Origin of the sequence: Corynebacterium phocae (assembly GCF_008693075.1) — a bacterium.
GTDB lineage: Bacteria > Actinomycetota > Actinomycetes > Mycobacteriales > Mycobacteriaceae > Corynebacterium > Corynebacterium phocae.
On the sequence record NZ_VXKJ01000043.1, the window covers coordinates 170,046 to 279,456 of the forward strand.

At 59.8% G+C, this 109,411-nt stretch carries 123 protein-coding genes, 2 tRNA genes and 1 pseudogene (1 of these 126 running past the window's edge); 30 read left to right on the forward strand and 96 right to left on the reverse strand.

The features are described from left to right. From dapC to typA, 6 genes are all read right to left on the reverse strand, one after another. A protein-coding gene (dapC, locus tag F4V58_RS07405; RefSeq protein WP_075734725.1) for a succinyldiaminopimelate transaminase crosses the window boundary here: on the reverse strand, positions 1 to 206 show its start. It extends 886 nt beyond the left edge of the window; 206 of the gene's 1,092 nt are visible here — the first part of the coding sequence; the start codon lies at positions 204 to 206; its stop codon lies off the left edge, out of view. Between the two features lie 9 nt (positions 207 to 215). After that, a complete protein-coding gene (fdxA, locus tag F4V58_RS07410; RefSeq protein WP_075734727.1) occupies positions 216 to 539 on the reverse strand; it encodes a ferredoxin in 324 nt (107 codons plus the stop codon). A gap of 50 nt (positions 540 to 589) precedes the next feature. After that, positions 590 to 952, reverse strand: a complete 363-nt coding sequence (locus F4V58_RS07415) for a hypothetical protein (protein ID WP_150385743.1) — start codon at positions 950 to 952, stop codon at positions 590 to 592. Then, on the reverse strand, positions 949 to 1,824 hold the full coding sequence (locus F4V58_RS07420) for a PIG-L family deacetylase (RefSeq protein WP_075734729.1): 876 nt from the start codon (positions 1,822 to 1,824) through the stop codon (positions 949 to 951). Before F4V58_RS07420 ends, F4V58_RS07415 begins: the two co-directional genes overlap by 4 nt. Position 1,825: 1 nt before the next feature. Further along, a complete protein-coding gene (locus tag F4V58_RS07425; protein WP_245802963.1) occupies positions 1,826 to 3,370 on the reverse strand; it encodes an ABC transporter family substrate-binding protein in 1,545 nt (514 codons plus the stop codon). 204 nt (positions 3,371 to 3,574) lie between these two features. Beyond that, the gene (gene typA / locus F4V58_RS07430; protein ID WP_075734733.1) at positions 3,575 to 5,485 is read right to left on the reverse strand and encodes a translational GTPase TypA; all 1,911 of its coding nucleotides are present in this window, start codon (positions 5,483 to 5,485) and stop codon (positions 3,575 to 3,577) included. A gap of 271 nt (positions 5,486 to 5,756) precedes the next feature. Here typA and F4V58_RS07435 point away from each other — a divergent pair, with 271 nt between their 5' ends. From F4V58_RS07435 to F4V58_RS07450, 4 genes are read left to right on the forward strand one after another with little or no spacing between them, the layout of a single operon-like run. Then, positions 5,757 to 6,479 (forward strand): Rv1157c family protein, encoded by a 723-nt coding sequence (locus F4V58_RS07435; protein ID WP_075734735.1) that lies wholly within the window; start codon positions 5,757 to 5,759, stop codon positions 6,477 to 6,479. Between the two features lies 1 nt (position 6,480). After that, positions 6,481 to 7,008 carry a ribonuclease FAU-1 family protein gene (locus F4V58_RS07440; protein ID WP_075734737.1) on the forward strand — a complete coding sequence of 176 codons (528 nt, stop codon included), beginning with the start codon at positions 6,481 to 6,483 and terminating at the stop codon, positions 7,006 to 7,008. Positions 7,009 to 7,011: 3 nt separating this feature from the next. Beyond that, positions 7,012 to 7,941, forward strand: a complete 930-nt coding sequence (locus tag F4V58_RS07445; RefSeq protein ID WP_075734739.1) for a DUF808 domain-containing protein — start codon at positions 7,012 to 7,014, stop codon at positions 7,939 to 7,941. A 12-nt stretch (positions 7,942 to 7,953) separates the two neighbouring features. Further along, positions 7,954 to 8,793, forward strand: coding sequence for a hypothetical protein (locus tag F4V58_RS07450; protein WP_075734741.1), 840 nt, complete (start codon positions 7,954 to 7,956; stop codon positions 8,791 to 8,793). Here F4V58_RS07450 and selB read toward each other — a convergent pair. The 3 genes from selB to F4V58_RS07465 all read right to left on the reverse strand — a co-directional run bounded on the left by selB (position 8,737) and on the right by F4V58_RS07465 (position 11,840). After that, a complete protein-coding gene (gene selB / locus F4V58_RS07455; protein ID WP_075734743.1) occupies positions 8,737 to 10,440 on the reverse strand; it encodes a selenocysteine-specific translation elongation factor in 1,704 nt (567 codons plus the stop codon). The genes F4V58_RS07450 and selB overlap by 57 nt on opposite strands. 5 nt (positions 10,441 to 10,445) lie before the next feature. Next, positions 10,446 to 11,714, reverse strand: a complete 1,269-nt coding sequence (gene selA / locus F4V58_RS07460; protein WP_075734745.1) for an L-seryl-tRNA(Sec) selenium transferase — start codon at positions 11,712 to 11,714, stop codon at positions 10,446 to 10,448. 31 nt (positions 11,715 to 11,745) lie between these two features. Beyond that, a tRNA-Sec gene (locus F4V58_RS07465) sits at positions 11,746 to 11,840 on the reverse strand. Between the two features lie 28 nt (positions 11,841 to 11,868). On the opposite strand from F4V58_RS07465, the gene selD reads away from it, so the two are divergent. Further along, the gene (gene selD / locus F4V58_RS07470) at positions 11,869 to 12,867 is read left to right on the forward strand and encodes a selenide, water dikinase SelD (RefSeq protein WP_425429744.1); all 999 of its coding nucleotides are present in this window, start codon (positions 11,869 to 11,871) and stop codon (positions 12,865 to 12,867) included. An 8-nt stretch (positions 12,868 to 12,875) separates the two neighbouring features. Here selD and nrfD read toward each other — a convergent pair whose 3' ends face one another. From nrfD to ychF, 7 genes are all read right to left on the reverse strand, one after another. Beyond that, on the reverse strand, positions 12,876 to 14,063 hold the full coding sequence (gene nrfD / locus F4V58_RS07475; RefSeq protein WP_084559726.1) for an NrfD/PsrC family molybdoenzyme membrane anchor subunit: 1,188 nt from the start codon (positions 14,061 to 14,063) through the stop codon (positions 12,876 to 12,878). Beyond that, positions 14,056 to 15,138 (reverse strand): 4Fe-4S dicluster domain-containing protein, encoded by a 1,083-nt coding sequence (locus F4V58_RS07480; protein ID WP_075734749.1) that lies wholly within the window; start codon positions 15,136 to 15,138, stop codon positions 14,056 to 14,058. Before F4V58_RS07480 ends, nrfD begins: the two co-directional genes overlap by 8 nt. A 1-nt stretch (position 15,139) precedes the next feature. Further along, on the reverse strand, positions 15,140 to 18,409 hold the full coding sequence (gene fdnG / locus F4V58_RS07485; protein ID WP_245802964.1) for a formate dehydrogenase-N subunit alpha: 3,270 nt from the start codon (positions 18,407 to 18,409) through the stop codon (positions 15,140 to 15,142). A 46-nt stretch (positions 18,410 to 18,455) separates the two neighbouring features. Further along, the gene (locus F4V58_RS07495; protein ID WP_075736612.1) at positions 18,456 to 19,364 is read right to left on the reverse strand and encodes a cation diffusion facilitator family transporter; all 909 of its coding nucleotides are present in this window, start codon (positions 19,362 to 19,364) and stop codon (positions 18,456 to 18,458) included. A gap of 293 nt (positions 19,365 to 19,657) precedes the next feature. Continuing rightward, positions 19,658 to 20,515 carry a hypothetical protein gene (locus F4V58_RS07500; RefSeq protein ID WP_075734753.1) on the reverse strand — a complete coding sequence of 286 codons (858 nt, stop codon included), beginning with the start codon at positions 20,513 to 20,515 and terminating at the stop codon, positions 19,658 to 19,660. Between the two features lie 8 nt (positions 20,516 to 20,523). Then, positions 20,524 to 20,832: a hypothetical protein gene (locus F4V58_RS07505; RefSeq protein WP_075734755.1), complete on the reverse strand. Its 309-nt coding sequence runs from the start codon at positions 20,830 to 20,832 to the stop codon at positions 20,524 to 20,526. 66 nt (positions 20,833 to 20,898) lie between these two features. After that, positions 20,899 to 21,984, reverse strand: a complete 1,086-nt coding sequence (ychF, locus tag F4V58_RS07510) for a redox-regulated ATPase YchF (protein WP_075734757.1) — start codon at positions 21,982 to 21,984, stop codon at positions 20,899 to 20,901. Between the two features lie 111 nt (positions 21,985 to 22,095). Between ychF and F4V58_RS07515 the strand changes: the two genes are divergently transcribed. Genes F4V58_RS07515 through F4V58_RS07525 form a run of 3 tightly spaced genes read left to right on the forward strand, consistent with a single transcriptional unit; the run spans position 22,096 to position 25,747 of the window. Beyond that, positions 22,096 to 23,499 carry an AI-2E family transporter gene (locus tag F4V58_RS07515; RefSeq protein WP_150385763.1) on the forward strand — a complete coding sequence of 468 codons (1,404 nt, stop codon included), beginning with the start codon at positions 22,096 to 22,098 and terminating at the stop codon, positions 23,497 to 23,499. Between the two features lie 29 nt (positions 23,500 to 23,528). Further along, positions 23,529 to 24,671 (forward strand): DNA recombination protein RmuC, encoded by a 1,143-nt coding sequence (locus F4V58_RS07520; RefSeq protein WP_075734761.1) that lies wholly within the window; start codon positions 23,529 to 23,531, stop codon positions 24,669 to 24,671. A 44-nt stretch (positions 24,672 to 24,715) separates the two neighbouring features. Further along, the gene (locus F4V58_RS07525) at positions 24,716 to 25,747 is read left to right on the forward strand and encodes a DUF6542 domain-containing protein (protein ID WP_150385744.1); all 1,032 of its coding nucleotides are present in this window, start codon (positions 24,716 to 24,718) and stop codon (positions 25,745 to 25,747) included. A gap of 147 nt (positions 25,748 to 25,894) precedes the next feature. Here F4V58_RS07525 and F4V58_RS07530 read toward each other — a convergent pair whose 3' ends face one another. Further along, positions 25,895 to 26,854: a 4-hydroxy-3-methylbut-2-enyl diphosphate reductase gene (locus tag F4V58_RS07530; protein ID WP_075734765.1), complete on the reverse strand. Its 960-nt coding sequence runs from the start codon at positions 26,852 to 26,854 to the stop codon at positions 25,895 to 25,897. A gap of 79 nt (positions 26,855 to 26,933) precedes the next feature. Here F4V58_RS07530 and xseA point away from each other — a divergent pair, with 79 nt between their 5' ends. The 3 genes from xseA (at position 26,934) to F4V58_RS07545 (ending at position 29,012) form a co-directional block, all read left to right on the forward strand. Beyond that, entirely contained in the window at positions 26,934 to 28,175 is a 1,242-nt protein-coding gene (gene xseA / locus F4V58_RS07535) for an exodeoxyribonuclease VII large subunit (RefSeq protein WP_075734767.1), read from the forward strand. Between the two features lie 186 nt (positions 28,176 to 28,361). Then, entirely contained in the window at positions 28,362 to 28,640 is a 279-nt protein-coding gene (locus F4V58_RS07540) for an exodeoxyribonuclease VII small subunit (RefSeq protein ID WP_075734769.1), read from the forward strand. Positions 28,641 to 28,643: 3 nt separating this feature from the next. Next, positions 28,644 to 29,012 carry a hypothetical protein gene (locus F4V58_RS07545; RefSeq protein WP_075734771.1) on the forward strand — a complete coding sequence of 123 codons (369 nt, stop codon included), beginning with the start codon at positions 28,644 to 28,646 and terminating at the stop codon, positions 29,010 to 29,012. A 97-nt stretch (positions 29,013 to 29,109) separates the two neighbouring features. Here F4V58_RS07545 and F4V58_RS07550 read toward each other — a convergent pair whose 3' ends face one another. Further along, the gene (locus F4V58_RS07550) at positions 29,110 to 29,682 is read right to left on the reverse strand and encodes a DUF4245 domain-containing protein (protein WP_075734773.1); all 573 of its coding nucleotides are present in this window, start codon (positions 29,680 to 29,682) and stop codon (positions 29,110 to 29,112) included. A 191-nt stretch (positions 29,683 to 29,873) separates the two neighbouring features. Between F4V58_RS07550 and glpX the strand changes: the two genes are divergently transcribed. Beyond that, positions 29,874 to 30,881 (forward strand): class II fructose-bisphosphatase, encoded by a 1,008-nt coding sequence (gene glpX / locus F4V58_RS07555; protein WP_075734775.1) that lies wholly within the window; start codon positions 29,874 to 29,876, stop codon positions 30,879 to 30,881. Positions 30,882 to 31,017: 136 nt separating this feature from the next. Then, entirely contained in the window at positions 31,018 to 32,418 is a 1,401-nt protein-coding gene (locus tag F4V58_RS07560) for a class II fumarate hydratase (RefSeq protein WP_075734777.1), read from the forward strand. A gap of 151 nt (positions 32,419 to 32,569) precedes the next feature. Here F4V58_RS07560 and F4V58_RS12720 read toward each other — a convergent pair whose 3' ends face one another. Then, positions 32,570 to 33,316, reverse strand: a complete 747-nt coding sequence (locus tag F4V58_RS12720; protein ID WP_075734779.1) for a hypothetical protein — start codon at positions 33,314 to 33,316, stop codon at positions 32,570 to 32,572. A 162-nt stretch (positions 33,317 to 33,478) separates the two neighbouring features. Between F4V58_RS12720 and F4V58_RS07570 the strand changes: the two genes are divergently transcribed. Together F4V58_RS07570 and F4V58_RS07575 are read left to right on the forward strand one after the other, a co-directional pair. Next, positions 33,479 to 34,111: a TetR/AcrR family transcriptional regulator gene (locus tag F4V58_RS07570; RefSeq protein WP_075734780.1), complete on the forward strand. Its 633-nt coding sequence runs from the start codon at positions 33,479 to 33,481 to the stop codon at positions 34,109 to 34,111. Continuing rightward, the gene (locus tag F4V58_RS07575; RefSeq protein ID WP_075734781.1) at positions 34,105 to 35,634 is read left to right on the forward strand and encodes an MDR family MFS transporter; all 1,530 of its coding nucleotides are present in this window, start codon (positions 34,105 to 34,107) and stop codon (positions 35,632 to 35,634) included. The genes F4V58_RS07570 and F4V58_RS07575 overlap by 7 nt, the downstream gene beginning before the upstream one ends. Here the strand turns inward: F4V58_RS07575 and F4V58_RS07580 are convergent. From F4V58_RS07580 to F4V58_RS07595, 4 genes are all read right to left on the reverse strand, one after another. Beyond that, complete coding sequence (locus F4V58_RS07580) at positions 35,631 to 36,164, reverse strand: GNAT family N-acetyltransferase (protein WP_075734782.1); 534 nt, start codon at positions 36,162 to 36,164, stop codon at positions 35,631 to 35,633. The genes F4V58_RS07575 and F4V58_RS07580 overlap by 4 nt on opposite strands. Positions 36,165 to 36,178: 14 nt before the next feature. Then, positions 36,179 to 36,454, reverse strand: a complete 276-nt coding sequence (locus F4V58_RS07585) for a hypothetical protein (protein WP_075734783.1) — start codon at positions 36,452 to 36,454, stop codon at positions 36,179 to 36,181. A 163-nt stretch (positions 36,455 to 36,617) separates the two neighbouring features. After that, positions 36,618 to 37,292: an LGFP repeat-containing protein gene (locus tag F4V58_RS07590; RefSeq protein WP_075734784.1), complete on the reverse strand. Its 675-nt coding sequence runs from the start codon at positions 37,290 to 37,292 to the stop codon at positions 36,618 to 36,620. A gap of 184 nt (positions 37,293 to 37,476) precedes the next feature. Beyond that, positions 37,477 to 38,211, reverse strand: coding sequence for a LysR substrate-binding domain-containing protein (locus F4V58_RS07595; RefSeq protein WP_075736614.1), 735 nt, complete (start codon positions 38,209 to 38,211; stop codon positions 37,477 to 37,479). A 47-nt stretch (positions 38,212 to 38,258) separates the two neighbouring features. Here F4V58_RS07595 and F4V58_RS07600 point away from each other — a divergent pair. Further along, a pseudogene (locus F4V58_RS07600) lies at positions 38,259 to 38,612 on the forward strand (DUF5997 family protein); the annotation flags it as partial. 344 nt (positions 38,613 to 38,956) lie between these two features. Here the strand turns inward: F4V58_RS07600 and F4V58_RS07605 are convergent. Genes F4V58_RS07605 through glyA form a run of 3 tightly spaced genes read right to left on the reverse strand, consistent with a single transcriptional unit; the run spans position 38,957 to position 42,696 of the window. Further along, positions 38,957 to 39,592, reverse strand: a complete 636-nt coding sequence (locus F4V58_RS07605; protein WP_075734785.1) for an aminotransferase class IV — start codon at positions 39,590 to 39,592, stop codon at positions 38,957 to 38,959. Then, the gene (locus F4V58_RS07610) at positions 39,583 to 41,391 is read right to left on the reverse strand and encodes a chorismate-binding protein (protein WP_075734786.1); all 1,809 of its coding nucleotides are present in this window, start codon (positions 41,389 to 41,391) and stop codon (positions 39,583 to 39,585) included. The genes F4V58_RS07605 and F4V58_RS07610 overlap by 10 nt, the downstream gene beginning before the upstream one ends. A gap of 9 nt (positions 41,392 to 41,400) precedes the next feature. Continuing rightward, positions 41,401 to 42,696, reverse strand: coding sequence for a serine hydroxymethyltransferase (gene glyA / locus F4V58_RS07615; protein ID WP_075734787.1), 1,296 nt, complete (start codon positions 42,694 to 42,696; stop codon positions 41,401 to 41,403). Positions 42,697 to 42,837: 141 nt separating this feature from the next. On the opposite strand from glyA, the gene coaA reads away from it, so the two are divergent. After that, entirely contained in the window at positions 42,838 to 43,773 is a 936-nt protein-coding gene (gene coaA, locus F4V58_RS07620) for a type I pantothenate kinase (protein ID WP_075734788.1), read from the forward strand. A 9-nt stretch (positions 43,774 to 43,782) separates the two neighbouring features. Here the strand turns inward: coaA and F4V58_RS07625 are convergent, their stop codons facing one another. The 3 genes from F4V58_RS07625 to mca form a co-directional block, all read right to left on the reverse strand. After that, positions 43,783 to 44,553 carry an isoprenyl transferase gene (locus F4V58_RS07625; protein WP_075736616.1) on the reverse strand — a complete coding sequence of 257 codons (771 nt, stop codon included), beginning with the start codon at positions 44,551 to 44,553 and terminating at the stop codon, positions 43,783 to 43,785. Between the two features lie 180 nt (positions 44,554 to 44,733). Then, on the reverse strand, positions 44,734 to 45,045 hold the full coding sequence (locus F4V58_RS07630; protein WP_075734789.1) for a hypothetical protein: 312 nt from the start codon (positions 45,043 to 45,045) through the stop codon (positions 44,734 to 44,736). Between the two features lie 5 nt (positions 45,046 to 45,050). Further along, positions 45,051 to 45,953: a mycothiol conjugate amidase Mca gene (gene mca / locus F4V58_RS07635; RefSeq protein ID WP_075734791.1), complete on the reverse strand. Its 903-nt coding sequence runs from the start codon at positions 45,951 to 45,953 to the stop codon at positions 45,051 to 45,053. Between the two features lie 87 nt (positions 45,954 to 46,040). Here mca and F4V58_RS07640 point away from each other — a divergent pair, with 87 nt between their 5' ends. The 3 genes from F4V58_RS07640 to F4V58_RS07650 all read left to right on the forward strand — a co-directional run bounded on the left by F4V58_RS07640 (position 46,041) and on the right by F4V58_RS07650 (position 47,673). After that, the gene (locus F4V58_RS07640) at positions 46,041 to 46,514 is read left to right on the forward strand and encodes a DUF4307 domain-containing protein (protein ID WP_075734793.1); all 474 of its coding nucleotides are present in this window, start codon (positions 46,041 to 46,043) and stop codon (positions 46,512 to 46,514) included. A 159-nt stretch (positions 46,515 to 46,673) separates the two neighbouring features. Further along, the gene (greA, locus tag F4V58_RS07645) at positions 46,674 to 47,192 is read left to right on the forward strand and encodes a transcription elongation factor GreA (RefSeq protein ID WP_075734795.1); all 519 of its coding nucleotides are present in this window, start codon (positions 46,674 to 46,676) and stop codon (positions 47,190 to 47,192) included. A 139-nt stretch (positions 47,193 to 47,331) separates the two neighbouring features. Beyond that, positions 47,332 to 47,673 carry a hypothetical protein gene (locus F4V58_RS07650; protein WP_075734797.1) on the forward strand — a complete coding sequence of 114 codons (342 nt, stop codon included), beginning with the start codon at positions 47,332 to 47,334 and terminating at the stop codon, positions 47,671 to 47,673. A gap of 217 nt (positions 47,674 to 47,890) precedes the next feature. Here F4V58_RS07650 and F4V58_RS07655 read toward each other — a convergent pair whose 3' ends face one another. From F4V58_RS07655 to F4V58_RS07685, 7 genes are all read right to left on the reverse strand, one after another. After that, positions 47,891 to 48,730 carry a Bax inhibitor-1/YccA family protein gene (locus tag F4V58_RS07655; protein ID WP_075734799.1) on the reverse strand — a complete coding sequence of 280 codons (840 nt, stop codon included), beginning with the start codon at positions 48,728 to 48,730 and terminating at the stop codon, positions 47,891 to 47,893. A gap of 300 nt (positions 48,731 to 49,030) precedes the next feature. Continuing rightward, positions 49,031 to 49,104 (reverse strand) — tRNA-Leu (locus tag F4V58_RS07660). A gap of 79 nt (positions 49,105 to 49,183) precedes the next feature. Beyond that, entirely contained in the window at positions 49,184 to 50,137 is a 954-nt protein-coding gene (locus F4V58_RS07665; protein WP_075734801.1) for a Ppx/GppA phosphatase family protein, read from the reverse strand. Between the two features lie 86 nt (positions 50,138 to 50,223). Continuing rightward, a complete protein-coding gene (locus F4V58_RS07670) occupies positions 50,224 to 50,781 on the reverse strand; it encodes a DUF501 domain-containing protein (protein WP_075734802.1) in 558 nt (185 codons plus the stop codon). A gap of 141 nt (positions 50,782 to 50,922) precedes the next feature. Beyond that, positions 50,923 to 51,573 carry an FtsB family cell division protein gene (locus F4V58_RS07675; RefSeq protein ID WP_075734803.1) on the reverse strand — a complete coding sequence of 217 codons (651 nt, stop codon included), beginning with the start codon at positions 51,571 to 51,573 and terminating at the stop codon, positions 50,923 to 50,925. A 142-nt stretch (positions 51,574 to 51,715) separates the two neighbouring features. Next, positions 51,716 to 52,993: a phosphopyruvate hydratase gene (gene eno / locus F4V58_RS07680; RefSeq protein WP_075734804.1), complete on the reverse strand. Its 1,278-nt coding sequence runs from the start codon at positions 52,991 to 52,993 to the stop codon at positions 51,716 to 51,718. 333 nt (positions 52,994 to 53,326) lie between these two features. Continuing rightward, complete coding sequence (locus F4V58_RS07685) at positions 53,327 to 54,130, reverse strand: lytic transglycosylase domain-containing protein (RefSeq protein ID WP_075734805.1); 804 nt, start codon at positions 54,128 to 54,130, stop codon at positions 53,327 to 53,329. 480 nt (positions 54,131 to 54,610) lie between these two features. On the opposite strand from F4V58_RS07685, the gene F4V58_RS07690 reads away from it, so the two are divergent. Continuing rightward, positions 54,611 to 55,060 (forward strand): hypothetical protein, encoded by a 450-nt coding sequence (locus tag F4V58_RS07690; protein WP_075734806.1) that lies wholly within the window; start codon positions 54,611 to 54,613, stop codon positions 55,058 to 55,060. A 174-nt stretch (positions 55,061 to 55,234) separates the two neighbouring features. Here F4V58_RS07690 and F4V58_RS07695 read toward each other — a convergent pair whose 3' ends face one another. After that, positions 55,235 to 55,846, reverse strand: a complete 612-nt coding sequence (locus tag F4V58_RS07695) for a MazG nucleotide pyrophosphohydrolase domain-containing protein (RefSeq protein ID WP_075734808.1) — start codon at positions 55,844 to 55,846, stop codon at positions 55,235 to 55,237. A gap of 69 nt (positions 55,847 to 55,915) precedes the next feature. Here F4V58_RS07695 and F4V58_RS07700 point away from each other — a divergent pair, with 69 nt between their 5' ends. The 3 genes from F4V58_RS07700 (at position 55,916) to F4V58_RS07710 (ending at position 58,271) form a co-directional block, all read left to right on the forward strand. Next, positions 55,916 to 57,391, forward strand: a complete 1,476-nt coding sequence (locus F4V58_RS07700) for an amino acid permease (RefSeq protein ID WP_075734810.1) — start codon at positions 55,916 to 55,918, stop codon at positions 57,389 to 57,391. 86 nt (positions 57,392 to 57,477) lie between these two features. Beyond that, a complete protein-coding gene (locus F4V58_RS12725; RefSeq protein ID WP_150385746.1) occupies positions 57,478 to 57,711 on the forward strand; it encodes a hypothetical protein in 234 nt (77 codons plus the stop codon). Positions 57,712 to 57,758: 47 nt separating this feature from the next. Further along, positions 57,759 to 58,271, forward strand: coding sequence for a Dyp-type peroxidase (locus tag F4V58_RS07710; protein ID WP_075734812.1), 513 nt, complete (start codon positions 57,759 to 57,761; stop codon positions 58,269 to 58,271). A 113-nt stretch (positions 58,272 to 58,384) separates the two neighbouring features. Here the strand turns inward: F4V58_RS07710 and F4V58_RS07715 are convergent, their stop codons facing one another. The 3 genes from F4V58_RS07715 to F4V58_RS07725 form a co-directional block, all read right to left on the reverse strand. Continuing rightward, positions 58,385 to 59,410: a zinc-dependent alcohol dehydrogenase gene (locus F4V58_RS07715; RefSeq protein WP_075734814.1), complete on the reverse strand. Its 1,026-nt coding sequence runs from the start codon at positions 59,408 to 59,410 to the stop codon at positions 58,385 to 58,387. Positions 59,411 to 59,757: 347 nt separating this feature from the next. Then, a complete protein-coding gene (gene mfd, locus F4V58_RS07720; RefSeq protein WP_075736618.1) occupies positions 59,758 to 63,441 on the reverse strand; it encodes a transcription-repair coupling factor in 3,684 nt (1,227 codons plus the stop codon). Positions 63,442 to 63,457: 16 nt separating this feature from the next. Beyond that, the gene (locus F4V58_RS07725) at positions 63,458 to 64,063 is read right to left on the reverse strand and encodes a TetR/AcrR family transcriptional regulator (protein ID WP_075734816.1); all 606 of its coding nucleotides are present in this window, start codon (positions 64,061 to 64,063) and stop codon (positions 63,458 to 63,460) included. A 411-nt stretch (positions 64,064 to 64,474) separates the two neighbouring features. Between F4V58_RS07725 and F4V58_RS12505 the strand changes: the two genes are divergently transcribed. The 5 genes from F4V58_RS12505 (at position 64,475) to F4V58_RS07745 (ending at position 67,733) form a co-directional block, all read left to right on the forward strand. Continuing rightward, positions 64,475 to 65,302 (forward strand): hypothetical protein, encoded by an 828-nt coding sequence (locus F4V58_RS12505; RefSeq protein WP_075734819.1) that lies wholly within the window; start codon positions 64,475 to 64,477, stop codon positions 65,300 to 65,302. Position 65,303: 1 nt separating this feature from the next. Next, a complete protein-coding gene (locus tag F4V58_RS07730; RefSeq protein ID WP_075734821.1) occupies positions 65,304 to 66,170 on the forward strand; it encodes a tyrosine-type recombinase/integrase in 867 nt (288 codons plus the stop codon). A 154-nt stretch (positions 66,171 to 66,324) separates the two neighbouring features. Then, the gene (locus F4V58_RS07735) at positions 66,325 to 66,648 is read left to right on the forward strand and encodes a hypothetical protein (protein ID WP_075734823.1); all 324 of its coding nucleotides are present in this window, start codon (positions 66,325 to 66,327) and stop codon (positions 66,646 to 66,648) included. A gap of 132 nt (positions 66,649 to 66,780) precedes the next feature. Beyond that, a complete protein-coding gene (locus tag F4V58_RS07740) occupies positions 66,781 to 67,128 on the forward strand; it encodes a hypothetical protein (RefSeq protein ID WP_075734825.1) in 348 nt (115 codons plus the stop codon). Between the two features lie 53 nt (positions 67,129 to 67,181). Further along, positions 67,182 to 67,733 (forward strand): hypothetical protein, encoded by a 552-nt coding sequence (locus F4V58_RS07745; RefSeq protein ID WP_075734827.1) that lies wholly within the window; start codon positions 67,182 to 67,184, stop codon positions 67,731 to 67,733. Between the two features lie 193 nt (positions 67,734 to 67,926). Here the strand turns inward: F4V58_RS07745 and F4V58_RS07750 are convergent, their stop codons facing one another. The 41 genes from F4V58_RS07750 to F4V58_RS07945 form a co-directional block, all read right to left on the reverse strand. After that, on the reverse strand, positions 67,927 to 68,262 hold the full coding sequence (locus tag F4V58_RS07750; RefSeq protein ID WP_075734829.1) for a hypothetical protein: 336 nt from the start codon (positions 68,260 to 68,262) through the stop codon (positions 67,927 to 67,929). After that, positions 68,252 to 68,719 carry a hypothetical protein gene (locus F4V58_RS07755; RefSeq protein WP_075734831.1) on the reverse strand — a complete coding sequence of 156 codons (468 nt, stop codon included), beginning with the start codon at positions 68,717 to 68,719 and terminating at the stop codon, positions 68,252 to 68,254. The genes F4V58_RS07750 and F4V58_RS07755 overlap by 11 nt, the downstream gene beginning before the upstream one ends. Next, positions 68,719 to 69,111 (reverse strand): hypothetical protein, encoded by a 393-nt coding sequence (locus tag F4V58_RS07760; protein ID WP_075734833.1) that lies wholly within the window; start codon positions 69,109 to 69,111, stop codon positions 68,719 to 68,721. Before F4V58_RS07760 ends, F4V58_RS07755 begins: the two co-directional genes overlap by 1 nt. Continuing rightward, entirely contained in the window at positions 69,111 to 69,836 is a 726-nt protein-coding gene (locus tag F4V58_RS07765) for a peptidoglycan recognition protein family protein (RefSeq protein ID WP_084559729.1), read from the reverse strand. The genes F4V58_RS07760 and F4V58_RS07765 overlap by 1 nt, the downstream gene beginning before the upstream one ends. A gap of 61 nt (positions 69,837 to 69,897) precedes the next feature. Then, positions 69,898 to 70,482 (reverse strand): carbohydrate-binding protein, encoded by a 585-nt coding sequence (locus tag F4V58_RS07770; protein ID WP_075734835.1) that lies wholly within the window; start codon positions 70,480 to 70,482, stop codon positions 69,898 to 69,900. A gap of 13 nt (positions 70,483 to 70,495) precedes the next feature. Next, on the reverse strand, positions 70,496 to 70,879 hold the full coding sequence (locus tag F4V58_RS07775; RefSeq protein WP_075734837.1) for a hypothetical protein: 384 nt from the start codon (positions 70,877 to 70,879) through the stop codon (positions 70,496 to 70,498). 16 nt (positions 70,880 to 70,895) lie between these two features. Beyond that, on the reverse strand, positions 70,896 to 71,072 hold the full coding sequence (locus tag F4V58_RS12510) for a hypothetical protein (RefSeq protein ID WP_157105769.1): 177 nt from the start codon (positions 71,070 to 71,072) through the stop codon (positions 70,896 to 70,898). Positions 71,073 to 71,690: 618 nt separating this feature from the next. Then, entirely contained in the window at positions 71,691 to 72,050 is a 360-nt protein-coding gene (locus tag F4V58_RS07780; protein ID WP_150385747.1) for a hypothetical protein, read from the reverse strand. Between the two features lie 406 nt (positions 72,051 to 72,456). Further along, complete coding sequence (locus tag F4V58_RS07785; RefSeq protein WP_075734845.1) at positions 72,457 to 75,405, reverse strand: hypothetical protein; 2,949 nt, start codon at positions 75,403 to 75,405, stop codon at positions 72,457 to 72,459. Beyond that, on the reverse strand, positions 75,396 to 76,310 hold the full coding sequence (locus tag F4V58_RS07790; protein WP_075734847.1) for a hypothetical protein: 915 nt from the start codon (positions 76,308 to 76,310) through the stop codon (positions 75,396 to 75,398). The genes F4V58_RS07785 and F4V58_RS07790 overlap by 10 nt, the downstream gene beginning before the upstream one ends. Continuing rightward, a complete protein-coding gene (locus tag F4V58_RS07795) occupies positions 76,298 to 77,077 on the reverse strand; it encodes a hypothetical protein (RefSeq protein WP_075734849.1) in 780 nt (259 codons plus the stop codon). The genes F4V58_RS07790 and F4V58_RS07795 overlap by 13 nt, the downstream gene beginning before the upstream one ends. Before the next feature lie 5 nt (positions 77,078 to 77,082). After that, complete coding sequence (locus tag F4V58_RS07800; protein WP_169833312.1) at positions 77,083 to 83,784, reverse strand: tape measure protein; 6,702 nt, start codon at positions 83,782 to 83,784, stop codon at positions 77,083 to 77,085. 70 nt (positions 83,785 to 83,854) lie between these two features. Next, the gene (locus tag F4V58_RS07805) at positions 83,855 to 84,142 is read right to left on the reverse strand and encodes a hypothetical protein (protein ID WP_084559730.1); all 288 of its coding nucleotides are present in this window, start codon (positions 84,140 to 84,142) and stop codon (positions 83,855 to 83,857) included. 98 nt (positions 84,143 to 84,240) lie between these two features. Next, a complete protein-coding gene (locus F4V58_RS07810) occupies positions 84,241 to 84,735 on the reverse strand; it encodes a hypothetical protein (protein ID WP_075734853.1) in 495 nt (164 codons plus the stop codon). 138 nt (positions 84,736 to 84,873) lie between these two features. Further along, on the reverse strand, positions 84,874 to 85,446 hold the full coding sequence (locus tag F4V58_RS07815) for a phage tail tube protein (RefSeq protein WP_075734855.1): 573 nt from the start codon (positions 85,444 to 85,446) through the stop codon (positions 84,874 to 84,876). 9 nt (positions 85,447 to 85,455) lie between these two features. Then, entirely contained in the window at positions 85,456 to 85,836 is a 381-nt protein-coding gene (locus F4V58_RS07820; RefSeq protein WP_150385748.1) for a hypothetical protein, read from the reverse strand. Positions 85,837 to 85,900: 64 nt separating this feature from the next. Next, positions 85,901 to 86,263, reverse strand: coding sequence for a hypothetical protein (locus F4V58_RS07825; RefSeq protein WP_075734859.1), 363 nt, complete (start codon positions 86,261 to 86,263; stop codon positions 85,901 to 85,903). A gap of 4 nt (positions 86,264 to 86,267) precedes the next feature. Further along, positions 86,268 to 86,618 (reverse strand): hypothetical protein, encoded by a 351-nt coding sequence (locus F4V58_RS07830; protein WP_075734861.1) that lies wholly within the window; start codon positions 86,616 to 86,618, stop codon positions 86,268 to 86,270. A gap of 4 nt (positions 86,619 to 86,622) precedes the next feature. Beyond that, positions 86,623 to 87,087 carry a hypothetical protein gene (locus tag F4V58_RS07835; protein ID WP_075734863.1) on the reverse strand — a complete coding sequence of 155 codons (465 nt, stop codon included), beginning with the start codon at positions 87,085 to 87,087 and terminating at the stop codon, positions 86,623 to 86,625. 137 nt (positions 87,088 to 87,224) lie between these two features. Next, the gene (locus tag F4V58_RS07840; protein WP_075734865.1) at positions 87,225 to 88,118 is read right to left on the reverse strand and encodes a phage capsid protein; all 894 of its coding nucleotides are present in this window, start codon (positions 88,116 to 88,118) and stop codon (positions 87,225 to 87,227) included. Between the two features lie 18 nt (positions 88,119 to 88,136). Beyond that, a complete protein-coding gene (locus F4V58_RS07845; RefSeq protein WP_075734867.1) occupies positions 88,137 to 88,826 on the reverse strand; it encodes a hypothetical protein in 690 nt (229 codons plus the stop codon). A 66-nt stretch (positions 88,827 to 88,892) separates the two neighbouring features. Continuing rightward, on the reverse strand, positions 88,893 to 89,993 hold the full coding sequence (locus F4V58_RS07850) for a phage minor capsid protein (protein WP_075734869.1): 1,101 nt from the start codon (positions 89,991 to 89,993) through the stop codon (positions 88,893 to 88,895). After that, the gene (locus F4V58_RS07855) at positions 89,993 to 91,558 is read right to left on the reverse strand and encodes a phage portal protein (protein WP_075734871.1); all 1,566 of its coding nucleotides are present in this window, start codon (positions 91,556 to 91,558) and stop codon (positions 89,993 to 89,995) included. The genes F4V58_RS07850 and F4V58_RS07855 overlap by 1 nt, the downstream gene beginning before the upstream one ends. A 232-nt stretch (positions 91,559 to 91,790) precedes the next feature. Beyond that, positions 91,791 to 93,035, reverse strand: a complete 1,245-nt coding sequence (locus F4V58_RS07860; RefSeq protein ID WP_075734873.1) for a PBSX family phage terminase large subunit — start codon at positions 93,033 to 93,035, stop codon at positions 91,791 to 91,793. Next, complete coding sequence (locus F4V58_RS07865) at positions 93,032 to 93,448, reverse strand: helix-turn-helix domain-containing protein (RefSeq protein WP_075734875.1); 417 nt, start codon at positions 93,446 to 93,448, stop codon at positions 93,032 to 93,034. The genes F4V58_RS07860 and F4V58_RS07865 overlap by 4 nt, the downstream gene beginning before the upstream one ends. 235 nt (positions 93,449 to 93,683) lie before the next feature. Continuing rightward, the gene (locus F4V58_RS07870) at positions 93,684 to 94,457 is read right to left on the reverse strand and encodes a phosphoadenosine phosphosulfate reductase domain-containing protein (RefSeq protein ID WP_084559731.1); all 774 of its coding nucleotides are present in this window, start codon (positions 94,455 to 94,457) and stop codon (positions 93,684 to 93,686) included. Then, complete coding sequence (locus F4V58_RS07875; protein ID WP_150385750.1) at positions 94,432 to 95,019, reverse strand: class I SAM-dependent methyltransferase; 588 nt, start codon at positions 95,017 to 95,019, stop codon at positions 94,432 to 94,434. Before F4V58_RS07875 ends, F4V58_RS07870 begins: the two co-directional genes overlap by 26 nt. A gap of 320 nt (positions 95,020 to 95,339) precedes the next feature. Then, positions 95,340 to 95,936 (reverse strand): hypothetical protein, encoded by a 597-nt coding sequence (locus F4V58_RS07880; RefSeq protein WP_075734881.1) that lies wholly within the window; start codon positions 95,934 to 95,936, stop codon positions 95,340 to 95,342. Next, complete coding sequence (locus tag F4V58_RS07885) at positions 95,933 to 96,787, reverse strand: hypothetical protein (protein ID WP_075734883.1); 855 nt, start codon at positions 96,785 to 96,787, stop codon at positions 95,933 to 95,935. The genes F4V58_RS07880 and F4V58_RS07885 overlap by 4 nt, the downstream gene beginning before the upstream one ends. Beyond that, positions 96,787 to 97,182 carry a hypothetical protein gene (locus tag F4V58_RS07890; protein WP_075734884.1) on the reverse strand — a complete coding sequence of 132 codons (396 nt, stop codon included), beginning with the start codon at positions 97,180 to 97,182 and terminating at the stop codon, positions 96,787 to 96,789. The genes F4V58_RS07885 and F4V58_RS07890 overlap by 1 nt, the downstream gene beginning before the upstream one ends. After that, on the reverse strand, positions 97,183 to 97,914 hold the full coding sequence (locus tag F4V58_RS07895) for a hypothetical protein (protein ID WP_075734886.1): 732 nt from the start codon (positions 97,912 to 97,914) through the stop codon (positions 97,183 to 97,185). It abuts the gene before it with no gap. Continuing rightward, positions 97,911 to 98,474, reverse strand: coding sequence for a type I-E CRISPR-associated protein Cas6/Cse3/CasE (locus F4V58_RS07900; RefSeq protein WP_075734888.1), 564 nt, complete (start codon positions 98,472 to 98,474; stop codon positions 97,911 to 97,913). Before F4V58_RS07900 ends, F4V58_RS07895 begins: the two co-directional genes overlap by 4 nt. Beyond that, positions 98,456 to 98,818 (reverse strand): hypothetical protein, encoded by a 363-nt coding sequence (locus F4V58_RS07905; protein WP_075734890.1) that lies wholly within the window; start codon positions 98,816 to 98,818, stop codon positions 98,456 to 98,458. Before F4V58_RS07905 ends, F4V58_RS07900 begins: the two co-directional genes overlap by 19 nt. A gap of 2 nt (positions 98,819 to 98,820) precedes the next feature. After that, positions 98,821 to 99,240, reverse strand: a complete 420-nt coding sequence (gene dut, locus F4V58_RS07910) for a dUTP diphosphatase (RefSeq protein WP_075734892.1) — start codon at positions 99,238 to 99,240, stop codon at positions 98,821 to 98,823. Beyond that, positions 99,230 to 99,571 (reverse strand): hypothetical protein, encoded by a 342-nt coding sequence (locus F4V58_RS07915; protein ID WP_075734894.1) that lies wholly within the window; start codon positions 99,569 to 99,571, stop codon positions 99,230 to 99,232. Before F4V58_RS07915 ends, dut begins: the two co-directional genes overlap by 11 nt. Then, positions 99,568 to 99,888, reverse strand: a complete 321-nt coding sequence (locus F4V58_RS07920) for a hypothetical protein (protein WP_075734896.1) — start codon at positions 99,886 to 99,888, stop codon at positions 99,568 to 99,570. Before F4V58_RS07920 ends, F4V58_RS07915 begins: the two co-directional genes overlap by 4 nt. Next, entirely contained in the window at positions 99,889 to 100,260 is a 372-nt protein-coding gene (locus F4V58_RS07925; protein ID WP_075734898.1) for a hypothetical protein, read from the reverse strand. Beyond that, positions 100,257 to 100,598 carry a hypothetical protein gene (locus F4V58_RS07930; protein ID WP_075734900.1) on the reverse strand — a complete coding sequence of 114 codons (342 nt, stop codon included), beginning with the start codon at positions 100,596 to 100,598 and terminating at the stop codon, positions 100,257 to 100,259. Before F4V58_RS07930 ends, F4V58_RS07925 begins: the two co-directional genes overlap by 4 nt. 523 nt (positions 100,599 to 101,121) lie before the next feature. After that, complete coding sequence (locus tag F4V58_RS07940) at positions 101,122 to 101,595, reverse strand: hypothetical protein (protein WP_075734902.1); 474 nt, start codon at positions 101,593 to 101,595, stop codon at positions 101,122 to 101,124. Beyond that, positions 101,592 to 101,765: a hypothetical protein gene (locus tag F4V58_RS12515; RefSeq protein WP_157105771.1), complete on the reverse strand. Its 174-nt coding sequence runs from the start codon at positions 101,763 to 101,765 to the stop codon at positions 101,592 to 101,594. The genes F4V58_RS07940 and F4V58_RS12515 overlap by 4 nt, the downstream gene beginning before the upstream one ends. A 157-nt stretch (positions 101,766 to 101,922) precedes the next feature. Further along, positions 101,923 to 102,312 (reverse strand): hypothetical protein, encoded by a 390-nt coding sequence (locus tag F4V58_RS07945; RefSeq protein ID WP_245802967.1) that lies wholly within the window; start codon positions 102,310 to 102,312, stop codon positions 101,923 to 101,925. Between the two features lie 49 nt (positions 102,313 to 102,361). Here F4V58_RS07945 and F4V58_RS12520 point away from each other — a divergent pair, with 49 nt between their 5' ends. Next, complete coding sequence (locus F4V58_RS12520; RefSeq protein ID WP_157105772.1) at positions 102,362 to 102,532, forward strand: hypothetical protein; 171 nt, start codon at positions 102,362 to 102,364, stop codon at positions 102,530 to 102,532. Positions 102,533 to 102,541: 9 nt separating this feature from the next. Here F4V58_RS12520 and F4V58_RS07950 read toward each other — a convergent pair whose 3' ends face one another. The 15 genes from F4V58_RS07950 to F4V58_RS08015 form a co-directional block, all read right to left on the reverse strand. Next, positions 102,542 to 103,120, reverse strand: a complete 579-nt coding sequence (locus F4V58_RS07950; protein ID WP_075734904.1) for a WhiB family transcriptional regulator — start codon at positions 103,118 to 103,120, stop codon at positions 102,542 to 102,544. A gap of 99 nt (positions 103,121 to 103,219) precedes the next feature. Further along, complete coding sequence (locus F4V58_RS12525; RefSeq protein WP_075734906.1) at positions 103,220 to 103,684, reverse strand: single-stranded DNA-binding protein; 465 nt, start codon at positions 103,682 to 103,684, stop codon at positions 103,220 to 103,222. Between the two features lie 28 nt (positions 103,685 to 103,712). After that, on the reverse strand, positions 103,713 to 104,159 hold the full coding sequence (locus F4V58_RS12530) for a hypothetical protein (RefSeq protein WP_075734908.1): 447 nt from the start codon (positions 104,157 to 104,159) through the stop codon (positions 103,713 to 103,715). A 16-nt stretch (positions 104,160 to 104,175) separates the two neighbouring features. Then, positions 104,176 to 105,033 (reverse strand): helix-turn-helix domain-containing protein, encoded by an 858-nt coding sequence (locus tag F4V58_RS07960; protein WP_075734910.1) that lies wholly within the window; start codon positions 105,031 to 105,033, stop codon positions 104,176 to 104,178. Further along, on the reverse strand, positions 105,034 to 105,402 hold the full coding sequence (locus tag F4V58_RS07965; protein ID WP_084559734.1) for a hypothetical protein: 369 nt from the start codon (positions 105,400 to 105,402) through the stop codon (positions 105,034 to 105,036). Positions 105,403 to 105,477: 75 nt separating this feature from the next. Further along, on the reverse strand, positions 105,478 to 106,515 hold the full coding sequence (locus tag F4V58_RS07970; RefSeq protein WP_075734912.1) for an AAA family ATPase: 1,038 nt from the start codon (positions 106,513 to 106,515) through the stop codon (positions 105,478 to 105,480). Between the two features lie 3 nt (positions 106,516 to 106,518). Beyond that, positions 106,519 to 107,094, reverse strand: a complete 576-nt coding sequence (locus tag F4V58_RS07975; RefSeq protein ID WP_075734914.1) for a hypothetical protein — start codon at positions 107,092 to 107,094, stop codon at positions 106,519 to 106,521. 76 nt (positions 107,095 to 107,170) lie between these two features. Beyond that, entirely contained in the window at positions 107,171 to 107,356 is a 186-nt protein-coding gene (locus tag F4V58_RS07980) for a helix-turn-helix transcriptional regulator (RefSeq protein WP_084559735.1), read from the reverse strand. After that, positions 107,343 to 107,819 (reverse strand): hypothetical protein, encoded by a 477-nt coding sequence (locus F4V58_RS07985; protein WP_075734916.1) that lies wholly within the window; start codon positions 107,817 to 107,819, stop codon positions 107,343 to 107,345. The genes F4V58_RS07980 and F4V58_RS07985 overlap by 14 nt, the downstream gene beginning before the upstream one ends. Next, positions 107,816 to 108,004 carry a hypothetical protein gene (locus F4V58_RS07990; RefSeq protein WP_075734918.1) on the reverse strand — a complete coding sequence of 63 codons (189 nt, stop codon included), beginning with the start codon at positions 108,002 to 108,004 and terminating at the stop codon, positions 107,816 to 107,818. The genes F4V58_RS07985 and F4V58_RS07990 overlap by 4 nt, the downstream gene beginning before the upstream one ends. After that, positions 108,001 to 108,204, reverse strand: coding sequence for a hypothetical protein (locus F4V58_RS07995; RefSeq protein ID WP_075734920.1), 204 nt, complete (start codon positions 108,202 to 108,204; stop codon positions 108,001 to 108,003). Before F4V58_RS07995 ends, F4V58_RS07990 begins: the two co-directional genes overlap by 4 nt. Next, entirely contained in the window at positions 108,201 to 108,623 is a 423-nt protein-coding gene (locus tag F4V58_RS08000; RefSeq protein ID WP_075734922.1) for a hypothetical protein, read from the reverse strand. The genes F4V58_RS07995 and F4V58_RS08000 overlap by 4 nt, the downstream gene beginning before the upstream one ends. Beyond that, positions 108,616 to 108,819: a hypothetical protein gene (locus F4V58_RS08005; protein WP_075734924.1), complete on the reverse strand. Its 204-nt coding sequence runs from the start codon at positions 108,817 to 108,819 to the stop codon at positions 108,616 to 108,618. Before F4V58_RS08005 ends, F4V58_RS08000 begins: the two co-directional genes overlap by 8 nt. Next, a complete protein-coding gene (locus F4V58_RS08010; protein ID WP_075734926.1) occupies positions 108,807 to 108,992 on the reverse strand; it encodes a hypothetical protein in 186 nt (61 codons plus the stop codon). The genes F4V58_RS08005 and F4V58_RS08010 overlap by 13 nt, the downstream gene beginning before the upstream one ends. A 103-nt stretch (positions 108,993 to 109,095) precedes the next feature. Then, on the reverse strand, positions 109,096 to 109,287 hold the full coding sequence (locus tag F4V58_RS08015) for a helix-turn-helix domain-containing protein (RefSeq protein WP_075734928.1): 192 nt from the start codon (positions 109,285 to 109,287) through the stop codon (positions 109,096 to 109,098). Positions 109,288 to 109,411 lie beyond the last annotated feature (124 nt).

Here is a 109,411-nt window from a genome sequence, read left to right on the forward strand (position 1 = left end):
GCGGGCGTGCCGGCGGTGGTGGGATAGCCCGGCGCGGAGGCGGCCTCAGCTAGGGCTAGCTGCACGCCGGGGGCCACCAAATCCACCGGGTTTCCCACAGAAAGATCCACTATGCCACCGGGATGAGCGGCGGCTTTTTCCTTAGCGGCGGCCAAGGAGTTCCAAGGAAAATCCGGCAAGGTGTTGCCAAGCGGCGTGCGGGTCATAATGTTTTACTACTCCTGGTTTTGTGGGGGCAGGGCGGCAATCATCGGGTGGTCAAAATCCTGCGGTCCGACTGCCGCGGCACCGCCGGGCGAGCCAAGATCGTCAAAGAAAGCCGCGTTGGCGTCGTTGTAATCTATCCACTCATCGGGCACGTCATCCTCGTAGAAGATGGCCTCTACCGGACAGGCGGGCTCGCAGGCTCCGCAGTCCACGCACTCGTCCGGGTGAATGTACAAAGAACGCTTGCCCTCGTAGATGCAATCCACGGGGCATTCTTCAACGCAGGCGCGGTCCATTACGTCAACACAAGGCTGCGCAATCGTATAAGTCATGGGGTAAATGCCTCTTCCGTCTTTACTACCTGTTGAACTGGTCTAGTATGTCACTTCTCACTAAAAAATGGCCACACGCCCCCCAAGATCCCGGCCATGAATAAACCGGCCGCCCACGCGCTTGCTCCTAGCGCTTGGACTGACCCCAGGTCACCGGCGAGGAAGAATCCGCAGAAGCCAACTGTCCACACCGAAAGCGGGACCGCACCAATCGCCGGGTGCGAAGACCACAAGCGCGCAGTTTTAGTCAAAACCATATTAAATGCAAAAGCCACCGCAATGGTAATGGGAAAGGCCACCGTATGTCCACCGCCAAGAGGCAGGCGCGCGCGCAGATAAATTACTTCCAGCAACAAAGACATCACCGCGCCCAGGCTAAGCCACACCAGCGCCGTTATCTTCTCCCCTGTCACGGACGCAGACCGTCTAAAAGACCGGTTGCCTGCGGCGGGCAGTTCGCGCCCGCCTGGTAGTGCTCCGCACGCAGCAAAGGCATGACCAAGAGATTGGACAAGGCGTAAGCGCCCGCCACCACGCCCGGGTCGGTCACGCCTGCTACGGCGGCGCGGGGGTTGGTGACAGACACGGTGGCATCGGCAAGCCAAATTTGCGTGGGGTGCGCGGCCATGGCGGCCTTCTTTGCAGCCAGGCTGGCGTCATCTAGCGGATAAGTAACCGCCGCGCCGGCGGTAGTGAAGTTGGCAAAATAGGCTTCGTCCGGCTTCTGCCAGCCCCGGGGAGCCATCACTGCCTCCAGGCCAGCGCGGTGGGACTCGCGGTCGAAAATGGCCCACCACACGCGTTGTTCGGGCGCTGCCGCCGCGTGGGTGATGCGGTGCGCAGCCACGTGGTCCGGGTGGCCGTAGCCGCCGTCCGGGCCGTAAGTCAGCACGATGTGCGGGCGGAGGCACGCAAGGCGGGTGCGCAGCAAACGCGCGGCCTCATCTTGCCGGTTGACCAGCGCGCGGGGGTCATCGTGCGCCGGGGAGCCCACCATGCCGGAGTCGCGGAAGAAACCCGCTCCCCCCAGCATCTCCACGGCCACGCCCAGTGCGCGGGCGGAGTCTTCCAACTCCCGCGCCCGCAAGCCCCCCAACAGCCCTGCAGGCACCAAGTTGCCGTAGGTGCCGCCTATGACTTCCCCCTCATCGCCCAAGGTGAGGGTGATAACGGTGACCTCCGCGCCGCGGCGCGCCATATCCGCCAAAGTTCCGCCGGTAAAAAGTGCTTCATCGTCTGGGTGCGCGTGTACCGCCACCACCCGGTAACCGTTCAAATCCGGCATATTATTTCTCAACTTTCGCTTGCTTATCTGGCTCCCACGAGGCGGCTGCCCCCAGACCTTTACCCCAATCTACAACGCTATCGCTAGCGCCCAAGATCCCGCGACCTAGGACGTGTACGCGGGTTTCGTCCAGCAAAGGCACGTACAGCGCTTCCTCGCGGTTAAAGCCCCGGATTATATCGAGCGCCTCCTCGGGTGAAATCCGACCGGAGAGGATGTCCGCCATAATGTCCTGAGCGTTGTCCGGGCACCACCTGCGGTTGAATTTCTCCTCGCACAGGAAAAGATCTGCCACGGCAAACGGGGTTACCTCAGTGCTCTCCCACGTGACCACGGCGTCTACCCTGCGGGCCGGGATGAGCTCAGTCTCAATAGTTTCTAGGCGTTGGCGTTCCACGACCGCTTCAATACCCTGTACCCTCAACTGATCCGCGATGACGTCTGCGGCCATAGCAGCGGTCTCATCCACCGGATCCACCCCAATGACCAGGGGCCGGCCTTGAAGGCTAAGCAGCCCGGTGCCCTGCGGAGCGAAGAGCTGCCCGCCGTAGGGCACGGCCAGTGCGCTAGCGCGCCCGGTGGCTAGCCGGGCTACTTGGTCAACGTCTAACGCCCCTGCCATCTCAGCGCGCGCCTGGCGGTTGCTCAACAGCAGTTTAACCCGTAGCTGCCGGGGTTTGGAGACCATGTCCACCTGGGCCTCGGGAAGCAGCTCCAACGCCTCCTGGGTAGTCTGCTCCGGGACAATGTCCACGAACCCCACCTGCCCCGAGCGCAGCATTCCCATAGCCTGAGTGAGGTTTCCTACCTCCTGCAAGGTGACAATATCTACTTTTGCGGGGTCTTTGCCCCAGAATCTGTCGTTCCTGTTTAGCGTAATGACACCGCGGGCTCTGTCCACGTTGTTGAGCAGGAACCTTCCGCCGGAAGCGGGGATACCGTCCCTCAAGGCTGTACCAAAGTCCACCTCCCCCAATAAATGGGAGGGCAGAAGGTTCTGGAAGAGCAAATCCCACCGTTCCACGTGGGTATTGAAGTCAACTGTGACCACCTGCCCCCCGGCCGAGGTGTTGATGTCGTCGATGGCCAGGTATCCAGCCGGATCTTCTACGCCCGCGGTACTAGTCATCCCCCGCCAGAGGTAGGCAAAGTCCGCACCGGTAATCGGTGTGCCGTCCGACCATTGCGCCGCCCGCGCGATGGTGTAGCGAATACGCAAGGCTACGCCCTCGGGAGCTTCTACCACGCGGGCGTCTTCGAGGACGTTCGTATCAATCGAATTCCCCCTAAAAGCCGAGGGCAGCACCAACCCCGCGATATCGTGCACAATCTGGGTGTTATTCGCCTCTAGATGCGGATTGAACCCGGTTTCCATGTGGTCAACGCCCACGCTGACTTCCAATCGCTGCGGACGCGTGAGGGGCCTGACATCGTCAGCGACCGGCGTCGGCGTGGTTGCGGTGGGCGCTGACGTGGGGGCAGAAGACCCCATAGCTGTGGTGGGGCCTTTGTCTTCGACCACCGGCGGGGGGCCGGGTTGGGCCACACAGGAACTTAAGGTGAATGTAGCCAACCAGGCGGCACAAACTTTTTTCACAGCGGGCACGACAAGGCTCCTTGTGGATACGTGGCTTTTTATGATCCAAAAGCTTAGCAATCGGGCGCGGAAAGTGTGAAGGTCCGTTAATTTCTGCAAGAAATCAACGGACCCAATCACGCCACCGGTAAAACCCCACCGGCGGGTGCGAACTTATTTGTGTAGCTGCTTGGCGCGGGAGGCCGCACGCTTGCGGTCGTTGGCGGACAATGCCACCTTGCGCACGCGCAGCGCGTTGGGAGCAACCTCAACGCACTCGTCGTTACCACAGAATTCCAGCGCCTCTTCCAAGGACAGCTTGCGGGCCTTGGACAAAGTCACGGTAGCGTCAGCGTTAGCCGAGCGCATGTTGGTCAGCTTCTTCTCACGAGTGATGTTGATATCCATGTCCTCGTCGCGGTTGTTAGCACCTACGACCATGCCCTCATAGGCCTCGTCGCCTGGCTCCACGAAGAAGTCACCGCGGTCGGATAGCTGCTGCAAAGCGTAGGCGGTAATCTGTCCGGTACGGTCGGCAACTAGGGAGCCGGTGGCGCGGGACTTGATGTCGCCTGCCCACACGTCCAAGCCGTCCCCGATGGAGTTGGCAATACCGGCACCACGGGTTTCGGTCATAAACTGTGTGCGGAAACCAATCAGGCCACGGGCAGGAACACGGAAAATCATGCGTACCCAGTTGCTTTCACGCACGTCCATGGACTGCATCTGACCCTTGCGGGCAGCCAATAGCTGGGTAATAGCGCCCTGGTATTCCGAGGGGGTGTCAATGGTCAAAAGCTCGTATGGCTCGTGGACCTTGCCGTCAATAACCTGGGTAACAACCTGTGGCTTGCCAACCGTAAGCTCGAAGCCTTCACGGCGCATGTTCTCAATGAGCACGGAAAGCGCCATCTCACCACGGCCCTGTACTTCCCAGGCGTCGGGACGCTCGGTAGGCAGGATGCGGATGGAAACGTTACCAATGAGCTCCTGATCCAGACGGGATTTAACCACGCGAGCGGTGAGTTTATCGCCACCGCCCTGGCCGGCCATGGGCGAGGTATTCACGCCGATAGTCATGGAGATAGCCGGCTCATCGACGTGGATCTGCGGCAGCGCTACGGGGTGCTCTACGTCCGCGATGGTGTCGCCAATCATAATCTGAGGGATACCGGAAATAGCGATGATGTCTCCGGCGATGGCCTCGGTGTCAGGTTGACGCTCAAAGCCAACGGTACGCAGCAGCTCGGCGACCTTGACGTTTTTGACAACCTCGTTGCCATCTTCGTCCCAGGAAATCCATGCGACCTGCTGGCCCTTTTTAATCTTGCCGGAGTAGATACGCAGCAACGCAATACGCCCCAGGAAGTCGGAGGAGTCAAGGTTGGCTACGTGTGCCTGGAGCGGGGCATCAATCTTTGCAGAGGGCTCAGGAAGCACGTCGTAGATAACGTCGAACAGTGCCTGTAGGTCCTCGGCGTCTGGCTCATTGGCGTCACCCGGGTTTTCCGTAGAGGCCTTGCCCGCGCGGCCGGAGGCATAGATCACTGGCAGGTCAAGCAAGGTTTCTGCTGCTTCCGATGCCTCTGGGTCCTCGAGCACGGAAGCGATTTCTAGCAGCAAGTCATGGGACTCGGAGACAACTTCTTCGATACGCGCGTCAGGGCGGTCAGTTTTATTCACGCAGATGATAACGGGAAGCTTGGCCTCTAGCGCTTTGGTCAACACGAAGCGGGTCTGGGGCAGCGGGCCTTCCGAGGCATCTACTAGCAGCACCACTCCGTCAACCATGGAGATACCGCGCTCTACTTCACCGCCAAAGTCGGCGTGGCCAGGGGTGTCAATGACGTTGATGATCAAATCTCCGCCGTCTTTGCCCTTGCCCTTACGGATAACCGCGGTGTTTTTAGCAAGAATGGTAATTCCACGCTCGCGCTCCTGGTCGTTGGAGTCCATGACGCGGTCCGTGTGTTCGCCATGGTCACCGAATGCGCCAGACTGCTCCAGCATGCCGTTGACGAGGGTGGTTTTACCGTGGTCAACGTGGGCGACAATGGCAACGTTGCGGAACTCAGTAGTGGTCACGAAAGAAATACTCCTTGAAATTTAGGGTTCGCGCGGATCTAACCTTGGGCTCCGAAAGCCCACTAATTTTAGGCGCGATATTGAACGGTCTAATACAATACCCCCAACTTGGCTCGGGTGCAGCATTGGGCACTTTCGCAAGCCCCGGACCCCGGGGCTTGACTTAGCCCAAAATGTAACTAATGTTGCAGTAGTTATTAATGGTAGTATTGTGACAATAATTATCCCCGCCATTTCCGCCTCTCCTGTCATTTCTCAAAGGACGTCCGCTGTGAAAAACTCCCCCTCCCGCACCCACGCACGCCTAACGGCATCAGCCCTGGCTTGTGCATTGGGCATGGGTCTTATCCCTGGGCCCACTAGCGCTGTAGCTCAGGCTCCGGATTTCCTCAGCACCTTAAGCTCGCTCGGTGCCGGCGGCCCGGCCTCCCCGCTCGACGAATTTGGCCGGCCCACCCCGGCAACCCAGGAGCAAGTCCGCGCCTTCGCGCTTTCCCCGTGGATTCCCGAGGAGCTGCGCAACGCCATCCTCACGGCGCTGGAATTTACCGCCGGAACCGGTCAAGCCGGCGGGCCCCCGCTGATTGAGGGCGGCCCCATCATCAACCAGTTCGCTTGGCCAACCGTCTCCGCCAACTGTATTGGCGGCCAACTAGACTCCGTGGGCTCCGGAATCGCAGTGGCAGGGCCCACCGAAATCCCCGCGCCCGGAGCCGGCCCCGGCGAGGTAGCGTTCCTATTCACCGCCCTAGGCACTGCCGCCGCCGCACCACAGCAAGGCGAGATGAACGTCCAGTGGTTCAACATCTCCAACTTCACCAGCGGCACGACCCCGCTGTTTTACCACGGCATTAATCCAGACGGCCCCACCACCGTCTCCGGACGCGCAGCCACCGGCCCCGGCACCGTCGTGGCCATCTTAAGCGGTGCCGTCAACACGCAGGAGGCTCACTGCGCCTACGCGCCCACCGCGCTTATCATGGAGGTTCGTTAAGATGCACGCGCCCAAGGTGGAAACTTTTTCTGTCCCCCGCGGGATAAACGTTGACCCCAAAGGCTACGAACGGCCCGTGGAGACCTTCCGCGAAACAGATTTTGGCCTCTACATGGCCCGCGGAGCTACCCACCCGCGCTTTGGCTACCTAGAGTCCTGGCTCCTGCCCACGCTGGGCCTGCGGGTAAACAAGTTCCACGTCCGCTCCGGGGACAATGAATACCAGGACTTCTACATAGACGTGGTGCAAATATCTGCCCAAGACGGCCTGTGGGAAACCCGTGACCTCTACGTGGATCTCCTGTCCACCACGGGAAGGCCCGTAGATGTCGAAGACACCGACGAGCTATCTAAAGCAGCCACCGAGGGCCTACTGGAAGCCGAATTCGTGGAATATGCGATAGATGCCACCCTGCGCGCGGTGGAGGGCATCACCCGACACGACGACAACGTCATGGCATGGCTAGACTCATTGGGCATGGCCCTAGAATGGGCTGAATCCGTAAACTTTTCGCCCGAAGGAATATAAATCATGGCCGGTGGCCTCATTGCCCTGTTAGACGACGTAGCCCTCATTGCCCGCGCCGCAGCCTCCAACGTTGATGACGTGGCGGCTTTGGCCGGCAAGACGTCCGCGCGCGCAGCCGGCGTGGTCATCGACGACGCCGCGGTTACCCCGCAGTACGTAGCCGGCGTCAAACCCGCGCGCGAGCTGCCCATGATTTGGCGGATCACCAAGGGCTCTTTGATTAACAAGCTGGCCATCATCTTGCCCATCGCGATGATCCTTAGCGCCATCGCCCCGTGGGCGCTGACCCCCATTTTGATGTGCGGCGGCACCTTCCTGTGCTACGAGGGCGCTCATAAGATTTTGCACCGCTTCCTCCCCCACGATACCCACGAGGAAAAGGCACCAGCCACGGTCAGCGGCAAGGAAGCTGAGGACAAACTAGTCTCCTCCGCGATTACCACCGATCTTATTCTCAGCGCGGAAATCATGGTGATTTCGCTCAACTCCATCATCGATGAGAGCTTCTGGATGCGCCTAGCAACCCTCATCGTGGTGGCAATCTTTATCACCGTGGGCGTCTACGGCGCGGTGGGCCTGTTGGTCAAGATGGACGATATTGGCTTGAGCCTGCTCAAGCGCAGCAAAGGCAAATCCAAGCTGGGAGAGGCCCTGGTCAAGGGCATGCCCAAGGTGCTCAAGGGACTTACCATCGTGGGCACCGCCGCCATGCTCTGGGTCGGTGGCCACATTGTCATTGCCGGCCTGCATGAGTTCGGCGCCAACCAGCCCCACGATTTCATCCACCATCTTTCGCACGTTGTGGATAACGGCGCAGTGGCCTGGACCATCGACACCGTCTTTTCCATGGCCTTCGGTTTCATCTTGGGGGCTGTGGTGGTCAGTGTCGTGGAATTTGTTAAGTCAACGCAGCGCGGCGCACGCGCGCACTAGGACTAAGCGCGCATGCAACACTACCCGCTGCCCGGAAGCTACCTTGGCGTTGAATACGTAGCTATCTTGGAAAATCTAGTCTCCTCCACAGCGTTGAGCATCCCCGGGTTGGGAAGTAAACCGCTCTGGCTGGACGTCGTGTTGGAAGCCGATAACCTGCACCGCGGCTGGCGGGTACGCTGCGACCACGGCTACCTGGGCTGGCTAGACAGCGCCGAGTCCGCCGACTACCCGCAGCTAGAGCGCCTGCGCCGGGCTCATATGGTGGCCTACACCAAGGCAACTATCGAGATCGTAGACAACGCACTAGAAATCGCCGTCTTTCTTGGCCTGGCACCGTGGCAGATCCCCGTCAACAACCCTCTTCCGGGCTCCCTGCTATTCAACTCTGGTTTTCCAGTTATCTTGCACCCGGCCTTAAACCTTGACGTCTTGGACGCCCTAGGCACTAGGCAGTTTATCTGCGAGGTAAGCGCGCACGGGACCGGGTTTCACGCCAAGATAGACGGCAACAGCATCGGTATCTTCCACCCTCCGGCCCACGTAGCACACGTTCTTGAACAGGCGGCCACCAAGGGTCTGAAGGTCAGCGCCCGCGCGTATTCGGCCGGCGGCCAGCTCGCGCTGGACTTGCCTGCGGATAACCAACAACTCTACGTAGCCCCGCCCCCACCGTTGCCCTGCGCGCAGCCGCCGCTTCCGGAGGTAGCGCAACACTCCGATTGGGAGGTCACCGTTGTTTCCTCGGTTCTTGCAGAACACGTCCTTACTCCCCCTCCCCGCGGTACCCGGCGCCTAGAGCAAGCGCCGCAAGTTCCCGTCCACGCGCCGGGTAACCCCGCGCGCATCTAGGTGTTCCAGCAGCGGAACCGCTACGCGCCGCGTGGTCCCCAGTGCCTGGCGCGCCGCTGACAGGCTAAACGGATGAGCTATCTCCCGCAGCCGGGCCCGCGCCAGATCCTCTGCCTGCGGCGGCAGCACTACCCCGCCGATCCGCAGCAGACGCCCGGCGCGCTGCGCCGCAGCTAATTCCTTGGTACCCAGACCCAGCCTTTCCAGCTCCCCCGCTTCCGGTGCCCGGAAGGGGGCTTGCCGCCAGCCGGCCTCCAGACTTGCCACCGCATCTTCGGCCGGCCCCAAATCTGCCCGCGGGCCCGGGCGGCTAATTACCCCGTTACTATCTTCCAGCTGTGCCGCTGCAACTACCACCGGCAGGAGTTCCGGTGCCGGCAGTTGCGCCGCGGCTGCCGCCCGGGGCAGGCCCGCTTCCAGGGGTCCCAAGGAGTCCACCGCCGCTAACAGTTGCTCTTTCCATGTCACCAGCGCTGGAGGATGGACCCACCAACCCGCAAATTCCACAGCGCCGTCCGGCTTGTCGATTCCCAACAGTGCGGCCGCGCTGGCATTAAGTGCCCCGCGCCGCTCGATATGGCGCAGCCTGCCTTCGGCTAACTCTTGCGCCCGGCGCGCCGCGTCACCCCGGCGCCGCAACTCCACTGGGTCGAGGTCCACTACTTGGGCACACCCCAGCACGTGGCGTGAGCCCGTTCCGCGCAGCACCAGGCGCTCGCCCACTGCCAGCGCCACCCGGCGCGCAAAGTGAAGGCGGGCGAATTCCCCGCCCAGCCGGCGGATTCTTACCGGGATGCTGGCGGTGCCAATATGCGCCACAGTACTGTCCGGGGTTTCTACTGGCACACGGGCGTCAACCGCGCTGACCTGCGGCCAGGCATGGGGTGTTAACAGGCAATCCCCGCGGCTTACCTGGCCTACCTCCACGCCCCGCAGGTTCACCGCCACGCGGGACACCGGCCCGATTTCTTCTCGTGCCACGTTCTCGCTCTGCAGCCCGCGCACCTCCACGGTTTCATCCCCCAGCGTGAGCTTGTCACCCACCCGGAGGGTACCGGCCGTCAAAGTCCCAGTGACCACGGTTCCAGCCCCTGTGACGCTAAACGCGCGGTCTATCCACAACCGCACGCGGGCTGCCGGGTCCGGGCGCGGTGCGCTTGCCACAACGCGGTCGAGGACCTCGCGCAGCTCATCCAGACCCTGACCCGTGGGGGCGGCAACTGGAACCACAGGCGCGTTTTCTAGGGAGGTGCCCACCAGGCGGCGGCGCACGTCATCCTCTACGCCCTCGGCCCACGGCTTATCCGCGCGGGTGAGCGCCACCACCCCGGCAAGCCCCAGAGCGTCGATGGCCGCCACGTGGTCACTGGTCTGGGCCTGCCAGCCTTCATCGGCTGCCACCACCAGTAGCGCCATGGGTGCCGGCCCCACCCCAGCTAGCATGTTTCCCAAGAAACGCTCATGCCCGGGCACGTCCACGAACGCCAAATCTTCGCCAGACGGCAACGTGGTCCACGCAAAACCCAAGTCAATGGTGAGCCCGCGGCGTTTTTCTTCTTCCAGCCGGTCCGGGTCAATACCTGTCAGCGCCCTGACCAAAGTGGATTTTCCGTGGTCCACGTGGCCGGCGGTAGCTATGACGTACACGCGCCCTACACCAGCTTTCTTATCAGCCCAGTGAGCCAGGCGTCCCGGGCGGCAGGCACGCAGCGCAGGTCAACTAAGCAGCGGGAGTCTTTCACGCGCGCTAACACCCCGTGTTGGCGCAGCTTGGCAGCCAAGCCTTCCGGGTAGGCCGCCGCGAACCCGGGCAGCGGGTACTCCGGGGCCCCGCCCCCGCCTACGCGGCCGGAGTGCTCCACGAGCTGCCCGCCGGTGGCGTGTGCCAGGGCCTGCGTGCGGGCGTGGGTATCCGCGTAGAGCGCGCTGCGCACCAGGTTCTCCCCGGAGGCCACCGTGGCTTCCAACGCCGCCAGGCGCACTTTGTCCATGCGCACCGCCCGGGCCAAGGGATGGCTCTTGAGTTTGGCTATTGCCTCACCTGTGCCCAGCAGGATACCGGCTTGTGGCCCGCCCAGCAGCTTGTCCCCGCTAGCAATGACCACGTCCGCGCCGGCGCGCAGCTGGGCGGCAATATCCGGCTCTTCCGGCAGCTTAGGCTCCGGTGCTAGCAGCCCGGATCCTAGGTCCACGATGAGCGGCACCCCCAGGCCGGCTAGCTCCGCGGTGCCCACGGCCGCGGTGAACCCCGAAATCAGGTAGTTCGACGGGTGGACCTTCACTACCGCACCGGTGTTGTCTCCCAGCGCCTGCTGATAGTCCTGCAAGTGGGTCCGGTTGGTAGCGCCCACCTCCTTGAGGGTCACGCGCGCGGACTCGATGAGCTCCGGGAGCCGAAACCCCGCGCCAATCTCAATAAGCTCACCCCGGGAGATGAGCACCTCGCGGTCTTCAGCCAGCGCCGCGCAGGCCAGCAACAGCGCGGCCGCGCCGTTGTTTACCACCAGCGCGTCCTGCGCGGCGGGGCACGCCTCTAGCAATGCGGTGATAACACCCGCTCCACGGTAAGCGGAGCGCCGCCCGGTCCCTAAGTCCAGCTCCACATCCGTGTAGCCTGCGGCGTCGACCATGGCGCGCGTGGCCGCGGGGCTCAGCGGCGCGCGGCCCAAATTGGTGTGAACAATCACGCCAGTGGCATTGATGACCGGGTGCAGCGAGGACACTTCCAGCCTCCCCACGGCGTCGACAACCGCGCCTTCCACGGCCTCCGGGGCCAGCTCGCCTGCCCGCGCACGCCGCAAGACCTCATCCACGGCTTCCCGCACACGCGCTTTACTCACCCGGCCTAAAGCCACCCGAACCTCCGGCAAGGCCAGCAACAAGTCAGTTCGGGGAATACGGCGGCGGGGGTTGTCATTCATGGGCACCAAGTTTAGTGCCCCGTACACTTTTTGGCGGAGACGGACAGGAATCGAACCTGCCAAACCAAGGTACTTGGCTTCACCGGTTTTGAAGACCGGGGCGCCCACCAGGACACATACGTCTCCACTGAGCACAGTACTTTCGCGGAGTAACATGGGGCAAATGACTAGGCTTACTTCCTTTGCCGCTGGTGGCGGCTGCGCGTGCAAGATCCCCGCCGGCCAACTGGAAACCGCCGTGGCCGGGCTCGTGGGCACCGCTGGACCCGAGGTCCTGGTGGGCCTGGACGCCGGTGATGACGCCTCCGCAGTCACACTCCGCGATGACCTGGCACTGATTTCCACCACGGACTTCTTTACCCCCATGCTCGATGACCCCTATGACTGGGGCCGGGTGGCCGCCACCAACGCGCTATCCGACGTCTACGCCATGGGCGGCACGCCGGTAACGGCGCTCAACATTGTGGGCTGGCCCGTGGACGTCCTTGGCCTAGACATCTTGCGCGAGGTCATCCGCGGCGGCATGGACGTGGCCACCGCCGCCGGGATTTCGGTCACCGGCGGGCACTCGATTACCGCGCCGGAGCCCATCTACGGCATGGCGGTGAGCGGCACCGCGCACCCGGACAAACTCATGGGCATAGACCAAGCCCAGCCCGGGCTGCCCATCACGCTGACCAAGCCCCTGGGCGTGGGCATTTTCAACAACAAGCACAAGGCCACTGGTGAGGTCAGCCTGGAAGCCGTGGAGTCCATGACCACTTTGAACAAGGACGCGGCAATGCTGGCAGTCAAGGCCGGCATTAGGGCCGCCACGGACGTCACCGGTTTTGGACTTTTGGGCCACCTCTACAAAATGTGCCGGGCTTCCGGGGTGTCGGCTGAGCTGGACTTTGCGGCCGTGCCGGAAATCCCCGGCGCCAAGGCCGCACTGCGCGAAGGCTTTGTCCCCGGTGGGTCAAGGCGCAACCTGGAGTGGGTGCGCGAGCACCTCCACGCCCCTGGCCTTAGCGAAGGGGACCTAGTCTTCTTGGCCGACGCCCAGACTTCCGGCGGACTGCTAGTAATAGGCGAGCTGCCGGGCTACCCCGTCATAGGCCGCACCACCGCGCTCACCAACACAGCGCAGCCGGCGGTCATCACCGTGCGCTAGACCACCGGCTAACCCACGGTCACGATGTCGTGATCCAGGCCCTCGGCCTTCCGGCGGGCCTCCGCGCGGCGCTTTTGCGGGCCAATGACGGCCTGCGGGTCCTTGGCGGAGGCCAGCCCGCCTTCAAATACCCCAAATCGGGTACACGCGGAGCCGGCCGCTAGGGCCAGGCCCGCCAGCACGGAGACTTTCCGGGACTTGGTCACGCACGCCAGCGCAGTGCCCACCCCGCCGGCTGCCACCAAATACTCCGAGGCCTTCATAAGCTTGCCAGGAGTGCCGTGGTGCAGGTGGCGCGCGGTTTCCGGTTCCATGGACGCCTCCATCTTCCGTGCCGCGGCCAGGTCCACGGCCGCGCCGGCCATAGCCACCAGGCGCGCGGGGGCCGCGTCAGCGAACGGGGTGGTCACCATGGCAACCCCCGAAGAAGCCAAAGACGCCGATGCCCCGAACACGTACGGCAGGTACTCCCGGGTATCCGCCCACGTGGGGTTGGAGGTGTCCCCCAGGAGCACGGCGGTGTAGGTAGCCAGCGGCCCACCCAGCACGCCGGCAAGGACACCGGCGGGCCCGGCCGCCATACGCATTGGTGTACGCAGCGGCTTGAGCAGCTTTTGCGGAACCGGGGTGTGCTCAGCAAGCTCAACTAGCTCAGCGGCTGCCGCCACACCGGACACCGCGCCGAAAGAGCCCAGAATCCACGACCCCACCGACATGGGCGAGCTAATTTTGAACACCCGGAACATATTGAGCAACCGTTCGGGCCGCCCCAGGTCAAGGATTAGCATGGCAGACCCGGCCGCTGCCGCACCAAAGGCGGCCAGACGGGTGGTGCGACAAAGGGCGGCGTTGCCGGTAGCCTGCGCGCCGAGCGCCAACATTCCGGAGCCGCCGGACACGCCGCCTAAAAACAGGTAGGCGGCAATTGGCCACTCCCACGGCGGGGCCTTGACCACGGGTTTGCCGTAGTAATCAGCGAACTCAAAATCCTCGGCCATCCGGGCCTCTTTGGACCCATCCATGGCACCCGCCCCCATCCCGCTGCCCGGACCAGAGCGCTTTTTCTTGCGCTTCTTCCCGCCCCGGCGCGGGCGGCGGGGTTCCTGTGGCGGCCGGTACTCGTCAAACTCGCCTGGGTTGTAGCCGCCAGTTCCCGGCGTTCCTCCGGCTAGTTCATCGGATGATTTATCAGCCATGACGTCCTCCCGTCATCACGAACGCACCGGCCATGACGCCGGCCATTCCGGCCACGGCTTTGACCGCAGTCTTAAACATCTGGGGCAGTTCCTTAGTGGGCACCTGCGGGTCCGGCGGCAGGCCGTAGACCTCCGGGGAATCCAGCAGCAAGAAGATGGACCCGGTACCGCCCACACCGTCGTCGGGGTTGGCGCCGTAGAGGCGGGCCTCAGTCAATCCTTGCGCGTGTAACTGAGCCACGCGTTCGCGCGCTTGGGCGAGCATGTCCTCGTAAGTGCCAAAAGCGATGGAGGTGGTGGGGCAGGCCTTGGAACAGGCGGGCTGCTCGCCAATTTTCAGCCGGTCGTAACACATGGTGCACTTTTGGGCCATACCAATGTTTTTAATCGGCATCTTCTCCCCCGGCACGTGGTCCGGGCCCTGCTTTTTCAGCTGCATGAGCTTGGCCAGGACATTGATACCGGCGTGGGCGTCGGGGCCCTCGGCCGCGACCTCGGCGGTGGTGGCACCATCACGGTCGGACTTGATGGTCACGCCGCCGTCATCGCGCCGGTCAATAACGCCGAAGGGGCAGCCGGCCACACAGGTGCCGCAACCGTTGCACACGTCATCCTGGACCACCACGGTCTCAAACTCTGTGCGAAACAGAGCGCCGGTGGGGCACACGTCCAGGCAACCGGCGTTGGTGCAGTGCTTGCACACATCGGAAGACATTAGCCAGCGGAAATCATCGGTATCCGGCGGGGTGAGGTCTTCCTCTGCGGCCGGGGCGTCCTGGGGTTTAAGCCCCGGCAGACCCAGGGATACCAGCTGGCGGCCTTCCTCGCGCGCGGAGTCAATGCGAGTTTCGTCCTGCTCGATAAAGGCCACGTGCCGCCACGTGTTGGCCCCCAACGAGCCGGTGTTGTCATAGGAATCACCGCTTAAGGCGTAGCCTTCCACCGGGTTGCGGTTCCATTCCTTGCACGCGACCTCGCAGGCCTTGCACCCGATACAGATTGAGGTGTCAGTGAAAAATGCCATGCGCTGGAAGGAGTCATAGCCACGCCGTTGGTCTTGCTCTAGAAGCGACATCCTACTGGCCTTCCTTTCCCTCATAATCGGCCACGTTTCCGGCGGTATTGTCTTGGCCGGTGTTATCCTGCCCGCTCTCCCCCGGCTCCGGGGCCAGGGTGAAAGAGTCATCAACGTCAAGCAGCTTGTTGCCCGAATCCAGGGTCAGCTGCGCGCGCCGTTGGTACTCGCGCATGAGCTCCAGGCGCGCTTGCCCGCGCGGGCGCCGTCCCGGAATAATGTCGCAAGCAGAGACCTTGGAGTTCTGGATGAACACGTTGGGTTCCAGGGTCAATCCCAGCAGGTCGTTGACGCCGTCCCCGGCAACGGGCGCGGTTTCCGACTCCCCGTAGTGGTACGGGATACCAATCTGGTGAAAGTCTTTGCCGTTGATGGTCAGCTTCTCAATGCGCCCGGACACCAGGACTTGGGCCTCGATCACGCCGCGCGGGGAGATGATGGTGGCCCACTGCCCGTTTTCTAACCCGCGCAGCTGTGCGAGCTCGCGGGAGACCTCACAGAACAACCCCGGTTGCAGCTCCGCCAGAAACGGCAGGCGCCTGGACATGGCACCGGAGGTGTACATCTCCGTCAAACGGTAAGTAGAAAATGTAAACGGGTAGACGTCCGCTCCCGGTTCCCCCGGAGCGGGGGCGGAAAGGTTGTCCGGGCGCTTGATGGACAGACGCGTAGGCGACTGTTGCTGCTTGTAGAGCTGGTTTTCCACCGGGGACTCATGCGGCTCGTAGTGAGTGGGCAGCGGGCCGTCGGATAGCCCTGCGGGCGCGTAGAGCCATCCTTTTCCGTCCGATTGCATGATAAACGGGTCAATCCCGTCCAGGGAATCCGGACCCACCGCGTCCACTTTAGCCCTGTAATCAGGGGCCTTTGTCACTGGGAAGTCCGGAACGTCTTGACCTGTCCACCGCCCGGCTTCTGCGTCCCACCAGATGTACTTCTTGCGCTCGGACCACGGGGTGCCATCCGGCTTGGCCGATGCCCGGTTGTACAAGATCCGCCGGTTGGCCGGCCACACCCAGCCCCACTCATCAGCAGAGCCGGGCTTCTTGGTGGCCGCGTGGTTGATTCCACCCGCGAACACGCCGGTGTAAATCCAGCAACCGCCCATCGTGGAACCGTCCGCCTTCATCTCCGTGAAGGAAGATAGCAGCTGGCCCTTCTTGGGGCCTTCTAGGTGGTAGCCGTTGATTTCCCGCAGGATGTCCTCGGAGTCCGGGTCACCGTGCTCATCAACCGCATAATCCCACGTCATTGCCTGAATAGGCTTGTCGCGAGGGTCATCAGAATCTGCTAGCCGGGCCTTAATCCTTTTGCCTAGCTCGTAGAAGAACCAGGCTTCACTGGTGGCGTCCTCCGGCGGATTGAGCGCCTGGAAGCGCCACTGCAACATGCGCTGGGTTTGGGTAAACGTCCCGGCCTTTTCCACATGGGTGGCCGCCGGCATGAGGAATACCTCGGTGCCAATGTCTTCGGTCTTAAGCTCCCCACTGCGAACCTCCGGGGAGTCATACCAGAAAGACGCGGTCTCAATTTCTTGGAAGTCCCGGACTACCAACCATTTCAAGGCGGCCAGTCCGCGACGCTGCATCCCGCCGTTGGACTGCGCCACCGCCGGGTTTTGCCCGAAAACAATGTAGCCTTCCACATCCCCTTCTAACATCCCCAGGAGAGTTTCGTAGGTGGAGTGTGAGCCGTTGATGCGCGGCATCAGGTCCAGACCCCAGTTGTTAACCGGCTGGGCGGCGTCCCCGAAGTAGGCCTTCATCAGCGACACCGCGTAGGCTTCACCAATTTGCCAGAACCCCTTCTGATCTTCCTTGCGGAAGGAGTCTAGGTACTCTTTCCACGTCTGCGTGAGCACGTGCGGCATGGGCAGGTAGCCCGGCAAGGAGTTAAACAGCGTGGGAATATCCGTGGAACCCTGAATGGAAGCGTGCCCGCGCAAGGCCATGATCCCGGACCCGGGCCTGCCAATATTGCCCATCAGCAGCTGCAAGATAGCCAAGCTGCGGATGAACTGCACGCCCATGGTGTGCTGCGTAAAGCCCAAAGCATAAGCAAAGCACGTGGTGCGCTCGGGGTTAGAGTTCTCCGCAACGGAACGCGCCAGGTACTCAAAATCCTCCTGGGAGATACCGCACATCTCCTCCACCATCTCCGGGGTGTACCGGGAATAGTGGCGGCGCAGCACCTGGAACACGCAGTTTGGGTCCTGTAGCGTGGGGTCTTTTTCCACGTTCCAGGAAGAGCCCTCCGGCTTCTGGACAAACTGCCAGGAATCCGTGACGTACTTGCCGGTCTCCGGGTTGTAGCCAGAAAACAGCCCACCTAAGTCCTCCGCGTCCCTAAAGTCCGGGGAGATGATATGGGCCGCGTTGGTGTAGTTGACCACGTAATCGTGGAAGTACAGGTCATTGTCAATCATGTACTTAATCAACGCACCAAACAGCACGATGTCTGTGCCGCCGCGAATGGCGATGTGCCGGTTGGCCGAAGCGGAGGTACGCGTGTAACGGGGGTCCACGTGGATTATCCGCGCGCCCCGCTTTTTCGCCTCCACAACCCACTGGAAACCCACCGGGTGGCACTCAGCCATGTTGGAGCCCTGGATGACAATCAAGTCAGCATTAGCCATATCCTGCAACGGCTGGGTGGCACCGCCGCGGCCAAACGAAGTTCCCAAACTGGGAACGGTGGCGGAGTGTCATATACGCGCCTGATTTTCCACCTGTATAGCACCCGTGGCGGTAAACAGCTTCTTAATGAGGTAATTTTCCTCATTGTCCAACGTTGCCCCGCCCAGGCCCGCAACGCCCATGGTGCGGCGCAGCGGTCGCCCGGATTCATCCACCTCCTGCCATTTGGCCTTTCGCGAGGCCAGGAAACGGTCCGTGATCATCTCCATGGCGGTGTCTGTATCAAGCTCCGTCCACTCCGTGGCATACGGCGCGCGGTACTTAATCTTAGTCAGCCGCGTGGCGGAGTTAATCAGCTGCTCGGACGCGGAACCCTTAGGGCACAGCCTGCCACGGGAGATTGGTGAGTCCGGGTCACCTTCCACCTGAATGACGCGCTCGTCCTTGACGTACACGCGCTGGGAACAGCCCACCGCGCAGTAGGGGCACACGGACTTGACCATCCGGTCCGCACTGTCAATCCGGCCCTCCAGCTCACGGCTCTTGCCAGTCTGAGTATTGACATCGCGCGCAAAGGCGTCAGCGGCGCGAAGCTGCCTGACTACCGGCCAATTAAGTGGACTGAACTTAGACATACCCCAAATCTACTTCCACTTGAACCAGTCTTCTAGAAAGGGTCCCCTAATTTTTCCTTCCGGATGCCGGAAGGATTCCGGCCATATTGCGGGTCAACAACAGTCTCCGGTGCATAACCCCGCGCGGTTCAACGTGGATAAAAACTTCCGCTCCCGGGTACACGCGGTCAATTTCTTCCTCCACGCGGTCGGCTACCTCATGGGAAACCATCACGGTGGTTTCCGGGTCCACGGTCATAATGACATAGACCAGACGCTGACGCCCAAAGGCCATGGTCCGTAGCTGGGCAAAGGTAACGCCCTCCCGCTCCCCGATTTCGACGAGCAGGCTATCGAGCTCCTCATTTTCCTCCGGGGGCAAGGCCTCCGAGAGCAAGCTAGACAGGGACTCCTTCAGCAGCTGGTATCCGGTAAACAAAATATTCACACCGACCGCCAGGGCGATGAGCGGGTCAATCCATAGCCACCCGGTCAGCGCAATGAGGCCCACGCCTACCAACACGCCAGCGGAGGTGACCACGTCGGTCATCAGGTGATGGCCATCCGCCTCCAAGGTGGCGGAGCGGTATTTCTTGCCTGCCTTGATGAGCGCGAGCCCGCAGCCCATGTTCAGGGCACTGGCAACCACGGTAAGGATGAGACCCAAGCCCGTCTGCTCGAGGGGCTGCGGGTCAAACAGGCGTTCCACACCCGACCAAATAATCATGCCGGCGGCCACGAAGATCATGGCACCTTCTAGTAGCGCGGAGACGTACTCTGCCTTGCCGTGCCCGAAGTGGTGGTCGTGGTCGGCCGGTTTGGCTGAAATCTTCAGCGCAAAAAATCCCGCCACGGCGGCAACCAGATTGACCAGCGACTCCAGCGCGTCGGATAGAAAGCCCACGGAACCGGTCACCCAGGCGGCCCCCATCTTGATGGCAATGGTTGATACCGCCACTGCGATGGATAGTTTCATAAAGCGCTCTAGGACGCGCTGCTCAGTTGCTAAGTTCACACTACTCCTTCGGTCAAACCGCGCACCTTAGCGCGGGTTTTCTTCCGAAGGTCTCGTTCACCCAGCACACTATTAAACCGGTGCAGGGCTGGCGGGCCGGGTCTTTCACTGCCAAGACCAGTATGTCGACACACCACGAAGTGGAACTACTCCCCTTCATTCAAGTTTCACACTTTACCAGACCATTTGGCCGCACTGTCAAGGCCCAGCGAATCCCCACCGCCGAGCTGCCACGGGCCCTTAATGCGGTTGACTCACAGACGGCTGTGGCTTTCCTGCACCGACGCGACCAACTTTGAGAGCAACTTAAAAGTTTCGGAGTCGTTAGCTTTAGCCTGCATCTTGCTATCCACCTGTGTCTTTTTCATACTTTCAATGATCAAAACACCGACAGGAAGGTTGTCCACTTCGATTCTAAGAGCTAGCAAACTTCTTGATTTCATGCGAATTCTTTCGGCCGCATCCGGGGACAACCCATTTTCTTCGACCATCTCCCTATTCCAGTCATTGTCATTGCCGGCGGGCACCTTCGATTGCAGCCTAGATGCCCTGAAGTTCCACCCCTTGGCGATAATCCCCTCCTTGGCTGGATAAGAATGCCGAGGCAAGTTTCTTAGCTCCGCATTCCCTGAAACCCTTGCAATTGGCACGAATACCGAGCGGGCGTCGACATAAAAATAAATGGTCAGACGGACGGCTTCGTCTAACTCACCGTGTGGACTGAACCCCAGCTCTTGTGCCAACTGCTGAAGCATCCGTTCAAACAGGAATGCGAAATCCTTGCGGTAAATCTCTTTTTGTTCCTTCTCTTTCGCCAACGCGCGTCTCACAAATTTGAGCTCTTCCTCGACATGGGAGAGTGTAAGCTTGCGGCGCAAAGTCCCCCAGCTCCCCACGATTAAAAACGCCACTGCAGCCAAAAATAAGAGGACATCTAGAGAGACAACTTGACCCCAGGCCGATATTACGGGTCCGTCGATGAGAGATAGTGCAAGCCCGAAAACTGTAGCGACAAGGGTGGCACCGGACGCCCACCATTCCACGAACGCTTCAACAACTCTGGAAAACTTTGAGCTCCGCTCTTTCACTGTATTCTTGTAGCGGAGCTCCATGTTTTACCTTATGCGAAACTCAAAAGGTTACTGCCCTCGTGAATCTCACTGGAATCAAGCTCCTGTGAAAGCCCCTCTGTAATTTTCCCAAGCACCTGGTCTACCAGGTGCTCAGCGTGAGCCCCGTTTTCGGCTTGAAAGGACAAATTGATCTCTAGGCCGGTGCGGGTGCGGTTGAGAGACACCTCCGGGTGATAGTCCTCAAAATAGGGGTCCACAGCGAATAAGGTTTTAGCCGCAGCCAAAATCCTTTCGGCAGGGGCGGTCAACGCAGGATAGACAAAGGTTTGCAGCGTGTAGCGCTGATTTTCGTTCATGAAGCCCCTCCTTTTGGTCTTCTGTAAGACTTTCCTTGTGGCCGAGTATACACCCGCAGCGTCTAGCTAGCCGCCAATCTTGAAGTCACAGACGTCGCCGTCTTGCATGATGTAGTCCTTGCCCTCTTGGCGGACCTTGCCGGCGGCGCGGGCTTCAGCCATAGAACCGGCGGCGTCAAGATCGGCGAAGGAGACAACCTCGGCCTTGATGAATTTCTTTTCAAAGTCGGTGTGGATGACACCGGCGGCCTGGGGTGCAGCAGAACCCTGCTTGATGGTCCAAGCACGGGTTTCCTTGGGTCCTGCCGTGAGGTAGGTCTGCAGACCCAGGGTTTCAAAGCCGGCCTTGGCCAGGGTGGATAACCCTGGCTCATCCTGGCCCACGGACTCGAGTAGTTCCTGGGCTTCTTCCTCATCGAGCTCCAACAGCTCGGTTTCGGTCTGGGCGTCAAGGAACACACACTCTGCTGGTGCCACGAGCTCCGCGAGCTCCGCGCGGCGGGCGGAATCAGTCAGGACTGCTTCATCAGAGTTGAATACGTACAAGAAAGGCTTGGCGGTCATCAGGTGTAGATCGCGCAGCAGGGCAAGCTTGATCTCACCGGATTTGGCGGCGGCGAACAAGGTGCGGTCATCTTCGAGTATGGCCAGGGCCTTCTTGGTTTCCTCTACCTGGGGCAGGAGGTCTTTGTTTTTCTTAGCTTCTTTCTCCAGGCGTGGAAGCGCCTTTTCGATGGTTTGCAGATCAGCCAGGATGAGCTCGGTGTTAATCACGGAGATATCGTGCGCCGGGTCAACCTTGCCGTCCACGTGGATGATGTTGTCATCGGCGAAAGCGCGAACGACCTGGCAGATGGCGTCAGCTTCGCGAATATTGGCTAGGAAGGCGTTGCCCATCCCCTCACCTTTAGAGGCACCTTCCACAATGCCGGCGATATCCACGAAGGACACGGTGGCGGGCAGAATCCGGCCGGAGCCAAAGATTTCCGCCAAGCGCGGCAGGCGCTCGTCGGGAAGTTCCACCAACCCCACGTTGGGCTCGATGGTGGCAAAGGGGTAGTTTGCGGCCAGAATATCGGAGCGGGTCAGGGCATTAAATAGCGTGGACTTGCCAACATTGGGCAAGCCGACGATTCCTAGAGTTAAAGTCACGGCCACAATCCTAACGCACTGGGGCGATTTTAAGGCAAGATGGTCTACGTGAGTTCAAACAAACCTAAACCACGCGGCGAGTCCGTAGCCGCGTCCGAAGTCTCCACCACCATGGAAAATCTCCGGGATGTCTCCCCGCACCCGCCGGGCGACCAAATAGACCGCTCCATAGTTGTCAACCAGATGCTAAAAGACCTATCTACTACCGCTTTGCGGATAGGTATCATCGGCGCGCTCATTTACGCGGTAGCACACGTGGCCGGGAATTTTTGGCAGGGAATTTTGCCGGTACTCTTAGCACTGATTGTGTGCACGGTTCTAGCCCCCTTTGTTACCGCAATGCGGAGCGTTGGCATCCCGGCCGGACTTGCCGCCGTGCTGGCAATCTTGTCCTTCTTTGGGATCATCGGCGCGATAATTAGCTTCATCGCGCCCAGCTTTATGGCGCAGTCCCAATCGCTCTACCTGCAAACAGTGGAGGGCATCCAGCGCCTGCAGCTATGGGTCCAGGGCCCTCCGCTCAACTTGGACAGCGACCAATTGGGGGTCTACATCAACGAGTTGATTAGCCTCATCCAGCAGCGCGCGGGAACCATTGCCGGCTCCGTGTTCTCCGGTATTGGGACGGTGACCTCATTTGTAGTCACCCTGGTCATTGTTATTGTGCTCACCGTATTCTTCCTTAAGGACGGGCATAAGTTCCTGGGCTGGTTGCGCATGGCCACGGGACGCCGCACAGGCTGGCACCTCACCGAAGTATTAACTCGCGCGTGGCAGACCTTGGGCGGGTTCATCCGTGCACAGGCGCTGGTCTCGCTCATCGACGCGGTGTTCATTGGAACGGGGCTGGCAATCATTGGGGTGCCCCTAGCCATGACACTAGCCATCATCACGTTCATGGCAGGATTTATCCCCTTCGTTGGGGCTATCGTCGCTGGCGCGCTGTCTATCACCATTGCGTTGGTGTCCTTGGGAGTTACCGAAGCGGTAATGGTCCTGGTATTGGTTCTGGTAGTCCAGCAATTAGAAGGAAACGTGCTCAGCCCCTGGTTGCAGTCCCGAGCCATGAACCTCCACCCCGTGGTGGTGCTCATCTCCGTAACCATTGGCTCTGCACTCTTCAGCCTCATTGGTGCCTTCTTGGCTGTGCCGGCTGCGGCGATGATTGCGGTGGTGTGGCGCTACGGTCAGGAGATGCTCATGCTGCGCTCCGGGGAAAAACGCGTAGAAGACCTGGAATTTTCCACCATCGCAGGTCACCTTATTGCTCGGTACAGCGAGGAGGAAGGCAAGACCATGCGCGCGGAGTTGCGTGCCTCCTTTGAATCCCTCGACCCTGACGAGGCAACTCGCGATGGAGCTGCCGACGCCGCCACGGCTGGCGACCCGGGCATTGATAACTTGATGGACGTCTCCGCGCCACCCCCGGAGGACGATTTCCGCCCCTCGGTGCGCGACCAGTTTGAGGGTTTAAAAACCAGATTGGACCATATGTTCGACAAGAAGGGCAAATAGGTCCCCTCCCTGTGGCAAAGTAGATCGCTATGGAATTGCTTTTTCTCTTCACCGGTCTTGCTATTGGCGTGGCTTTGGGTTGGTACGCGTGTTCTGCACACGCTCCGCAACCGGCCGCCGCCCCCACTCCGGCACTGCCCCCGCCGGTGGATATAGCCCCCTTGGAAAAAGCCCTGGACCGCATGGCGTATCAAATGCAAGAGATTGAGGCCGGGCGCTCGGTGGAAATCAATACGCTAGGTGCGCAAATCCAGTCCATCACCCGAACTTCCGCGCGCATCGGCGACCGTACCGATCAACTTCTCACAGCACTGCGCTCACCCAACGTGCGTGGCCGCTGGGGTGAGGTCCAACTTGAGCGCGTGGTGGAGCTGGGCGGAATGGTCAAGCACGTTGATTTCAACCCGCAGACTACCGCGTATATCGATGGCCGCGCGGTTCGCCCGGATTTGCTCATCAACCTCTCCGGCGGGCGGCACATCGTAGTAGATGCCAAAGTCCCCTTTTCCAGCTACATTGATGCTATTGAGGCTCAAGATCCCGAGGAAAATCTTGCGCTTATGCGCAGGCACGCGCGGCTGGTACGCGGACACGTGCAAACCCTATCCTCCAAGGACTACACCGCTGCTTTTAATCCGACCCCGGAATTTGTTGTGCTTTTCGTGCCAGCTGATCCCTTCCTGGACGCGGCCCTCAACGTGGATCCAGAGCTCCTGGAGTTCGCCTTCCAGCGCGGCGTGGTCATAGCCACCCCGGCCAGCCTCTTTGCCCTGCTGCGCACGGTGGCCCTGGGGTGGAGCCAGGAAGACGCCTCGCAAAAAGCCAGTGAAATCCAGCGGCTAGGCCAGGAACTATATTCCCGCCTCAACACCATGGGGGACCATTACAACCGAGTGGGGCGGAGCTTGGAAAAAGCAATCGAAGCTTTCAACTCCACCCTGGCCTCCGTAGACTCCCGGGTGATGGTCAGCGCCCGCAAGCTTAGCGAGATGGAAATTGGCAGCCAGAACAGACATCCTACAGAGCTCAAGCCGGTGGATATCCGCCCCCGGCAAGCTCCCAATTCGGAGCACCACGCGAAGCAGGATTACAGGCCTGACGGACACTGCGGTGGGGCACACTCCAAGACCGCCAGCGAGGACAGTTGGAATGGAAAAACCTCCTTTGGGTGAGTTATTTCTATTCCGGCACGATCCGGCAGGTAGAATATAGCCTCGTGTCTACTGCCAAACCAGCTTCCCGTCCGAACAGCGGCCCCCGGCCGCTGGGACTGCCCACCCTGGGCGGCCCCGCCGTGGTCGCGATGGGGCTTACCCTTGGTACCCTGATAGTGGTAATTACCGGCAGTTTCACCTTTGCGTTCAGCGTGCTTTTTGCCATCGGAACTGTGGTCGGAACTCTTTTCGTCAATATTCGCGGACTATTTGTCACGGTGACCTCGATCCCCGTTCTCTTCGCAATCTTCACCCTGATTTCCGGGGCACGCGTTTCCGCAGGCTCATCCTTGGCGGATAATGCCCAATTCTCAGCCACCACATGGCTCACTGGCGCCTACCCCATCATCGAAAGGTTCCCCTCCTTATTGGTGGTGACTCTACTGGGGGCCTTTATCGCGACTCTGCGGCTCTCACTGGCAGCAAAAACCACCACGGTACGGCAGCCGACCACGAGGCAACCACCGGCGGCCCCGTCGCGAACTGGCGCTCCTGCGCGCTCCACGCCGGCTTCCCGGCGCAGTACCGCCGTGCCCCGTACCACTCCCCGACCAGGCCGCCGGAGCATGGACTCCGCGCCCCGCGGCGAGGTTCTCACCGTTGCCGAGCTTGCCGCCCGCAACCGCAGTGCCTCCAAAGACCGTGACAGCCTCCGGCCGGCCCGCAGCGAAGCGCAGGTGGCTCAGGAGAAGGCGGCACAAGAAAGAATCGCCCGCGCCCGGCGCAGTTCCGAGGCCAGGCAGCGCGAACGCGCCGTGCGGAGCGACGGCTCTTCCCGGATAAACGATCTGCGGGTAGAAAGCTCCCGGGTCAAGGGTCACCGCGTGGAGGGCCCCCAGATAGAGGACCTCCGCGTGGAGGGCCCGCGCTTAGAAGGTGAAAGAGTAGGCGGAAAGCATTACCGCCCGGATCCGGCGCGCCGCGCCGGCCAACCGGTCCCAGAAGTCATCCGCCGCGCTGGGGAACCTACCTCTAAAGTTCCCCCACGCCGTCGCCGGCACCGGCTTGATGATGACCTTTATGGCAACGATTAACTCCAAAAAGCTCCCGCTTCCCTCTTGGTTGAGGGAAACGGGAGCCGGGCTGGGAGTTTTTCTCAACAGCACACAGTAGTTCCCGCCAGGAGATACCCGGCGGGGCCGCGAAAGTGTGGGCTTGTTGCGGCGACTGCTGCTTGCCTCCTACTGCTTGTTACGGGCAGGGCGCAAGTCCCGCGGCAGGGAGAACGTGATGGTCTCGGTCGAGGTGGTGACCTGCTCCACATCGTGATAGCCGCGTTCGTCCAAGAATTCTAGTACCTCACGGACCAGAATCTCGGGCACGGAGGCACCGCAAGTGACACCGACGGTGGTGACTCCCTCCAGCCATGCCTCGTCAATTTCCCGTGCGAAGTCCACCAGGTGCGCATCACGGGAACCGGCGTCCAGGGCGACCTCCACTAGACGAACGGAGTTCGACGAGTTGGTGGAGCCCACCACGATCATTAGATCGCACTTAGGAGCGATGGCTTTCACGGACTCCTGCCGGTTTTGGGTGGCGTAGCAGATATCGTCCGAAGGGGGATCCTGCAGGTGGGGAAAACGCTGGCGGAGCTTGTTGACGATGTTTACTGCCTCATCGACGCTCAGAGTGGTTTGAGACAACCAGATGAGCTTTTCATCCTGCAGGAATTCTGGCAGCTTGTCCACGCCCTCCAGGCCGTCCACCAAGTGGGTGACCTCCGGGGCCTCCCCGGCGGTTCCTTCCACCTCCTCGTGGCCCTCGTGGCCGATGAGGAGGATCTGGTAACCATCGCGTTCAAAGCGCCGGGCCTCATTGTGAACTTTAGTCACCAACGGGCAAGTGGCGTCCAAGGTGAGTTGCTTGCGTTCTTGAGCTTCGTTTTTCACAGCGGGAGAAATACCATGAGCGGAGAAAACCAGATGCGCGCCCTCCGGCGCCTCCGAGGCCTCATCAACGAAAATAACTCCGCGCTCTGCAAGGGTATCCACCACGTACTTGTTGTGAACAATCTGTTTACGCACGTAAATGGGGGCACCGTACTTCTCCAGTGCCTTTTCCACGGTTTCGACGGCACGGTCCACGCCAGCGCAGTAACCACGCGGAGCCGCCAGTAAAACGTTTTTGCCAGCTTCAATCATGCCCCCACAGTACCGACAATCGAGCGAATTACATACACTGGGTTACCTAACTACAAAACCTAAGCAAAGGCGGATATCTATGGCTCAAGTCTCCTCAACCCCCGAGGCTCCTTGGTCAGTTGCGAAAGTAAACGGTGCCGTCAAAGGCTGGATCGACCGGCTGGGCTACCTCTGGGTAGAAGGCCAACTAGCCCAGGTCAATTACAAACCTACCTGGGCTTTTGCTTTTGTGACCTTGCGGGACACGCAGCAAGAAAAATCCATTGCCCTCCGCATTCCCAGCCGGCAATTTGGTGCCTTAAACCCTCGCCCCAAAGAGGGCGACCGCGTAATTGTCCACGGCAAGCCAAACTTCTACGAAGGCCGTGGCGAGTTTTCGCTCATGGTCGACGATATCCGCCAAGTAGGTATAGGTGAGCTTCTAGCGCGGATAGAACTGTTGCGCAAGCAGCTGGCACAGGAGGGACTCTTTGCCCCGGAGCGGAAAAAGCGGCTCCCCTTCCTACCCCACCGCATAGGGCTTATTACCTCCCGGAACTCCGCCGCTGAGCGCGATGTCATCTCTGTAGCGCGTGACCGGTGGCCGGCGGTGCAGTTTCGGGTGGAAAACGCTGCGGTGCAGGGCACTAACGCCGTCACCTCCGTGCTGCAGGCGTTGTCTGCCTTGGAGCAGGACCCGGAGGTAGACGTCATCATCATCGCCCGTGGCGGTGGCTCCGTCGAAGATCTCCTGCCCTTCTCAGACGAGGCGCTTCAGCGGGCTGTAGCCAAGTGCACCACGCCCGTGGTCTCCGCCATTGGCCACGAACCGGACACCCCCATCCTGGACAACGTAGCCGATCTTCGGGCTGCCACGCCCACGGACGCAGCCAAGCGCGTAGTCCCCTCAGCGGCCGATGAACGCGCGGGGATCAACCAGGCCCGCGACCGGCTGGGGGCTGCCCTGCGCAACTGGGTGGAAAGGGAGCGCCGCCAACTAGAATCACTGCGCTCACGGCCGGTGATGGCCGATCCTTTCAAGCCCATCAACGACCGCCGCGAGGAGCTTGACCGAGCGGTAAAACTCATCCGGCGTGACATCGGGTACCTACTGCAGCGCGAAACCGCCCAGGTGGCCTCCCTCCGGAGCCAAATTTCCACCCTAGGCCCCTCCGCTACCTTGGCACGCGGATATGCGGTGGTCCAGGTTATGGCAACAAGCGGCAAGGACCACGAGGTGGTAACCACTTACAAGCAGACGCCGTTGGGCAGCAAGCTGAGAATCCGCGTGGCTGACGGCTCCATTTCTGCGGCCACGGTTGGGATTGAACCCGCAGACTAACCACAACTACTGCGGAGGGGCAGCGGCGGCTGGCCGGCACCTAGCCCCGCCCCGAAGGGCAACGGCACCTGCGGTCCCCTGCCAGAGCCCGCCCCGATAAAATCACCGCAAAACGCAACCGAGAACCAAACGCAACCAAAAACCAAACACAACCAAGAACCAAACGCAACCGAGAAAGAGACAGCGATGAAAGAAAATACCTTTGGAACCGGAATCCCCGGCCAAGACGCCTTCCCTGCCGTTGAGGAGCTTTCCTACGAGCAAGCCCGGGATGAGCTGATTGAAACGGTCAAGATTCTAGAGCTAGGCCAGATGGGGCTTGATGAGTCCCTTAAATACTGGGAGCGCGGCGAGGCCCTGGCTAAGCGGTGCGAGGATCACCTTGACGGTGCCGCCCGGCGCGTAGAGGACGCGCTCAACGCCAAGCAGGCACAGGGTAACACCACGGACGCGCAGGAGGCTTAAAACATGCAGATCTACGGTCACCCCGGTGACAGGGTTGATTTTGTTTCCAAGTCCGGTGCTGCGGGCGCTATCATGTTCGGCGATCCCAAGAGTCTGTGCGTGGAGTTTTTTGGCAAGCCTCACACGGAACAAGGAAACACCATCACGTACTTCAAAGGAGCCATCGCGATTGACTTCGAGTCGGAGAAGGTTAGCGCCATTCATATCCGTCCCGGAGCCTCATCGGAAAAAGTAGACGTATTCCTTGGCCGGGACAAGCTCAACGGGCTCAGCCACGCAGAGCTAGCGGAGCTTGCCGGGGATCGACCAGTGGAAGCTGAATTCGCCGCCGATGACACCCCAAAGCTCTCGCGGGTTTCTTTTACCGGCTAAGGGCCGGGGCTATCACACAGGCCCTACTGGTTGCTGGCGGAGAAAGCTACTTGTTGGCGAGCGCTAGCTGCTGTTGAGTGCTGGGCGGTGGTGAGAGCTAGGCGTTGTTGAGCGGAGTAGCCGCGATGAAGGCCCGCACCGCCGTTTCAAAATCTGCATCTTTCGAGGAACCGCTCAGCAACAGACGCGCGTCTCCCAAGTCCACACCCCACAGGTCGCGCACGTTTTTCTCATCCGTGGATAGGACGCGCACTTGCTTGCCCTCCACTGTGACGGTGCGCTCCTCCGGGCGGTAGTGCCCGTCGTAGTTTTTCAGGGCGTCTTCCAGGGGCACAGAGGTTTGAACGGACTGAACGAAGCCGTCATCGGCAGTGACCCAGCCAACGGCGGAAGCTATTTCCCCCGCAACGCTGGTGCGGCGGGCCGAGTTTGGGGTCCATCCCGCAGGCATCTCCGGGTCGCGGATAACCGTTTTAGTACCACGCGATTCCAAGTCAAGAAAGGTGGAAGCGTCCACTTCGTTGATGCGAGCGTATTCCGTTTCCTCCGGGTTAACGCTGCACAGTCCGGTGGCACCAACGGCCAAGCCCATCATCACCACTACCACGCCCAGGGAGAGAACGATGTCCCGGGTGTCTTCAAAAATCTTAGGTTTTTCTTCTGCAGCCACGCTATTTACTATACGCAACCACGTCCGGGCCAAGCATGTTGGCAACCATCAGCCCATCCCCTCCCCCCGCTCGGGGGTCTTTCGGCAAGCATTTACGGGCATTGAATGAGATGTCGGAGTCCGAAGTGAGACAATGGCGGTGCCAATATTTTGCTTAGGGATAACCCCCAAATAAGGAGCTGCATTTAGAAATGTCGGATAATACCGTGCACATGCCAGACCGCAACCTTGCGATGGAGCTTGTGCGAGTCACCGAAGCCGCCGCCCTTGCCTCCGGCCGCTGGGTCGGACGCGGGATGAAAAACGAAGGTGACGGAGCCGCCGTTGACGCGATGCGCAAACTGATCAACTCAGTGCCCATGAACGGTGTCGTGGTCATCGGTGAAGGTGAAAAAGATGAAGCCCCCATGCTGTACAACGGCGAAGCCGTAGGCACCGGTGAGGGCCTGGACCTGGACATTGCTGTGGACCCGGTTGACGGAACCCGTCTGATGGCAGAAGGCCGCCCCAACGCCATTTCCGTTATCGCTGCCGCTGAACGCGGATCCATGTTTGATCCCTCGGCGGTGTTCTACATGGAAAAGATTGCCGTGGGGCCAGAAGCCAAGGGCGTTATTGACCTCAATGCCCCGGTACGTGACAACATCCGCGCGGTTGCCAAGGCCAAGGGGATCCGCCCCAGTGACGTCACCGTCGTGGTTCTTGACCGCCCGCGCCACAACCAGCTCATTAAGGAAATCCGGGACGCCGGGGCCAAGGTGCGTTTCATCATGGACGGTGACGTAGCTGGTGCCATCGCCGCCGCGCAGGATCACAACGCCATTGACATCATGATGAGCATTGGCGGCACGCCCGAGGGAATCATTACTGCCTGCGCCATGAAGTGCATGGAGGGCGAAATCCAAGGACGGCTGTGGCCCCAGAATGACGAGGAAGCAGCCAAAGCCCGCAACGCCGGCCATGACCTTGGCCAGGTGCTCACCACCGAGGATCTGGTAGCTTCCGAAAACTGCTACTTCGCGGCCACCGGCGTGACCAACGGTGACATGCTCAGCGGCGTGCGCTACCGTGCCAAAGGCGCTTCCACCCGGTCCCTGGTCATGCGCTCGAAGTCCGGCACCATCCGCTACATCGACTCCGTCCACCAGCTGTCCAAGCTATCGGAGTACTCAGTGGTTGACTACACCAATCCGCAGTAAGGGGCATCACAGTCGCCAGCCCCGCAGAGGCGGGCGACTTTGCCTACTATTGATGTTATGAGCGCCTGTAATTTAATGTGCACTCGCGCTCGACATTTAACCTATACAACAATCCGTACAAGGGGTTTTTAAGATTATGACTGAGTACCGTATCGAACGCGACACCATGGGTGAAGTAAAGGTCCCTGTTGACGCTATGTGGCGTGCACAGACCCAGCGAGCCGTGGACAACTTCCCAATCTCGGGCCGTGGCCTGGAGCACGCACAGATTCGCGCGCTGGGAAATCTCAAGGCCGCCTGTGCCCAGGTCAACAAGGACTCCGGTGCACTGGATGCTGACAAGGCTGATGCCATCATCGCCGCTGCCAAAGAAATCTCCGACGGCAAGCACTACGACGAATTCCCCATCGATGTGTTCCAGACCGGTTCCGGCACCTCTTCAAACATGAACACCAATGAGGTTATTGCCTCTATTGCCGGCAAGAATGGCGTGGAAATTCACCCGAATGACCACGTCAACATGGGCCAGTCCTCCAACGACACCTTCCCAACTGCCACCCACGTGGCTGCCACCGAAGCCGCTGTCAACGATCTCATCCCTGGCCTGAAGGTCCTGCACAAGTCCCTAACCGCCAAGGCCAAGGAATTCGCAGATGTGGTTAAGTCCGGCCGCACCCACCTGATGGACGCGACCCCCATTACCCTGGGCCAAGAGTTTGGTGGATACGCCCGCCAAATCGAGCTTGGTATCGACCGCGTTGAGGCTTGCCTGCCACGTCTGGGCGAGCTTGCTATCGGTGGTACCGCCACCGGTACCGGCCTCAACACCGGCGCAGACTTTGGCGCAAAGGTCACTGAGGAGCTCAAGAAGCTCACCGGTGTGCAGCAGCTCAAGGAAGCTGAGAATCACTTTGAGGCCCAGGCTGCCCGCGACGCCCTCGTTGAGTTCTCCGGTGCCATGCGCACCATCGCGGTATCCCTGAACAAGATTGCCAACGACATCCGCCTCATGGGCTCCGGCCCGTTGACCGGCCTCTCAGAGATTCACCTGAAGGACCTGCAGCCAGGCTCCTCCATCATGCCGGGCAAGGTCAACCCAGTAATCCCGGAGGCAACCACCATGGTGGCCGCCCAGGTCATTGGCAACGACGCTGCAATCGCTTTCGGCGGCGCACAGGGCCACTTTGAGCTCAACGTGTTCATCCCAGTGATGGCCCGCAACGTTTTGGAGTCCGCTCGCCTGCTGGCTAACGTCTCCCGCGTTCTGGCTGAGAAGTGCGTTGACCACATCACTGCTAACGAGGACCGTATGAAGAAGTACGCTGAGTCCTCCACCTCCATTGTCACCCCACTGAACAGCAACATTGGCTACGAAAACGCCGCCAAGGCTGCAAAGCATGCACTCAAGCAGCAGATCACCGTGCGCGAGGCCGTCATTGACCTGGGCTTCGTTGATGGGGAGAACCTCACCGAGGAGCAGCTGGATGAAAAGCTTGACGTGCTATCCATGACCAACCGCGACCGCGATAGCTTCTAAGCATCACTCTGCGGCTTAGTGGCCAGCCGCGCGCCCCTCACGCGCCGGATAGCCACTAGCCCCGATTTGCGCCGCTGGCCCCCACCCTTGAACTAAGGGCGGGGGCCAGCGGCCTTGTCAGCGGGTGCCCCACCTTGCGGTAGTGGGGACCTTACGGGCAAGTAGCTGTGACGTAGACTACGTACTCCTCTTCCTCACCGGATTGGTTAGTGGCAAAGCCCTCAAAGCTGTAGGTGTTACCGGATATCCGGGGAGTTCCCCCCTGGGTTACCAACGCTCTGCCGTCCCCTAATCCGATTTGTCCGGTGAGGGTCTGTTGCGCGTCTTTGTGGCTACGCAGAAATACCCAGTTTCCCGACTGCTCCATCTCCGGCTCGAAGACGTAGAAATTTTTTGAGCCATCCGGGAACACCGCGCAGGTTATCTGGGCGCCAGGGATCTCCAGCGGTTCCCCGTCGACCACCAGCTCAAAGTTATCCGGCCTTGCCGGAACGACCGTCCGGGTGGCTCCTGCCTTGTCCTCCAGCTCCCGCGTTTCAGCAAAGAAGGCCGGTGGTGTGCGTTTGGCAGCGCCATTAGCTGGTGGCGCTGGCGCCTGGGTTTCTTTCTTAGTAGGCATGGGCACCGAGTTTGTCTGCAGCACTTTGCCCGTAGGCGTAGGCGCAGCGGAAGGTTCCGTGGTAGTGGCGCTAATGGTGGTGCTGATGGCGGTACTAGTGACGGTGCTAGTGATGGCGCTGGTTTCCTCCACTTGGCTGGTGTGTTTTTGAAGGGTTGGTGAGTGCTTGGATACGGTTTCCTCCGTTGCTTGCCCGCCGTCCGTGGAGCAGGAGATCAAGGGTAGCGCGAGGAGCGCGGTGGCTGTGATTGCGGTAGAAAGCTTCGCCTTAGTGAACATTTATCCAGTGTATATCCCCCACTTGCTCCGCGCTTGAGCCCTGGTCAAAGACGGAAACTCCCGGGAAATATCCGGCCGGGATTCCGCTGCGGTGGGGCACCGCGACAAGGCCTGCAATAATGCACTTGGTGAAACTTTTTACCGGGTGTAAAGTTTTTGGCCATGGACAGCACTCCGGAAACGATATCCCTGCGTGAGCAAAAGCGCAGGAATACCAAGCTGGGAATTGAAGACGCCGCCACGCGACTGGTGGATGAAAAAGGGTTCGCCCACGTCACCGTGGAGGAAATCTGTGCCGCGGCCGGGGTTTCCAAGCGCACGTTCTTCAACTACTTCGATTCCAAGGACTCCGCGGTGCTGGGAACCCCTGGCCAAAGCTTCACCCCAGCCCAACGCGAACGCTTTCTCTCCACCCCCGCGGACAGCATGGCAGTCTTAAGCCTGGAACTGGCCAAAGAACATCTACGCGAACTCCACGCCGATTCCCGGATATCCGCGCGCCGGCACCGGATAGCTAATGACACCGACGCCGCTTACGCCGTCTTGAGCCGCCGGCGCGCGAAAAATGATGAGTTCAGCGATCTCATCAAACTTCGGCTGGAAAAGGACCCCCACCTGCGTTTGCTTTCCGGAGTGAGTACGGACACCGAAGCAATTGTGATTGCCGGCATTGTCCGGGAAGCTCTATGGGTGGCAATGGCCGCGCCGGATTCTGATTGCAACGCCTCTCTCCCCGACCGCTTGGACCAGTCCGTGAGTCTTATTCACGACTACTGGAAGGAGATTCAATGGTAAAGCAGAACCATAATTTACCCCTGATAATCTCCGCCTTGATGCTTACTATGCTGATGAGCTCGCTGGGCCAGATGATCTTTGCGGCGGCGCTACCTACCATCGTGGGTGAGCTGGGCGGCGTTGACCGGATGAGCTGGGTCATCTCTGCGTTCCTGGTCACCATGACAATTGCCATGCCTATAGCCGGCAAACTGGGCGACCTTTGGGGCCGCAAGTGGCTCTACATTGGAGGAATTGGCATATTCGCGGTGGGCTCCGCGTTGGGAGGCTTCGCAGCGACCATGAACGCGCTCATCGTCGGACGCGCCGTCCAGGGCTTCGGTGCCGGGGTGATGATGATTTCCTCCCAGGCAATCGTGGCGGAGGTAACCACAGCCCGCGAACGCGGCAAGTACATGGGAATTATGGGCGGCGTCTTTGGCGTGTCCTCCGTTTTGGGACCTGTCCTGGGCGGGTGGTTTACCGACGGCCCCGGGTGGAGGTGGGCACTGTGGATGAACATTCCCTTAGCACTAGCGGCCATCACGGTATGCACGCTGGTCTTGAAGCTCCGCGTGGGAAAGGCCTCCCTGGCCCAGTTTGACGCCGTGGGCGCGGTACTCATAGCGGTGACCACCGCCGCGCTCATCCTCATGACCACCTGGGGTGGATCCGAATACGCGTGGGGGGACCCGCTCATCCTGGGCCTTGCCGCAGTGGTGGTTGTGGGTGCGGCGGCCACCGTGTTTACCGAAACACGGGTAAAACAACCGCTTATTCCGCTGGGTCTTTTCACAAATCGCAATATGGTGCTGTCAACCGCCTCCGGCACCGTACTGGGCTTGGCTATGTTCGGGGTTTTCGGCTACATGCCCACCTACCTACAAATGGTGCACACCCTGACGCCCACCAAGGCCGGGCTAATGATGGTGCCCATCATGCTGGGAATGCTGATTACCTCAACGGCTGTAGGGTTTGTCATCTCCCGGACCGGCCGCTACAAGGTCTTCCCGCTCGTTGGCCTTGCCATGGTTACGTTGGCCTTGCTATGGATGTCCAGGCTAAGTGTGGACACTTCACTGGTGGAGCTTGGTATCCAGTTCTTACTCTTTGGCGTCGGCCTGGGCTTTGTCATGCAGGTGCTGGTACTCATTGTGCAGAACTCTTTCCCGCTCGCGCGGGTGGGGACTGCCACGGCCGCGAACAACTTCTTCCGGCAGGTAGGCGGCGCGGTAGGGGCTTCCATGGTGGGTTCCTTGTTCATCCACAACATGAGGCTTGAGCTGGCAAACAATGCTCCTCGGGCGCTGGAAAAAATGGGCCCCTACGGTACTCAATACGCGCAGCAATTCACAGCAGGCGGGGCTTCGCGCTTTACCCCAACGCTGGTCGCTGAGTTACCCAAGCCTCTGCAAGAGGTGGTCCTCAACGCCTATAACGACGGTCTTACCCCCGTCATCTTCCTCATGGTGCCCCTGGCGGTACTGGCTTTTGTATTCGTAATACCAATCCGCGAGGAGCACCTCAAGGAAACAATTGACTAGGACTCTTTAGCCGGGTGTGGCAACAGGAGTTCATAGACATCCGTGTCGCGCCACTGCCCCGCCAGCTCCCCGTAGGTCATCTTGGCCAGGTGGGAATAGGTTCCCACCTTCTCAAAACCCCGGGACAGGTGGAGCTTTGCCGAGCCCTCATTCTCCGGGAAAATCCACGCGTGAATAGCCCACTTGTGGAGTCCTTGGCAGACCTCAATGAGCTTGTCCAGGAGTGCTCCAGCGATCCCGCGTCCAGTAGCGTCCAGATGGACATAGATGGAATCCTCCACCACGCCATGAAATACGCTGCGGGAGGAAATAGGCGCTGCGGAGACCCAGCCTAAGACCTTGGAGTCATCCTCCGCCTCTACAGCCACGTGAACTGATGGCAGGATCTTGGACTTTGTGAACTGCTCCAGGGTCATAGCCCGAGTCTCATAGGTAGCGTGCCCGGTGGTCAAACCCATCTCGTAAATTTCCTGCATTTGCGGATAGTCCTCAGTACGGAATGGGCGTATGGTGAAATCTTTTGCAGACATGGCGGACCTTAATGTTAGAAGTTGCTGGAGCGGGAGAAGATAGTGGAATACATCCCCGTGTTGATGGCGTTGGACACCAGATTAGCCAGGATAACAAAGCCCGCTACGCCACCTAAAACGGACAGCAAAATAGTAAGGTCCTCCGGAGCAATGGATTTTTCGGAAGATTGCGCCCCGGACTCCTGAGAGGCACTGAGCTGCTCTGCGGACGGAGAATTTTCTTGGGCATACGCGGTGGTACTGCCGGCGGCCAGGGACAACGCCACTAGGCCAGTAATGATCTTTTGCATGGTTTCCTCGGATGTCGAAATTGTTCTTAGGCCTCCCAGACTAGCCAAGATGGCACTGCAACGGTTAAAACTCGGGTTCGCTGCCCGGTTGGCAGACAAGGTTTTCAACCGCCAAAAGGCCCCGCGTAAAAACGCGGGGCCAGATGAGCTATGTAATGAGAAATTACATCATGCGGATGTCAGCACCGAACCTGCCGGTTGCATCTGCCATCCAGGAGATGGTGCCGTTGGTGAATTCCTGGTTCCAACCGGTTGCGTGATCGGTAACCTGCTCAGGCTCAACTGGAAGTCCAACCTCAGCCTCAAGGCCACCGTTCTCGATGTAGGTTTCAGCGATCTTGCCGATAACTGGAACGGTCTTGCCGGTCTCAGCGTTGTGTACCAGCAGCTTGTTGTCGCCGTAGTTAACCAGGGTGCCCTTGTCGGTGGTCTGAACGTCTTCGATGTTCAGGCCCCACTCCTGGCCCTTGGCAACAGCCTCATCAGCGAAATCTGCAGGCAGCTCAACGTCACCCTCAGCACCTGGTACCATCTTCATGCCTTCGCCGGCCTCAGACATCTTCTTGTCAGCTTCGTTGCCAGCGGAAACTACGGCAGCGGAAGCGTCAGCAGCAGCGGACTCCATGGAGTCGCCAGCGTCTTCTACGGCAGAAGCGATAGCAGCGGTTGCCTCAGCAGCTTCCTTGCTCATCTTGTCTCCGGCCTTGTCAACCTCAGTCGCAGCGGAATCCAGAGCCTGGTCCACGTCTTCCTGAGCTTCTTGGGTACAAGCAACCAGGCTGACAGCCAATGCGGAAGCTGCGAAACCAGCGGTGATACGACGGGTGATGTTCTTCATTGAGAATTATCCTTTCACTAAAGCGTTGAATCTCAACACTTTAAATTCTTAAGCTTTTTCTTGCCAACCAGTACCTGAGCTTGGACATCAAAGCACTACTCGATTGGCATGCCTTTCAAACTTTAAGGGATTATCCAGGTAAACCTCAAATATTTTTCAGTGAGTTTCTGAATGTTTTGGGGGTTTAGCGGAGTTTTCGCCGGTTAGAGCCATTCTTACGGTTTGATAACGTTTGCCTTTTCCGTTTGGATTTTTGGGAAATCTCGGACTGAGCCGCACTTGCCTTAGCGCGGCGCGCTTGTTTGGCTTTGGACTTTTCGCGCGCGGAAAGTTTCTCCACAGGCCCGCGGGAGGAGGAACTTTTCCGTCCGCGGCACACCCCCACGAAACTCTGGATCTCTTCGCTGTCGGAGTCCTTGGACCACACCAACGCAATGGATGTTCGGGGATGGTCCTCAAGCACCCGCAGCCCTAGCGGCACGACCTGTTTTTTGGCAAGGACCTTCAGCAACGGCCTGGGAGCAACCGCAACCCCCACATTGGCAGCCACGATTTGCAGGGCGTCGCGAACCGCAACGACATCTACGGACGCATCCGGAGGAATCTGATAGTTGACTATCTCATCTTCGATATCGCGCGGGTGTACCGCCTCCCCCAGCTCAGCGAAGACCGAATCCTTGGGGACCGCTACGCCTGGTTCCTCATCATAAAGACGCACTATGTGGAAAGCTTCGGTGATTCGGGAATCTGGGACGCGAGCCAGGGCCAGGTCAGCCTGTCCGAGCAGCACCTGCCCGAGGGCGTCGTCCGCGTTGGCGGTATCCAAGGTCACCTCCCGGCCGGCTAGCGCGCGGTAGCGCTCAAACCATTTTGCGGGTTCAGTTCCGGTGACAAAAGCCACTGTTAAGGTCTTAGACATAGCAACCAGCATAGGTCAGCAGGCCCCCGGTTGGTATGCTGGTGCGCATGACTAATAATGCCAGCCAGCCGTCAGGTTCCGCTATGAAGCCTCAGACCGCGGCGAAGAAACTGGGAATCTACCTTCCAGCCACCCCCGAGGAATTCCAGACCGGAGGTGTAACGCACGCGCAACTGCGCGACTTACACGACAACCCTCCTGCCTGGTTGGTGGAGCTTCGCCTAACAGGCCCCCACCCACGCCCCGTGGTCGCACAAAAACTGGGAATCTCCACCACCGCCTTGAAGAAAAATCATATGGACAAGGCCCTGACCACCGCAGAAATTACTGAACTCCTCCTTAACAAACCGCAATGGTTGGAAGACGCCCGCAAGACCCACGCTGAACAACGCGCGCAAGCGCTCGCGGAAAGCCCACAACAAGAAGAACCTCCTCAGAGCCAAGAAGAGCTCCCGCAGAGCACGGAAGATAATGAAGAGGTCACCGACACCGATAACGTCACTGCGACCCCCGAAGTAAAAGAGCACACCTCTGATGACACTGATGACTCGGAAGACACTAAAGACTCTGTAGACCAGCTCTAGATAATCCTTTGCCACCTTCCCTGGGCGCGCACCGCTGCACGCCCAGGGAATCCTGGTGCGAGCGCCCCTGGTTTTTCTAACCAGGGGCTTAAATGTAGTCCACAGCGGGTCCATCCACGCGCCCGGCCGGTTGAGCACATATCCGCCATGGCACCTAAAAATCAAGGCAATGGGCCGTCAAGGCGCTTGGCACGGGCCCACAGCTGCACGTTAATGGACTCGCAGTCCAGGGGTGGCTCCGGGGCAGGCTTCTGTGAATCAGTCCAACTAGTAACCGGGGTAAAACCGTGAAGCGCGCTCACGGCAACGGCGGGGAGGCGCTCTCCTACGGGTACGCGCTCGCGCCGCGGGGCCGGAATCAGCCCGGCTTCCACGGCGGCGCGCACCGTTACCGAATCAACCACCAGGCTTTCAGGTGCCTGAATCAGCTCATCACCACGAAAGAAGATGAGGGAAGCGTTGGCGGCCTCGCGGATGAACCCGTCCGCAACCAGGGCGGCGTCGTCAGCACCATGGCTAAGCGCCTGCGCGCGCAACTTTAGTTGCGCAGTGAAATCGGGGCCTTTGAGGTGCGGTAAATTCCGGGGGTCTTGCGCCAGCCACAGTGCGGTCCCGGTTCGCAGCGGCGGCTGGGGACGCAGGCGGTAATGGGCAGTGCTGCGGTAGACGCGCACCTGCGGGAAGTAGTTGCCCACCTCTGGGACCCAGATGCGGGGGTTTAAACCCAACCTGCGCCAGTGGAGATCGGGGCGAATGGCACGGCCATCCCGCACGGCAAAAGACGTTACTAGTTCCATTGGATCCCCCGAAGCGGCCGGAGCTTCACCTGGGTTTCTTCCCACTCCGCCTCCGGATCGGATAGAGACAACACCGCACCTCCAACGCCGTAATAGGCACCGGCAGGCGTGTTGACCAGCGTGCGGATGGTCATCGACAGCTCTACCTGACCGGTGGTGGAAAGAAAGCCGAAGGCGCCGGAGTAAGCGCCGCGCCAGGTCCCCTCCAACTCTTGGATAATACCCATGGTCCGTTCCTTCGGGGCACCAGTCATGGAGCCGCCAGGAAACGCCGCCTCCACGGCGTCCAGGGCGTTCTTGCCCGGTGTGAGCTGCCCCGTGATATCCACCATCAGCTGGTGGACGGTCGGGTAGGTCCGCACATAAAAATCCGCATTGTGGGTCACCCCGGTGCACACCCGGGACAAGTCATGGCGCACCATATCCGCCACCATGAGCAGCTCAGCGGTTTCTTTTTCCCCGCTGAGCTGCCGAATAAGGGATTCATCGCGGCTGGCGTCGCGGTCCGGGTCACGCGGCCGGGTTCCCTTGATGGGGCGGGAAGTCACCTGTCCATAGCCGTCCACGGCCAGGAAAAGCTCCGGGGTGGCCGAAAGCAGCTCCTGAGCGGGGAAGGACAGGTACCCCGTGCCCTCCATGGCCAGGTACACCGCCAGGGAATCCCGCACCGGTTCCAATTCGTAGCGGTTGGTTAGGCAGACCTCGTACGTATCCCCCGCCGCTAGGTATTCTTGCGCACGCGCGATGGCACTGAGGTAGTGCCCGTGGTCGTGCACGGGCGCGGCCGGGCCAGCGCCCGCCGGCTTCGGGGGCGTAGCCAGCTGTGGGGTCCAGCCATCATCACCAGCAAAGGCCAGCAGGTGGGTTTTTCCTGCTTGCGGGTCCACGATAACGGCACGGCGTGCGAAGGCGAATTCAGCATCCGGGTACGGGCTGTGCCCCGGCGCGCCGGCCTCATAGCCTAGATATCCCACCCAGCCCAGGGAGAAATCCAGCCCGGGGATGGGGGCGGCCACCCGGGCAGGTGCCAAGGAGGCGGCGTAGGTGTCCCGGAAGGTGTCAAAGAACCCACCGTTAACACAGGTGTGTATTTCATCCGCTGCCCCCAGCACGTGCATCCCAGCTGACTGCAACCAGAACTTTGCTTTGCCCGCCAAACCGGCGGCTACCGCCGCCGGGTCCAGAGCGTAATCCAGGGTGCGGACGCTGAAGTAAGACTGTGCGTAAAAACGACCGCTTAGCGCAAGGAAGTTCCGGATGATTTGCCGCCCACCATGGCCTGCCATGGACTCAGGGTGGAACTGCACCCCAAACCGGGGCAGGCTGCGGTGTTCAATGCCCATTACTACCCCGTCTTCCAGGCGGGCGGTAACGCGGTAGCTGGCAGGGATGTCCGCAGCATGCAAGGAGTGATAACGCACCACGGTTAAGGGGTTAGCAAGCCCGGAAAACAGCCCCGTGCCGTCGTGGCTAACCTGGCCAGTAACCCCGTGCGCTGGACGCGGCAGCCGGGTGACCTTGCCCCCGTCTATCTGTACGAAAGCCTGCATCCCTAAGCATACGCCCAGGATAGGGCCGCCAAAGCGCTCTATAACTTCAGCGCTGAGCCCCAAATCATCCGGGTTACCGGGATGCCCCGGGCCGGGTGAGATGATAACGGCGTCCGCTTTTGCAATGCCAGAGGACTCCCACGGCACGTCATTGGTGACTACCGCGGGAGCCCTCCCGGTTTCTAAGCGGACGTATTCAACCAGATTGAAAGTAAAAGAATCATGGTTGTCCACGACCACAATGTTCATGGGTGGTTCTTAGACCAGCTTCCAGTCTTCCAGGCCCTCGTAGAGCGGGAAGTCCGCAGCCACTTTGTCCACGCGCTTGCGCAACGCGGAGACATCGGCATTCTTGCCGCCTTCCAGCGCGGTACCAATGACATCCGCAACCTCGGTGAAGGCGGCGGCGTCCAGGCCACGGGTGGCAAGTGCTGGGGTGCCAATGCGCAGCCCGGAGGTAACCATGGGCGGGCGGGGGTCGTTAGGCACGGCGTTGCGGTTGACGGTAATGCCCACCTCGTGCAGGAGATCTTCTGCCTGCTGGCCATCCAGTTCGGAGTTGCGCAGGTCCGCGAGCACCAGGTGCACGTCCGTGCCACCGGAGACTACGTCCACGCCGGCGGCTTTAGCGGAGTCACTGGTCAGACGCTCTGCGATGATCTTCGCGCCCTCCAGGGTGCGCTCCTGGCGGTTTTTAAATTCCTCACTAGCAGCGATCTTGAGCGCGATAGCCTTGGCCGCAATCACGTGCATCAGCGGTCCACCTTGGTGGCCGGGGAAGACGTTGGAGTTGACCTTCTTGGCAAACTCTTGCTTGGCCAAGATTAGGCCAGAGCGCGGGCCGCCCAGGGTCTTGTGAACCGTGGTGGAGACAATGTCAGAGTATGGAACGGGGTTGGGGTGCAGGCCAGCTGCCACCAGGCCGGCAAAGTGGGCCATGTCCGTCCATAGGTAAGCGCCCACCTCATCGGCGATGGAGCGGAAGGCTTCAAAATCGATAGTGCGTGGGTAGGCAGACCACCCGGCAATAATCACCTTCGGGCGTTCTGCCAAGGCCTGCTCGCGGATCTTATCCATGTCCAGGCGCATGGTCTCAGAGTCCACCTCATAGGCGGAGACTTCATAGAGCTTGCCGGAGAAGTTCAGCTTCATGCCGTGAGTCAGGTGGCCGCCGTGCGCCAAGGACAGGCCCATGAGTTTGTCACCGGGCTCAAGCAGGGTGGAAAGAACTGCCGCGTTAGCAGAGGCGCCGGAGTGCGGCTGCACGTTGGCAAAGTCCGCGCCAAACAGAGACTTCGCGCGGTCACGGGCCAGGTCTTCTACAACATCCGCGAACTCACAGCCGCCGTAGTAGCGGCGGCCGGGATAGCCTTCCGCGTACTTGTTGGTCAAGACAGAGCCTTGGGCCTGAAGTACGGCACGGGGCACAAAGTTTTCTGAGGCAATCATTTCCAAGGTGTCGCGCTGGCGGGCGATTTCCCCACCGATGGCTTCGAATACCTCTGGATCCAGATCGCGCATTTCCTGGTAGCGCAGGTCTTGATTATTGTTCATGGGTTGTACAACTGCCCCTTCGTTGAAGATAACTTTTTCTCATAGTGCCGGAGGCCGGCTTAACCCCTCTTACTATAGGCCATAGTCTGCAAAGGAGAGACAAAAGTCACCCCTAAAAACGCCACGTGAGATAATGGCGGTATGTCGCGTCTGCATCAGCCCACTCTGCCTGGCCCCTACCTGGATTTTAACCGGGAGCAATGGAAATTCCTACGCAATTCCATGCCCCAGGTCCTTAACGAAGATGAGGTCAAGCAGCTGTCCGGCATTGGTGAAAACATCAACCTCACCGAGGTAGCGGAGGTCTACCTCCCCCTATCGCGCCTCATCCACATGCAGGTCAACGCCCGCCTTAAGCTCATTAAGGCCACCGAGTCCTTCCTGGGCGCAGACCCCACCCACGTGCCCTTTGTTATTGGAATAGCCGGTTCCGTGGCCGTGGGAAAGTCCACCACCGCGCGCCTGCTGCAGGTTCTTCTACAACGGTGGGAATCCCATCCCAAGGTGGATCTGGTCACCACCGATGGCTTCCTCTACCCCACCGAGGAATTGAAGCAACGGGGCTTGCTGCAACGCAAGGGTTTCCCCGAATCCTATGATCAGCGCGCGCTTCTGCGCTTTGTCACCGAGGTAAAATCCGGCCGGGAGGTGGCCAAGGCACCAGTATATTCACATGAGAAATACAACATAATTCCGGGTGAATACCAAGTTGTTCGCCGCCCGGACATCCTTATCCTGGAAGGCCTAAACGTCTTGCAAACAGGCCCTACGCTCATGGTCAGTGATCTTTTTGATTTCTCCGTCTACGTAGACGCCCGCCGGGAGCTAATTGAAAAGTGGTACATTGACCGCTTCCTCAAACTTCGCCGCACGGCTTTCAGCAAGCCCGGCGCGCACTTTGCCCACTACGCCGGCTTAGATGACGCGGAGGCCTACGCGCGGGCCCGCGAGATTTGGCAGACCATCAACCTGCCCAACCTGATAGAAAATATCCTGCCCACCCGGGTGCGCGCTTCCCTAGTGTTGCAAAAGGGTGAGGACCACCTGGTAGAGCACGTGCGGATGCGCAAGCTCTAGCGGGCCCCGTTATTTGCCAAAGCGCCGGGAACGCTGGGAGTAGTCCCGCAGCGCGCGCAGCAGGTCAATTTTCCTAAACGCCGGCCAGTAGGTGTCCGTGAACCAGATTTCGGAGTACGCGGCTTGCCACAGCAAGAACCCGGACAGCCGTTGCTCACCGGAGGTGCGGATAACCAAGTCCGGGTCCGGCAGTCCCTTGGTATAGAGGTGTTCAGTAATGGAGTCCACCGTCACGGCCTGCGCTAGTTGGTCCGCTGGTACCCCCGATGCCGCCTCGTCTGCCACCAGGGTTCGCACCGCGTCCACAATTTCTTGGCGTCCGCCGTAGCCCACAGCAACGTTGACGATGATCCCTGTGTTGGCGTCCGTGGTTTGGGCGGACTCCTGCATGCGCTTAGCCACGTCATCGGGCAGTAAGTTCAGGTGCCCCACCAAGCGAACCTGGCAGTTAAGTGATGCCTGAGCCAGGTGGTCCACCACGTCGGAGATGATATCGAAAAGCAGGTTTACCTCCGCGTCGGAGCGCTTGAGGTTTTCCGTGGACAGCAGGTAGATAGTGACAACCTTGACCTCAGTGTCGTTGCACCACTCAATCATCTCGCTAATCTTGGCCGCACCCTTGCGGTGCCCGTGGCTGACATCCTCGAACCCGGCTTCGCGTGCCCAACGCCGGTTTCCGTCTGCCATTATCGCGATATGCTTTGGCTGTGGCTTGCCCTTAATCAGGCTCAGCAACCTGGACTCGTACAACGGGTACAAGATCTTAGGCAGCTCGGGCAGTCTTAACGCCCCGGGTAATTTTAGCTTCACGTCCACGCCTTCAAGTCTAGCCTGCCAACCCCCTACCTCAAGTGACCTAGGGAGCTCTTTTGCTCCCGCACTGGTTTTCAGTGGGAACGAAAGCACAGCTTCTCTGTTGCCCACGCTGCCCCGGGCACCACCTCCGGAGCAGCTGCCGCCTTAGAAGTAGGACTTCTTGCGGTTGTCGTAGATTCCCGCTTCTTTCATGGCTTTATCTATGGCGTCCTGATCGAAGGGATCAATCCCGTGGTCCTGCGCGAACAAAGTCCGCCTGCGGAAACGGGAGAAACGGCGGTGGAAGAACCAACCTGCCATGAGTACTGCCACCCCCATCAGCACCAGGATCAAAAGCCCAATCGGTGAAGCCTTGCCAAATTCCGGGCCTACCGGGCCGTCTGACTGTGCCTGGGCCAAGATCTGCACCTGTGGGTGTGCAAGCGTGGCCAACGCGAGATTATTTAGAAGCTGCATAGGATCTAAGTTTCCTCCTCTTGCGTTACTTGCGCAATTCCGGCAAACAGGTCATCCTCCGGCAGTGAGGTTTCCACGCGGCTGCGGGCCAACTCAAATTCCTCCGTTGGCCAATAGCGCTTCTGGATTTCAGCCGGGGTGGCTAGGAACGCACCGGCCGGGTCGATCTGGGTAGCGTGGGCAATCAGTGCGCGCTCCCGGTGCGGGAAATATTCGGCGCACTCTACCTGCGTGGTCACGCGTTCCATGATGTCCCCTTTTTCCGGATCCCACCTCGATATCATGGGCGCGTAGGGGCTGGGCTTGCCCTGCCCAACCAGGAGGTCGTGGAAAATCTTCATGCGGCGGAACACGAACCCGTGGGAGTAATAGAGCTTCAGAGGCTCCCAGGGGGCACCGAGTTCCGGGTGGTAGTCAGCATGGCCAGCAACGTTCCAAGCGATCATCGACGCGCGGTGCACCATGAGGTGATCGGGGTGCGGGTAGCCACCGTTTTCATCGTAGGTGACAACGACGTGGGGGCGGAGCTCGCGGATGACTTCCACGAACCGCTGCGCAATCGCGTCATCGGCATGCAGCGCGAAAGCGTCTTCCGGAAGCAAGTCGTTGATATTGGGGTTCCTGGGGTCCCCACCAGGCAGCCCCGAGTCCCTATACCCTAACCAGCGGTGATTAACGCCTAGGGCCTTTGCTGCTTCCGCCATCTCCGCGCGCCGGAGCTGGGCTATATTTTCCAAGACCCCGGGCTTATCCATTGCCGGGTTCAGGATGTCACCGCGCTCCCCACCGGTGCACGTCAACACTGTTACCTCGTGCCCCTCATCCGCGTACTTTGCGGTAGTCGCCGCGCCCTTCGATGACTCATCATCAGGGTGCGCGTGAATAGCTAGCAAACGCATGATTGAAATCCCACTTTCTTAGTACTCCTTTTAAATCCCGGCTCAACGCCAACCCAGCCTATGTTAGCGGAGCCATCAGGACTAGGATAGAAACTTATGACCACGCCTAGTCCAGACCGCCGTGCCAACCGTTACGCAGCCCCGCCCCAAACCAATGCCCGCAGAGAGGGCTCCGGGATTACCGGCAAAGCGATAGTTTTGGTGTTCCTAGCCATTTTGGTGGCGTTTCTTTTCTACGGTTACCGGTATCTACAATCGCGCGAAGAAATCAATGCTTCAATCTCCTACGTCTCTCACGAAATCATTGATGAAGACACCCTCCGCGTGTGGGCGGATGTAACCCGCAACCACCCGGATGAGGAAGCCTACTGCATTATTCAAGCGTATGACTACGAAAAGGCTGAGGTTGGACGCCGCGAGATAGCTATCGCAGGCGATGGCAAAGCCGCCATCCGCATATCCGTAGATGTCCCCACCAACGAGCGTGCTGTGGCCGGAGGTGTCTACGGATGCTCATCACTCATTCCCCCCTACCTTGATACGAAAGACCCTCAGTACCAAGTCCGGTAATTCCAACCCTTAAGACAAAGTCCGCTAGGCACGGGTGGCAAGCGTGGGTAACTTCAAGCTGTGCTAAAATTCGGGCGCACTAAACTAGCGTAGACTCTAAATTTTTAACGTTAAACCGGATATTCCGGTGAATTAAAATACTCATGGAAGGTTACACTCATGGCTGAGCAACAAAAGCAGTACATCACCCCGGAAACCAAGGCCAAACTGGAGGAAGAGCTCCAGACCTTGATCGACCACCGCCCCGTGGTCGCAGCAGAGATCAACGAACGGCGCGAAGAGGGCGACCTCAAGGAAAACGCCGGCTACGACGCCGCACGTGAGATGCAGGATCAGGAAGAGGCCCGCATCAAGCAGATTTCTGAGATTCTGGCTAACTCCACCACTGAGCGCGACATTGACATGGAAGGCCTGGCCGCTATTGGCGCTGTTGTCCACGTTTATTACAACGGGGATAAAGACAACAAGGAAACATTCCTCATTGGTACCCGCGCTGCCGCGTCCGACAATGAAGACCTTGAGACTTATTCGGAGCAGTCCCCCTTGGGCGCAGCCATCCTGGGCGCTAGCGAAGGTGAAACTCGCGAGTACACCGCACCTAACGGCAACACCATCTCCGTGACCATTGTCTCCGCAGAGCCGTATGACTCAGCAAAGGCCTCCACCCCGCGTTCGTAGTATCCCCAATTCTTAGTCAGTCTTTGGGCTGACAGGGTATCCTAGTAGAAGTTATAGCACTTGGGCGTGAGAATTTGCTGCCTGCATTTCTCACGCGCGTCACTCTACGAAAAATCAACAAGAAAGCTCTCATACACCCATGAAGAAGTTCTCCCGCACCATAGCTGCCGGCCTCAGCGCTGCCACCGCACTGTCCTTGGCTGCCTGCTACCCGCCTAATCAGCAGGATTCCGATATCAAGGTAGAAACCGGCTCCACCTTCACCGGTATGGCGCCCGCGCAGAAGGAAGCAGAAGCCAACCATGCTGAAGGCGCTGACGCAACCGAGGAACTGGATCCCTCCGGTCATGACATGACCGGCATGGAGACCAAGACCATTGAGGTTCTTGAGATCACCGAGACCGCAGTCGTAGGTGCGGACCAAGAAGCTGTGGCTGTTGCTACCCCCGTGGCAACCGAAACCGTAATTGTTCAAAACTAGCCACAGCTCCAACTCCCCGGCTCTTGCCTCCCAGATTCTGGGCCACGGCAAGAGCTTTTTGCTTGCCATCAGGCAGCGCCCCTTGGCAAGGGTCCTAGCACCAGAACGTCACCGAGTGCTGGGGCTAACCGGAGCGCAAAAAGTGCTAGAGGTTAGTAACCTCTAGCACTTTCCAATCTTGTCGCGGCATCTACGGGGCTGCGGGTCTTAAACTGCGTCAGTTTCGCTGGAAGTAGCTCAGCAGGCGCAGGATTTCGGTGTACAGCCAGACCAGCGTTACAGCTAGGCCAAGAGCCACGCCCCAAGCATTCTTAGCTGGAGCGCCAGCACGGATAAGACGGTCTGCTTGATCAAAGTCCGTGAGGAAGGACAAAGCAGCCAGAACAATGCACACTAGCGAGAACACGATTGCCAACGGGCCGCCGTCGCGCAGCGGGTTAGCGCCAGTAAACATGGCCAACATGAAGTTGCCCAGAGCCATAACCACGACGCCAATAATGGCCCCGGTAAGGATTTTGGTGAACTTGGGGGTAACACGCACCGCACCAGTCTTGTACACGAAAAGCATTCCAATGAACACGCCAACGGTGCCCAGGATGGCCTGGCCAATCATGGCGTACGCGGAGGCACCGCTTACTGAAACACCGGTGAACAAGAACGAAAAGCCACCTACGAATAGGCCTTCGAATACGGCGTAGATCAAGGTAACTGCTGCCGAACCCCACTTCTTGCCAAACGCGGCAACAAGAACGGTGATGAACCCACCGATACCGCCAACGAGGGTAAGCATCATAGACAGCCCGGGATTGACAAAAAGGGCGACAAAGAAGTTCACCACTGCCATGGCGATGATAATCGCGAGGGTGATGCCGGTCTTAGTGACAACGTCGTCAACGGTCATTGGACGCTCGTTGGCAGCTATCTCACCATACTGACCGCCATATCCGGCTGGGGCATCTTGTACTCCATAACCTGCGTAGTTGCCGTAGCCAGCGCCTTGCTGGCCACGGCCCACGTTAGATGTCAAAGAGCTCATTACGGGATTGCTTGAACGCACGGGAACCCAATTCCTTTCATATTTCCTCCACATGTTTGTACCCCGCCGTTATTTCGTGGCGAGGCGCAAAGAGAAATGGTTGATTCCTTCTCTACTACTATCAACGCAAGCTACTCCGCTTTAGTTCCCAAATTTTAAGATTTTAGGACAATTCCGTGCAGCTGCGCATGAAAGGTAAATACTACCTGGCAGCCGCCGCCTGAAGGAAAGCGGCCGGGCGCTGCTTAGGCCAAGGACAATTGGCCCTGACCAAGGGGAGCGTACCCGCATGTCTGTAAGGGTTACTCAGGAAAAACGTTGTGCCCCCACTGGGACTCGAACCCAGACTGAATTGATTTTAAGTCAACTGCCTCTGCCGATTGGGCTATGGGGGCGGTGGCGGCTAGCGCACATGGACAATTTTAGGCCATAGAGCAAGCCGTGGGAAATCAGGGCCGGACCAAGCCGTATGTTCTAGTCACGGGATAGTTGGGCGGTAATCCCGTCTAGAATATCCTTCTCACTAATGATAAAGCTCTCAGCTGCGCTATTGCGTTCAATCATGTCAATGATTCCTTGGACGGCTACGCTGCCACCGCCAATGACGTCTGCGCGGCCCGGATGGATAACCTTATTCAACGATCGGGAAGCGCTAGTTTCCTCAACTACTTGCTGCGTCAAAACGCGTAGCGCATCAAAGCGCAGTTCAGAGCCATGGATTGCGTCCGGGTCGTAGCGCTCTAGCCCTTGGGCAAGGGCGGAGAGAGTGGTGAAAGTGCCCGCACAACCCACGAAGGTCCGGGCTTGTGCAATTGGTACGGCCTTTTCCACCTCTTCCATGCGCTCGGCGACGAACTCACGAGCAATCTCAATCTCTGTCTCCGTTGGTGGGTCCGAGCGCATGATCCGTTCTGTGATCCTTACGCAGCCCATTTGCGCCGAGTGCGCCCCGAAGATTGAGTTAGAAGTATCCCCGACGATAAATTCTGTCGAACCACCACCCAGGTCGATGACGCAAAAGGGGGCGCGTTCCGCAGACAGATCACTGGTAGCGCCTGCGAAGGACAGGTTCGCCTCCTCACGTCCGCTGATTACTTCCGCACGGACGCCTGGTTGGATTTCTCCCAGCAGTTGGCCGGTCATCTCAAAAAATTCTTCTTGATTGGAGGCGTCACGCGTAGCGGAGGTGGCAACCATACGAACTCGCGTGACTTCTTCAAACTTCATTAACGCCACGTAGCTCTCCAGAGCTTTCCGCGCCCGTTCGATGGCTTCCGGCATGAGCTTGCCGGTGGAATCCACGCCCTCCCCCAAGCGAATAATTTCCATTTTGCGGACGATATCGCGCAGTTTGCCGTCTGGGGCAACCTCGCTGATTAGCAATCGGATGGAATTGGTACCGCAGTCAACGGCTGCCACGCGGGTCATAGGATGCCCTCCTGTTGGGAAGATGGAAAAGGAAAACTAGTGCCAACTTAGCGCACGTTAGTCCAGGGTGCGACGAAAGCGGGGTACTAGGTGTTAGAAAAATCGAACTGGCCTAGGTCAATTCCTAGTTCTTCAATTGTTGGCCAATCCTGCGGGATCGCGGTTCCTCGCAGACCTGCGTGGTCCGCTGCTATGGCTACGGCCTCAGTCCCCAAGCGGAAATGATCTGGTCCTTCCGCCAGGGCATAGGCAATCAGCACGTGAAGACACTTGACCCGGTCCGGCATTCCGCCGCCAGAGAAATCAGTCCCCAGATCTTCCATCTCGTTTCGCTTGGCCAGGAAATGCTGGTGCGCGCGGTGGTAGTCTTCAGCTAGTTCCGGCTCCTTGCCCAACCGCTCCTCCATCCACTTCATCACGTGGGCCACCTCAAGGCGGGAGGCTTCAGCCGTTAGGCGCTTGTCGGTGAGGTAGTAGAGCGTGGGAAAAGGGGTGCCGTCAGGCAGCTTTGGTTGTGTCTTCACTACCGCCGGTTGGCCGTCCGGAGTGCGGTAGGCAATGGCCACCACTCCCCGGGCTGGCCGGCCTAGCTGTTCTTTGACAATCTCTAGGTCATTTTGGGTGGGCGTCTCATGCTGGGTCATGGGAGATATTGTTGCACAAATTCAGGCTGCTGCGGAAAAAGCAGGGATTCTATATCAGATTGGGCAGGCCCGGGACGGGGCAATGCTTGGGATACGGCAACGCTGGATAAGCCCACGCTAGTTAGTACAAGGGTGGCTATTTTACTGAGCTGGCGGAACATCCGCCGGTGGTGCTTCGCCCTCAACAGGGAGGGGTGGTTCCGCCGGTGCGTCGCCGGGAGCTTCTCCATGAGCCTCACCCTCGGGAACAACCACAGGGTCTGCAGGTGCTAGTTCGGGAACTTCTTCAATGGGCTCAGCTACAGAATCCCACAGTACGTTGTACCACTCGCGTGAATCTTCTTGAGCCTGTTTGTCCGTGGTTACGGCGGGGTCGTGGTGCATCTTGGGGTCTAAAATGCGGTAAGCCGTTTCGCCCTGAGCTACCAGGCCCAGCCGCCGGCGGGCTTGCTGCTCAATGTAGGAGTCGGAACGGAATTTCTCAATGTCTTCCAGAAGCCGCTCTTTCTCCGCCAACTTCACATCAATCGAATCATTGAGTCGCGCGATTTCCGCCCTACCTTCATAGAAGTTGCCCAGCGGAACTGACACGGCCAGTAGGAAGAAGATGGTGACTACCGCTAAAACACCCCATCCGGCAACATCGAGCTTGTCGCGCTTGGGTTTAACGCCTACAGCTTTGCCACGAACTCCCCCACGTGGAGCCCTTCTATCTAGGGCCTGATCTTTGGTACGGGAAGCTACCGGAACGGTGGTCCGGGTCTTGGCTGAGTTCTCGCGCGGCTGAAGCATAGACTCCTTATCTTAACCCCATGCGTCACAGAAGTCTCCCCTCACGCGTAGATATTTGCCACATTTTAGGGAAATTAGGGATCACACAAAGCCGCCCCACTTCCCTTTGGGAAGTGGGGCGGCTACCTGTTTCTAGTTCACATTAGCCCTGGAAACGTGGGAATGCGGAACGGCCAGCGTAAACCGCGCCGTCGCCCAGCTCAGCTTCAATACGGAGCAGCTGGTTGTACTTAGCCACGCGCTCGGAACGGGCAGGGGCACCGGTCTTGATCTGGCCACAGTTAAGTGCAACAGCCAGGTCAGCGATGGTGGTGTCCTCGGTCTCACCGGAGCGGTGAGACATCATGGTGCGGTAGCCGTTGCGGTGGGCAAGATCTACTGCGTCGAAGGTCTCAGTCAAGGTACCAATCTGGTTTACCTTCACCAGAAGCGCGTTGGCAGCCTTCTTGTCGATACCCTCCTGCAAACGGGCTGGGTTGGTGACAAAAAGGTCATCTCCGACGATCTGGACTTTGTCTCCGATTGCCTCGGTTAGCGCGGAGTAGCCTTCCCAATCATCTTCTTCCAGAGGGTCCTCAATGGAAACGATTGGGTAGTTTGCAACCAGGTCAGCGTAGACCATGTTCATTTCCGCAGCGGTGTGCTCTCCGCCTTCAAAGTGGTACTTGCCGTCCTTGTAGAACTCTGAGGAGGCAACGTCTAGAGCTAGAGCGATGTCCTTGCCGGGTTGATAACCGGCCTTCTTGATGGCGTCCATGATGAAGTCAAGGGCTGCCTTGGTGGACTCTGCTTCTGGTGCGAATCCGCCCTCGTCGCCGAGACCGGTGGATAGGCCCTTAGCCTTGATGACGGATTTGAGGGAGTGGTAAACCTCGGTGCCCATGCGCATTGCCTCGGAGAAGGTCTTGGCACCGATGGGAGCAATCATGAACTCCTGGACATCCACGCCGGAGTCAGCGTGGGAGCCGCCGTTGACGATGTTCATCATAGGCACTGGGAGAACGTGGGCGTTTGGTCCACCGATGTAGCGGTAGAGGGGAAGTCCGGCGGATTCAGCGGCAGCCTTGGCTGCAGCGATAGAAACACCAAGGATGGCGTTTGCACCCAGGCGGGATTTGTTTCCGGTGCCATCTAGTTCGATGAGAGCCTGGTCGATCAAGCGCTGATCATCAGCTTCGAAGCCAGCGATAGCGTCGGTGATTTCCTCATTGATATTCTCAACGGCCTTTTGTACGCCTTTGCCTAGGTAGCGGTCGCCACCATCACGCAATTCGTGGGCCTCGTGCACACCGGTGGACGCACCGGATGGAACACCTGCAACGCCGTGTGCACCGTCATCTAGGAAGACTTCTGCCTCAACAGTTGGGTTGCCGCGGGAATCTAGAATTTCGCGGCCAAATACGTGAATGATGTCTGCCATTGTTACTGCTCACTCCTATAGAAGAGAATTGATTGTAGTGGAAAAGTTAGAGCTCTATTCGTCCAACTCACAAGCGCCGGGAGCGCTCTGGGTTGTGAGGTTCTAACTCCATTTCTCAATTGTTCCAGATTTTCTTGCCTTTGGGGAGACTACAGCCGGCAATCGTGGTCAGCGGGCTCCATTTTACGGCCACCGCGAGCCGCACCCGCTTCGAAAAGTGGCGCCTCACCTGCACTATGTCCGTTCATGTTTGGTTCTGCCGAGAAATGTGAGATTGACCAACTCTTTCCCTCGCCGATTCATAACCGGTCTGCGGGGTGGCTGGATGTCAGCCTATGAGGTTGCCGGCTGCGGCACGGCGTAGGAATTAGCGGCCATGCCCACGCTGCGGACGTAGGCATCCGAGGCGTTGTAGGACATGATTGCTGCGGTCCACCCCTCCGAGGTGCTTAGGTCACGGCCTCCCGCGCACAGCAGGGCTGCCGCCCCCATGGCTGCGTCATCTATTTGGTGAGGGTCGGCCACCCCATCGCCGTTCGCGTCACTGCCGAAGCGTTGCCAAGACTGGGGGATAAATTGCATGGGGCCTACCGCGCGGTCATATGTGCTGTCCCCATCTATTCGACCCCCGTCACTGTCTGCAATATTAGCCGTGCCGTTGGTCCCGTTTAACGCTATGCCAACAATGGCCGGGTCCGGGGTTCCGTCCTCTTGCAATCTGGAGGGCTTGAACCAGTTACCGTTGTAGGTTCCGTGGCGGGTCTCAACGTAGCCAATGCCCGCTAAGGTGCTCCACCGCAGATGGCAGGCTGGCCAAGCCTCCTTGGCTATGAGTTCCGCGTTGCCGTATGCCCGCAGAGCTTGCGCCGGTATCCGGCTTTCGTCGGCCAACGGTTGCGCCCACTCGTCGAGCGCGTCTGCAGTCCGCCCTGGCGCATGAACATCAATTAAGGCTACGGGGGCCGGCTGCGCAGGCGGGACCTCGTAAGGCACGGGCTGTAACTGGCGGCTTTTCACGCCGGGGCCGGTGGCTGAGACCATCCATGCCGCTACCGCTACAACCAGGACAACAGCCAGGATCGCCGAGACCACTACCGCACACCCGCAGCCACTTACCCGTCCAATCCTTGCACTCACGTTGACCCATACTAATGCCACATCCTGACTTACCCGCTTAGCCAGTCGGTGTTTTGTAGCTACCTACAGGCTTTTGACAGCTAGAGCTTCCAGGCGCCCCTGGAGGCCCAGCGCCGAACCGTCAGGTATACGCCGTAGTGCCAGGCCGGATGGCGGGTATCAGCCCGGGCACGGCGTCGGATACCAGGACCGATATTATGTAAATTTCGCCACTTTACTTCACAAGATTCACATTTTGCCCTACACTAGTCCCAGAGATGGCTCCGGTTGCCGGCCGTAAGGCGGTGCCCGGTCCGCCCAAAGGCGGAACTTCGCCTAAAGGACATCGATAGCCATCCCTTACATCTTCCATATCCAGATCCTTCCCATCTTCCCAGAAACAGCTATCTACCATCTTCCTAGATACGGTTACCGCCCTAAGTATGGTTATCGCCCTAGACGTAGATAGCTTCCTAGACACAAACCACTTAAGGAACCACCATGAAGAAGCTAGCCACCATTGCCTGCACTGCCGCCCTAGGATTTTCCGCAACCCTCAGCGCTCCGGCCGCCGGCGCGCAGACCCTCGAGGTTCTCGGAGCTTTGGACAAGGTTGTCAGCCAGACCATCGAATCTTCCAGCTGCGACACCGTAAAGACCGTACTAACCAGCATTGACGCCTCCACCCCAGGCGTTCTCATGGATGCCAACACCACGCGCTCCCAGCTGGCCAACAACCTTCGCGCACTGGGCAACTCGAACGTCTCCGCAGCCGGCGCGCTGGCCCTGCCGGCCATCCGTTACTCCAACAAAACCGCAGACAAAGCCGTGGCCTGTGGCCTGGTCAAGCCCGATCCAGCCTCCAATGATCCCTTCGGCTTGTCCTCCAAGTTCAATGACTACGCACCTTTCCTCCAGATGCTGTCTTCACAGGCGCTCAACGCTAAGTAGATAGCGGCAGGCCCTACTAAGGCTTACATTTAAATTCACCTATTCACGAATAGGTATTGCGGTACGTCCACACCCCCAGAGTTGCGGTGTGGACTTTTTCCTGCCCACTCCACCCAGCGGCTACCGCCGCACCTACTGGAAAAACCGTTGGGCTAAGGCTACGCCGGCACAGTTTTATCCCCCGGCACGTTTGCCTTCCTCCCACAGGCGCTCTTGGGTTTCCGTGGCAACTACTCCCGTGGTTCCATCGAAAAGATAGGGAGCGCGCGCACGCATCTTTGCTACAAAACTCCGGGCCACGTCTTCAAGCTCGAAGGCTCCGCGCCGGGAGGCTATCTCCGCATGGAAGAGCACCTGCAGGAATACATCCCCCAGCTCTTTCACCAGTGCCTCATCATCAGCGCCCTGCCGTATAGCCTGCGAAAATTCCGCTGTTTCTTCCTCTAAGTAAGGCAGGAGAGACTGGTGGGTCTGGGCCATCTCCCACTCCCCAATCGAGCGTGCCCGACGCATCACCTGCTTGGCCACGTAAACGGCGTCCCGGCGCGAAGGTGCCTCAATAACCGGTTCCCCGGACCGCAAGCGGCGGGCAACTTCCGGGTCCCTAGCGTCAGTACTGACCAAGGTACCTATACCCCTGGGGTCATCACCGGTTGCCAGGTCACCCAAATTCCACCGAACCTCTACCGGAACCTCACCGGTGTAGCGAACTGGGTGGGTCAGCCGCGAGTAGACCTCTAGGGGGATAAGTGTGGGCCAGCGTTCATCAAGGAGTACAACTGTCATAGCCTATAGTCTATAAGCTCAACGGCCGCCGGTTTTCCAAAAGCGCCCCAAAGCTGTAATTTTGACGGAATGAGTGACACAAAATCGCGCGCTCATTCAGTAAATCTCTGGAGTTTAGTCGCGCTCATCATCGGTTCAACAGTGGGCGCAGGCATCTTCTCGCTCCCGCAGAATATAGCTTCTGTGGCGGCCCCCGGCGCCATGCTCATCGGCTGGGTCATCGCCGGCGTGGGTATGCTGTCCGTCGCCTTCGTATTCCAAATCCTGGCACACCGAAAACCCCACCTGGATTCCGGGGTCTACGCCTATGTCCGAGCCGGACTAGGCGACTTTATTGGTTTTGCCGCCGGTTGGGGCTACTGGCTGGGCTCCGTGGTAGCGCAGGTGGGCTACGCCACCCTGTTTTTCAACACCGTTGGCCACTACGTCCCTATCTTCTCCGCGGACCATCAGTGGACTTCTGCTATCGCCGTGTCTTTGTTGTCGTGGGCAATCTTTGCTGTGCTGGCCAGGGGCGTGCGCCAAGCGTCGGTGATGAACTTCATCACTACCGCCGCCAAGCTACTCCCCATTCTGGCGTTCATCGTCCTCACCGCGTTCGTTGGTTTTACCTGGGATAAATTCACCCTGGATTTTTGGGGGGATAGCACAGGTCTAACCGTCATGCAGCAGGTCCAGGGCATCATGCTCTTTACGGTGTGGGTATTTATCGGCGTTGAAGGTGCCTCAGTATATTCTGCCAATGCCCGGATCCGCGCCGATGTCAGCCGGGCCACCATCATTGGATTCTTCAGCGTCCTGGTTCTACTAGTCGCGGTATCCACCTTGTCCTACGGCGTTTTAACCCAGGAAGAACTGGCCAACCTGCCGGATAACTCCATGGCCTCCGTCTTAGAGGCCGTGGTGGGGCCGTGGGGCGGCGCCTTCATTTCCTTCGGCCTGTGCCTTTCTGTACTTGGGGCTTACGTCTCCTGGCAGATGTTGTGCGCGGAGCCCATTGTCATGATGTCCGTGGACGAGCTTCTTCCCCGCGCCGTGGGCAAGACCAACGCTGCCGGTGCCCCCTGGGTGGCGCAGCTTATCTCCACCGCCACCATCCAGCTGTTTATCATTATCTTCTACCTTAATGAGACGTCCTACCTGGTAATGGTGCAGCTAGCCACCATCATGTACCTACTTCCGTACATCTTCTCCGCGCTGTACTTGCTTCTCCTTGCAGTCCGCGGCCAGGGGCTTGCCCACCCACATGCTGGGACCAAGTTCGATCTGTCCGGGCCAGAGGTGGGCGCGGGGGAAAACCGCCGCCATCTCTACATCGGGGTTATCGCTTTCATCTATTCCTTGTGGCTCATCTACGCGGCCAACCCGGTCTATGTGCTGTTGGGTGCCCTGGCAGTACTGCCCGGCCTGTTGCCCTATGTGGGCACACGTCTGGCAAAGAAGGAAAAGGTCTTTAACGCCTTCGAATGGTTTATCGTGGCCCTGGTCATCGTAGGGTCAATAGCCGGGCTGTGGGGCCTCAAGACGGGGGCGCTGACCCTCTAACGCTTCCGCCCCACGCCCTGGCTCTGACTCTGGCTCACTCCCCCGCCGCCCCTCGACACACGCCTTGTGGACCGAGGGGCGTTGCTTTGCCCGCGCACGTACGCCACGGCAGGGCTACTCCCTCCATGGCGCCAACGCCCTTTCCTGTGTCAAGCGACACCTCCTGCGAAGTCTCCGGCGACGCCGCCGAAACCGGAACCGCTACCTTTACCGTGACCAACGACGGTGAAAAGACCACGGAATTCTACGTCTTTACCTCCGGCGGCCGCGTACTTGGTGAAGTAGAAACATTGGCCCTGGCGCTACCCGCAAGCTGGTAGTTCAGTTCACCGATCCGGGCTATTACACCTTGACTTGTAAGCCCGGCATGGTCGGCGAAGGCATTTCCCAACCGCTGACCGTAACTGGTGAAGCCGTAGAAATCTCCGAGGATGAGGCCCTGGCACAAGCAGTTGAAGGCTACGTGTCCTACGTCCGCACCCAGGTTGCTTCCCTCGAATCCCAAACAGATGCCTTCGTGGCCGCCATCGAAGATGGGGACCAGGAGGAATACCGGGGCACGGAGGGGCCAATCATCCCGGAAACCGCGCACGTGCGCCTAGCCAGCCCGCATAGCAACAACGGCGCCGCCATGCTGCGCCGGTCGTATAACTTCACCGATGGTGTGGATGAATTTGGGCATATGGACTCTGGCTTGTTCTTCATTGCCATGGTCAACTCCCCCAAGCAGCGATTTATCCCCATCCAGTCTAATTTGTCTAAAAATGATGAGATGAACGAATACGTACCCTATGGATCCTCTGCCATCTTTGCGTGCCCTCCCGGCACCAAGGATGACAAGGATTGGTGGGCCCGCGAGATGTTCGAGACTACCGCCTAGCCCGGCCCGGGAACCCAACGGCCCTCCCGCAGTGTCCAACGGTCAAGTTCCCCGCGAAATAAGGCCCTCACCTGCATAAGCAGGTGAGGGCCTTGTTCTAGTACTGGGTGGGTTTAGTACTTAATTACCCGGCGTCCATCAATGGTGCCGTCGATGAGTCCGGTGAACACGTCATTGACATCATCTAGGCCAACTTGCTTCCAGGTTGGCTTCACCAGCCCGCGGGCGTAGAAGTCCAATGCCTCTGCCATATCCTTCCGCGTGCCCACCAGGGAGCCCCGGATGGTCAGCTCTTTGAGCACGATGTTGAAGATGGACACGGGGAACTCTCCCGGCGGCAGGCCGTTGAAGACGATGGTGGCGCCGCGGCGGGTCATGTTGATGGCCTGACCGAAGGCATCACTGTGCACGGCGGTGACCAAGACGCCGTGGGAGCCGCCGTTGGTGTATTCCACAACGGCCTCGGCTGGATCTTTTTCTTTGGCGTTGATGGTGTACTCAGCGCCGTGCTTTTTCGCTAGTTCCAGCTTGTCATCAGCGATATCCACGGCAATCACGCGCATGCCCATGGCCACCGCGTACTGGACGGCAATGTGGCCCAGGCCGCCAATTCCGGAGATAACCACGAACTGGCCTGGCTTGGTGTTGGTTACCTTCAGGCCCTTGTAGACGGTCACGCCGGCGCAGAGAATGGGGGCAATTTCTTGGTAGTCCACTCCCTCCGGAATACGCGGGCAGTAGCGGGTGTCTACCAGCATGTACTCGCCGAAGGAACCATCCACGGTGTAGCCACCGTATTCGGCTTTTTCACACCGCGTCTCATGGCCGGACAGGCAGTGCTCGCACACCCCGCAGGCGGACCACAGCCAGGCGTTACCCACCATGTCTCCGACCTTGACATCGTGCTCACCCGGGCCCAGTTTGACCACTTCACCCACGCCCTCGTGGCCGGGGATGAACGCAGGTTCAGGCTTGACCGGCCAGTCCCCGCAGGCGGCGTGGACGTCGGTGTGGCAGATTCCGGAGGCAACGTTTTTCACCAGAGCCTGGAACGGGCCGGGCTCAGGGAGGTCGGTTTCCCGGACGGTGAGGGTGGGACCAAACTCCTCGACAATCGCGGCTTTAAATTGCTTTGACATTACTAAACTCTCCTTCTGGTTTGGGGTGACTGGATGTTCCAAAACCAATTTTAGAGTCACGACCATGAGGGGTTTCACCCCCTCCCTACCCCCATTTAGAACGGAATAAGAAAAAGTTTTTCTACTTTAGGGCACGCAAAAACCAACACAATCCACAATCCCCCGCCCTGACCGGCCGGGTCGGACACACGGCCACCGCCCCTCCGCAGGGGCGCAAGGCAGCCACTCATATCAATGATTATTTCCGCAAAAACCTCGCTAGCAGGCCTTTTGGAAACAACTTTCAATAGAAGTGGTCGTTTTTCACTGATTTACTCCCGCTGTGGGGCGGCTCACAAAGACGCCCGCTACTCGCTCACGGAGATGATGTTCCTCTTCGGTTTCGCCACAGGCGCACCACCGGTAACGTCTAAGGGCTCAAGATCAAACATCTGCACCAAGAAATCACTGAGCCATTGCAACAAGGCCTCATCGCGCAACAGCGGATCGCGAACGTTGCGCCCGGCCCTGGGGAAGTTGAGCTGGATAGCCTGGGCAGCCGCCCGGTACGTAGAGCCGGGGAACAAGCGCTTTAAACGCACCTGCTTGGAATCCGGCAGCTCCACGGGGTGGACCTTGATGCGCGTTCCTTGCACCACGATGTTGCCCACCCCGGCCCGGCGCGCCTGGTGCCGCAGCCTAGACACTGCCAGCAGGCGTTTAACCACCTCGGGAAGTTGGCCGTAGCGGTCCTCCATTTCCTCGACTACCAGCTGCAAGTCCTTGTTGTCCTTGGACTCAGCCAGCTTGCGGTAGATCTCTAGGCGCAGGCGCTCGGCGGCAATGTAGTCCTCCGGGATGTGCGCGTCCACCGGCAAGTCAATCCGGATCTCCTTGGGGCCCTCATCGGCAGCCTTGATGGTTTCCCCGCGTGCCATAGCCTTAAATGCCTCCACGGCCTCTCCGACCAAGCGGACGTAGAGGTCAAAGCCCACGCCCGCGATATGCCCGGACTGTTGCGCACCCAGGACGTTGCCGGCACCGCGCATTTCCAGGTCTTTCATGGCCACGGCCATGCCAGCACCCAGGTCGTTATTCTGCGCGATGGTGGCCAGCCGGTCATAAGAAGTTTCCGTCAGCGTGGCCCCCTTGGGGTAGAAGAAGTAGGCGTAACCGCGCTCACGGGAGCGCCCCACGCGCCCGCGCAGCTGGTGCAGCTGAGACAGTCCCATGTGGTGGGCGTTTTCCACAATCAGGGTATTGGCGTTGGAGATATCCAGGCCGGTTTCCACAATGGTGGTACACACCAACACGTCATATTCCCGGTCCCAGAAGCCCTGCACGGTCTTTTCCAGCAGGTCCTCATTCATTTGCCCGTGGGCCACCACAACCCGGGCCTCTGGCACCAGATCGCGGATCTCCCGGGCTTTCTTCTCAATATCGGCCACCTTGTTGTGGATGAAAAACACCTGTCCATCGCGCAGCAGCTCGCGCCTGATAGCAGCGGCCACCTGCTTGTCCTCATACGCGCCCACATACGTCAACACGGGGTGCCGGTCCTCCGGTGGGGTCAAGATGGTAGACATCTCCCTGATGCCCGCCATGGACATCTCCAGGGTCCTGGGAATGGGGGTCGCGGACATGGTCAGCACGTCCACCGAGGCCTTCAGCGCCTTGATATGTTCCTTGTGTTCCACGCCAAAGCGTTGCTCCTCATCCACCACGATGAGCCCTAAGTTCTTCCAGTGCACGCCGGTCTGCAGCAAACGGTGGGTACCAATGACCACGTCCACCGAGCCATCGGCTAACCCCTTTAAGATTTCCTTGGAGTCCTGCCTGGAGGTAAAGCGTGACAACACCCGGATCTCCACGGGGAAGCCGGTCATCCGTTCTTCGAAAGTCTCCGCGTGCTGCTGCGCCAACAGGGTGGTGGGAACCAAAACGGCCACCTGCGTGCCATCCTGGACGGCTTTGAACGCCGCACGCACGGCGACCTCGGTCTTGCCGTAGCCCACGTCACCTACTACCACGCGGTCCATGGGCACGGATGATTCCATGTCCTCTTTCACCGCGTCGATAGCCAGCATCTGGTCCTCGGTCTCCACGTAGGGGAAGTTGTCTTCCATCTCTGCCTGCCACGGGGTATCCGGGGCAAACTGGTGCCCCGGCGCGGCCTGGCGCTTAGCGTAGAGCTCCACTAACTCACCGGCAATTTCCCGGACTGCCGCGCGCGCCTTCTTCTTGGTGTTTTTCCAATCAGAGCCGCCCATTTTGGACAGCGTGGGCTTTTCTCCGCCGGTGTACTTGCTCAGCATGTCTAGCGAGTCCATGGGAACCCACAGCTGGTCCGCCGGCTGGCCGCGCCGGGAGGCAGCATATTCCAACACAATGTATTCGCGGCGCGAGGTGTCATCCCCAGACAAGATTTGACGCTCCGCCATTTTGACAAATCTGCCGATACCGTGCGTTTCATGCACCACGAAATCCCCAGCCTTGAGTGCCAGCGGATCAACGCGGTTGCGGCGCTTGGCAGGGCGGCGCTTGGCACCAGCAATATCCCCCACGCGGTTGCCGGTTAAGTCAGTCTCGGTGATAACCACCAGGGGCAGCGGCTCCGCGTCACGCAGCTTCCGTACCTTGGGAAAGACCAAGCCAGCGTGGCTAAGCGCGTGATAGAGCGTGACTTCCCCAGGGGATGGCTCCCAGCCAGGCGTGGCTATTTTGGTGCGGATCCCCTTCTCCGCGAATCGCTCCGCCATGCGCTTGATAGCGCCGTGAACCGGCGCAATAAACGCCGCCCGTCCGCCGGCGGCGGTATGGGCTTGGAGCTGCGCCATCATCGCGTCTATTTCCTTCAATACGCCGCGGGGCGTGGGGCCGGGCTCGAACTCCAAGGGCAGCGTCTTGTCTTCATCTGCCACAAACATCCCCGGGGGCGCGAAGGTCCACAGGGGCAGTCCGGCTTCCCCGGCCGTGTGCTCCATAGCCTCGTAGGACCGGTAGGACGAAGCGGCCGTGTCTAGCCCTTCCGCTGCTATCGGACCGTCCGCTCCCATAGCGGCGGCTTCCCAACCGGCCGCGAGGAACTCCGCGTCCGTATCCTTGAGATCAGTAATCCGGGTGCGGATTTTCTCCGGCGCCACTAACAGCACATGTGTGCCCGCCGGCATGAATTCGGGCAGGGTCTGCAGCGGGGCGTCGCTGAGAACGGATAGCACCGCTTCCATCCCTTCCGCTGGAATGCGCTCGGAAACCTTGGTCAAAAGTTCCGAGAGCGCAGCGTTGCCACCGTGTTTGAGCGCCAACTGCCCGGCCCGCTCCGCAACGGCGTCAGTGATAGGCAGCTCGCGTGCCGGATAGATCTCTACCTCGGAGATCTCAATTTCAGCAAATGTTCTCTGGTCAGCGACGGAGAATTTGCGGATATCGGTGATCTCATCGCCCCAAAACTCCACCCGCACCGGGTAGTCGGAGGTGGTGGGGAATACATCGAGAATGCCGCCGCGCACGGCGTAGTCCCCCCGCTTGGCCACCATGTCCTCGTGCCGGTAAGCACGAAATTCCAGGGCCTTGACCAACTCCTCAAGCTCAATTTCCATCTCCTCGCGCAAGGAAATGGGCTCCCGGCCCTCCACCTCGCTCACGATGGGTTGGCAATACCCGCGCGCTGCCGTGACTACTACTTTGAGCTCACCTTTTTTAACGCGGTGCAACACTTGGGCGCGCCTGCCCACGATATCCCCAGACGGGCTCAACCTCTCATGCGGCAGAGTCTCCCACGCGGGAAACTGGGCCACCCGGTCTCCTAGCATGGCGGAAAGCTCCGCCGTGAGATCCTCAGCTTCCCGCCCGGTAGCCGTGACCACCAAGACGGGCGCGTGATGGGACAGTGCCCCCACGGCCCACGGTCGGGCTTGATCGATGCCCATAATGTGCAGACTGGGTTGCCCCAGTTGCGCCACCAACCCCTTGAGCTTGGGATCGGTTGCTGCCACTTTGAGCAATCCGGAAAGCGCCGGCGGGGTTTGTGAAGTCTTTTCTTTTTTAGCCATTCCTACCATCTAAGTTCTATTCTTCGCCAAGTTTGGGGCGCGCCTGCATCCCAGCCAGGCCATTCCAACACAGGTTAACAATATGGGCCGCCACTACTTCCTTGGCCGGCTCCCTCTCATCCAGCCACCACTGGGCCGTCATGGACAGCGCACCCACCAAACCTTGGGCGTACAACACCGCCAGCTGCGCGTCCAGCCCGCGGCTTTCAAAAGCGGTGGCCAGGGTATCACTAACTTTCTCTACGAAGGCGTTGAGCAACGTGGAGTAACTGCGTTCCGTCCCTGGCTTGTAGTCCCGGACCAGGATTAAAAACCCGTCCGTTTCCTCTTCCACGTAGGTCAGCAAAGCGATGGCGGCTTGCTCTATCATCTGTCTCCAGGAGCCAGTGCCAAGCGCATCCATCACCAGGTTCTCCAGGGAAAGCATTTCGCGGTCGATGATGACAGCGTACAGGCCTTCTTTGCCACCAAAATGCTCGTAGACAACTGGCTTGGACACCCCCGCACGGGAGGCTAATTCCTCTACGCTTGTGCCGTCGAATCCCAACTCCGCGAAGGCAGTTCTGCCTACCGAAATCAGCTGTTCCCTGCGCTCGCGCCCGGTCATCCTTACTCGCACCATTCCCCTAGCTTATCGTGAACCCGCGCCCCACCTGCAACCTACCGCCCGGCACCAATCACCGCAGGTAACGCCGGACCGGACGCACACAGCCTGCCCCCAATTTTTCACTTGCCCCGTGCAATAAGGTAAACTTTCCCGGGTAGTCACGAGGACAGCCTCCAAGGCCAGTCCCACGTAGTTACAATTCCCCATGGTGTAATCGGCAACACTACGGTTTTTGGTACCGTCATTCTAGGTTCGAGTCCTGGTGGGGAAGCTTTTTTATACCCCTTCCTATCTGCGTTGTTGCTGGTAGTTGGGGGTTTTGACGTTTTTGGCTTTAAGTCAGTTTTAGCCAGTTTTAGCCTGTTTTAGTCTCCTGTGTCGTAGAAATGTCGTAAGCTCAAGCATCAAACGCGAAAGGTAAAAATTATGCTCTCACCCCGTGACACTCCAAAAGTCCGAGACGAGATTATCCAGGCCACGCGCGGCCAGGGCTGGCTACGCCGTGCAGAACTGTACTGGGCTAGTGAGGACATGAGCCTGCTGACCCATGACCAGCACACGGAGATGCCGGCCTGGACACCATCGCTATGCCGACCTACCGCGAGTGGGCTACTCATCCTCGCGGAGGAGCCTAGCGCACTCGATGCACTCCGCAGCCTGGATAGGTCAGTCACGGAGCTGTACGTGGTTTTCACGTGGCGCACGCTCGAGGACGGCGCGCTGGAGGTCACTTCCTATAGCTACTGCCCCGGTGTGGAGGTGACCCTGCTCTACGCGGTGGAGATTCCGGCAGACCAGACCCTGCCCCTCGATGAGGATATGCTCGAGCCGACTCCGCAGGTGGAGCAGCTGCGTGAGGCACTACACGGGGCCCCTCGCCTGGGGCTGACTACCTCGATGGGGCATGACTCCGCTGCTCTCCTGGGGTGCGCGTGGATACTCATGCAGACTCCTACCGTGGCGGATAGTCAGACGGTTCGGCAGCGGGCGCGGGGCGGTGGCACTGCCCGGAGCAAACAAAAATTCGATACGGTGCAGTACATCACTCTGCGTAGGCTGGCGCAGGATACGACCGAGACCCCCGGACATGAGGGGCGGGAGTATCAGCACAGGTGGCTGGTACGTGGCCACTGGCGGCAGCAGCGCGTGGGCCCTGGCCGGAAGTTCCGGCGCCCTACCTATGTCGCCCCGCATATCAAAGGCCCCGAGGGCGCGCCACTCAAAACCGAGCGCGTCAACATCTGGCGGCGCTGACATGATACCTGCGCGTGCTCACTGGGTGGCCTCGCCGGAGGCCGCTGCTGCTGCCTACATCGGTGGACTGTCTGCGACCACGGGGAAAAGCTACGGCGCTGCACTGCGCCGGTGGCTGCACTTTTGTGACGATACCGGGCTAGACCCCTGGGGGGTGCAGGCGGTGCACATCGAGGGCTGGCTGAAAACCATGTCCCCGCATACTGCGCGCGGGGTGGCCACTGCGGTGTGTGGCTACTACGCCTACGCTCACCGCCACGGGCTGACCAAGCTGGACCTGGGGGCGGGTGTGCGCAGGCCGCGCACTGGCAGGCGCAGGCCGGGCACCTGGGCTACACGCGAGGAACTAGCCCGCATGATGGACATCTCGCAGGAGCTAGGCGGTGACACCTACGCCCTGCTGGCCATGCTCATCCTGATGGGTACACGGGTGGGTGAGACCTGTGCGCTGGACATAGCCGACATCGAGCAGGCTCACGGCGAGCTGCTCATCACCCTGCGCCGCAAAATGGGGCATACGGACATCATCACCGTGCCGGCGCGGGTGCAGGCTGCGCTACAGCCCCTGCTGGATAGGCGCAGCAGCGGTGCAGTGCTGCGCCATGAGGGCAGGCGCATGAGCACTGCGAGGGCACGGTACCTAGTGTCCTCCATCGCGGAGCAGGCCGAGTGCCAGCAGAAGATCACCCCTCATAGTCTGCGCCGGAGTTTTGTCACCCTGGCTAGGGACCTGGGTGTGAGCGATGAGGACATCATGGCTATGACCGGTCATGCTGATGTGACGATGATCGACTACTACGACAGGGGGCGCAGGCAGCGGGGCGGGGTTGCTGGTATGGCAGTGGAGGCGGCACTGGGTGATGTATAGGTGCTGGTAGCAGGCTTGCGCTACCCCCATTATTTACCCCCATTTAGGTTAATTGTACGCAGGGCTTGCGCACAATTCTAGTGGTGTGTCATAATGGTTTCAGCAGCACAGAACAACTAAATACCAAAAACCACTACCTACCAAGGAGACCACAATGAACACCGAACTAACCCGCCCAGAGCGCAAATTCAACGCCAACATCCTCAAGCTCGCCAAGGCAATCCGCCGCAGCGAACTCGCCGCAACCAACGCCCACGCTGAGTGGCCACAGCTCCGAGTCGGCGACCAGTCACTCCGAGCACTCATCACAAAGGACGGCTACAACCTCCACAAGTTCCTGGGCAAGGGCCAGCCTGCTGGTGACACCATCCTCGAGGGTGAGCTCAAAAACGCGCGGGCCGAAATCGGTGCCTACATGCTCGAGGCGATGGACCTCACCGACAGCGCAGCCGCCAACGAAATCCTCAACGCGAACTAACCCCCGCCCCCGGGGCCCGCGCCCCGGGGTAAACCCCCCGCAATCTGACACACTTTCCACCACACACCCAAACACTGTCAGATTAGGCACCCCCCTAATCTGACACCCACTACCTACCAAGGAGACATCACAATGGCCGACATTCACGCCGCCGACATCAAGAATCTGCCAGTAGTCGACATCAACGCCCTCGACTTTGAGCTAATCGAAAGTGACTACACCTACCACGAGGCCATTATTGTCGAAATGCCAGACTGTCCCGGAGTGAGCGAAATCGGCGCTCAGTGGGACATCGACTGGGACAATGACTGCAAAGCCAGCCTGAGCGTCTACAGCCAGGACCCGAGCAAGATTTTCCGCGCCGACTCCCGCAGCACCCAGGACTGGCCAATCCTGGACCATGTGTTTGGCTCCCGCGCCGCCTGGCAGCAGTTCCTAGCCGACCGCCAGGCTGAGGCCCTAGAAGAACTCGAGGACTAACAACTAACCAGCCGGGGCGCACAGCCCCGGCACTTTTTCTTTTGGAGATGATTATGGACTACAAAAACTTTGATACCACGACTGACCCTGCCCTGGTGTATGACCGGGAGCTCATCGAGGGACCTATCCGCGCGGCCCTGGTGGAAAATTTTGCGCGCGCAGCGGTTGGCTTTCCAGTGCGCACTGGTGCTGGTCGCCGCCCCTACCACCTCGAGGTGGAGCTGGTGGGCTGCGCGTACGCGGGCGGCGCACCTTGTTTCGATTATCCGGAGCGCCCTAGCACTGGCACCATCCTGGCTCGCCGCGCTGACGGCCAGGAGACGCAGTTCAGCGCGGACGGCATGAGCTGGCAGGACCTCGAGGACCGCCTACACGGGTTCATGCTGGACTGGAATCACGACCTCACGGCGCTGCTACAGGAGGCGCGGAGGTGCAGGAAGAAGGCGCAGGAGGCGGAGCAGGCGCTGCGCGCTGCGCGCAGTGGGCAGGCCGCTGCTATCCGCCAAATCAGGTCCCTGGGCGGGGTCACTACCAGGGACATCAGCAAGCTCACCGGGGTGCCAGGGCGCACAGTAGATGTGACCCTGCGGCCTAAACAACCCTAAACAACTCCCTGGCCAGGTATTTTACCCCAATGGCCTGGAATAGTTGTTTCAGGCCGTCAGAAACAACTTCCTGCGGAAACAGCTTCCCTGCTTAACTTCCCACTTAACTTCGCACATGTGTGAGGTTGGGTGTTAAGCCCGTAAAACGCCAAAAATGACCCCCGCACCACTGGGGTGCGGGGGTCAAATGGGTTTAGGGGGGCGGGATTGCTTTCTCTAGGACGCTGATGTCGACTAGCTCCGGAGCCGGGGGTTTACTACCGCCCTGAATCCACTCGGTGACCTCGTGTATCCAAGCCACGGCTTGGCGCAGCGCGCGGCCGGTTTCGTAGGCGCGGGTTTGTGCCTCTCGGCGAGCGGCGATTTCCTCATCAAGCCTGCGGCCCAGGGCCTCGAGCCGCTGCTCCAACTGGGTCAGCCGATCCGCCTTTGCGGTATGTTTTTCCACGCTGGTTTTCATGCGTGCTACGGCGTAGGTAACCAGGGCGGTCAGGGCTACGCCCGCGAAGGTCAGAACTTCACTTGTCATACATTCCCTCCCTCAGCTCCACGTCTCCGCGTTTGCCGCGCCAGATGGCCCACACTGCCAGCGCCACCACGGTGATATATGACACCCCAGTAACCCAGCCTCGGGGGTTGTCAGCCCACAAGGTCGCGGCCACGAACGACAGGCCCCAGGTGCAGTGCAGGCCGATACCCAGGCCAACAGCTATGGCGTCCACCAGGGCGTTCGGTATGAACGCTGCTGCTAGGCAGAACAAGCCGGCCATGAGCCACACGATGGCCCACACGTCCAGGGGAAGAATGTGCTCCGCCGGGTGAACTCCCGCGGCAGGTGGTTCACCCAACCCCCACGGGGTGTAGGACAGGCCCTTGAGGATTATGCCGGTGCCTAGGATTATCAGGGCCGTGGAGTCTGACAGCAGGAACCTGCGCAGCCGGTACGCCCGGGGCTGCCAGCGCGTAGGAAGATGGTCGATAGGCATTATTCCTCCTTGTGGTGACGGCCGGGTCCATAGGAGGTGAGGAACTCGATTAGCTCCTGCCCGGAGAGCTGAGCCACGTCCACCGCAGGCGCAGGAGCAGGCGCTGCCTGTTCCCGCTGCTGCTGTTGGACGGCCTGGGAGATGGCCAGCACTGCCGGCAAAATAGCCGCCACGTCCAAACCACCCAGCGGCTGATGGTCAGGGGCTTTCGGGAGGTTCGCTACTGCCGTGCCGCCCGTGATGGCAGCACCAGCGCCCGCCACGGTGCCGAGGATTGCGGCTACGCCGTCATAGCCCAGAGTTGTGGCAACCACCGTGGCGATACCCACAAGAGCGGACAGCACGTACATGATTAGGCGTACCCAGCCAGCAGGATTGAGCTTGGTCTGCATTACTTACCCTCCCGGTCCTTGGCTACGGCGTCACGCAGATAGGTATCCGGGTCGATACCCACCTTCTTCGCCAACGACTTGAGTAGCTGGTTGTTTTCCCAGTTCGTGGCGTCAATAATCGCCAAAAGCTCCGGCTGGGAGAACGCCTTCTTCGGGTTGATCAGGGAGCGAATACGTTCAATCATGGGTGTGCCTTCCTTTTCTCGCGCCATCTGGTCGTACCAGTACTGGGCGCGGTTCATGTAGTGGTCGTGGTATTTTCCGCCTGGGCGGAGGTGGTAGGGGCAGGACGTGGTCCCGCCGGACTCAATCGAGTGGAAACGAACGTTCATCCCGCTGACGGGTCGGCCTAGCTTGTAGTAGTGGCAGATCGCTGCCACGAGGTGTGCGCCCTCATCGAGGACATCATCACTGATGGGCCAGTCCTGCGCAGGGCCACCACAGTTACTGTGCTCGATACTGATAGAGCGCGCGTTACTGTAGGCGTTCGCATTCGACCAGGCAGTATCCTTATCCCACACGGCCTGCCCAATCTCGCGGCTGTTAGCCACGCAGTAGTGGGCGCTGGCTTGGCGTTGCTGCCACACCCGCCAGCATTCGTCCAGCCCGCCAACCATCGCCATGTGATGAATGGTGACGAACTCGATTTTTGCGGTGCGTCCTGGGGTGAAGTGCCGGGTGAGTAGCCGCACCCGGTCAGGCTCTAATTTATGCCAATTTTTCATACATTCTCCTTTATTTTGGGTATGAGTGTGCCCCCGACCGGTATGCGGTCAGGGGCGGGGGTTAGAGCTGCTTGTAGTGGGTATTGTCTAGGTCTGGGCGTAGTGTTCCCGAGGACGTGTGCGCGGTAGTGACCTGGTAGAGGACACCTTCGTATTCCACGCGGTCACCCGCCTTGTACGCCTGGCCGGTTGCCCACACGTTTTTGGCCTTACCGTCCTCCACCGGGAACAGCACGTCCGTGACGTCCTCCCACTGAGGATTAGTCTCAGACGGCTTCGAGAAGTTCAGGCCGCGGTTCGTGGACTCGTACACACGCCCCGTGGCCACAAGAAACACCTTGTCACCAGGCAGGTAGGCTTTAGACTTCACGCCCTTGGGGTTGTCCCAGACGCTGTAGTCTGAGGCCGTGGCTGCTTCAGTTTTGGGCGCGGTCAGTACCCCGCCTTGGCGGAGGTCTTTCATAATGTCCACCTTGGCTTGCTCGGCAACCTCAGCCTGTGCGCGCCTTTTGGGCTCATCTGCTGCCCACATGCGGAACTCGAGCAGGGGGTCCAGGTCAATGCGGGGCACGCAGGCGCGCGCCACCTTCTCCGCGTCTGCGGAGGACAGTTTCTGGACCTCGTCCAGGATTTGCTCAATGGTCATAAAAAATGCCTTTCTAGGTTGTGAAATTGGTTCGGATTATTTTCAGCCCGGCGCGGTAGGCGTTTTGCCCCGCGCCGGTTGAGGCATAGCATTTTGCCTCGTCACTGTCGATCGGTAGTGAGACCCTAGCGGTCTGGGAGACGCGGTCAGACTGAGCTGGGATAGTGATGGCCTGGACGCGGGAGTCGTAGACCCCGTCCGGGAGGTAGAAAAACCACAGCCCGGCGCGCCCCGTCCAGGTGAGCACTAGCTCCAAGTTGCCCTTGGGTAGTGGCATGTAGTGCTCTCCCACAGCGGTGGTGGTGTTAGTGTCGGTGACTTTTAGCCATCCTCCCTGCGACTGGGGGCGCAGCACGTACTCCTGGATCGGGTTGATGAACTCAATTTCGGTGGTCATACTGCCACCGCCCTAGCTAGGTCAGATACCCCAGAGGTATCACCTGGACTGACGCGGTGCCCTCCATGTCGGCCTGGCCGGAGTTTGAGCGTGGAGTCGCCACGACTGCGACTGTGGCCCCCTCGGTGGCCTGCACCGTCACCGGCGTAGACCGGCGAGGACGGCCACTCGAGTCGGCGGGAATCTCGCACAAGACAAGATTCTTTCCTGCACTGGATGACCGATACCAGATGGCCACTGACTCGGGGCCTGTGTACGCCAGCGTGAGCTGGTACACACCCACTGGCAGAAGTTGCTTGAATTTTCCCTCGTGCCTGCTGCCTGCCACCGGCATCATGTACGCGCTGCTGCTCGTATGCTCGTACAGCATGACTAGTGGGGCCATGGTCTCCATGTCCTCTAGCGTGGTCATTTAGACCACCTGCCCTAGCTGGTGAGCGGTATCGCGGTGATGGAGCCGGAGTTGTCGCCGTCCCCGTCGTAGGGCTGATGAAAATACAGGTAGACCTGGTCGCCCTCCAAAGCCGCGAGAGGAACCACCACAGACTGTCGGAGACGCACCCCCCCCCCGCTGTTTTCGCAGGTGAGGGAATATCTTTGAGCTTGTGGTACTTCCCGGCGCGATACAGCCCCAGGAAGACTTCCTCTTCACCGAAGTACGATGCCAGGAGCTGGCATGGGCCAGGCTGTAGTCGTAGCTTCGTGTACCGGGTTTCCACGTGCTCGAAGTGTTTTTCACCCGTCCCCCGTGGTACGAATACCGCGCCGTAGGGAGTCATGTCAGTGGTACTCACCTAGACCACCTCCACTGCTAGCCGAGAGGGATGACCTGTAGTGACGCCGTGGATGACTGGTCCGCGCCCCGGTTGGAGTACGGCACCGTGATGACCGAGACAGTGGTGTTCTCCCCGGCCTGGATGATGATTGGTGCTGACCTGCGGGGTTTCCCGGAGGTATCCTCCGCGATATGACACACGTCGTGGTAGCCCTCGTTTTCCGGCCGATACCGGATAAACGCCTGCTCCGGCCCCGTGTACGCCAGCGAGAGCTGATACACCCCCGGCTCCATCTTCATGGAGGTTCCCGACAGTGGTGAGCCCGGCACCGGCAGCATGTACGTGTGCCGCGTGGTGTGCTGCATCCGTACCGCGTAGGGGACGAGATTCTCCATGTCCTCCCAGGTGGCCATTTACACCACCTCGGCTAGGTTGGGGCGAGAGGGTAGACCGTGATAGACCCTGTGGGCTGGCCTTCGCCGTCCCACTTCGACTGCATGAGGAGAAAGATTTGATCGCCTTCCAGCGCTCCGAACGACACAAACGCTGGGGAACGCGACCCCCCCCCCGCCGCTTTGGAATCTCCGTGAGCTTCTCAAATTTTCCACCACGAGCGAGCAAAACAGACACGCCCTCATCGCCCGTATACGTGGCTTGCGCCATCACAGGCCCCGGCTTGAGCTCAATCCGGCCAGGAGCATCACCCACCGCCGTGAAATACGCACTCCCCTCACTATGAGGGGTAAAAACTCTGCCATACGGCAGTAAAACATCAGTACTCATAAATTCCCTTTCTTAGGATTAGTCAAAATTAATAGTCTTGCCAGTGATGGGGTCTTTTATGCCCTTGCCCTGGTAGTAACGCTTGTACCGACTATCAGACGGCCAGCGCGGATAGACCGTGACCACCACCGGGTACTCAGAATCTCCACCCGAATCGTCTGCAACGTCCACCCAAATCTCTAGCTTCCCAGAACCCGACACTGTCTCACCGTTGAGCTGAAACGTGTGATTAACGTACACATCGTGCACGCGTGCATTACCTGACAATGTGGCTACGCCTACCCAATCTCCTGGCACAAACTCGAAGCGCATTTTGGCGGGATAACTCCCACCCCCCGAGTGGTGATGGGAGGTGACATAGCCCATGGACACGCCCATGTGGTCGGGCAATTTTTTAGGTATGCGGGTAAATTTCGGGAACAGCAATTCGAACGCTTTTGGCGTCCGAAACTCCTGTAGCCACAGTGCGTCTGAGTTGGACTTCACGGTGGCCTCGAGTGCGTCCTGGGCGTCTCGCCTCGCAATTTCCGCGAGCTTTCGCTGCTGCTCTGACTGGGAGCGAGCCTGCTCCGCCTTAGCGCGCTCTGATTCTGCTGCGGAGCGTTTCTGCTCCGCACCATCACGGGCGGACTCGGCACCGGCACGTGCGGACTCCGCACGTGAGCGGGCACCCTCCGCCAACGACCGTTGTTCCTCGGCGAGCTGGCGTTGAATCTCAGCCAGACGGCGTTCATCTTCGGCCACGGCACGGGCGGCTTCAGCACTAGCCATGCTGGCGAAAGACGAGTGCATGGCACTGAACGCCTTACGGCGGGACTCCTCAGACTTGTTACGGTACTGCTCCGCAGCAGACCTGGCCTGCTCGGCGCTAGACCTGGCCGACTCAGCCGTATCCCTGGCCTGCTCAGCGCGGGAGCGCGCCGTCTCAGCCGTATCCCTAGCCTGCTCCGCACCATACCGTGCCCGCTCAGCATTAGCCCTCTCAGACTCAGCAGTCTGCCGGTTACGGTCCGCCAGCACACGCTGCTCCTCCGCACCAGCACGAGCAGACTCCGCACTAGCCCTAGCTGTCTCGGCAGTATCGCGAGCAGACTCAGCACTAGCCCTAGCTGTCTCAGCCGTATCACGGGCAGACTCAGCCTGGGCGCGAGCGCGCTCAGCCAGCTCGCGCTGCCCCTCCGCGAGGGAGCGTTGTTCCTCAGCCAGCTTGCGCTCAATTTCTGCCAGACGGCGTTCATCTTCGGCCACGGCACGGGCGGCTTCAGCACTAGCCATGCTGGCAAACGATGAGTGCATGGCCGAGAACGCCTTACGCCTAGACTTCTCAGATTCGTTACGCTGCGTCTCCGCCTCATTACGAAAACCCTCAGCCTGGTTGCGCTGCTGCTCCGCCTGCCGCAACGCCTCCTGAGACAACTCCCGCGCCCGCGTAGCTGCCGTAGACGCAGCCTGCGCAGCCTGACTAGCCGACTGGCTAGCCTGACTCGCCTCACTAGACGCCTCGGACGCCTGCGAAGCCCGGCGCGCGACATCGGCAACCTCACTGGCCTTAGCTGCCGCCTCCCGGCTAGCCTGACGTGCCGCCGTAGAGTGACTAGCTGCCTGGTCACTATGACGCTTAGCTAGCTCACTGAGGCGCTGTGAGTTCTCCGCGAACTCCCCGGCCTGGGCAGACCGTGCACCCGCCTGGTCGGAATACTCGCTAGCGCGGGTACTGGCAGCCCTGGCCTCCTGGCTGGCCGTAGTGGCCTGCTGGCTCGCGGCCTGCGCAGCAGTGGAGTGCTCACCAGCCTGGGCACTATGACGCCCCGCCTGCTCACTCGACTGGCTGGCCTGCTGGCTAGCCGCCTGGGCAGACTGAGAGTGCTCACCGGCCTGGGCACTATGACGCCCCGCCTGCTCACTAGCCTGCTGTGCAGCACTAGAGTGGCCACTCGCGGCGCGGGAAAACTCTTCCGCCCGGTCACGGTACGACAGAGAAAGCTCACTGGCGGCACTTGCCTGCTCACTGGCCGTAGTGGCCTGCTCCGCAAGGCCTGCGACTTCCCGCGCCTTAGTTGCAGCCTGGTCACTAGCCTGCCGAGCAGCCTGGGAATACTCACCGGCCTGGGCACTATGACGCCCCGCAATCTCACTCAGGCGCTGCGAATTCTCCGCAAACTCACCCGCCTGCGCAGAATACCCCGCAGCCTCCAACGACCACTCGTGAGCCTTAGCAGACTCCACCCCAGCAGACTCAGAAAACCCCGCAGCAGCCTCCGAAAAAGCCCTAGCACGCTCCGAATAATCCACCACCTGGGCGCGGGCCTCACCCGCAATCCGCTTAGCCTCCACCGCGTCAGACCTAGCAGACTCAGCCACGCGCTTCACCTCAGCCGTAACCCCACGAACCTTGCCCAGGGACTCCTCCAAACGCCGCTTATCGGCCTCAATCCTGCGCTCCCGCTCAAGGTTATAGGCGGCACCTCCACGCCGGTCCACAATCAGCTGCGACCCCACCGCGACCTCAACGCGCACACCAGAAGCACCATCGCCCACGCGATGAATCGACTTCACCGGCAACTCCAAACGACGTCCCCACATAGACACGGGAACAACATCACCGACACGGAAATCAACACCCGGCACCAGTGGGGAGTAACCCTCCGGCCCTACTAATTGTGAGACGGTGGCCTCACCTTTGACCTGCTCCGCTACATCATCAAGAGTCTGCTCAACCGTGCTGGTGCCGTCTACGGCGTCCACAGCAACGTCTTTGCGCACCCACCGGCGTCCAAACCTATCCGGCGTGACGCCCTGTAGCTGAGCTACGTAGCCTTGTGCGCGGCCTTCTTCTAGCTCTGGCTTGTCTGCGTAGTCATCTGGCCACCGGACTTTCCACGCCCCATAGACGTAGGACGCAGCACGGGTTACCATCTGCAAAGATCCGCCGGAGACTTGCAGCGCTGGGATATTCGCTACTGCCATAATGGCTCTCCAATCTTCTTCACAATGACACGGCCCACCGCGTAATCCTCGTCCCACTGGCCTGTTCGGGTAGGGAACTCCCCATCACCCGGCCACCACGGCACAACCTGCACGGAGACACCAAACAGCAACGCCGGTTCAGCCAGCACCTCCCACAGTGTGCGGTCATCGCGGTTAATCACGACCTCCGTGTCCGTATCCGGGGTGGGCGTCCAGTCAACCACCAAATGCGGGCGGTCAAACCCATGCAGCCGCCCCACGGCGTCTAGAGAGTCCTGAATAATCCGCCTGATCGTTTCCACAGCCGGGCCCTTGCTCGTATGCCCATAGAACATTGTGGCCTCCTGCACCGGTGCAAGCGTCCTGGGCTGTGCGTAGCCCTTACCGGACTCGGCTTTAGACGCGTCCTCACGCCACTGGGTGAACTCCACATCACCCCACGTGCCCGGCACTGATGGACACGGGCACCAGTTCAGCAGCTCATTCATGTGCGTGGCCTGCACGTCCACTGACAGGGGGCCGAGGGCGTCGCCCACTGCGCCGGGAATATCCACAAGATACCCCTCCCGGTCAAGACTCCCGCCTGGCCCCTGAACCACAATCATCATTGTGCGGTCCGTTGCCGGCACTAGGGCACTCGTCTGCTCATCTTGACGGCCCAGGCTGTCGCCAAAGATAAGCTCCGCCACCGGGGACGTGAGTTTCTCATCAACGGCGGTAGGGATCGTCAGTGACAACTCCGCCGTATCCAAGTTCGTGACCGTGGCGTCCAGGCCAGTGACGGCAAGGTCTGCAACCGGCTCACCCTCGCCGTTGCATAGGCCAACCCACTGCCCAGTGTCCTGCGCTACCTGTAGGGCGTGTAGGCGGCGGTATGACCACTCCTGCCGGGTTAGAGCGCCCATGGCGTGTCAACTCCAATCGACCAGAGGAAAGATGAACCGGCCGGGGCCGTGAACGTTCGGGACTCGCCTGGTGGCACCATCTCACCCAGGACCTCACCGAACATGGAACGCCACAGCGCTTCATCCATGTCCCCGTTATCGTCCGTCACTGCGTAGAAGGCTGCCGGGTCAAGATTTAGGCGGCGTGACTGCTCAACCGTAGGCAAGGTGAACCTTGCCCCGGATGGCACAATGACCTCACCACCGGTAGTCCACCGAACAGTGGGGTAGATAAGGTCCGCGCCGGAGTTAGTGATGGTGACCCGCCCACCGGGCTTAGAGTAGTCTCGCTGCCAGGTAGATACGTCACGAACCAGGGGGATACCCACCTGGATAAACGGCGCGCCTAGAGAACTGACATCCGGCAATCCTTGCCCATCAGGAAGGCGAACCTTGGAGCGGTACTCCACCCCCTCCGGGGAGGTCACTACCAGCGTTGAGTACCGCTCCGCACTAAACGCGCCGTAGAAGTCACGCAGCAACTCCTCAGCCGTCTTATCGCGGGTAGGGCGAACCCCCACCATCATCACACCCTCGGAGGGCTGTACCACGGAACGCCCCGGAATGAGTCGCACACCAGAACGCTCCGTAGTCGAGAACGTGGATGCGGAACGAATAGCAGAGAACCCCGGTAGGCCGTCCACGCGGACGGTAACACCACCGGTACAACCGCGGCCCAGCAACTCCCACTGCTGGCCGGTGAAGGCCTCTAAATCAATCCTCCACATTCCGACTACCGTCCCGCCCGCTGCAACATGACGGCCTGTGGAGAGGTGTAATCAAGTCGGCTCTGAACCTTCGTTACCCGCATGTCCAGCTCCTCCTGCTGTTCGTTCATCTTCGTGAATTGTTGGTCAAGCCACTCTGAGGTGTAGATACCACCCTCAACTAAATCAACGTTTACGTGGATGACCTTACGGTCAGCCCCCGTGCGGTCAGATAGTCCTGTGGACACGCCGTTGACCTTGTCGGCCAAGGGGTTAACCCCCGCCATGTCCCAGAACGCGGACATTCCCTGCGCCACCGCACGGTTATGGTCAGCCAGGACGTAGCTAGCTTCACGGGAACCAGCGTTGCCCGTGCGAAACCCCTCAGCGTTGTGCTTGTGCTGGTCACGTTCCCTACCCAGTCGCATGATCTCGCGCTCAAGCTCCACCCGGCGCGACTCGAACGGCAGGCGCTTGGCCATATCTTCGCGCTCGCGCTCAGCCTTGAGACGCTTCTCCTGAATCTCGTTAACACGGTCATCCAAGTCGTTAAGGCGAAGCTGCTCACCGGCCTTACCAATGCTGGTTGTGCGGAGAATATCCTCCGCCTTCTTGTCCTCGCCACGGGCCTTAAGTAGCCCCGCCCAACGTATTTTCTCCTCATCCTCAGCGGAGAGCTTGCCCACACCTCCACCAAGTTCCTTGAGTCGCTTTTCGTACTCACGCAGCAGCTGCTCATTGGCCGCAATGCCTTGCTTGGCTGCGTAGATGTCCTGAGCGTCCTTGTTGTCGCCAAGTCCAAGGACCTTGCCGTCACCATCCCAGTCGAACCACGCTCCAATTTTCTTACTGGGGTCATTGAGTGTGGCTTGGTGTGCTGCGTTCTCGGCCTTAAGCTTGGCTATCTCAGCCAACACCGTCGCTTTGTCTGCTGCCAAAGCACCATCAGACGCAAGGCGGTTAGCCTTGTCCTGGGCGCGCGCCATATCCTCCGTGAGACGGGTTAGCCCCACCACGGCCTCTTGGTGCCGGTAGGACGCCACGGTGGCCTCAAGAGTGGCCTCACGCGTAGACCGTAGGCGCTCAGCTTCGGCTGCATACACTTCCTGTTGGCGCGCCAGCAGTTCCGCGTTGGCGTGCGTTGCTGCGACCAGCACGTCACCAATCCCGGCCTTCTCCGCCGCGTAGTATGCCTCCACGAACTGGCGCTGCTCCGCAATAGAGGCATTTTCCGCGTCAAACCCCGCGAACTTGCCCGCAAATACGTCCTCAACGAGCTGCTGTTCCCGCGTAGTGAGGTCTTTCTGCTGGGCGAGACGCTCAGCAGTGGCCCTGGCGTCCAAACTGGTACGGGCCTTAAACTCGCGCCCAATACCCATGACCACGCGGTTAATGTAGTCATCGTACGAGATGGACAAGTCGGTGAAGTCGTAGATTTGACGGTGAAGGAGCTTATCGCGTTCCTCCTTGAGTTTTTCCTCCGCCGTGGCCACATCCTTCAAGCCCTGTAGGTGGGCGTCCAGAACCCCAACCTGTGCCTTTTGGACGTCCCATGCTGCTGCCTGCATCTGAATACGGGCGTCAACCATCTTCATTTGTAGCTCGGACACTAGCTGAGTTTGTGCTTCAATTGCGCCAGAAAGATTAGCCTGGTTTTCCATCGCCTGCGCGTAGACCTGGGCTTCTCCGACCTTGATCTGATTGAACCAATTTACAGTCTGGACAATCCAGTCCCAGACGGCTTTACCGACCCGGTAAACCGTTTCTGCGACCTCAACGGCCATGGCGATCTCGGCATGACCAGTGGCCAACGCGGCTTGCTTCACCACACCTTTAGCGAGTGCTGCTTCATCTTCGGCGTTGGTGAGGTTCTCCTGCGCCGCCTGTAGTGCCTCTAGAGACTCTACGCCGTTGCCCTCAAGTTCCTTAGTGGCGTCCTCACGCACACGGGCGAGGTGTTTCTCTGCTTTCGCAACCTTATCGGCGTGCTGGGAGCCGTCCATATCAGACTTAGACGGCCCTTCGGCCTTGACCTTGGCGAGTTCTTCCTCCGCGTCCTGAATTTTGCGCATAGTGGCCGTGGACAGTTCTGCGTTGGAGCCTTGGGCCTCGGCCAGTTCACGCTGTGCAATCTCCACGTTTTTGTTGGCCTGCTTGAGTGCGTCCGCTGCGTCCACCTGCGCCACGTAGGAATCTTCGAGACCCTCATAGGCCCCTACAATGCCGGTGGCGTACTGGGTGATGAAACCCAGACCAAGGCGTTCACCGATGGCTAGGACCTCAGTGGCCTTCATATCGGCGGCTGCACCAATCGCGTTGCCGAACTGGTCATACATGGCCAGTGCGGCTTGCTGTAACGCAGGGTTGCCCTCTAAGGCACTGACATCGCCGGTAGATACGGCGTGCAACATGCCACCAGCAACTCCTTGAAGCCCGGCTAAGCCACCTTGGCGTGCCACGGTGGACAGTTCACCAGCTGCGCCCTGCATAGCTGCGGCTGCGTCACGAAGGGCACCGGGGAGTTGCTCGAACGCCACGGTCTGCGCCGGGTTGAGTCTACGTTCCGGCAGCACCGTGTTTTTGGGCATCCACCCAATGCCGGTAGCAACCCCGCCCTCATCGAAGTCTTGACGGCGGTAGCGGGCAAGCTGGCGGGCGCGGTGAGCGGACTGCTCTACATCAGCCTTGAGTGCGGACGCCGTTCCCCAGTCGATAGATTTCACTCCGGACTGACCCTTGACGGTCATGCCGTCAACGCTGGTGGATAAGATTTCCCCACCATCACCTCCACCGGCAAGGTCAATGTGAGCGTGGTCGGTGAATGAGGGGTGTGTGGCTCCGGCGGCTTGTCCACCAATCTGGCCGTTGCCACGGCTACCTCCCATCTCGAGGTTCACGGGGCCACTAGTCAGCCCGTAGAGCGTGGCAGCGGTGTGCCCGCCGTAGGGTCCGCCGTTGAACCAGCCGAACGCTAGACGCGGGCCGGAACCAACACCATTCTGTGCCCCTAGTGCGGAGAGGGCCTGGCCCTCGTTACCAGTGGCGAAGCGCCCACCGAAGGGGTTCACCCCTGCCGCGAACCTTGCGCCTGCGGAAACAGCTCCGGAGCAGTCACCCCAGTTCATGCCACCCCAGTCGTAGGTTGCTCCCTCAAGGGGGCGCTTAGCGCGGTAGCCGTTGACCTCCTTGCCGGAGACGAAGGCGTATACCTCTGCTGGGGTTGCGCGCCCGCCGTCCGCGTAGCCCGTCAGCTCGGTGGTGAGGGCCTGGGCTATCTGGTCATCACTGCCGGAGTTAATCGCCCCCAGCGTGCGACTGAATCGCTCGGAACGCTGGCCGTTGATGATCCATTCTCCCGCGTCCAGGCGAGCAATAGGGCGGGCGTTCTTATCCAGGGCAAGGAACCCGTCCGTTTCGTGCGTACCTGGACCCGTGACGGGGAGCTGGTAGCCACCATGACGTCCACCGGTGGCGAACCGCGCGCTTGTAGACCCAGCCGACCGGGCGGCATTATTAGCACCCGTAATGCGGTCCCACACGTTGCTTAGGGTGCGCTTTAGGCCGTCAAGAACGCCATTTGCCTCACTGGCCTTAGCCTTCAGCTGCGTGGTGTCCAGGTCTGCGACTGGCTTTGGGCGCTGAGAGTCCAAGTTTACGGCCGCCGCCAAGCCGTCCTTAACACCAGCGTCAAACAAGGCCTTATCCAGGTCAGCAACCGGGATAGCTGTCTGACGTGACAGCTCCGCCAACTCCGTGCGGGTAGCCTGACCATCAGCGAACAACTGTCGCAGGTCAATCTCCGCCTCCGGGTTCACCTTCTTTAAATTCAGCTCCCGAACAATCTGGTCGACCTCCTCCGCTCCCAGACGAATCTTGGAGTTGTCTAGCCAAATATCTGGTGTGATTTCGGCGTCATCAAGCTGGGAGGTTTTTTCCACCAGGTCTTGGATCTTGCTGCGTGCGTCATCGTCCTTGGCGGTGATAACCATATCAATGGTCTCCCCATCGGAGTTTTTAAGCTCCTCAACCTTGTAGCCGATACCCTCTAAGGCTGTGACGGCTTCATCGGCAAGAACGCCCACATGAACCTCCGCGCCGTCCTCCACATCCTTGAGAGTTCCCCACACGGCGTCAAGCTGCTGCACAGCCTCGGAGGTGCCTTGGACCGCCAAAATTGTGTTAATTTCATCGGGCATAAGTCCCAGCGACTCGGCAAGCTGGTCAATTTCCTCACGCGTAAACACAGTCTTGTCCGTCAGTGCGCCTAGGGAGTCCTGGACTAGTTTCCAGGCTTCGTCGGAGTCCCCACCGGCCTGCACCGTCTGGACATATTCATCACGCAACGCAGCCAGGGAGTCGCGCAGCTCCTTGTTCTTCTCGTTGGTCTTATCCAGGTTGTCCCACGACACCCCACCAGTAGGGTCAACAAACAAGGCGTTGCGGTCTACGTCCTCCCACTTTTCCAGGCCGTCTACAACCTCGGACACGGCGTCCGCCATGTCCCACATGGCGTCCTCAGCGGACTCCTCAATAAGACCCATCTCCCGAAGGACGTCAAGAACGCCGGTGAGTTTCTGCTCCGCACTGGCACTCTCATCTGCCACGAGAGCAAGACCACCCGAGATAGCTACGAAACCATCATCAACAGCCTTGGCGGCTGCTGCGGTCTCATCAATCTTCCTGCGCGTTTCCGTCAGCTCGTTCGCGGCAGCCTGGCCAGCTTCGCCCATGGATGTGAGGTTGCGTACCAGCTCCACATATTCCTCACCACCAGCGGCAACAACCTTATTTAAATCTTCCTGTGTGAGTCCCATGTCGCGCATGACGTCATTTAGTGCCTTGAAGCTTTCGCCGTGAGCGCGGGCCTTGTCTAGGTGCTCGTGGTAGACGTCCCAGTCAGCAGATGAGCCGAAGATGACTTTGAGGTATCCTCCGGACTTGCCCATGGCGTCTGAGATGGAGCCAAACATCTTCGAGTGTGCTTCACCCATGGCCGTGAACTGAGTAAGGACGGTGCCCGCGTACTCGGTGGCTGCGTCCACAGACTCCCCAGTCATAGTGCCGTTCGTACGCTGCATGGCCTTGGTGAGGCCGTCGTGTGCGCCCTCGGACTGGCGGACGGCCTGAGCTACTTCTTCCTCTGCCTTCTTGTAGGTGGAGTAGCCCTCATACATTTTGCCGAGGACTGCTACGGCTGCGCCGATACCCACGACCCAAGGCCCTCCGAAGAAGCTGAGCAGTCCCTTGGCCCCGAGCTTCATTGCCCCGAATGACCCCGCCGCTACGGACTGCATTCCCCGCATGGCCCCACCTACGCCGTGTGCGGCTTGTTGTCCCATGAGGTCAATTGCTGCGAACGCGCTCTTCGACTGTAGGACACTCTTTTGGGCGGCTGCTGCTGCGAGGATGTGCTGCTCTCGCATGAGCCGGGCAGGGGCCGCACCTTGCTGGTACGCAGCTTTGAACGCTGCCCCAAGATCCCCCACTTTGCCCTTAACTCCCGCCAGGTTTTGCCCTAAGTCGGCTATTTTGGCCGTGAGTTTTTGCCCAATCTCCGTACCTAGGGCAACCGAGGCCCCTTTAACGGCCAGAAGAACACCTAACGTCTGCTTCACGGGGCCGGGCAGTCCACCCCATACCCCCACGGCCTTCTCCACGACACCGGAGAGGTCATCAACCGCCCCCGTGGCGGACTCTAGGACACCAGGAAGCTGACTAAACCCGCCCTCCATAGCAGTCGCACCCAGCCGACCTAACGCCGCGCCCAGGTTGGCGATAGAGCCGGTGATAGAACCGCCCATAGCCTTGGCAGCACCACCGAGGTTCTGCTCCAAGGCGCGCTCTAAGTCCTCAATGCCCAGCTTGCCGTCACTGACCATCTTGTTCAGTTCGGACTTCGTGACCCCCACAGACTTGGCCAGCATGTCAAACACGGGGATACCGCGCTCGGAGAGCTGGAGTAACTCCTCACGCATGAGCTTGCCGTTGCCACGCACCTGCCCGAAGATCCGCGAGATTTCGTTGAGTGGAGCGCCAGCAATGGCGGCGGTATCGGCCATAATGCTTAGGCTTCGGGTGAGGTCATCTCCAACTTCAACACCGGACGCCACGGCGTTACCAGCTGCGGTAGCGGCGTCCGACAGGCCGTAGGCAGTGCCCATCACTGAAGCTAGGGCGGAGTCCATGATCGACTCGATGGACTCCGCTTCATGGCCCAACCCCTTGAGCTTAAACTGGGCGTCATCAATGCCGGTCAGGCGTGCCCAACCCTTGGAGAGGATAGTCCCACCGAACGCACCCACCGACAAAGCGGGGATAAGGTTCCTTGCTGCGCCCGCTAGTGATTCTAGACGGCCCTCAACCTGCTTAATGCCCTTGCCTGCGTGGCCAAGGTTATCGGCGGCTTTAGCGGCCCCGCCTAGGCCCGTGGCGGCTTGGTCGGCTGCGCCCTTGAGTTCCCGAACGTTACTGGACAGGCGGGCGTCTAGTTTCACGGCCTTAGCTGCGGTCTCCGCAGAAGATAAGGCGCGCCCTAAATCATCAGCTGCACGCCCCGCGCTCTTTAGCTCCCGCTCCCCACGGGGCTTAATGTCAAGCTTGTTCTTCTCCACTAAGCCCAACGACTTTTCTAGGCGTTCCAAACCACCCTGCATGCGCATGAGGTCACGCTCTGCGCCTGCAATATCAATCTTGATGGAGCCTTGCAGCTCGCCTAAGTCTAGTGCCATGATGGTGCCCTCCCTATGGGGGTTTACGGGGTTTTCTAACCCCACCACCATGCACTAGACCCCCGCGCGGTCAGGTGTCTTCCCGAAGTTCCTTAGACCGGTTCTGTAGGTGAGTCGCTAGGCGTGTTTCTGCCCCTAGTAGCCCAATGACGCGGGTTTCAAACCAACCCCACCTGCGGGACTCCAACAACCCAGGGGCTGCAAGGTCAATGTGGTAGTGCTGCTGGAAGTCCAGCTCAATGAGCTGCCACTGCTCTAGGAACACCGGCCACGTCAACACCTCCGGGGCATACAACGTGTCCCGCTGCGGGGCGTCCTCGTAGAAGTCACGAACATACTCCCCGAACGTGTCCAACACCTCCGGGTTGTACGGCCCACCGCCAGGGTCATCATGCCCATACGCGCCGGGCCGTGGGTCGTACCAGAACCCGTAGTCCGGCGCCCACGCGAGTTCGTCTACTTCTCGGCGGAGTCTTCCCCAGCCGTCTCGCCAGGTTCCGGCTGCGTCTCCGGGTTCGGACTGTCGGCGCTGCTGGTGTCGTTGTCCTCCAACGCTTTCACCACCTTCTCCACTCCCAGTGCTTTTCCCACGTCACCTGTTTCTGCGAAGGTTTTTGCTACATCGTCAGTCCAGCGGGCCTTGAGGTAGATGGACGTCAACAAACGCCCCAGTACCTCGTACGACATCTTGGGGTTTTCTTTCAGCACCTTGCCGATCAATCCACCTTTGAACGTCATTTCTTCCTGGTCGAAGGTGGTGCCCACGAGGTCGCAGGCACGTTCCCACAGGTAGTACGCGCCAATCTTATCTGCCTGGGTACGTTCCTCAATGGCGTTGAATTTCAGCATGTCTTTTGCGCTGATGGTCACGCCGTATTGCTTTCCGCCGATGGTGAAGGTGATGTCTTCTTCTGCGAGGAAGTCATCTAAGTTTCCGAGGTTCACTGCCATTTTTTGGGCCTTCCGGTTGTGCGAATATCGTCACCGTTCATCATGCGCCGGTAGTCGTGGCGGTCAGACCACCACGACATGCCGAAGGCCCCCGCATGAGTACCGCAGTACCTACACGGGGGCCATCAGGACGGAGGTTTAGCTGGCGTCACTTTCACCGGCCGGGTCAAGGACCTTACGCAGCTCGGCCTTGTCCACCTCAACGGACGCGGCCTTCTCGTTGCCCTCCTCCACGGACTTGATACGCTTCGGCGCGCACACAGAGGACAGGGTTACAGACGCGGAGCGGAAACCATTAGCGTCACCGTCCTGGTCCTCCCACATCACACCGAAGGTGGACTCCCAACCCTCATCAATATCGGTACGCCACACGCGCACGTCTACCTTATTGTCGCCACCGAGGGACTCACCCGCGAGCTTCAGGAGTCGCTGGGACTCCGTTACGAGCGGAAGGTCCCCCTTCTGGACATAGTTCAGGTTCATGGACACCGTGAGGGCGCGGGAAACGGCCTCCTCGTAGGTCCAGCCGTCAGAGTCGAGGTCAGTGCCGTCCACACGGTTCACATCCACCTTCACGGTGGTGCTGGTACGACCCTGCACGAACTTGTACTCTTCTGGGCCTGCGCCACGTGGCTTGGCCTGAACCTGCCAGCCACGATTCTGCAGCTTGTCCAACTCACAAGAGTTGGGGGCCTTAGCAATAGTTGCCATTTTTGCTCCTTAAAGCGGTTGGAAATCTTTCGGAACTCTCATGCGTGTTTCGTAGGTATCAACTCGCCTGAAGCGTCCGTTCTGGTCTGGCACGGGTGGGTCATTGGCGACCCGGTGACAATATGCCACCTCCCGATTTGCGGTCAGTAAGTAGGGATAGTTGGACCATAGGACGTGCATAACGCGGGCCATATCGTCCATGACGCCGAGTTGGTCGCCGGGCGCGCCACGGCCCACGATCATGAACCGTAGGGCGGGGTTGCTGCAATCATCATCGTCAACCCACGGGCCAATGAGGGCTAGTGCCCGGTCTGGGTTGTCGGCCATGTCGCCGAGGTAGATGGCGGGCTGACCCGTGTCCTCGACCTGGTCCCCTGTGGGGTCTTTCACGACCCCCTGGGCGTGTAGGTACTGGATTATGGATATGCCGGCGTCGGCGTGGTCGTACGGGTATTCATCCACGGAATTGACCTCCTATGTGTCGCTTGATGGTGGCCTTGATATGGGCCTGTAGTTGCGGGTCGTTCATGGGTTCTTCGAGGAATTTCATTTGTGTGCCCGGGTGAATTTTGCCCGGTGCTCCTTCGTGCTGGTACACGGCGTAAACGCTGGTGTAAAACACAACTGCCTCGGCTGCTCCGGCGCTAATCATGCGGGCGTATGAGATGGCGGATGAGTTGCGCAGGTCACCGACACGGAACGGGGTGAGGGGTAGGGCCTGCGCCTGCAACGCCATAGCTCCCTCGTTGACTCCCTTGATGGTGGCGGCACGTAGTTTCGCAGCAGCTGAGGTGAGGTCTATCTTCTTCCTGGCCATTGAGCTACTTCACCGTGACCTCTACGTGGTCAGGGGTCAGGCCAGTGCCGGACACAACCAGGCCGGAGGTAATGACTTCCCGGCGCCCTTTGACGGGGAAATACTCCGGGAGGGTGATTTTGTCACCCACGTGTGGGATTGGCCCCGATGGTGCCCAGCGTATAGTCGCAGCCACAAGGACGTCATTGCCGTGGAGGTCTTTCACTACGCGTTCGGACACAGTCACGGACGCCTTCACTTCCGTGGCGTTGCCGTGGGTGGTTCCGAACGCGCTGCGTTTCGTTTCCCCCTCCACCAGAACGGAGTGAGTGTCCCAGATACGGGAGCGCAGCTTAGCAAAGCGGTTAGGTTGCATGGGGTTACCACCCTCGGAAGTGGATTAGGGGACGTGCTGCGAGTAGCCCGGCGTCCTTGAGTACCCACTCCGCTTCAGTAGCGAGGTGCCCGGCGCGTAGCCTGTTCAGGGCCGTGGTGTGTGCGGTGTTGTCGAATGTGAGGGACGCGCCGTTCTCACTGGTTGATTTCACTTCCGGCCCGGCTGCAACACCTCCACTGAGGACGTCATTTACGAGGTCCATCTCTATGAGAGATAGGGCATGGAGTGCGGTGGCGTCTGCCATGGCGGTGCGAATGGTCTCGTCCGTGGGGAGGTAGTAGTCATCGGTGTCGTATCGTGCGGCGCGGGTGTACCAACGCACGGCTCGGGACGCGGCGTTGAGAAGGCGCTCCACGGTGCGCTCTGGTAGCTCACTGAGCTTGGTGAGGGTATCGGGGTCAGCTTTGGTTTGTAGGGTCTCTAGGGTGGCGTAGACGGGGTAATTCACGGCGGGTTCTTTCTACTAGTAGCTATAGAAATGAGACCCGGCCCCCGGCACCCTAGGAGGGTGACCTACCCGGGGAGCGGGTCTCATCATTTGTGCAGTGGGGGCCGTGCCAGCAACCCCCTCTACACGGCGTGTGGTTACGCTACGCGTGCAACAGCAGCAGGTTCCACAACGTTAATGTCGGCGGTTGCCAGGCCCTCCGGGCGGACCACTGTCGCGCCGTAGGCGTGGAGGCCGCGAACAATGTCACGGAACTGCTTGGGGTCGCGCAGCGCCTCGGTGTTGAGGAGCTGGGACGCGTAGGCGAAGGCGTCCGGAACACCGGCGATAGCCAGCTCACGCTGAGCCGTGGTGGGCACGTTGTTGGACACCAGGACGTCAAAGCCCACGGCGCGCCCAACAATGCCGTTACGTAGTCCCTCGGAGGTGCCGGACGCGTCCACGCGGGTGAAACGTGGGTCCATGAGTAGTGCGGAGTAGGTCTTAGGCCCCACGACTACGTAACGGCCTGTGGTTGGAACGGAGTTGCTGTTGAGCTTCTCCGCCAGGAGCACCAGCGTCTTAAACGCGGTGGTCTGGTCAGTTCCGACTCGCTGAGGGTCATCGTTAACAACCTGTAGGGTGCCCAGCTTGTTGCTGGACTTCGCGCCGTCCTTGAGTACCCCTGCAAGGTACAGGTCTGCGGAGTCGCGGAGCTTGATGGACGCCGCGCGAGTAGCGGGGTCCTGCAACGCACCAGCGGCCTGTAGCTTGTCGAGGTCATCTACGCCGAAGGCGAAGTAAGACCCCTGGTCGATGGTGAGGGTGCTGGTGTTTGTTGCCAGGTCCTCGATGGTGATGTCCTGCCCCTTGGTGTATTTCTTCACCGTTGGGGAGGTGAGAGTGGTCAGGTGCACGGTGTCACCTACGCGGCTGATGTTGCCGGAGTAGGCGCGGCTGGCGATACTGCCCTGGCCGTAGATGAGGGACTTCTCGTACGGCTCGATGATGGCGGCGTTCCAGAGTTCTGGAATGAAAGAATCAACAGACATTAAATGTCTCCTTCGGGTTTATTTTTTGCCCATGAGGTGGTCAAGTTTACCTTCGCGAGCCAGCTTGTTGATTTCCTCCGGGGGCAATTTACGGAGGTCATCGCGGGTTAGTTCGCGGTGCTCGTTGTTGGAAGGCGGTGTGGTGTTTCCCGAGGACGGTGGTGCCGCCTGGACACGCAATTTCGGGTACTTTTCCACAATTTCGGCGACTAGGTCCGCCACCTGGGCTTCGTAGTCATCTGCGGACGGGTCGAGGGTGCCGAACTTATCGGTACCCTTGATGAACGGCACGGCGAGGTCAGGGTCGGCTTTCGCTTTACCAATGGCGTCGCTTAGTGCGACTCGCTGCAGCAGTTCGTTGTAGCGCTGGTTGGCCTGCGTTGCCTGTTCCTCGGCCTGCTTGATGAGGTCCTCCGGGGAGGTTTCCTCCTCAATGCCCAACGTCTTTGAGAGGGAACCGCGTAGGTGTTCGAGCTGGGACTTGTATTCCTCAGCGGCCTGCTCCTGCTTGCGTAGGCGGGTGCGGTAGTCACCGGCTTCTTTGCGAAGCTTGGAGATACGGGGGTCTACCTCCTGGGTAGTGTCCTCCTGGGGGTGTTCCTCCACCTGGTCACCTTGTGGGGTTTCCTGTTCGGTGGTGGTGTCCTCGGCCTGTGGGGTTTCCTGCTCGCTCACTGCGTAGTCCTCCTGAAAGAATGTAGTGTTCATGTGGTGACCATTGGCAGACTCCCGGCCTGCCAGTCACCTAGGAGAATGCCAAAAGTGCGGTGGCGGTCAGTTCTTGCGACGCTCGGCAGCAATGACCTTCTCCCGGTCGTACTGGCGCACCAACCAGTCTTTCTGGGCTACATGGCGGCGTTGCTCGGCTTGCCACATCTCCACACGTCGCTGTGCTATCTCCGCGTAGTGGGGGTTTAGCGCAGCTGCGTGACGGCGTTTCCACTTCCGAATGTTGCGCTCAATGGCGCGCTGGCGTTGCACTAGGTCGTAGTCTGTCGCGTCCGTGCGTAGGGGTTCTGGTATTGGCATACCGGGGATGTAGGCCACGTCGGTGTGACGGCAATTCACATGGTGATACCCGTGGGCTTCTGCCTGCGTGAGTGTGGCCGTGACCTCAACGGTCATGCGTTCCCCGGTGGGGGTTGTAACTTCCCGCAGACCGGGAGAGCCGGTAAGGGCTAAGATTTTGCCCTGGAATGGTAGACACGGCGGGGCGCACCCCATGTGGGAGGACGTGACGATGAGGTCTACTCCGGCGGCTTGGAACCCGTCCCTCCTGCCCTGGTTTTGTGCGCGGTTCACGCCGGTGCGGAGCACCATCTCCGAGTACGTGGCGATGTTCCAGTTCCTGCCTGTTACGTCACGGAAGGCCACAACTCCCCGGTCGGCGAAGCGGTTCACCATCTGCTGCACGGCGTCTATACGGCGCTCTCCGGACGTTATGAGGTCAATGACGGCCTGTTGGCCTATTTCCCTGTAAGTGTCCATGACATACCGCAGGAGGGGGTTCAGGGCTGTTTGTGCGGCCTCTATCGTCTCGGCGGCGAGAGCGTCCACGGCAGCAACGTTCACGCCCTGGGCGATAGGTTTACCCGCTGCAAGTTCAGCGGTGGTGTCGTACTCGGTGCGGATCATTGTTTGCAGCGGTTTAGCGACCTCACCCTCAAGTTCCTTGAGTACCTTCTCGGCCTGGATACGTAGCCAGCGGGTCATGGTGAGTTGCCGGTTGTAAAAGTCCTCATCAGTGGCGGCTAGGTTGCGTACAGCCTGCGCCACAAGGCGCACAAGGTTGGTTTCCGCCCCCTGGTATGCCAACACCAGGCGGGTGAACTCATCACGCGCCTCGGGGCTGTTGAGAATGTATGGTGCCGGCATTACTCACCAGGATTGGGGTTGGTGTCGGAGGGCAGGGCGAACGGGTCCACGGCGTAGGAATGCTGCCGTTCAAGCTCTTGTAGTTCGGCGTCTACCTCGTCCGGCGTCCACTCGGGGTGGAGCTTCCTCACGGCGGTACGTAGTGACATCACCCCGGCGTTGTGCTGCGTGACAACCGCGTCACTGATTTCATTCTCGCTGACCTCTATCTGGTCTGGCAGTGACACCAGCACCGGCTGGGTTGGGGGCTGGTAGCCGTTGAGTAGGGCGTCCATCTCCACATACGCAGTGAGGATTGCCGATAGGTGCGCGCGCTGCATACGCCCCTTGGTCTCCGCTGTTTGACGGGTGCGTTTCGTACGGGCGCGGGTCTCCGTGGCAGTCATGTCCCCGGACGCGCCGGGGTCCATATCCACCGTGAACGGCGACAACCCTAGTGCGGACACTGCTTTCCGAATACCGGTGTCCAAGGCCTGCGTGTACTTCTCCACACGCATATCGAACTGAACTTGCTCGAACGTAGGCTTGGCGTCTGGGTCTCCCGCAACCCCCACCGGGAACACTCCCTGGTGCCAGTCGAATACCTGCCCACTGCCTGGGCCTGCACTAAGGAGTAAGTCCTCACTCACGAACAAGCGGCCTTTGGCGGCGTCAATCTCGGACTGGAACTGCGACCACACCTGGTCAATTGTTTCGAAAATGTCCGCTCCCCGCGCAATATCACTCGTGGAGTAGTAACGAAGTGTGGGGTCGTGTCGCCATTCACGCCGGGGCCGGTAGTTTGACAGCATGTGCGCCGTTGGGGTGGTAGCCCCGGTGACTAGAATGGTGCCGTCTTGTAAGCCCTCTAGGTTGGCTAGGTGCTGCGTTTCGGCGCAGTCCATGAACGGCACCGGGCGACCAATATTGTCGTGACTACCTTCGTAGAGCTGGTACTCGATCCGGCCCGCAGTATGGCGCTGCAGCAGGCGGTAAACCTTTTTCCCCTCCGGGGCTGGGTACGTGTCCCAGAACGTTACGGCAACTTGCTGGCCGTTCTCGAACTCCGCTATGCCACAGTCGGCGTCTATCCACTCAATCCACGGGGTGTCCTGAACGTTCTTGTTCCACACGACACGGCCGTAAACCCAGCCGAGAGCACCGGCGGAGTAGACGGCGTTCCACCATTGCACGGCGAAGTCATCGGAGGTCACTAGGCGGTCGAGGGCGTCCTGGGCGTGGGTATTCCATTCATCATCGGGCGCTAGGATTGCTGCGGGTGGTTTGCCTGCCATGTAGTCCGCTAGGACGGTGGTGAGCTCGTCCGCGATGGGTAGGTGGTGGGTGAGTTGGTAGGTCTCCGATAGGCCGGCGTTGGGGCGTCCGTAGATAGCCTTCGCGGTCGCGCCTAGTAGTCCTCCGTTGAATTGGGCGCGGTGCTCGTACGGGCGTGGGGCTTTATCCGCGCGCAGCGAGTTGAGGTATCCCAGTTTGCCTGTGAGTAGGGCGTCATCGCGTTTAATGGCCGCTATTGCGGGCTGATAGTCGGCGGGGGGCCACGGGGTGTTAGGGGCTGGCATTGGCATGAGCGGGGTCTCCTTGATTCGCAGGGTTCTGCTGCTGTTGTACGCCCCCACCCGGCGCGGTCAGACCCCGGTGTGTGGGGCGTGCCAGTATCCCCCTCCGCCCCGCAGTGAACATGGGAACATCATGGGAGGAACTTGCGCTGTGGATCAGGCAGCAGACACGCCCCGCCGTGGCACCTTCCGGCTCTCGCACAAGCTGGGGGCACCACGGGGCTTATTGTGCGCTGGCAGGTTAGGCGGTCAGATTGAGGGGGTCTCGCACGAGCCTGCGCCACAAGTGTCGGGACGAGAACACGGTGTAGCGCAGGGCGTCCACGTGATCGTCCTTTTCCTTCACTGGCTTATCCTGCCCACGTTCGGTGGCTTTGGCGTCCCACCGGTACTCCGGCAGCTCATTAATCAGCTGTTTACATGACGGGTCAATCTTGAGTTGCCCCCCGGTGAGTAGTGAGTCCACGGTGCGGATACCTGGCACCACGGCGTTATCGGCGCGGTGGTTGATGAGGCCTCGGGTGTGGAGTTCTTGGCGGAGTGATTTCGCGGCGGGGTCTACGTACAGGAAGCGCGGCGGGTTCGGGAGTGCTGCCAACCATTCTTCTAGGCTGTCGCCCAGCTGGGCGTCCGTGAGGGCCTGCGTAGTACTCGCCCCCGGCGTGGTGTTCGGTGACCACTCCGCCACGATATACAGCCCACCCTGCGGGTCTACTCCAAGAGCATACCCAGCCGAGGGGTGAGTAGTACCATAGTCCACACCCACGGCCAGCACAGTGGCGTTTGAGGGGGATGGTGCGACCATGAACTTCTCGTCCCACCCCTGGAACACGGCCCCTTCTGCTGCTACCCACTCCGCCAGGATCATGCGGCGGTAGAACAAGCCGGTGTAGGTACGCTTCAGGCGGTCAATGTATTTCCGGCTAAGAGTCGGGTTTTCTTCCAGTAGCATGACCTCGGTGTGGAAGTCCGGGTCGCCACCGTCAATCACCTTTTTGAGGTAGTGATTAGCCGTCCCCGGGTTGCATGTCCCCAGGAACCACGAGTCTGGGAGCGAAAGACGCGTGAGAAGCATGTTCCAGAACGACTCCGGCCAGCTTGTGACCTCATCGCCCAGACAGAACGCCACTGTCATGCCCTGGATACTAAGCCAGGAACGTTCATCGTTCGCCCCGACCACGGAGAACGGCACGCCGTACATGGTTCCAGAGGGTGCGTTCTGTCTGTACCGTATGTGCGGGGCTGCGTGCTGGTAATCCTGATGGGTGAGCAATGGTTGGAATATATTTCGCCACACCGTGTTGGTCGATAGCCCCACGATGAGCACCGTCCCGGATTGCACCGGCTGCTGCGACCGCTCCCACATGAACCTATCCAGCACGAACAGGGACGCGTGGGTCTTCCCGGAGCGCACGGACCCATACCAGAGGTTCACCCAGTGGCGAGAGCGCTTAATCGCCACGGCCTGGCGGCGGCTTAAGTTCATTCCTCGGCCCCTAAATCTTCCAGGCTTATCGCATCAAAGATTCGGAACTTCTCGGCCTGCAACTCGTCCGCCGTGTTATCTCGAACGTTGATACGTTCCAGGCCATTGAGCTTCAGACGCATGGACATGAGTTTCAGGGCCTGCGCCATGGCGTTAATGTCCCCTCCTAGGGCTTTCTTGTAGCACGCCTCCCACATACGATCTATGCGCTGCAGTTCGAGCACGAGGACGTGTTCGGCGGGTTCGCGTGTAATTTCCTCCAGGGCGTCTTGAACGTCCTCGTATGCCTGGGAGCTTGATACTCCAATCTCTTCGGCTATGCGAGCGTAGCTTAGCCCTTTTTCACGGAGGAGTAGTGCGTCTCGCATTCGTTCGCGGCGGTCTTTTGTGAAGCTTTTTCGCTTGCGTCCCATGCTGTCCCTTCTGGCGGTTTGTCCACCCCTCCTGTGTCCACCTTTATTGATGGTTGTCCAGGGTTTAGGGTGCCGTGTTTCGGGTGGCGGTCAGGTCGTCTCTAAAACGCAGGAAACCCCATCAGTCGGGGGACTGTGGGGGTGTTATCGCTACCAAGGGGTACTATTATTGCCAGTAGCGTTATCCTGCGCATCCACCCCCTCCTGGTGCCCACCGGCGGGGGTTAACTCTTGCCTACCCCTCCCCTCCTTGTTGGTTGGTGCGGGCGTTTCTTGCCCGGCTGATGTAGTCGCCGTAGTAGTCATCTTCCCAGCTGGCCATGTCGCGGCCATGGATACCAGACTCCTCATGGTGGGAGCACAGTGGGTGTACTCGTATCCACCTGCGGTCTAGGGTGCCTGCGTAGCTCATGGCGTAGGCCGGATGGACGGGGAGGTTGTGTGCTGCAAGGTAGGCGAATACGTCTTCTCCTGTCCAGTCGAGGATTGGGCGGCAGGTGTTTTTGGAGACTGCGCCGTGCCAGCGCGCGGACTGTCGTCTCATGCGTGATTCTTGGGCGCGGACGCCGGAGATGTACCGCTCGGTGATGTTTTCCTTGAGTACGTCCTGGTGCTTGCGGTTGGGGTTCATTTGGTGCTGCTCGTAGCCGGGTTCTCCGCGCTTGGGGTTGCGGAGGGTGGCTACTCGTTCCTCGTACCGAATGTTGGGGTGCATGGTGAGGAATGCGTCTCGCACGTCCTCGGATTCCGGCATTTCGTAGGGGTCTGACCTTACCCACACGATGGGTACGTCAACGCCGGATATGGCGGTGAGGTGAGCGACCACGGTGGAGTCCTTGCCCCATGAGACGGAGCACACTCCGGGGCCGCTGTCTGCCCATTCTCGGATACGGGTGAGGGCCTTGTGTTCCTTGGTGGCCATGTGTGCGCCTAGGTGGTGGTCGTAGCGTTCGAGTATTCGCCAGTGTTCTAGGTCGCGGGGTTTAAGCCGGGGGCTGGGTATGAGCATTGACTATCCTTTCTGTGGCTTCTCGCCGGTCGCCCTTGACCGCGATGATGATGTGTTGGTGTCGGCGGGTTGTTGTGCGTGCTGCTGTCCATGGGACTCTCATGGTTTTTGCTCGCAGTCCGCCGGGCTCCATGAGGATTAGGTCGTTGGTGATGTGCAGGCCTGCGTCTCTAATGTGTTGGGCTGCGATGGCGGGTAGCCCTCGGTAGTGGCCTTTGTAGTCGCGTACATCGGAGATGACCCAGGCGCAGAACCTGTTTGTTGCGAGAACCTCCGCTGACCGCTCCACTAGCTCCCTGTGTGCAGTGAGGAAGTCGGGCCACTTCATCATGGAGAGGTCTCCATCTCCGGCGTTGTAGCGTTCCCGGTTGTGATACGGCGGGCAGGTTAGTACGAAGTCGTGCTCCCCTACGTTGAGGTGTTGTACCCTCCCGTCTCCGTGGATGTAGCGGGGGTTGAGGTCCCACTGCTGGGCAACGTGTTCATTCGCCAGGATTTGGGGTTTGGACAGGTCCACTCCGGTGTAGATGCGCCCAAGGGAGGTGCTGACGATACCGCGCACTGGTCCGCCTGCGCATGGGTCGAACACCTTGTCGCCGGGCGCGCTGAACCAGGTGACTAGTAGCTCCGTGAGGAACGGGTCGAAGCGGGAGACTCCCTTGCTGTTCGTCCCGTGCCTGCCGGTGTTGATCATTGCAGGGGCGTGTAGTCGTGGGGTTATGTCGTCGACTCCTTGGTCTCGCCACCACTTCACTCGTTTCCGCCAGTGTCCTGCGGACTGGTCCAGGACTGACCAGGGCAGTTGCCCATGTGTGTCGAGGGGTGGGTAGTCCTCTGGGTTGTCAGCGTGCCACTTGCCGTTACTGTCGCGGCTGCCGCTGGCTATGTGCATGGTGTCCTTTCGGTTGGGTGCCAGTAGGGGGCGCGTACCCGGCGTGTAGTGCCGTGGCGTGCGGGGAGTGGGCGTTTAATCCACCCGCCTTTGGGTCCTAGTTGGGTTTCCCACTGGGTGATATGCCCGAATCCGTTGCGGTGACGCGCTCCGAGGTGCGTGACATACCCGAGTAGAGCCTGTAGTCGGCCGTGGTCGGTTGCTTCTACGTGCCAGGACACGGAGGGGTAGTGCTGGGCACTGAGTGTGACGTTGCGGGCCTTGGTGGGGCCGAGCCCGTTGTGGTGCTCCCGGTCACTGGTGTAGATGCTCATTGCGGTGGCCGCTGGTCTGCGGCGTATCTCCACACTGGAGTAGTGGTGCGGGGTGTCGAGGGGTGCGCTGGTGCACCAGCCCCAGTAGCCACCTATCTCCCACTTTTCTAGGGGTAGGTCGAAGTCGTGGCAGTGCTCTGGGGTGATGGGTGGTACTTCCTGCCCGGCGCGTGTGGCTTCCTGGTGGCAGGCCCATGCGAGGACACTATCGAGGGGGCCTAGGTCTCCGATGATGGGGCTGTCGAGGTGCGCGGTGACGGTGAGGGAGGTCACTTTGCTAGCTCCTCGAGTAGCTCCATAATCTCGGTTTTGTTGTCCAGGACTGTCTGGGTGTAGTCCTCTGCAGACACCTCATCAATGGCGGTTGTTAGGCGGGCATGTCCGTAGCCCTGCGCGGTTTTCGCCCCGAGGAGCACCTCACCCTCCGGGGCCCAATGCGCCAGCAATGCTAGCAGTACGGACACGTGCTCCGAGGTGGCTGCTCGAGTCAGCGACAGTTGCCCCTCCATCGTGGCTCCGACCATAATGCACTGGGTATCCCAAATCATTTGGGAGGTGGTGAGCTCCTCCCCTGCTGCGAGTTCGATGTAGGCACCTGCTGGGGTGCTGGCCTTGTCGTGGCGGGTACCGAACTCCTCTGTGCGGTACGCCCCGGCGCGCTTGTCGGACTGCTGGGTGGTGCGGTGGTTGTTTTCTGCGCAGACGAGAATCATGTCGGAGGCGCGGAGTGTGCCCTCGATGATGTCGGACTGGGCTGCGTAGCCGAGCATGGACAGTGCGGGAAGATACTGCCGGACGCGCCGCATGGTGTCAAGGTTGGTGCGTGAGCCGGTGGTGGTGACCGCTCCGCCGGACCAGAGTAGGTCTACGAGGGTTTTCGACAGTGTGCCCTCCTCAATGTCGAGGGTTTTGACGAGGTGCCAGGCGAACGCGTCACGCAGCCCGTGGCGGATAGAGGCAGCGGATAGGAACGGCACGCGGGCGACTGTGCCGTCTGGCTGCATGACGTCCTGGGTGCGCAGGACGCTGGTGTTGCCCTGGCTGCCTGCGCCGTGGTGCAGGGGGCTGAGCAAGGTGACGTTGAGTGGGATAGAGAACTTAGGTTGTGGGTTGATGGTGGTCATTAGAATGGTGCCTCCTCAGACTTGGTGTTGGACTTTTTTGCTGCTTTTTCTTCCTTACGGATGGTGTTTTCCGTCTTGGCGAGGGCCACGATGTAGACCAGGGTCTTGTCTACGTGGGTGACCCACTCCTGGAAGTTCGGCTCTAGAGTTTCGGCGACTGTCTTGAGTCGCTTGGACGCCGCCGCAGTGAGAGTGTCGATTTGCAGCTTGTGCGCCGCGATGGTGACGGCCTGCCCGAAGGATTCTGCTCCGGCCGCTGCTGCCGCGATGGCGGTTGTGGCGCGGTCTGCCCAGAACTCCATGCGACTAGGGCCGTTATCAGTCAGGCTGTCACGCAGGATAAAAATTAGGTCGATTGTGGCCTTGTCCAGGTCCACGGGGTTTACGGTGGTCATTTAGTAGTCATCTCCTTCGATGATGGGTTTGGTGATACACCACAGCGCCAGGTCAGTGATGGGGGCGCTACGGTACGGGGCGAGTAGGTCAGTATGGTGTTTCCACTGCTCTAGTTGCTCCGGGGTCTTGATGAACGTGGGTGCGCCGGTTTTGATGGCCTGGTCGTTTTGTCCGAGGCGGCGCAGTGCCAGCGCATGACTGAACACCGTCTTCCAGGTGTCTGGTGTGGCGGTGATGGTGGTGTCCTCCATGCGGATTGTCCACTGCCCGGCGCCGAAGTTGGTACGCGCGTAGGGCAGCACGTGTTTTTGGCCGCTGACTGCGATGCACACAACCCACTCGCCTGCTGGCGGGTACATGAGGATGTCGATCACCGGGCGGGTGTGTGACCGGTTGGTCTGGCACAGGTACGGCACGTGCAGCGGGGCCTTGGGCACACTGTCGGGCAGTTCCCGGCCAGGTGTGCACACCCACGTCCACATGCGGGGAGAGTGTGCCCCTTTGCCGGAGCAGCACCACAGAGCTGCGTGGCCTACGCGGTCAGTCTCTGCCTGCCACAGCGAGCGGTCAGTGAAGTTCGCCCCCAGGGCGCGTCCAGCGTCCGCTGTGCGCTCCGACATCTCGCCAGTGATGGCGCAGAGCCCCGGAATATCCTTGAGGAGCTTGCCTTTAGCTCCCTCCACTGAGGGGCGTCCAGCGGTCTCCCAGATGAGGGTTTGTGCTGCTGTCATGCTGGTTCTCCCATCAGTAGCAGGCCACAGCCGTAGGCCTTGCCACGGCCAACGCCGGTGGTGAGCAGGTGCTCGAGCTGTGCCTGATTTTTCACCGTGGCAGTGCCAGTGAGCATGGCACGATGGTGAGTCGTACGGCCCCCGGGTTTGCGCCCGATGGCGGGCGGTAGGTGCTCCGCCCGGATAAATTTTGGGTTGAGTGCTGGGGAGAGCTTGCGCTCAATCCACGCCCCATAGCTCTGCGGGTCGAGGGGCGCGAGCTTGCCGCGCTTTGCTCCTGGCCGGGGCAGTGACTTCACTGGGTTGGCGATGATGGCCCACCTCACCGGAGCCCCCGTGACGGGTACCTCCGTGGGAGTGGTCACAGCCTGCCGGAGGATACCTGGCAGCTGCGCCACCCAGTCGATGGCAGCCTCGTGGCGCACCACCAGGTGGTGGTCATCAGGTAAACCCCACAGGTGCTGGCCACCAGTAGCGAACGCCAGCGTGCGGTGGAGTGCCTGCGAGTCACGCACCAGCCCCCGGGCGTGGGAGTTGAGCGTCAGGGTTGTTGTGAGCATGCGACACCACCCTTCGGGTACTCCCCGTCATACATCACACGAACGCCCTGCCCGATAAGGCGGATAGCGAGGTCCGCAAACTCCCGGGTTGGCGGGCACCAGATTTCACGCTCGGGGAAATCGCCCTCCGTGTAGATATTAAACACAACTTCCATCAGCCCATCTAGACCATCGGCAGGCTCCATCGGGATACCTACCCGGAATTCCACTTCATCAGGCAGGTCCACGGTAACCCCGTAGCGCACCGGGTCGTGGTTGTTCCATTTCGCGGTGTCGATTCCGGCAAATAATGCCAGCTCGGACGCTATGTAGTCAGCCAGCTCGGCTAGTTCCTTTGGTGTCATGGTCATTCTCCTGTGCTTCCGAATCCGTCTTCGCCGCGTTGGGTGTCGGTGAGGTTGTCTACTAGCTCCACGTCTGAGGTGCCGCAGGGTAGGACTACGAGTTGGGCTATGCGTTCGTGGTGGCGGATGGTGAGGGGGCGGTCTTTACGGTTGTGGAGGGGTATGAATATTTGCCCCCGGTAGTCGGAGTCAATGACGCCCACGGCGTTGGGTAGTGAGAGGCCTTGCCAGCCAACGCTGGACCGGACGAACAACAGTCCTACCTGGCCGTGGGGTATTTCGGCGGCTATGCCGGTGGTGACCATGTCGGTGTGCCCTGGTTTGATGGTGATGTCTCCGAGGGCTGCGAGGTCGTAGCCTGCTGCACCATCGGTGGCGCGGGTAGGTGTAGCGGCTTCTGGGTAGAACTTCTTAAAGCGCATTGGGGGTCTCCTTGCTGATGGGGGTGTATCCGGTCATTTCGATTACTTCGCGGTGAGCAGGCTCGCTCATGCGTAGGCCTGCGGTTTCTAGCCAGTCCACAACCTCCCCGTCCTTGTTGGCTGGGAAACACATGGTCTCCATGAGGTACATGGGGCGGCACATGGTGCCGGTGTTGAGCCGGGTGTATGACGTGATGAAGCGTTTGCTGTCTGAGGTGGCCCAGAGGTGCGCTTCTCCCCGAAACTCCGGAAGGTTCTGCCGGATTATCCACGCGGTTTTAGGCGCGCCGGTGCGTTGACGAGTGGGGCGTTCGAGTGTTGCGGTGGTCATGGTGTTTCTCCTTCGAGTAGTTGTTTTTGCCATTGGGCTTGGGCGAGGGCGAGGCGTATTTCCTTGGCGCGGGCGCGGTCGCGGGCGTCCGAGAGGTCATCTGTGCGGACGGAATGTGAGATTAGGCACCAAATGGCTGCGGGGAGGCTGATGGCGTGCACGAGCATCCACTCGATGGCACTGGTAGCCATTAGGATGAGTGGGCCAGTAACTAGCACAACTGTCAGGACACGCCAGCAGAGTAGGGCGCGCCGTAGGCGTTTGATGTCTTCCTCCGCGTGGTTGAGCTCGAGTTTGTAGCGTGCAATGGTCTCCATCTACAGGGCCTCCACGAGTGGAGTTGCAGCTGCGATAGCCCTCTCCATCCCCAGGTCTTTACGAACAGACAGGAACGCAATTGCCTTCTCTGGCGTGCCCAATTTGAAGATGTTGTCCGGCGTGTACTTTATGAACTCCATTCTCACGGGGGAGTCATGGCCGTGCCACAGAGCTTCAATTTTGTTCCGGTTGGCCATCTTTAGGGTGATGATTCTGAACCGCATTTCGGTCAGATCTGTGGGGATATCGTGGCTCTCGCAGTTGCTGATTTCTGCCACCGCCATCAGGACGTCACGGACCCAGCGGCACTTCTGTAGGTATTCATCGTCATTTTCATTGCGCCAGTCGGGGGCGGCGGTCATGGTAGTCATTGGTGGTCTCCTTCGAGTCTGTGGGTGATGGTGTTGATGGTGCGGAGCACCATGTCGAGGTGCTCCGGAGTAGGTGGGAAATATTCGAGGTAGTGCGGAGTGCCTTCCTGGCCTGGCGTGCTGATAAGAGCCACGCCATAGCACTCCCTGGCCCCGGGCAGGGACACGCTGATGTGTAGCCCGGTGCGGGTGTAGGTGGTGACCTCTACGCCTAGGATGTGTAGCCACGAGTCAAGGGTTATGACCTCCTGGTCGGTGAGGTGTGTGAGTTCTTCGACTACGCGGGTTGTGAGATAGTCGTAGAAGTCGCGGTATGGAGCCTCATTTTGTCGTAGCATGGGCGGCACATTCCTTTCGATTCATGGGGCTTGTCCTGCCCACAGCCTGAGCAGGTAATCATGGGGGGTGTTCGTTGGCGTTTGTAGCAGCCACGGCACAGGCCCCGGGCGTAGGTGGGTTTCTTTTTCCCGCAGTCCCCGCAGGGTACTTTTTTCTGTGCGTTGCGGGCTTTCTTCTTGTGGTAGTGCATTCGTGCGTAGCAGGTGGAGCACCGCTCGCGGGCTGTGATGAGCTTGTGCTCGCCGCAGTCAACGCAGGTTCTTGCTCCTGCGATGTAGCGCCGTCCGGCGACTATGCCGGCTACTGGGGCTTCGGCGGCTTCGCATTCGCGGAGGTAGGTTTCGCACGCTGCGAGGGCTGGGCAGGTGTGGCAGAGGGTTGTTGCGTAGGTTTCGCGGTCTTCCCGCTCCCCCAGGTAGTTCACCTGGTCGATGTCGTCCCAGAGGTGTTGGGCTTTGTACTCCGGCTGGGCACAGGTTGGTGTGCAGCCGGGCTGAAAGACGGGCGTGTCAGTCAATATTTTCATTCTCCTTTTGGCTGGTAGGGGTGTGTGCCTGTGCGGTGTACTTGGTCGAACAGGGCGGGGATGTCCTGGTCGTTTGGGATGGCGAAGGTGTCGGCGCAGATGACTAGGGGCCGGTCTGGTGGTGTTGCCCCACATTCCTGGGCAACCTGGCGGATGTTGTTGTCTGCGATGGCAGCAGCAGCTGGGTCAACTTCTAGGCCAAACATGTTGTTGACTAGGCCCTGCACTTTGTCTGGAGGTGCTGTTTCGAGTAGGCGTGCGAAGAAGATTCCGGTGCCGGCAAACGGGTCAATCAACTGGACGCGCCCGTGGTCGAGGTCCACGCCAAACCGCTGCCTGGTTTGCTGCCAGGCGGAGCGGTTGATGAAGTCCACGACCTCCACCGGCGTGGTGACTACTCCGTCACTGCTGGCACGGCGGGAGGACGTGGACTGCTCATAGGCCTTAGCGAGGTCAGCTTGACGGGTCATGTCAGGTCCTCGATGGCAAGAACCTCTACCTCCGCGTGAGGGGTGAGTGCTGTGGTTATCATGCCAGTTATTTGCTGGTTGCGGGTGACAGGCTCATCCACCGCATTGCGGAGTTCCTCCGGCGTGGTGGTGAGCTCGATGGTGACTAAGTAGGTCTGGACGTCTTGCATTGTTGCTCCTTCTTGTAGGCGTCTCTTTGTTGCCAGCCACACGGCCCCGTCTCCGGGAACGCATGGTTAATCGTGTGAACATAGAGGTTGGGGCTGATGGCTAGGCAGCGGTGGCATTGCACTTCCTCCCCTTGTGGTACCTGGAATAGTGGTGCGGTCATGCGGCTAGTCCTCCGTAGGGGTGTGGTGGCTGCGGGGCCGAATAAAGGTCAAGCCACATTACGGGGGGCTGCCCCTTCTTGGCTGGCCAGATAATAGGTTCCGGCTTGCCCATGTACTGCGGCGTGTCATCTGGGACTATGCCCAGGCCAGGAATTTTTGTACTGCCACCAGCGAGTGCGTCATAAATCGGCTTGGCAGTGGCTATCAGGTTGTCAGTATCCCGGCGCCGGTTGTCGCGGGGCCGGTAGTTGAGCTGAACGATGAGGTACGCGTGGTTGGGGGGCATGGTGACCCGGCGCGCCAGCAGACTGATGATGTGTTGTATCTCATTGATTTTTTGGGCTTTGGCGTAGGTCGCTCCCCGGCTGGCTCCCCTATCGTTCATACTGAGGGGTGGTTTGGTCCAAGGGAGGCCAACCCGCTGTAGGTAAGTCATGCCCTCTAGGCTCATTAGGTACTCCGTTTCTGGCCTGCAACTCAAGGCCAACGAGGAAATCAACCAGGCAAGGAGTGATATTCTCTACTCCTGCGCGGTTGAGTTCCCGTATAGCCTGCAGGCGCAATTCATTTCGGTCTTGGGTGGTCACTTCTTAGCCCTTCTGTAGGGACTCTGGTCATGTCGTTGACGTGTCAAATAAGGCAAGCTGGACAGTAGGAACGCCCTTCTTGCGTGGTGGCGCTGAATGTCGCTTGCGGTCTAGTGGCTTGCGTAGCCCCCGGGGTGTATCCGCAGCAGGGTTGGCCTTCTTCCACTCCCGGTACGGCCCCCTGCATTGCTCACAGAACCCCCGTGCGTAGTGCTTGCGGTAGCCGTCCGGTTGCTGCTCATGCCTATTCCACTTGATCATTGGCTGGTTGCAGTGGCGGCACGTATCGCCCCGTTTAGAGCCGATAATTGGGCGCTGGGGGCGCTCTCGGCGGTAGGTGGGGGTTTCTACCCCGGCGATGATTGAGAGGCGTCTAGCGGTCTCATCGTCGCCGGTGCAGATAACCCCCGCCTGGATTACGTCACTGGCGGGGGCGCGGTAGTCCTCGCTGAGGGTTGTGCCGGACGTGAGGGCGTCCTTGGCACACGCCTTGAGTAGTGGGCAGTGGTGGCAGATTTTTTGGGCAGCGCGGACGGCTTGGGGGGTTGCTTTTGTTGGGTTGCTGAAGGCCTTGTTTTTTGTGTTTTCGCAGGCGGGGCGGGGCATGAGGGCTAGTTTTGCTGGTTAGAGCCACAAAACCAACCACCCGATACGCCGCGTTACCTGGCGATACCCCGCGATACACAATGGGGGCTACTGTCGGGGCTAGAACGGCGGTGCCGCAGACTGACCACCAAACCCGCCGGTTGACGCCGGTTGCCCACCCCACGGATCGGCCTGCTGACCACTCGGCTGCTGAGCATGGCCACCCTGCTGCTGGTCGTTCCGCTCCCGCTTGCGAACCTGCACGTCCTGGAACGTGATATCCGGGCCGATACTCTCAACCTCCAATTTGAATACTGTCTGCGGCCCCTGATTCGACTGCCAATCCTCCGCCTTCAACCGGCCAGTAGCGTTCACCCTCATGCCCTTATCGAGCTGGCAAACACCCTCGGCAGTCTTGCCGAACGCCACCGCCTGTACCCAAATCAGCGGGCCGTCTACCCAACCTTGTTGAACCTTCTGACGCTCGCACCACGCGATACTAAAATTCGCGTACGCCTTGCCATCCTTCGAGAACTTAAGTTCCGGCTGCTTGCCGAGATTGCCCTGTAGTGAAACGTGTGCCACGAGTGGCACCTCCAATCTTGATTGTGGTTTAACCCTGACGCTTTGCCAGGTTCTTCTTGAGTTGCTCCCCAAACCCCTCCGGGAGGGTGGGGCGTGGTAGTTCCGACTGAGTGGGGGTGTATCCCCGCACCTGTGCGAATGTGCCAGCTTTGAGCTGGCGGTCGCGCTCTTCCCTGCGCTGCTCCCGCCAAGCCCGCAACCGAGGCCGGTACCTCGGGTTGGTTTCCCACCTGTCGAGCACCACTTTCGTGGCCTGCTTAATCTCGCGGGGCGTAACCATACGCGGGCCAGCAAGATCACTGGCCCACACCTTGACGGCCTCCGGCCACACCTCCGGCGGGACACTGATACTGCCTAGCACCTCCGCCCAGATGTCGATGGTCTCCTGGGACGGCTGCGGGAACCTGTCCGGCGCTAGGCGCTTGCCTGCTTCAAGGACGGCAGCGGCTAATGCCTGCTTTTGCCTCCATTGCATTTCATATCACCTCCCCTCATGGCTCTAGCGGTGGCCAAAATGGGGCCTGTTCGTCCGACTGTAGGGCCGGGGGGCTTTCCACGCCTGTTTGTTCCCAAGACTCCCTTAAGACGTCTAGGAACGATGCAGGGCGCGTCTCCGACTGACGGGCACTACCACGCGCCGGGAGGGGATCATCATCCCAACACTCGCCGTTAAGCCACGTGGCCGGGTGCTTGGTGAACTCATCTTCCCGGTTCGGGTCATCGCGGTAGCGGATCATGCCCTCAATGATGGTTTCAGCGTCTGCTTTCTTGAGAGCGCGTTTCCATGCCTCACGGGCCTTGCCCTTGCCCGTCTTGCGGGGCACAACCTCCCAGAAGTCATCGAACCAATTTTTCCGGGAATGAGCTATAGATTGATCCTCCTTGGTTGATGTTGATCCTTGATCTTTCTTGGTGTTCAATTTTTGAACCGGTGTCGGTTCAATTTTTGAACCGGAGCCCGGTTCAATTTTTGAACCGGTGCAATTTTTGTCCGGTTCAATTTTTGAACCGGAAACTCCGCTTCCAAGACGTTCCTCCACCACCTCCGGAGTCAACTGCCACAACCTATCCACATGGAAAACGAAGTGGTTTCGCTGCCACCTATCTCCCTGCGGAGACTCCTTCGAGATGGTCACAACCCCCAACGCCTGAAGGTTCTTCAACGCCGTGGAAATTGTCCCCTTGGCCATGCCAGTCTGCTTACTGATGGTGGAGTAGCTGGCATGAAACCCCTCAGCATGAGTAAGCAGGTTCGCCAGCAGATGGACGGTAGAGTGTGGGAGCCGAGAGCGGAAGATATTTACCGGGTAAGACACCCACCCGGTATGCCCCTGAACCGTAATGTTCACCTACACCACCTCCGGTGCTGGCTCATAGCTGCCGTCCTCGGTAAGGATTACCCACCGGCCACGAACACTCATCGGCACCTCTGCGGGGTTGGGGTGGTGGGAGTGGACTATCAAACCTAGGTCCCGGCCTTCGCGCGGTGAGTGGTCTGTGATGTAGCGGTGACATGCGGAGCACAACGCCGCGCCGTTAGGTATGGTGTCGTTTCCCTGCTGCCTGCGCTGACGGTGGTGCCACTCCTGAGCCAGTCCGGTGCAGCACTTCAATCCGGCTTCACACCTCCCTTCGTTCCGTATCATCACCGCCTCATAAACCTGGGTAGGCATGACCCCACCCCGGCGCGGACGGGACCTTATAGAGCTACGTTTCACGCCCAAATCTCCTTTCTGTAGGCACAAAAGAAGCAGGCCCCGTGTGCTGGGGCCTGCTTCACTGATGGTCACGGGTCACTGTGGTGGGCCGTCCACAACCTCACCCTGAACGACTTCACCCGACCCTTGTGCTGCTGTCATGCGCTCTAACGTGGCAGTGGCCATCTGAATAAGTTCCTTATCCCCGCGCTGGTCATAGAAGGCGATACCCTGCCGGATCTTGTCGAAGTCCCCGGCTTGCTCAAGCTGCATAAGTTTCTCCGCCGCCTGCTTGACATACTGCCGGCGGTTTTCCTGCTCCTCACGCTGCTGCTGCACCTCATCGTTGAACTGGCCGTCCACGCGAGTCTCCACGTAGGACGTTGCCGGAGTATCCGGCCCCACTCCCATCGCGGTAAGCAGCTTCGCCACCGCGAAGTCCTTGAAGGCCATCTCCCCGCCCACGGGCAGCTGCAACTCCGGCACGGTCGTGGCGATCTTCGTCATCGTCCACTGCCGAGGGCGCCGGGCATGAAGAACAACCTGAGTATGGAACGGGAGGTTTTTCTCCGCCTGAACCTTCCACATCTTGTCCCTGGTGGGGTTGCCCTTATCGTCCATCGCGGTGACCAGTTCCAGGCGGGCGGTGAGTAACACCGGCCCCCTAAACTGCCGGCACTGGGAGAGGATACCGCCCCACGTCTCCTTGATTTTGTTCCACAAGTCCATCGTGATCCGCGCGCCTTCTTCGGGGACGTTCTTGCCCCGATTCCGGGCCCTGCGGTTCGCTTCGTCCTGTGCGTTGTCTTGGAGCAGGCCCCAGATTTCGGTCATGCTGTCAATGATCAGCATGTTGTATTTCCCGTCCGGTGCGGGTTGCTGCGCAGCCCACTGAATGGCCCCTCTAATCTGCCCGAGGGTGCCGTCATGCTCGATGATTTCAAAGTCCGCACCGGGCACCGCCCCGTAGGCGTCTGCTTGGGACTCACCAACTTCGATGAAGAACGCCCGGCCAACTTCTTCCATACCGGTGGCTTCTACTGCTGCCCAGGTTTTGCCCGCCCCCTCAACCCCGGCTAGGAGGATTAGTGGGAACGCGGCTTTCCCGGACGGCTTACGCGTCTGAAAGTCCATACGCTATTTCTCCCCACTCTCAAGCTCAAGCACGGTCCCGGCCTTCTTGACCAGGTGGTCAATTGCGGCCTTGACTGGCTTGGTACGCCCCGGCGATACGGTAACGCGGGGCGCTGAGGCTTCTTTAATTTTCCATCCGGCCGGTAGCTCACCGGTGATTTGCCACTTCTCTAGTACGCCGTCCGCAATTTCCTTGTGATCGGCGGGGGAAATCTCTGGCACAAGCAGGTCCTCCCGTTGGTGCTTGATGAGGAAGTCCACAATCTCGATATACCTATCGTCGCCTTCTGTAGGTAGGCCGTCAAGAATCTCCACGCCTTGCTCCATGGCCATGGCCATGAGTACGGCGGGGTCTTCACAAACTGCTTTCTTGTTGGGCACGCTCTTGGAGATGGAGCCAAGGGCAAGGCCCTGGGCGTTTTTGATGGTGCGCTTGTCGCCGGGCTCCAGTTGCCTTGTGAACGCGTCTTTGTGGTCCTGGTGGATTGCGTACAATTTTTTGAGCACCGCGGCCTGTAGGAGTACCTTCTCTGCGAGGTCGCGTTCTGGTACTACGGGGGTATTCTTGGGTTGTTCCATTGTGATTGTCCTTTCGTGGTGGAACTTTTGTCCCGCTCATGGGTTGCCGCCATGAGCGGGGTTTAGTGGTGCGGGGTTAGTTTCCGCGCTGAATGAAGCGGTCTAAATCCTCCTGGCGGTAGACCACGCGTCTGGGGCCTAGGCGGTGGAACGCTACCCGCCCCGTCTTCCTAAACTTGTAGAGCGTATTCCTGGTTACGCCCAGGTAGTCGCACGCTTCTTGCTCCGTCATAAACCCCTCTGGGGCGTTAATTCGACTCATCCGGCTCCACTCCGGGGATGTCCCACCCGTAGTCCTCAATGGCTGCAAGGAGAGCAGTTATGGGGAGGGATTGGTCGACGTAGTCACGCCTCATAGCGGTCACCCATAGGAGGTCCTTTAAGGCCTCGGGCATGTCAGCTGTCTTCCTGGAGTGCGTTCCCAAGCTGAGACAGACCCGTGGAGTGCTATCAACGATAAGGGTCACATGCCCGTAGTCTGTGCCTTTAATATCGTCATTGGGAGCTAGCCGCCATGTGTACTGGACTGCATAGCTGTCGGGGGCTGGCGTCCCATGGAGACGTTCCACCGTTGGTGTGCTGTCGTCGATGTGACTGCCGAACGCCTGGGTGTAGTGCCTCCCGAGGGCTTTACTGATTTTTTGTGCCCACTTGTGGGCGTAGAGGTTGTTGTGAATGGGGTTGGCCAGCCATGGCCAGATGTTGAAGTCAAGGGGGTGGGTCATATGCGTCCTTCTTTCAGCATTGTGGTTCCGGAGGGCGTTACCTCCTGGACTTTGAGGGTGGTGCCTTTGCCCGTGAGGGTGACGAGGCCCAGGGCCTCGAGTTCTTCCATGCGGGCGCGGCTGATTTTTTGGCCCCGTGCTGCACGGCGGAGAGCTAGTAGCCCGGAGCGGGATAAGCCGTTCATGACAGGCCTCCTAGGGCGCTGCAGTAGTGGGCCAGGCCCGGCGGGGGCAGAATCATCAGCCCGTAGAGGGCTACGCCTACTAGGACGCCGAAGATGAAGATGAGCACGTCAAAGCGAGTGCGTTTGCGGAGTTGGTCTTGGAGTTGGCGGACGCGGGGGTCTGGTGTGCCCCGGCGTGGGCGGACGGTCTTAGTGGTCATGGTTGGTCCTTCCTGTGGTCGAGGTGGGTTACGGCGCAGTGCAGTGCTCGCAGTAGTGAGCGCGCAGCCGCGTGGGTGAGGTTGTGGGTGACTTGGAGCTGGCCACCCTGGTAGTGATTCATGTCGATGTCGAGGGTCACGCCGTCATGCGGGTTCGCGGTGACCTCCCCGTGGTCCCACCGAGTGGTATCTGTGAGCCCGCTGGTGTCGAGGTAGTCAGCCACAACCTCCGGCGTGACTAACCGGCGCCCCGCGAGGGCGAGTTGCCCGCCGAGTTCGAGGGCTTGCTGGCCGGTGAGGGTGATAGACCCTTCCAACTCCACGCCCGTCTCGTGGCGGTGAAAGTCCAGCTCCACCCGGTCACAGATGGTCTGAACGTAAACGTTCCCGGGGCTGAGTTTCATGCGATAGCTACTCATCAGTGGGGCCTCCGCTCTCGGCCTCCGCAATGACATCTCCGAGAAACCTGTGCAGCAGTTTTGCCTCCCACACATCCATGTTGGCGGTCACGTCCGCGCCCATAGGGGAGGTGCATAGACTAATGGTCAGCGCAATCAGGTTCGAGGTCACTGCGGTGACCTCAACTTCCCTGGCCCCGATTTTTATCCAAGGCATTTGCGTACCTCCTTGGCGGCCTCGCGCACAAGGTCACTAGCAATGGCTAGTGCCTCATGCGGGTGCAGGACTAGCTGCATGGTTGATTCTTCGGCCTGGCCTCTGATGACAATGTTCAGCACGACAGTCCCATCACCGGAGGTGGTGTGAATGCTTTGGGTCATTTCGCGCATGTCAGTACCTCCAAGTACGGGCCTGATTTACGGTGCGCCGCGCGGTGCAGGTAGGCGCGTAGTAGGGTGCGGAGTGTCCACCGGGCTGGCTTATAGTGGCGGGTCATGCTGCTGTTCTCCTCTCGATGTAGTCCTGGACGGCCTGCGGGGTGATTCGCCAGGGTGAGCGGTGCTTATCCGTGAGCTTGAACCCCACAATCTCGCCGGTGTTGAGCATTTTGTTGACCGTGATGTGGTGTATACCGAGATAGTCGGCTACCTCGTGGACAGTGAGTAGCCTGGTAGGCTGTGTCATGTCTGATTCCTTTCCTGGTATGGACAAGCCCCGGTGTGCTGGTATCGCACCGGGGCACTTTTCATGGGGGTGTGCAGTAATGACCTCGCCGGAGTTTTGACGGCGTCATGGGCCACACTTAGAG

What these genes read in the sequence shown, in the direction of transcription:
- fdxA (WP_075734727.1), bottom strand. Translation starts at nt 539, where the DNA reads ATGACTTATACGATTGCGCAGCCTTGTGTTGACGTAATGGACCGCGCC.
- F4V58_RS07420 (WP_075734729.1), bottom strand. Translation starts at nt 1,824, where the DNA reads ATGCCGGATTTGAACGGTTACCGGGTGGTGGCGGTACACGCGCACCCA.
- F4V58_RS07440 (WP_075734737.1), top strand. Translation starts at nt 6,481, where the DNA reads ATGCACGCGCCCAAGGTGGAAACTTTTTCTGTCCCCCGCGGGATAAAC.
- F4V58_RS07445 (WP_075734739.1), top strand. Translation starts at nt 7,012, where the DNA reads ATGGCCGGTGGCCTCATTGCCCTGTTAGACGACGTAGCCCTCATTGCC.
- F4V58_RS07450 (WP_075734741.1), top strand. Translation starts at nt 7,954, where the DNA reads ATGCAACACTACCCGCTGCCCGGAAGCTACCTTGGCGTTGAATACGTA.
- selA (WP_075734745.1), bottom strand. Translation starts at nt 11,714, where the DNA reads ATGAATGACAACCCCCGCCGCCGTATTCCCCGAACTGACTTGTTGCTG.
- selD (WP_425429744.1), top strand. Translation starts at nt 11,869, where the DNA reads ATGGGGCAAATGACTAGGCTTACTTCCTTTGCCGCTGGTGGCGGCTGC.
- nrfD (WP_084559726.1), bottom strand. Translation starts at nt 14,063, where the DNA reads ATGGCTGATAAATCATCCGATGAACTAGCCGGAGGAACGCCGGGAACT.
- F4V58_RS07480 (WP_075734749.1), bottom strand. Translation starts at nt 15,138, where the DNA reads ATGTCGCTTCTAGAGCAAGACCAACGGCGTGGCTATGACTCCTTCCAG.
- F4V58_RS07495 (WP_075736612.1), bottom strand. Translation starts at nt 19,364, where the DNA reads ATGAAACTATCCATCGCAGTGGCGGTATCAACCATTGCCATCAAGATG.
- F4V58_RS07500 (WP_075734753.1), bottom strand. Translation starts at nt 20,515, where the DNA reads ATGGAGCTCCGCTACAAGAATACAGTGAAAGAGCGGAGCTCAAAGTTT.
- F4V58_RS07505 (WP_075734755.1), bottom strand. Translation starts at nt 20,832, where the DNA reads ATGAACGAAAATCAGCGCTACACGCTGCAAACCTTTGTCTATCCTGCG.
- F4V58_RS07515 (WP_150385763.1), top strand. Translation starts at nt 22,096, where the DNA reads ATGGAAAATCTCCGGGATGTCTCCCCGCACCCGCCGGGCGACCAAATA.
- F4V58_RS07520 (WP_075734761.1), top strand. Translation starts at nt 23,529, where the DNA reads ATGGAATTGCTTTTTCTCTTCACCGGTCTTGCTATTGGCGTGGCTTTG.
- F4V58_RS07530 (WP_075734765.1), bottom strand. Translation starts at nt 26,854, where the DNA reads ATGATTGAAGCTGGCAAAAACGTTTTACTGGCGGCTCCGCGTGGTTAC.
- xseA (WP_075734767.1), top strand. Translation starts at nt 26,934, where the DNA reads ATGGCTCAAGTCTCCTCAACCCCCGAGGCTCCTTGGTCAGTTGCGAAA.
- F4V58_RS07540 (WP_075734769.1), top strand. Translation starts at nt 28,362, where the DNA reads ATGAAAGAAAATACCTTTGGAACCGGAATCCCCGGCCAAGACGCCTTC.
- F4V58_RS07545 (WP_075734771.1), top strand. Translation starts at nt 28,644, where the DNA reads ATGCAGATCTACGGTCACCCCGGTGACAGGGTTGATTTTGTTTCCAAG.
- glpX (WP_075734775.1), top strand. Translation starts at nt 29,874, where the DNA reads ATGTCGGATAATACCGTGCACATGCCAGACCGCAACCTTGCGATGGAG.
- F4V58_RS07560 (WP_075734777.1), top strand. Translation starts at nt 31,018, where the DNA reads ATGACTGAGTACCGTATCGAACGCGACACCATGGGTGAAGTAAAGGTC.
- F4V58_RS12720 (WP_075734779.1), bottom strand. Translation starts at nt 33,316, where the DNA reads ATGTTCACTAAGGCGAAGCTTTCTACCGCAATCACAGCCACCGCGCTC.
- F4V58_RS07570 (WP_075734780.1), top strand. Translation starts at nt 33,479, where the DNA reads ATGGACAGCACTCCGGAAACGATATCCCTGCGTGAGCAAAAGCGCAGG.
- F4V58_RS07575 (WP_075734781.1), top strand. Translation starts at nt 34,105, where the DNA reads ATGGTAAAGCAGAACCATAATTTACCCCTGATAATCTCCGCCTTGATG.
- F4V58_RS07580 (WP_075734782.1), bottom strand. Translation starts at nt 36,164, where the DNA reads ATGTCTGCAAAAGATTTCACCATACGCCCATTCCGTACTGAGGACTAT.
- F4V58_RS07585 (WP_075734783.1), bottom strand. Translation starts at nt 36,454, where the DNA reads ATGCAAAAGATCATTACTGGCCTAGTGGCGTTGTCCCTGGCCGCCGGC.
- F4V58_RS07590 (WP_075734784.1), bottom strand. Translation starts at nt 37,292, where the DNA reads ATGAAGAACATCACCCGTCGTATCACCGCTGGTTTCGCAGCTTCCGCA.
- F4V58_RS07595 (WP_075736614.1), bottom strand. Translation starts at nt 38,211, where the DNA reads ATGTCTAAGACCTTAACAGTGGCTTTTGTCACCGGAACTGAACCCGCA.
- F4V58_RS07605 (WP_075734785.1), bottom strand. Translation starts at nt 39,592, where the DNA reads ATGGAACTAGTAACGTCTTTTGCCGTGCGGGATGGCCGTGCCATTCGC.
- F4V58_RS07610 (WP_075734786.1), bottom strand. Translation starts at nt 41,391, where the DNA reads ATGAACATTGTGGTCGTGGACAACCATGATTCTTTTACTTTCAATCTG.
- glyA (WP_075734787.1), bottom strand. Translation starts at nt 42,696, where the DNA reads ATGAACAATAATCAAGACCTGCGCTACCAGGAAATGCGCGATCTGGAT.
- coaA (WP_075734788.1), top strand. Translation starts at nt 42,838, where the DNA reads ATGTCGCGTCTGCATCAGCCCACTCTGCCTGGCCCCTACCTGGATTTT.
- F4V58_RS07630 (WP_075734789.1), bottom strand. Translation starts at nt 45,045, where the DNA reads ATGCAGCTTCTAAATAATCTCGCGTTGGCCACGCTTGCACACCCACAG.
- F4V58_RS07640 (WP_075734793.1), top strand. Translation starts at nt 46,041, where the DNA reads ATGACCACGCCTAGTCCAGACCGCCGTGCCAACCGTTACGCAGCCCCG.
- greA (WP_075734795.1), top strand. Translation starts at nt 46,674, where the DNA reads ATGGCTGAGCAACAAAAGCAGTACATCACCCCGGAAACCAAGGCCAAA.
- F4V58_RS07650 (WP_075734797.1), top strand. Translation starts at nt 47,332, where the DNA reads ATGAAGAAGTTCTCCCGCACCATAGCTGCCGGCCTCAGCGCTGCCACC.
- F4V58_RS07665 (WP_075734801.1), bottom strand. Translation starts at nt 50,137, where the DNA reads ATGACCCGCGTGGCAGCCGTTGACTGCGGTACCAATTCCATCCGATTG.
- F4V58_RS07670 (WP_075734802.1), bottom strand. Translation starts at nt 50,781, where the DNA reads ATGACCCAGCATGAGACGCCCACCCAAAATGACCTAGAGATTGTCAAA.
- F4V58_RS07675 (WP_075734803.1), bottom strand. Translation starts at nt 51,573, where the DNA reads ATGCTTCAGCCGCGCGAGAACTCAGCCAAGACCCGGACCACCGTTCCG.
- eno (WP_075734804.1), bottom strand. Translation starts at nt 52,993, where the DNA reads ATGGCAGACATCATTCACGTATTTGGCCGCGAAATTCTAGATTCCCGC.
- F4V58_RS07690 (WP_075734806.1), top strand. Translation starts at nt 54,611, where the DNA reads ATGAAGAAGCTAGCCACCATTGCCTGCACTGCCGCCCTAGGATTTTCC.
- F4V58_RS07695 (WP_075734808.1), bottom strand. Translation starts at nt 55,846, where the DNA reads ATGACAGTTGTACTCCTTGATGAACGCTGGCCCACACTTATCCCCCTA.
- F4V58_RS07700 (WP_075734810.1), top strand. Translation starts at nt 55,916, where the DNA reads ATGAGTGACACAAAATCGCGCGCTCATTCAGTAAATCTCTGGAGTTTA.
- F4V58_RS07710 (WP_075734812.1), top strand. Translation starts at nt 57,759, where the DNA reads ATGGTCGGCGAAGGCATTTCCCAACCGCTGACCGTAACTGGTGAAGCC.
- F4V58_RS07715 (WP_075734814.1), bottom strand. Translation starts at nt 59,410, where the DNA reads ATGTCAAAGCAATTTAAAGCCGCGATTGTCGAGGAGTTTGGTCCCACC.
- mfd (WP_075736618.1), bottom strand. Translation starts at nt 63,441, where the DNA reads ATGGCTAAAAAAGAAAAGACTTCACAAACCCCGCCGGCGCTTTCCGGA.
- F4V58_RS07725 (WP_075734816.1), bottom strand. Translation starts at nt 64,063, where the DNA reads ATGGTGCGAGTAAGGATGACCGGGCGCGAGCGCAGGGAACAGCTGATT.
- F4V58_RS12505 (WP_075734819.1), top strand. Translation starts at nt 64,475, where the DNA reads ATGCTCTCACCCCGTGACACTCCAAAAGTCCGAGACGAGATTATCCAG.
- F4V58_RS07730 (WP_075734821.1), top strand. Translation starts at nt 65,304, where the DNA reads ATGATACCTGCGCGTGCTCACTGGGTGGCCTCGCCGGAGGCCGCTGCT.
- F4V58_RS07735 (WP_075734823.1), top strand. Translation starts at nt 66,325, where the DNA reads ATGAACACCGAACTAACCCGCCCAGAGCGCAAATTCAACGCCAACATC.
- F4V58_RS07740 (WP_075734825.1), top strand. Translation starts at nt 66,781, where the DNA reads ATGGCCGACATTCACGCCGCCGACATCAAGAATCTGCCAGTAGTCGAC.
- F4V58_RS07745 (WP_075734827.1), top strand. Translation starts at nt 67,182, where the DNA reads ATGGACTACAAAAACTTTGATACCACGACTGACCCTGCCCTGGTGTAT.
- F4V58_RS07750 (WP_075734829.1), bottom strand. Translation starts at nt 68,262, where the DNA reads ATGACAAGTGAAGTTCTGACCTTCGCGGGCGTAGCCCTGACCGCCCTG.
- F4V58_RS07755 (WP_075734831.1), bottom strand. Translation starts at nt 68,719, where the DNA reads ATGCCTATCGACCATCTTCCTACGCGCTGGCAGCCCCGGGCGTACCGG.
- F4V58_RS07760 (WP_075734833.1), bottom strand. Translation starts at nt 69,111, where the DNA reads ATGCAGACCAAGCTCAATCCTGCTGGCTGGGTACGCCTAATCATGTAC.
- F4V58_RS07765 (WP_084559729.1), bottom strand. Translation starts at nt 69,836, where the DNA reads ATGAAAAATTGGCATAAATTAGAGCCTGACCGGGTGCGGCTACTCACC.
- F4V58_RS07770 (WP_075734835.1), bottom strand. Translation starts at nt 70,482, where the DNA reads ATGACCATTGAGCAAATCCTGGACGAGGTCCAGAAACTGTCCTCCGCA.
- F4V58_RS07775 (WP_075734837.1), bottom strand. Translation starts at nt 70,879, where the DNA reads ATGACCACCGAAATTGAGTTCATCAACCCGATCCAGGAGTACGTGCTG.
- F4V58_RS07780 (WP_150385747.1), bottom strand. Translation starts at nt 72,050, where the DNA reads ATGGAGAATCTCGTCCCCTACGCGGTACGGATGCAGCACACCACGCGG.
- F4V58_RS07785 (WP_075734845.1), bottom strand. Translation starts at nt 75,405, where the DNA reads ATGGCAGTAGCGAATATCCCAGCGCTGCAAGTCTCCGGCGGATCTTTG.
- F4V58_RS07790 (WP_075734847.1), bottom strand. Translation starts at nt 76,310, where the DNA reads ATGGGCGCTCTAACCCGGCAGGAGTGGTCATACCGCCGCCTACACGCC.
- F4V58_RS07795 (WP_075734849.1), bottom strand. Translation starts at nt 77,077, where the DNA reads ATGTGGAGGATTGATTTAGAGGCCTTCACCGGCCAGCAGTGGGAGTTG.
- F4V58_RS07800 (WP_169833312.1), bottom strand. Translation starts at nt 83,784, where the DNA reads ATGGCACTAGACTTAGGCGAGCTGCAAGGCTCCATCAAGATTGATATT.
- F4V58_RS07810 (WP_075734853.1), bottom strand. Translation starts at nt 84,735, where the DNA reads ATGGCAGTGAACCTCGGAAACTTAGATGACTTCCTCGCAGAAGAAGAC.
- F4V58_RS07815 (WP_075734855.1), bottom strand. Translation starts at nt 85,446, where the DNA reads ATGGCAACTATTGCTAAGGCCCCCAACTCTTGTGAGTTGGACAAGCTG.
- F4V58_RS07825 (WP_075734859.1), bottom strand. Translation starts at nt 86,263, where the DNA reads ATGGCCAGGAAGAAGATAGACCTCACCTCAGCTGCTGCGAAACTACGT.
- F4V58_RS07830 (WP_075734861.1), bottom strand. Translation starts at nt 86,618, where the DNA reads ATGCAACCTAACCGCTTTGCTAAGCTGCGCTCCCGTATCTGGGACACT.
- F4V58_RS07840 (WP_075734865.1), bottom strand. Translation starts at nt 88,118, where the DNA reads ATGTCTGTTGATTCTTTCATTCCAGAACTCTGGAACGCCGCCATCATC.
- F4V58_RS07845 (WP_075734867.1), bottom strand. Translation starts at nt 88,826, where the DNA reads ATGAACACTACATTCTTTCAGGAGGACTACGCAGTGAGCGAGCAGGAA.
- F4V58_RS07850 (WP_075734869.1), bottom strand. Translation starts at nt 89,993, where the DNA reads ATGCCGGCACCATACATTCTCAACAGCCCCGAGGCGCGTGATGAGTTC.
- F4V58_RS07855 (WP_075734871.1), bottom strand. Translation starts at nt 91,558, where the DNA reads ATGCCAATGCCAGCCCCTAACACCCCGTGGCCCCCCGCCGACTATCAG.
- F4V58_RS07860 (WP_075734873.1), bottom strand. Translation starts at nt 93,035, where the DNA reads ATGAACTTAAGCCGCCGCCAGGCCGTGGCGATTAAGCGCTCTCGCCAC.
- F4V58_RS07865 (WP_075734875.1), bottom strand. Translation starts at nt 93,448, where the DNA reads ATGGGACGCAAGCGAAAAAGCTTCACAAAAGACCGCCGCGAACGAATG.
- F4V58_RS07870 (WP_084559731.1), bottom strand. Translation starts at nt 94,457, where the DNA reads ATGCTCATACCCAGCCCCCGGCTTAAACCCCGCGACCTAGAACACTGG.
- F4V58_RS07885 (WP_075734883.1), bottom strand. Translation starts at nt 96,787, where the DNA reads ATGACCACCATCAACCCACAACCTAAGTTCTCTATCCCACTCAACGTC.
- F4V58_RS07890 (WP_075734884.1), bottom strand. Translation starts at nt 97,182, where the DNA reads ATGACCACCGTAAACCCCGTGGACCTGGACAAGGCCACAATCGACCTA.
- F4V58_RS07895 (WP_075734886.1), bottom strand. Translation starts at nt 97,914, where the DNA reads ATGACAGCAGCACAAACCCTCATCTGGGAGACCGCTGGACGCCCCTCA.
- F4V58_RS07900 (WP_075734888.1), bottom strand. Translation starts at nt 98,474, where the DNA reads ATGCTCACAACAACCCTGACGCTCAACTCCCACGCCCGGGGGCTGGTG.
- F4V58_RS07905 (WP_075734890.1), bottom strand. Translation starts at nt 98,818, where the DNA reads ATGACACCAAAGGAACTAGCCGAGCTGGCTGACTACATAGCGTCCGAG.
- dut (WP_075734892.1), bottom strand. Translation starts at nt 99,240, where the DNA reads ATGCGCTTTAAGAAGTTCTACCCAGAAGCCGCTACACCTACCCGCGCC.
- F4V58_RS07915 (WP_075734894.1), bottom strand. Translation starts at nt 99,571, where the DNA reads ATGACCACCGCAACACTCGAACGCCCCACTCGTCAACGCACCGGCGCG.
- F4V58_RS07920 (WP_075734896.1), bottom strand. Translation starts at nt 99,888, where the DNA reads ATGGAGACCATTGCACGCTACAAACTCGAGCTCAACCACGCGGAGGAA.
- F4V58_RS07925 (WP_075734898.1), bottom strand. Translation starts at nt 100,260, where the DNA reads ATGACTACCATGACCGCCGCCCCCGACTGGCGCAATGAAAATGACGAT.
- F4V58_RS07930 (WP_075734900.1), bottom strand. Translation starts at nt 100,598, where the DNA reads ATGCTACGACAAAATGAGGCTCCATACCGCGACTTCTACGACTATCTC.
- F4V58_RS07940 (WP_075734902.1), bottom strand. Translation starts at nt 101,595, where the DNA reads ATGACCCGTCAAGCTGACCTCGCTAAGGCCTATGAGCAGTCCACGTCC.
- F4V58_RS12515 (WP_157105771.1), bottom strand. Translation starts at nt 101,765, where the DNA reads ATGCAAGACGTCCAGACCTACTTAGTCACCATCGAGCTCACCACCACG.
- F4V58_RS07945 (WP_245802967.1), bottom strand. Translation starts at nt 102,312, where the DNA reads ATGAACGATAGGGGAGCCAGCCGGGGAGCGACCTACGCCAAAGCCCAA.
- F4V58_RS12520 (WP_157105772.1), top strand. Translation starts at nt 102,362, where the DNA reads ATGCCCTCTAGGCTCATTAGGTACTCCGTTTCTGGCCTGCAACTCAAG.
- F4V58_RS07950 (WP_075734904.1), bottom strand. Translation starts at nt 103,120, where the DNA reads ATGCCCCGCCCCGCCTGCGAAAACACAAAAAACAAGGCCTTCAGCAAC.
- F4V58_RS12530 (WP_075734908.1), bottom strand. Translation starts at nt 104,159, where the DNA reads ATGCAATGGAGGCAAAAGCAGGCATTAGCCGCTGCCGTCCTTGAAGCA.
- F4V58_RS07970 (WP_075734912.1), bottom strand. Translation starts at nt 106,515, where the DNA reads ATGGACTTTCAGACGCGTAAGCCGTCCGGGAAAGCCGCGTTCCCACTA.
- F4V58_RS07975 (WP_075734914.1), bottom strand. Translation starts at nt 107,094, where the DNA reads ATGGAACAACCCAAGAATACCCCCGTAGTACCAGAACGCGACCTCGCA.
- F4V58_RS07980 (WP_084559735.1), bottom strand. Translation starts at nt 107,356, where the DNA reads ATGAGTCGAATTAACGCCCCAGAGGGGTTTATGACGGAGCAAGAAGCG.
- F4V58_RS07985 (WP_075734916.1), bottom strand. Translation starts at nt 107,819, where the DNA reads ATGACCCACCCCCTTGACTTCAACATCTGGCCATGGCTGGCCAACCCC.
- F4V58_RS07990 (WP_075734918.1), bottom strand. Translation starts at nt 108,004, where the DNA reads ATGAACGGCTTATCCCGCTCCGGGCTACTAGCTCTCCGCCGTGCAGCA.
- F4V58_RS07995 (WP_075734920.1), bottom strand. Translation starts at nt 108,204, where the DNA reads ATGACCACTAAGACCGTCCGCCCACGCCGGGGCACACCAGACCCCCGC.
- F4V58_RS08000 (WP_075734922.1), bottom strand. Translation starts at nt 108,623, where the DNA reads ATGAGTAGCTATCGCATGAAACTCAGCCCCGGGAACGTTTACGTTCAG.
- F4V58_RS08005 (WP_075734924.1), bottom strand. Translation starts at nt 108,819, where the DNA reads ATGCCTTGGATAAAAATCGGGGCCAGGGAAGTTGAGGTCACCGCAGTG.
- F4V58_RS08010 (WP_075734926.1), bottom strand. Translation starts at nt 108,992, where the DNA reads ATGCGCGAAATGACCCAAAGCATTCACACCACCTCCGGTGATGGGACT.
- F4V58_RS08015 (WP_075734928.1), bottom strand. Translation starts at nt 109,287, where the DNA reads ATGACACAGCCTACCAGGCTACTCACTGTCCACGAGGTAGCCGACTAT.